The sequence below is a fragment of the Sphingomonas sp. genome, assembly GCF_041661825.1.
GTDB lineage: Bacteria > Pseudomonadota > Alphaproteobacteria > Sphingomonadales > Sphingomonadaceae > Sphingomonas.
This window is the reverse complement of sequence record NZ_JBAZTU010000006.1, coordinates 1-110,622: the sequence shown is the minus strand read 5'-3', so window position 1 is coordinate 110,622 and position 110,622 is coordinate 1. Positions and strand designations below refer to the sequence as shown.

Sequence of the window (110,622 nt, the reverse complement as noted above, 5' to 3'; positions counted from 1 at the left end):
GCATGCCGCACGGTCGGCACGATCCCGAGCGACGCGCACAGGAACGCCGATCCCATCTCGGCGATCAGCTCCTCCCGTGCATAGGCCGGCGACCCGAACGGATTGGTCAGATCCCGCCCAAGCCGCGACGCATGGCCGGTCGCATGGACCAGCTCATGCAGCCATGTCCGATACGCGTTGATCTCGTCGAAATAGGCCCGACGCGGCGGCACCACCACGAGGTCCTCCGACGGCACATAGAATGCCTCCAAACCCCCGACCCGGAAGTCCACGCCGCTCGCCGCGATCAGGTCATCGGCGACCGGCACGATCTGATCCTCGGCCAGTGGAGCCGGCATCGCGACAAGGTCCGGGCCCAGCCCCTCGCACTGATCGACGTTGAAGACCGTGAACCGCTTCAGGAACGCAATCTGCCGCGCCTCCTCGCCTTGCCCATCGCCTTCGCTTTGGTCCTTCGGCGTGAAGCGATCCGCGTAACAGACGGTGGTCCCGATCTCGCCTTTCCGGACATTGCCGCCCAGTGCCTGCGCCTGCCGATAGGTAAGCCAGCGCTGCGAGGAATAGCCGCCCCTCATCACCGCCACCCAGAGAGTAAGTACGTTGACGCCCGAGTAGCGCCGCCCGGTCCCGGCATTGCTCGGCATCCCCACATCCGCCCCCGTATCGCCCCATGGCTGGACCCAGGGCAGCCGCCCCGCCTCCAGCTCCGCGATGATCCGATCCGTCACCTCGGCATAAAGACTGGTGGCCGGACGCCGCGCCTGAACTTGCTTCTTCACTGCCTCGCTCCTTCTCAAAACCACCGCAACCGGCGCCGGAGTGGCGGGGTGGGCGGCAGGAGCGGACCGGCAGTCCCGCAAGAGCGGCGGGTTGCACCCGAAGGGGCCAACGCAGTGCCGCACCCGAGGCTTGCCTCGGGTTGCTGCTCGCCGCTGCGGGACTAGACCGTATGATCGCTGCCTATCCCGCCTCCTTTCCGGCTCAGTCGCGCATGAGAGCAAGAGGGTGGAGAATGCCGGGCTCAACGTGAGGAGAGCGAGCATGGGACAGCAGGGTTCTGAAGCGTTTGTCGGACTGGACGTGGCGAAGCTGCACAACGCAGTAGCGGTCGCCGACGCCGGCCGGACGGGCGAAATCCGGTATATGGGGGAGATCCCCAACACACCGGAGGCGACGCGCAAGCTCGTGGCAAAGTTGGCCGCGAAATACGACGAGCTGCACTTTTGCTATGAGGCGGGACCTACGGGCTATGGCCTGCACCGCTGCCTGATGGACCTGGGTCAGGACTGCATCGTCATCGCGCCGACCTCGATGCCGCGTCGCCCTGGCGATCGGGTCAAGACCAACCGCCGCGACGCCATGGATCTGGCGAGGCTATTGCGGGCGGGCGAACTGACTCCCGTGTGGGTGCCCGATGCGCCGCACGAAGCAATGCGCGATCTCGTCCGGGCGCGAGAAGCCGCCGTGCGCGACTCCCGCATGAAGCGCCAGCAGGTCAGCGCGACGATGCTTCGTCATGGGCGCATCTATCCCGGCAAGAAGAGCTGGAGCGCCAAACATCGCCGCTGGCTCGCTGATCAGAATCTCGGCCAGCGAGCATCCGACATCGCCTTGGGCGAAGCGCTCCAGGCTGTCCTGGATGCCGAGACACGCCAAAAGCGGACCGAGGCAGCGATCGAGGCCATGCTCGAGGACTGGTCGCTCGCCCCCGTCGTCGCCGCGCTGCAGGCGCTGCGCGGGATCGGGCTCATCTCCGCTGTGACGTTGATGGCGGAACTCGGCGACCTGGCCCGGTTCGAGAATCCGCGTCAGCTGATGGGCTATGTCGGGCTGGTCCCCTCGGAGCGCTCGACCGGCGACCGGGTCAAACGGGGCGGCATCACCAGACGCGGCAACGCCATCGTGCGGCGCACGCTCGTCGAGGCGTCATGGGGCTATCGGCATGCGCCGCGCATCCGTCGCTCGAAGATCCACGTCATCGAGGAACTTCCCAAACCGGTCACCGACATCGCGTGGAAGGCGCAAAGCCGCCTGTGCGAGCGGTATCGAAAGCTCAGCGCCGGCGGCAAGCGCAGCACCATCGCGGTGGTCGCCGTCGCGCGCGAACTCGCCGCGTTCGTCTGGGCCATCGGCCGGGAGGTGCCGGTGGGGGCTTGAACAATCACCCTGGCCGGCAAGGCCGAAGGCGGGGCCACGTGGGGAATGTCCGATACCCTGTATGTGGCCGGCATCGCCGACGCCCGACACTAGACTGGAACAGCCCCGGACGAAAAACGGAAATGCGGTAGCCAACCCGCGCATCAGAGCGTGTTCACCGACGTCTGCGGCCCCGTCTTCGACCTTGCCCGCCTATACTCAATGCAGGCCGCTTCCAGCTGCGGTCCGAACCCATGCGTCGAAAACACTTGAAACGATCATCAGAGAGGGAAGCGACGCCCACACCGCCAGTTCGAGTGCCGGAGGCCAACGCCATCGCGCCCGCGCGATGCCCGCTTGCCGGACGGCACGTCCGGCCACACGTCATGCGATCGTCACGGCTATGCCGACGAGACGCGAAGCGGCTCGGTGGAGCGAAGCGGCATTGAGCGCGGTCGCGCCACGAGCGCGAGACGCTCCGAGGAATCCCATGCTGGATCCGGACCATGCGCCAGAGCTTCTTTTACGACGCCACAGAGTGATCCTGGGCGCGACGCGGGCATTGTCCACTTGCGTCTGCTTCCAGAATCCTAATCCTGTGCGCGGGGAGCCAGAAAGAACTGACTGGATCACGCAATGAACGACGCGCCCGACCGAATCCTTCGCCTGAAAGCCGTTCTCGAACGCACCGGCCTCAGCCGCTCGACACTATACCGGAAGATGCAGAACGGTACGTTCCCGAAGAACGTCCAGATCAGCATTCGCTGCGCCGGCTGGCGGGAATCCGCGGTCAGCGAATGGCTGAAGAACCCGACGTTCTATTCGATCACAGCCGGCGAATAGAATATCGGCCTTTCCGGGATCATCGTTTTCGTGCCTCGCTCACAAGGCGATCATGTAATCGGATATGTGAGTATGAGCGAAATCGAGCGCCGCCGACCCGGCCGGCGGCGCAATTGGTGCCAGCGCCATCGCCCCGGGGCAGCTCGCGAGCCACTACTCACCGGCGAAGCCGCTTCGTCTCGATGCCGAAAGCGCACATCATGACGAGTGGGGAATGGGCTTCGGGCCGACCTCCTGCGACGACAATCTTTCGGTTATGGGCGACCTGGTCGAGGCCGCATCGAACCTCTTCGAGGCTTTGCACCGGGCCGACGCGTCGCCGGCTCGTCGCATTGCCGTAACTCCCATCCCGTCATGCGGGATCGGTCTTGCGATCAACGACCGGTTGCGCCGTGCAGCACACCCCGGCTAGCCAGCTCACGTGGCGTCCTCGATCGTTGCGACAATAGCCTCGGACGTCGCCTGTTCTCCGCTGAATGTCGCCCACTCGGCCATCAGACGAGCACGCTTTGCCAGCAAGTCGCCGCGCTGATAAGCCGCCTCGGCCTTATCGGCGAGCTGGTGCGCCAGGGCATGTTCGATGACCTCGCGCGGGAATGCAGTCGTCTCGCCCGCCCAATCACGAAAGGTCGATCGGAAACCGTGCTGGGTGAGGCCGCCCCGATGCATTCGCTTCAGTACGGCCGTGAGCGCCATATCCGATAGCGCGGCTCCGCGAGTGGATGGGAAGACGTAGTCCACGTCAACAATGCGCGGCATGGTAGCCAGGACGGCGACAGCGGCGTCCGACAGGGGTACGCGGTGCTCCTTGCCCGCTTTCATCCGGTCGCCAGGTATCGTCCAAACCCTTCCGGCCAAATCGACTTCCGGCCAAGTCATGCCCCGCACTTCTCCCGAGCGAGCAGCAGTCAGGATCGCGAATTCCAAGGCGCGCGCCGATGTCCCGTCGCGCTTGCGAAGTTCGGCCATGAAGGTGCCCATTTCAGCGTAAGGCAGCGCAGAGTGGTGCTCGACTTTTCGGACTTTCGAAGGCGCGGCAAGCAATTTGTCCAGATGCCCGCGCCAACGAGCTGGATTCTCGCCGTCCCGGTATCCGCTGACCTTTGCCCAATCCAGCACGCATTCGATGCGACCCCGCAAACGGGTAGCCGTTTCCGTTTTCGTCGCCCAGATTGGGTTGAGCACCTCGAGCACCAGGGCGCGATCCACCGAGGAAACTGGCAACGATCCGAACACCGGATAGGCATAGGTTTCGAGTGTAGCGCTCCATTGCTTGGCGTGTTTTTCGTTCTTCCAGCCGGCACGCTGCGCTTCAACATAGGCTTTGGCACAATCCTCGAACGTCTTGGCCTTTGCCTTGGCGACGTTCGCGGCAACGCGCGCTTCCCGCTTTTCAGCAAGCGGGTCGACGCCGTTGCGGACCTTCTTGCGATATTCCCGGGCAAGCTCACGCGCATCGGCAAGCAAAACCTCCGGATACGGACCGAGCCCGATATCGCGTCGCTTTGCACCAACCTTGATGCGGAGGACCCAGGCCCTGCTATTGCCTACGATGCGGAAATGCAGCCCGTCGGCACCACCGACAGCATAGCGGCCCTCAGCCTTCAGCTTGGACAAGGCGAGTGCAGAAATTTCCTTTGCTTTCTTGGGCATATTCCCTGTTTCTCCTAACCCTCCGCCATACTCAGTCGAAGTCTCCGCCATAAAAAAATCCCACATCCAGACCCACATAAAACATGGGATTGAGCGAGAATTTATGAGACTTCGCAGCACGAACACCTATATCATCTTGTTGAATATAAACAAGATTAGTACAGATTGGGATGCCTTGGGTATGGCGGAGAAGGACTCCGTCTCCGCCAGGTGCGACCCCGGCATGCCGCGCGAACGCACCGGGCATACCCGGCATCGGCAGGCCGCCAAATCCTGTGACAAGAATGTGCGGGCCGGCTATCGCTTGATCTCCGCCGACATCCGTCAGGAAGCGAAACGGTTCAGATGCAGGATTTGACCGGCAAGACGTTGATGATCACCGGCGGGACCGGCACGTTCGGGTCGACCATCCTGAAGACTTTTCTCGATCTTCCGATCGGCGAGATCCGCATCTTCAGCCGGGACGAGAAGAAACAGGAAGATCAGCGTATCCGGTTCGGCGACAAGCGCCTCAAATATCATATCGGCGACGTCCGCGATTTCCGCACGCTCGACATGGCGACCCGGGGCGTGGACTTCATCTATCACGCCGCGGCGCTCAAGCAGGTGCCGAGCTGCGAATTCCACCCGATGGAGGCAGTGAACACCAACATCCTGGGCACCAACAACGTGCTCGATGCCGCGATCCGCAACGGCGTCAGCCGCGTGGTCTGCCTCTCGACCGACAAGGCGGTCTACCCGATCAGCGCGATGGGCATCTCCAAGGCGATGATGGAAAAGGTGATGATCGCCAAGGCACGGGTCGCCGAGGGTACCGGCACGGTGATCTGCGGCACCCGCTACGGCAATGTGCTCGCGTCGCGCGGGTCGGTCGTGCCCCTGTTCATGAAGCAGGTCAGCGAGAACCAGCCCATCACCGTGACCGATCCGGCGATGACGCGATTCGTGATGACCCTCGACGAGGCCGTCGATCTGGTCCGCTGCGCCTTCGACCATGGCACGAACGGGGAGCTGTTCGTCCAGAAGGCACCGGCGGTGACCATCGAGAACCTGGCCGGCGCGGTGCTCGACGTGATGGGCAAGCCCGACCATCCGGTACGGGTGATCGGTACGCGCCACGGCGAGAAGCTGTTCGAGACGCTGCTCAGCCGCGAGGAAATGTCAGTCGCGGAGGATCGCGGTGCCTATTACCGGGTCCCGGCGGACAATAGGGACCTGAATTACGAGGCCTATTTCGGCGAAGGCGAGCAACGCCTGTCGCGACTGGGCGATTTCAACTCGCACAACACGCGCCGGCTGGATCGGGGCGAGATGGCGGCGATGCTGGGCGCGCTGCCCTTTGTTCGATCCTATTCGGGCGCTGAACAGGTATAGCGACTCGCCAACGGCACGGATTTCGCTGATATATCGCGTCACCCCGATATTCTTGTCGCAACAGGGCATTATGAAGCGCTTTCTCGACTTGCCCTATATTCGACGGCCGTTGACGACCGCGCTGGGCGCGAGTCTCGCGATCAATCTCCTGACGCTCGTCTCGCCGCTCTATCTGACTCAGCTCTATGACCGGGTGATCCCGTCGCGCAGCGGCGTCACGCTGATCGCGATCACCGGAATCACGCTCGTCGCGGTGGCACTGACCGCGCTTTTCGAGATGCTGCGCGGGCTGGTGTTCGCGCGGGCCGGCGCCGCGCTCTATGCGGAAATGGAGGCCGATGTGCTGGCGGTGTCGCGCAAGGCAGCGCTCGCCGGGACGCCGGGCCGCCGGGCGCGGGCATTCGAGGATCTGGAGCAGGTGCGCGGCTTCGTCACCGGGCCGATCCCGGCCGCGTTGATCGACCTGTTGTTCGTGCCGCTGTTCGTGATCGTGCTGTTCATCGTCCATGTGACGATCGGCCTGCTCAGCCTGGCGTGCGCGGCGGCACTGATGATCGCGGCCTGGATCAGCCGTCGCGCGATGGCACGTACCGCCGACGAAATGGTGGCGCGCCAACGCCAGGCGGGGGACGCGCTCGAGGCGCATCTCGATGCGGCCGAAAGCGCGACCGCGATGGGTTATGCCGGGCGCGCCGAGGGGCGCGCGGCCGAACTCAACCGGCTGGCGCTCAGCGCGCAGATCACCGCGACCGTCTCGACCAGCGGCGTTGCCTCAGTGGTGCGCGGCATCCGATCGGCCAGCCAGACCCTGATCCTCGGCCTCGCGACCTGGCTCGCGGTGCAGGGCTCGGTCAGCATGGGCTCGATCATCGCCTGCTCGATCGTCTTCTCCAAGGCGCTCGGCCCGGTCGACCAGATCCTTGGTTCATGGCGCCAGGTGTTCACGGTGCGGAGCGCCTGGGCGCGCCTGACCGCGCTGGGCGACCAGTCGGCCCCGCCGGTGACCCTGAAGCTGCCCGCGCCAAAGGGCGTGGTGACGTTCGACAATGTCATCGCGACGGCGCCGGCCGGCACCGTTCCGATCCTGAAGGGTATTTCCTTCGCGCTTGCGGCGGGCGAATCGGTCGGGATCATCGGGCCTTCCGGCTCCGGCAAGTCGACGCTCGCACGGCTGATGGTCGGCGCCTGGCCGGTCGGCCGCGGGTCGGTGCGCATCGATGGGGCCGACATCAGCCAATATGATCCCGAGGATCTCGGCCGCCATATCGGCTATCTGCCGCAGAACGTGACGCTGCTACCGGGCAGTGTTGCCGACAATATCGGGCGGCTGACCGAGCGCGACGACCAGGCGATCGTCGCGGCCGCGCGGGCGGCGAATGCCCATGACATGATCCTGGGCTTGCCCAAGGGCTATGACACGCCGGTGGCGGCAGCGGGCTTCGGCCTGTCCGGCGGCCAGCGCCAGCGCATCGGCCTGGCGCGCGCGCTCTACGGCGATCCGATGCTGGTCGTGCTCGACGAGCCGGAGACCGGGCTGGACGGCGAGGGCGAGGCAGCGCTCAAGGCAGCGATCGCCGAAGTGCGGCGTCGCGGCGCGACCCTGGCGGTGATCGCGCATCGCCCGGCCTTGGTGCACGGCCTGGACAAGATCCTGGTGCTCAAGAGCGGCACCATCGCGCGGTTCGGCGCGACCAGCGAATTGCTGCCGCAGCTATTGCCCAATGTCGGTGTGGGAGTGCGGGCATGAACGCGATGACGCCGGTGCCGCGCACCGCCGAGGAGCGCGAGGCGCTCGCCACTGCGCTGACCCGGCCGATCGCCCCGGCGATCCGGCGGCTGGCGATCGGGCTCGGCCTGGCCGTCACGGTGATCATCCTGTGGGGGACGCTGGTGCCGATCATGAGCGGCGTCGTGGCGCAGGGGCGGGTCGCGGTCGAAAGCAAGCGCAAGACCGTGCAGCATCTCGACGGCGGCATCGTCAAACAGATCGCGGTGCGCGACGGCACGCGCGTCAAGGCCGGCCAGTTGCTGATCCAGCTCAACGACGGGGATGCCGGCCTGCAGGTCCAGGTGCTGCAGGCACGGGCGGATTCGCTGCGGGCGGAACAGGCAGCGCGCGAGGCGGAGCTGGCTGGTCGCGACAGCATCGCCTTTCCGCCCGACCTGCTTGCCCGCGCATCCTCGCCTTCGGTGCAGGCAGCGATCGCGACTCAGCGGGCTGCGTTCGGCGCGCGCAAGGCCGGCCGCGGCGGGCAGGAGACCGAGATCGACCAGAAGCTCGTCCAGTTCGGCCAGGACGTGCAGGGTTCGACCGCCCAGTCGACCGCCGGCGGCGAGCAGCTCGCGCTGCTCGAACGCGAGATCCGCGATACCAGCGCGCTGGTCGAAAAAGGCTATGCGACGCGGCCCAGGCTGCTCGCCCTGCAGCGCGCGGCCGCGCAGCTGCGCGGGGAGCAGCATTCGATGAATGCCCAGGCCGAACGCGCCCGCGCCCAGATCGCCGAGGCCCGCATCGCGCGCCGCCAGGTCGGCCGCGAGGGCGGAGTGACCGCGGCGGAGGCGCTGCGATCGGTTCAGTCCGAGCTGGTCGAGGTGACCGAGAAACTCTCTAATGCACGCGAGGTACTGGCGCGCAAACGGATCGTCGCGCCGGTCGACGGCACGGTGGTCGGGCTGGCGGTGACGACCGTCGGTGGTGTCGTGCGCCCGGGCGAGCCGCTGCTCGATATCGTGCCCGTGTCGCCCCGGCTGGTGGTCGAGGCGCAGCTCACTCCGGCACATGCCGATGATGTCAGGCCCGGCCAGCGCTCCTTCGTGCGGCTCGAGGCGGGCGGATCGCGCACCGCGCCGGTGGTCGAGGGCACGGTCCGTACCGTCTCGGCCGATGCGCTGACCGACCAGCGCACCGGCGAGCGCTACTTCACCATGATCGTCGAGATCACGCCGTCGGCGCATGTGCCGGCCTCGCTGGTCAAGCCGGGCCTCCCGGCATCGGTGCTGGTCCGCACGGGCGAGCGGACCCTGTTCGGCTATCTGCTCGAGCCGATCAACCGGGTGACCTTCGAGGCGATGCGGGAATGACCTAGTCGCTCGGTGGCGCGAGGGTCTGCAACGCCGGTTCGAACGCGGGCGCCACCAGAAGCGCCCCGCGCGCGCTCAGATGGTTGCCGTCGAAATAGAGCGGATAGCCCGCATCGGTGACCTTGCAGGTCAACGGGCCGCACAACAGGCGCGATGGATCGATCACGCCGATCAGCCCGTGCCGTTCGAGATCCGCCGCGATGGCGTGGAAGGCGGCGTCGCGGTGCAGATGTTCCGCGCGGGGCGGCTCGATGCTGCGCATCATGCCCAGCAATTGGGCCTTGGCCATCCGCCGCGGTTCGGCGAACGGTGCGTCGGGGACGTCCAGCACGACCTGCACCGCGATGCCGAGTGCGCGCAATTGCTGCACGCCATCTTCAAAGGCGCGCCTGTCGCCACCCGGTCCTTCCGGATCGGGGTGCAGGCCACCGCCATAGACGCTCCAATGCGCCGCCAGCAGCACGACCTGCGGCCGCGCCTCGGCGAGGAAGCGCATCACCGCCGCGTTGCGTGCGGCGCATTCCCGTTTTCGTTCCGGGCGGAACATCCACTGGTTCGCCTTTTCCTCCTGCGCCCGGACCGGCAGCAACGGCGGGCAGCCGAGCGAGGTGAGGTCGTACCCCGCTATGCCGTGGCGTCGGGCCAGCTTGTCGAGCGCGGGCAGATAGACCGCCGCGTGCGAATCGCCCCACAGGACGAAGCTCGGGCGCTTTGCCGCGCCGCCGATGCGGCAGCGTGTTTCGCTGCGAATCGTGGCGACCGGCCGACCGGCGCAGCCATAGTCGGGCTCGGGGCCGCGTTCGTTGAGCCGCTGCACCGCCGCATCGAAACGCCATGGCAGGCCATTGGCGAGATAAAGGCCGGCGCCGTAGAGCGCGAGCGCCGCGCTTGCGCCGAGCGCGCTCAGGAACAGGGTGCGCCGCGACAGCAGCAGCCGGGGCTTGCGGAAGGGCAGCTCGACATAGCGCCAGGACAGCCACGCGAGCGGAAAGGCCAGTAGCACCATCGCCAGCCGGACATAGCGATACGGCCCGAGCAGATAATAATTGCCGAACACGATCAGCGGCCAATGCCAGAGATAGAGCGAATAGGAGATCAGCCCGATCGCGACCAGCGGCCTGACGCCAAGCGCGTGCGCGACGCGTGAGCCCGCAACCTGGCTTCCATAGAGGATCGCGGCGGCGCCCAGAACGGGCTCGACCGCGTTGAGCCCGGGAAAGGCCGATCGTTCGGACAAGGTCCAGACCGCATGGCCGATCGCGACGAGCCCGATCAGCGCGATCGCATCGCCCAGCCACCGCCAGCGCGGCGCGGGCAACAGCCCGGCGGCAAGCAACGCGCCCGCCATGAACTCCCAGGCGCGCGACAACGGCGAATAAAAGGCGCCGCCCGGATCGGCCTGCACCGCCCAGACGCTGTACGCGAACGACGCCAGCCCGCCGGCGAGGAGCGCGGTGCGCAGCGCGAAGGGCTGGCGCCGCACCAGCAGGAGCAAAGCCGGGAACAGAATGTAGAATTGCTCCTCCACCGCCAGCGACCAGGTGTGGAGCAACGGCGTCGCTTCGGTGGTCAGGCTGAAATAGCCCTCCCAGCCCCAGAAGAGCAGATTCGAGCCGAATAAGGCGATCGCCGCGAGACTCTGGCCGAAATCGCGGAAATCCGCCGGTAGCAAGATCCAGCCGGCGATACCCGAGGCAGTGAGCATGGCCAGCAGCGCAGGCAGGATGCGCCGCACCCGCCGCTCGTAGAAACCGATCAGGGTGAAGTCGCCTTCCGCGCTTTCGCGCAGGATCAGCTGCGTGATCAGATAGCCCGAGATGACGAGGAAGATATCCACTCCGACGAACCCGCCGGGAAAGCCTCGGATGCGCGCATGGAACAGCACGACCGCCAGGACCGCGATCGCCCGCAGCCCGTCGATCTCGCGCCGATAGGTCGACGCCTCGCTTTCGCCCGTGCCCGTCAGCTATCCGCTCCCCTCGATGCGCCAGCACGGCATTCCGAGGTGCGAGTCAAGCGTTCGGGAAGGCGAATCCTTGCACGAGTCGCCGGGTGTCGAAGCGGTGAAATTTCCCTGTTCCTGCGGATTAACAGGGAAAATAACAGGGAATTCCTTTTTCTCACCCGTTCCGGGCGCGCTTTTGTCAAAAAATTCACGCCTGATATCAGGTGCTTGATATGGAATTCCCTGTTCCTGAATAACAGGGAATTCGGGCCGGATAACAGGGAATTTCCCCGCCGGAACAGGGAAATGCCTTCCACTCGATACGGCACGACAATGGGAAAGAGCGGGGCGGCACCCGGGAGTTCCACCCGGTGCCATGATGCGACAATCCCGATCGCGGTTGAATCGATCGGCGCCGAATTCCCGCCCTTCCTATGCCATCATATTGCGGCCCCGCGCGATGCTGACGCTATGGCCGATGCTGCCTTTGGCCGACGGCGTCTTGATCGTGTCGACCATGATCCAGTCATTGGTCACCCGGTCGGGCGTGATCGTCATCGCCATATAGCCGCGCCGGCTGGTGTCGCACCATTTCAGCTCCGGATTGGCCTCGACCAGCGCCGCAGCCAGGATCTTCGGGTCGACGCCAAGCCCGGCTTCATAGCCCGAGGAGGTGACGCTGTGCCCGGCGAACTCGACTCCGGCGGGCTTTCCGTCCTGCGCCAGGTCGTATGCCCAGGCATTGTGGCTGTCGCCCGAGATAACGACCAGGTTCGCGCCGAGCGCCTGCGACGATGTCAGGAAGCGCGCCCGGGCGGCGGGATAGCCGCCCCAATTGTCGAAGTTGAACGGAAGGCCGACCTTCGCCGCTGCAATGCCCGCTTCGACATAGTTCCTGGAGCGTTCGCTCGCATCGGGCGCGAGCCAGCTCGCCGCGGCGAGCGGCATCACCGTCCGGCCCATGATCGTGCCGAAGCCGACCACTTGCCAGCGCTGCCCCGCCTTGACCGAGGCGCGCATCGCATGCGCCAGCCAGTCCTCCTGCTGCGACCCCATCATCGTCGCGCCCGGATCGGCCCACGCGCCGTCGCGGAACGCCTTCAGCGCCGCCATCGGATCGGCCTGCTTGAACAAGGGCGCGATATCGGGCTGCTCGGTCCGGGCGAGCAGCCGGGTCTCGGTGCGGAAGAGGGTCGCCAGGGTGCCGATATCATAGGCCTTCCACGGCTCGTCGGAGACCGGCATCCATTCGCGGAACACCTGGATCGAGGCGGCGCGCCGGGCATTCCAGTCGCCCTCATCGGCCTGGTGGTTCTCGGCGCCGCCTTCCCAGCTGTCGTTCGCAGATTCGTGATCGTCCCATTGTACGATCATCGGCACCAGGCTGTGCAGCTTTTGCAGATCCGGGTCGGCGCGGTAGCTGGCGTAGCGCAGCCGGTAATCGGCGAGGTGGATCATCTCGGTCGCCGGCTCGATCACGCGGCCAGGCACGGCCTCCTTGGCGGAAGGATAGGTGCCGGCGGGATATTCGTAGAGATAGTCGCCGAGATGCACCGCGAGATCGATATCGTCGCGTGCCGCGGCATGTGCATAGGCGTTGAAATAACCGAAGGGCAGGTTCGAGCAGGAGAAGATCGCCGCGCGGAAGCGCCGCACCGCGCCTTCGGGCAAGGTCTTTGTCCGGCCGACGGGCGAGAAGCTGCCGTCGGGCGCGACGAAGCGGAAATGATAGATGCGGCCCGGCGTGAGCCCGGCGACGGTGATCTTCGCCGTATGGTCGCGCCACGGTCCGGTGATCTGCACGCCACCCGCGGCCACCCTGGCGAAATCGGCGGTTTCGGACAGCTCAACCTTCAGCTCGACTGCGCCGCCATTGGCGGGGACATAGCGCGTCCAGAGCAGGATCGAATCCGCCATCGGCTCGCCGCTTGCGACCGAATGGGTGAAGCCGCGCCCGCCGGCCACCGTCGCCGTCTGCGCGAAGCCGGGAATGGCGAAGGCGCCCAGCCCCAGCGATCCGGTCAGCATGAACGAGCGGCGATCGATCCGGTGGTGCATGGTCATTTCCTCCTGCCTGAATGCCGCCCTTGCGCCCGCATGATGGCGGCTCCGTGACAGCCGGTGTCATCGCTTCTAAGGCGCGAGTCGATGCTCCGATTTTATTCCAAGGCCGCGGACCGGCTGACGCTATTGATGTCCGGGCCGATGGCGCCCGGCCGACGGTTTCTGATCGTCCTGCTTGTCGCCATCCTCGCCCGCGCGGTCACCTTCGGCAACCCGATCGTCCATGTCGATGAGGAATTCTATTTCGTGACGGCGCAGGCCTGGGCTCATGGCGCGCTGCCCTATGTCGATGTCTGGGACAGGAAGCCGATCGGGCTGTTCCTGGTCTATCTGCCCGCGGCGGCGCTCGGCATGCCGGTCGGCATCTGGGCCTATCAGGCGATGGCGCTGGCCAGCCTGGTCGCGACGGCGCTGCTGATCGCGCGCCTGGCCGATCGCGCCGGCTGGAAGAAGGGCGCGCTCGCCGGGGCGCTCGCTTATGTGCTGTGGGTCGATTTCGTCGACGGGCAGGGCGGCCAGGCCCCGATCTTCTACAATCTGCTGATCATCGGCGCCGCCGTGCTGATCGCGCCGCGCCCGGGGGAAAATACCCCCCGCGCACGTGGCCTGATGGCGATGGCACTGGTCGGGCTTGCGCTCCAGATCAAATATTCGGTCGTGTTCGAAGGCATGTTCTTTGGCCTGTGGCTGCTGGTGCGCGAATGGCGTTCGGGCCAGCGCTGGTCGATCCTGCCTTATGGAGGTGCGCTGGTTGCGCTTGCCGTGCTGCCGACCTTGCTCGCCTGGTGTGCCTTTGCCTCGATCGGCGCGGGCGACGCCTGGATCTATGCCAACCTCACCTCGATCCTGGAGCGAAACGCCGATCCGCTGTTCGAGCAACTCGGCAATCTGGCGAAGATATTGCTGATCACCTCGCCCCTGATCGCTGCGACCATCCTCGCGGTCGGGTCGACCGGCCAGACGCCGGAGACGCCGGCCTTGCGCCGCTGGCTCTTCACCTGGGCGATCGCGGCGGCGTTCGGCCTGCTGATCTTCGGCTCCTGGTTCGACCATTATGCCCTGCCGCTGATGGTGCCCCTTGCGGTGTGCGCTTCGGGCTTTTTCGGCGATCACCGCGACGGGCGGCGTGCGGTGCTGGCAGTGCTGATCCTAGCCTTTATCGGCGGCCAGATCGTGCTGATCAGCAAGCGCTTCACGCGCGGGACGCAGGCACAATTCACCGCGATCGCCGATGCGATCGGACAGGGGCCGGGCTGCCTCTATGTCTATTCGGGCGAGACGGCGCTCTATCCCGCCACGGGCCGATGCACGCTGACGCGCTATCTCTTCCCGAGCCATCTCGGGCGCGTGCGCGAAAGGGGGGCGATCGGGGTGGACCAGACGGCGGAGATCGCACGCATCCTGGCCCTGAAGCCCGCCATCGTCGTGCTGCGGCCTGCCTATCGCGGCGAACGCGCCGATACGCGCGCGCTGGTAATGGCGGAGATGCGTAATGCTTATCGCCTGCGCGCGGTCAGGCCGCTCGGCAATCAGGCGATCCAGATTTTCGAGCGGAGGCCCGCGTCAGAAGGGGGCGTCTAGGCAGCAATAGGCGCCGTTCCGGCGCGCCCGGCGCTGCAGCGCGGGGGGCAGGTATTTGCACCCGATCACCGCCCCGGAAGAGCCATGCGTGCGGAGATAGACTGCGGGATCACCGATGCTGCCGTTCCAGTCGGACAGGACCCCGGTCCGGTGAAGCGGCCGCCACGTGTTCATGAAGGCGATATAGGTGAGATCGTCGATCAACAGGCCCTTGGTGCGCCGATCGTCGGATATGCCGCACATTTTCCCCGTCGCGACGATATCGGCGCGGATCGCGCCATAGCCGAAGGCGGAAAACGAGCTCTTCTGGCCTGCGATATAGCCCGGGCTCCTTGCGATCGCCGACAAGGCCGGACCGTAAAAGGCCATGAGCAGGACAGCGCTTATCGCGCTGCCGCCAAGCGTCATCAGCGACAGGACTCGGGTCAGCCTGAGGAGGTGGGTCGATTCCCGGATCGCGGTGAAGGCGAAGATAAAGACGATGATCGTCAGCGGGACCGTCAGCGCGCTTTCATAGACGTTCTTGTGGATCTGGGCGACGCTCCAGAACAGGATCGTGGCGGCGATCAGCAGCGCGAAGACGATCCGCCTGACGTCGCCCTGGTTCTTCGGGCGGCGGCGCAGGACGACAATCAGCACGCCGATCGCTGCGACCATGCACGCAGCCCAGCAGATCATGACAAGGATGGTCCAGCCCAGCGCCGTGCCATGGCCGATCACCTGCGGGGGCAGCCAGTTCGACATGTTCCGCATCTTGGGGACAGTCAGCAGGATATAGTCGAACGGATTGAGGCCGGCCAAAAGCTTGCCGATCTTGGGCGCGATCGGGTCCGCATTGAAGATGACCGACGCGATATTCTCGCGGCCGAGCTTTTCGGCAAGGAGCGGGTCGGCCGGGCAGCGGAACCGGCCGATCCAGTAGGGGATCGAAAGCGCGGTCGCCCCGATCAGCACCAGCGGGGCGGCGATCCGCCAGGGCCGGCCCTTCGCGCCATGGCTGCTGAACACCGCCGCGGCCAGGAAGACCGGCATGAAGATGATGCCCTTGAGGTGATAGCCGAGCGCGATCATGCCGAGCAGGACCACCAGCAATGCCTTGATCGCCGATGCCGCCGTGCCGTCCTCGCTCCGCGTCTTGTTCAGGCCGGCGGTCCCAAGGAAGATCGCGGCGGTCAGCGCGAGCAGGATCGGCTGTTCAGGGCGGCTGATCACCAGCATGAACGGGAGCAAGCCGAGGCTGGCAAGCGAGAAGCCGATCGTCCGAATGCGGTTCGCTTCGGCCAGCGTCCGGCTGAGGCGCCCGATCAGCGTCCAGAGCAAGGCAAGCCAGGCCAGCGCATAGGCCATGCCCACCAGCCGGATCGTGAGCGGATCGGCAAAGGCCGAATTGAACGAAGCGGTCGCATAGCGCAGCGGCTGCATGAAGAAGGGCGTCTGCGCGAGCGTGTTGAGCCCGCAATTCTCGGCCACGAACCGGTCGACTCCGCCGTCGAACGCCATGCGCGCCTGGAATCGCCAGCCGACCTCGTCCGAATAGATCGGCACCAGCAGGCCGAGCCCGACCGAGCACAGCGCGACGATCGCGGCGATCATGGCGGTCGGCAACTGGCGCGAGGTCGGGGACGGCGTCATGCGATCGGGCGGCTCCAGGGCTGGGGCTGGCGGACATCGAGCCGGCACACCGCGTGCAGTCCGTGCTTTCGAGCATAGTCGCGGACGCGGGCGTCATAGTCGGGCAGGTTGGAATCGGCGAAGTTCCAGTCGGGCGGATTGAAGGTCGAAAAGCCGTTGATCGTCGGCACGCGCCAGATTTGCGCGAGCAGCATGGCATCGACATTGTGCGGATAGACGCCGTTGCCTTCGCCCGGCTTCAGCGCCTTGATCGCGCTGCCTGCCTTGTCCGGGACTTCCTCGCTGGTCCGGGCAAGCACGACATAGAAGCTGCGGCACCCGGCCGGCGGGGCGGGGATATGCCACAGATCCTGGATCTGCCGCGCCCGGCTCAATTGCGCGGCGGGTTCGGCGGTGAGCTGTTCGGCGACGAGAAAGACGGCGAATCCGGCGGCCACCCGGGGAGTCGACCGCATCAGCCGCATCGCCTGTTCGCGGTACACCGCGAACACCAGCAGCAGGACGGGCAGGATGAGGAAGAGCTGATAGCGCAGCACGATGCGGATGCCGCTCGCACCGGGGACCAGATAATGGACCAGCAGCCAGGGCGACAGGATCCACAGTTGCAGGGTCAGCCCCCAGCTGATGACGATCGCCAGCGCGAACACGCGCAGGTCGAGCGGCGCCGTCGGGCCGGGCTGCCGGCGCAGCACGCGGAGTATGGCAAGGATGATCAGCGCGAAGAGGAGCAGCGGAAAACCCGTCTCATGCTCGCCGCGCAGGAATCGCTCGGGCAGGTTGGACCCGGCCGGCACCAGCGCGCGGAACAGCGCCTCGAGCAGCTGGAAGATCCAGCCCCAGACATAATTGCCCGGCCCGACATTGATCAGGTCGACGAAGGTGACCAGCGGGCTGATCTTGTAGCCATGGCCGCCCGTTTCGGCGAGCTTCGCCATATAGACGATCAGGAACGGCACGATGCAGAGCGCGAAAGCGAACCCGGTTGCCGCGAGCGTGATGATGTGCCGGCGCACCAATGCCATGGCCTTGCGCGGCGAAAGCTGCCCGCTCTGCCACACCCAGCACGCCGCAAGAATGCAGGCGAACAGGATCGTGAACCAGGCCAGATAATAGGAGGTGAAGAACCAGGCTGCCATCACCGCCGCGAAACCGCCGCCGAACGCAGCACTCCGCGCATGCCGCCCGGCGCGTTCCGCCCGGATCATGCCGATCGCGAAGATGGTGACGATCGGCAGCAGCCCGATGGTGTGGAGCTGCGCATGGCCGCCCTGGATCGCCATGCCGCTGGCGATGGTGAACAGCGTCGCGATCAGCAGCGCGATCGGCCGCTCCCAGGCGAGGCTCCTGACAGCAAGCAGATAAGCCGAGACGAAGCCGATCGTCTTGAAAGTGGCGATGTTCAGCGTGTCGGCATGGAACGGGTCGGCGAACAGCCGCCAGAAGGAATAGACCAGCCCGTAGAGGAAATAGCCGTCATTATAGCCGAGCGTATCGCCATAAGGATGGAAATAGGCCGGCAGGTTCCAGCTCGCCCCATGGACGAAGACGTTGCGCCAATGTTCGAGCAGGCTGATCTCGATCAGCGAATCGCCGCGGTCGCCGAACCCCAGATCGAATCTGCTGAGGATGGTTTCGCGGAAGCACAGGAACATCGCCGCCAGATAGACGGCCAGGAAGGCGATGCCGCTCAGCGCGCGGGAGGGCCGCGGCGGCGCTGCGATCGATGGTGTTCGTGCTTCCTGCAAGATCGGACCGCCCTCGTGCCTGGCGGCGCGCCGCAAGATTGCGGCGGCTTGTCTGGAACGGGTCGGGCGCTGTCAACCCGCCGGAATTTAGGCGACGGCGCTGTTTCCGCGTCCGGCGTGCCGCGCCGCGACCAGTTCGGCATAATAATCCATCAGCTCGATCGTGTGCTCGCGGTCGCTGCGCACCTTGCCGGCGGCGACCTTCGCGGCGCGGCGCAGGATCGCCGGATCGCGTTCGAACAGCCGGTGGATCGCCAGCGCCGCCGACTGGGCGTCGCGTGCGGTATAGAGCTCGGAGCAGAGCGGGTCGGCGATCTCGGCACAGCCGCCAGTGTCGGGCGCGATCAGCGGCAGGCCCGCGGCCATCGCCTCGGACGCGACCAGCCCGAACGGCTCGGCTTCCGATCCATGGATCAGTGCGTCGCAGCTCGCCACGATCCGGGCCAGCCGCTCGCGGTCATAGACCGGGCGGAACATGCGGATATGCGGCGACCCCGCGATCCGTTTCTCGATCGCCCGGCTCTCGATGCCGGTGCCGAGCAGCATCAGCCCGACCGGCAGGTCAGCACCAGCGCGCTCGACCGCGTCGATCACCAGCCGCCAGCGCTTCTCGGGATGGTGACGCCCGAGACCGAGCAGCAAATGGCCCTCCGGCGGCAGGTCGCACTGGGCGAGCAGTGCGGCCCGCAGCTTCTCGTCGCGCAGGCCGGGGGAGAAATGGCCGCGCTCGATGCCGAGCGGCATGGCCGCGTCGATCCGCACGCCGCGCGCCTTCAGCCTTTTCTCTAGCGCCGGGCCGTTGGTCACCACCGCGTCGTAATTGTCGAGGAAGCGGCCCATGTAGCGGCTGTACCAGGCAAAGGCGCGCTCGATCCGGTCAGGCGCGGCCAGCGCCTCGAACCAGCGCATCGCATAGGCAGCGACATTGTCGTTGTGCATGAAGAACACCTTGGCGGCGTCCCCTTGCCACTGCCCGACGATCCAGGCCGGTCGCCAGGGCGACGAGGCCTCGACCAGGTCGGGCTTCAGGTCGTCGAGCAGCTTGATGACCGGCGCCGCATCCCAGAACAGGCCGTAATTCTTGTCGAAGATCAGGCGCGATGCCTTGACGTAGATGATCTTGCCGCCGCCCGGACGTTCTTCGACCATGTCCTCGCGGCCCGGCGCGATCACGATCAGTTCATGCCCCAGTTCGGACATGATTCCCATCTTGCGGTCGATATAGGTGCGCACGCCTCCGCCGGTCGGCGAGTAGAATTCGTTGACGTCGACGATGCGCATACCGCTCAACCTTTCGGCTTGATCGGGCCGAAGCCGCCAAGGCCGCGCAGATATTGCGCCTGGATGTCGGTGGTGGTCACGCCGGGGCCGACATTGATCGTCGCCATGTTCAGCTTGGGGCGCGTGCGCCCGAGCTTCACGTTGCTCGGGAAACCGGCGCCGTCGCTCCAGAAATCGAACTTGTTCCGGCCGTCGCGATTATGCGTGAACAGCAGCGCGTAGCGGCCTGGCGTCGGCGCCTTGATGCACATGATGATCGCGCCCGACTGCGGGGTGGGGACGCGCACGCGGCGGAAGAACTTGCCTTCCTTCACCAGGTCGCGGTCGTCCTTCAGGAAATCCGCTTCGGTCGCCGGGTAAAGCTCGAGCTTCAGCTCGCCGACGCGATCCTTCAGCCCGGATACGTTGACGCGGATAGCCGGGCCCGTGCCGCTGGTGCAGGCCGAGCTGTCCGGGCCGAGCACGCCGGCCTGGGCCTTGCCCGTCAGGGGGACCATCATGGCACCGGACAAGGCGATGCCAGCGAGAAGTTTACGCGACGCCATTCTTCGTCCTCAGCAAGCCATGCAGGCTGAAGGAACCGATGAGGACGATGTGCACGAGCAATATCAGGGCCGCGGTCATCGCCATCAGTTCCGAAAGCGCTGCATCCTGCCCGATCAATAGGATCGCGAAATTGGCGAAAAGAAGGTCCTTGTTCGGCACGAATGGGAGGCGGGAGACGAGCATGCGGGCCGCGCCAAGGATCAGCCACATTCCAATAGAGACGGTCGGCAGCGCATAGTGCCAGGCAAAGGCGATGAAGATGGTACCCGAGATCAGGCGGACGGCGTGCACCATGAAGATCCACCACAGGGTGGTGCGCGGCAGCGAGAAGACCCGCTTGGAGAAGATCAGGAACGGCAGCGACATGGCGAAGGTGATCGCCGCCGATGTTTCGACGGTGCTCAGCTGGATCGGGGTCAGCAGACCCGCGCCGAGCGGCAGCGCCAGCGCGATCATTGCCAGGGTGACGGTATTGCCGGCGATCGCGGAGAGGATGCTGACGTCCTTCACCGCGCCGAACGGCGCCGCGACGATATGCGTTCGCTGCCGCGCCCAGGCATAGAAATAGGCCTCGCCCGAATAACCGAGCACCACGTCGTTCGCGATGCGCTTCTTCAGCAACGCGGCCAGCCCGGATATCGGAATGCGCCAGAGGCGGCGGTAGATGATGAAGTCGCCGACCGGCGGCGCGAGGTACAGCAGCGCAAAGGCGATGTAGAACAGCGGATTGTGCGGCACGGCGCGGCTGAGGCCGGCGAGGCCCGATCCGAACAGCTCGCGCCCAAGCCCGGCGATCATCGCGATCGTCACGATCGCGCCGATCACCATCGGCCAGCGCCGCTTCAGCGTCTGCACAGGCTCCAGCCCGGCGAGGTCGGGGACCGTCACCAGAGGAGCTTTGGCATTGTCCATCATAGGAATTTTAGATCCCAGTCCGTCCACGTTTAGACCCGTTTTTTTCTGTTTCCGGTCTTGACCGGGGTTGGCGCGCCGTAGCTAGATCGCGTTTTTGCGGCAATTTGCAACCTGCACAGAAATAATGTCCGTTTTGTGCTGCGCTGCGAAACTTTTGCCTCAATGAGTCGTTATTGGCGCCCTTCAGATGCTGACCCCTCCGCCCGAAGCGGCCAGCATTCTGGCCTATGCGCAGACGCTTAAGGGCGGCGGCGTGGAGCGGGTGCTGTTGCGACTCGCGCGCAACTGGGCCGATCTGGGGCGGCGCGTCACGCTGGTGATCGGCGATACGAGCGGGCCTCTGGCGGCTGAACTGCCCGCCAATGTCCCCGCCAGTGTCGATGTCCGGGTGCTGGGCGATCCGTCCTATTCCGGGCTGCGCGCGGTGGCCGGCATCGTCCGCACCGTGGCGCCCGATCTGATCTTCTGTCCCGGCAACCACTATACCGGCATGGCTCTTTATACGCGCCTGCGGCTCGGCCCACGCTGCCCCCCGATCGTCGCCAAGGTGTCCAACCGGCTCGACCGGACCGATCAGGGCGCGCTCTTGTCGCTCGGCTACCGCACCTGGTTGCGCCTCCATCCGCGCTTCATCGACCATGTCGTCGCGATGACGCCGGCGATGCGCGACGAGGCGATCGGGGCGATGCATATCGCGGTCGACCGCATCAGCGTCATTCCCAATCCGCCGGCACCGGCATTGACCGACGAGGCGCCGTCATGGCTGCCGGCGGGCACTTTTCTGCTCGGCGTGGGCCGGCTCGCCCCGCAGAAGCGCTGGGACCGGATGATCGCCGCGCTGCCCCGGCTTGCCCGCGGCGACGTGCATCTGGTGATCCTGGGCGAAGGCGCGGAGCGGACGGCGCTCGAGGCGCAGGCTGCCGCGCTGGGACTGCAGGGCCGCGTGCATCTGCCCGGTTATGTCTCCGATCCGCGCGCCGCACTGGGACGTGCGGCGGCGGTGGTGCTCACCTCCGATTTCGAAGGCGTGCCGGGCGTGCTGCGCGAGGCGCTGGCCGAGGGCACGCCCGTCGTCTCGACTGACTCGAGCGTCGCCGTGCGGGAGATCGTCACCGGCCCGGCGCTGGGCAGCGTGGTGGCGCCGGGTGATGAACAGGCACTGGTCGCGGCACTCGACCACTGGCTGGCGCCCGGCCGTGCCCGTCCCGAGCCGATACCCGAGCCGGGTACCGATTCGGCGCAACGCTATCTCGATCTGTTCGATTCCCTCGTTGGGATCAGGCGGCGGGCCTGACCCTGTCGGGCTGCGCGGCGGCGATCTCGGCGATCGCATTGGCCGCGGCATCCGCCGCCACCAGCCTCGGAAACGCCTCCAGCGGAATCTTGAAGCGCCGCGCATTGAACATCTGCGGCACCAGGCAGACATCGGCGAGATTGGGCTTGTCGCCGCCGAGCAATGGCCCGGCTCCGGCCTCCGCCAGTTGCTCCAGCGCGGTGAAGCCCTCGATGATCCAGTGGCGGTACCAGTCGTCCTTCGCCGCCTGGTCGGCACCGAACTGGCTTTCCAGGCGCTTCAGGATGCGCAGATTGTTGATCGGGTGGATGTCGGCCGCGATCACCAGCGCCTGGGCCAGCACCCGTGCCCGGGCGAGCGGATCGCGCGGCACCATCGGCGGATCGGGATAAAGCGCGTCGAGATAGTCGATGATCGCGAGGCTCTGCGTGATCGGTTCGCCGTCCACCTCGAGCGTCGGCACGAAACCCTGCGGATTGCGCGCGAGATTCTCGGGCGCGCGGTGCACGCCTTCCAGCAGCGCAACGTCCTGGCTCTCATAAGGCACGCGCTTCAGATTGAGCGCGATGCGCACGCGGTACGCCGCCGAGGAGCGCCAATAATCATAGAGCTTGATCATGTGCCGCCCGAATCCTCCGCGATGGCGCGCTCCGAATTGCGCTCGAGCGCGACCTTGATCATCGCCACGATCGGATCGGCCAACGCGAGGCCGAGCACGCCGAACAAGGTGCTGGCCAGGATCTGCGACGAGAGGGTCAGGGCAGGCGGCAGGTCGACGGTGCGCCGCGCGACCATCGGGATCACGACATAGCCGTCGAAGGTCTGCACGCCGAAATAGACCGCGATCGCCCAGAGCCCGGTATCGACCCCGGCACTGAAGCCGACCGCTACCATCAGCACGCCGCTGACGAAGGCGCCGATATTGGGGATGAAGGCGAGCATGCCGGTCAGGATGCCGAGCAGCAACGCCATCGGCACGCCGACCGCCCAGAGACAGAGCGAGGTCAGCACGCCTTCGAACAACATGCCGGCCAGGCGTCCCGCGAGCAGTCGGCGCATCGTCGCGGCCATGCGCTCGATGGTGATGGCGAACTCGCCGCGCATGTCGGACGGCACCATCCATTGCAGCCCGCGATCATAGATGCGCGGCTCCATCGCGACGAACAGGCCGATCACCAGCACCATGAACAGGCTGGTCAGTGCGCCCAATGCGGTGCCGACCCAGGAAGTGAGCTTGCCGAACGAGCCCATCGCCTGCTGCGCCAGCCCATTCAGATCGGCTCGGCCCGGCATCAGGCCACTGGTCGATGCCCAGCTGATCAGGCGGTTCGCCTGCACCTCGAGCGTCACGCGCAACTGCTCGGCCTGCGCCGCGACCTGCACGCCGGTCATATAGAAGACGCCGAGGATGAACGCGACGGCGCAGAGCATCACGATCAGCAGCCTGAGTCCACGCCCGATCGGGAGGACTCGCCCGAGCAGTCTTACCCCACCATCGAGCATCGCAGCGAAGACGAGCCCGCCGAAGATGATCAGCAAGGGCTGGATCAGCAGCACCACCAGCGCCATCGCCGCGGCAAGGCCAAGCCATACGCTCGCGCGCTTCAGCTCCTTGCGGACGAATGGGTCGCGCAGCTCGTTCGGGCCGGGTTCGGGATCGATCGCTGCGGACTGCTCCATCGTCATTCCTTGGGATTGTCTCGTGCTGCGTGCAGCGAGGTGCCGGCGCGGCCCGGCCGGAAGCTCTCACCCCAGGTGAAGGGGTTCCAGCTGCCGTTGCCGCTCTTCGAGAAAGTGATGAATTCGGCGCGGCCGCCCAGATTCTCCCAGGGCACGTCGCCGCCAAGACCCATGGCGGAGATGGCGAAGCGGCTGTCGGCGCTATGGTCGCGATTGTCGCCCATCAGGAAGACATGGTTCGGGCGGATCGTGATCGGACCGAAATTGTCGCCGTCGCTCTGGCCGGTCTCGACCGTATCATAATGGCGGCCATTGGGCAGCGTCTCGGTGACCAGGGTCAGCCGGCAATAGGGCTTGCCGTCCGGGCCGCTCACGAGCGCGCCGGGATATTGCTCCGGATCGCATATCGTCTTCTTGTCGACCGGGATCAGCGTGTCGTGCGGGGGGCCACGCTTCACCGCGACGCCATTGATGAACACGGTGCCCTCGATCACCTGAAGCCGGTCGCCCGGCAGGCCGATCAGCCGCTTGATATAGTCGGTGTTGCGGGTCGGCGGGGTGACGATGACGACGTCGCCGCGCTCGGGCATCTTCCCGAACAGCCGGCCAGGGATGAAGGGCAATTGCACGCCCCAGCTCTCGACTTCCTGATGCAGCACCAGGCTGCGGAACATCGCGACTGGATTGGGAATGGTCGGCGATACGAAGGACCAGCCATAGGCATATTTGGTCACGATCAGCTGATCGCCGACCTGCAGCCCGGGCAGCATCGATTCGGACGGGATGTAGAAGGGCTTGGCGATGAAGCTGTGGAAGCCCAGCACCGCCAGGACCAGCCAGAGGATGCCCTTCACCTCGCCCCACCAGTCAGTGGTCGGATGTTTTTCGACTGTTTCCGGCGCGGGCACGGCCTCCTGATCGGGCACTCCCTCCAACGCCAACTCCTCACTCATTTACATTGTCCTACTCGGCCCTGATCGCTTCGATGATCACGAAGGCCTGCGCCCATGGATGATCGTCTGTTAGCGTCAGATGTACATGGGCGACGTGGCCCGCGGGTGTCAGCGCGTCAAGCCTCGCCCGGGCGCCGCCGGTCAGCGCGAGCGTCGGCGCGCCCGAGGCTGCGTTGATCACGCCGATGTCCTTCATGAACACGCCGCGCTTGAAGCCGGTGCCCACTGCCTTGGAGAAGGCCTCCTTCGCGGCGAAGCGCTTGGCCAGCGTGCCGGCCTTGGTGAAGGGTCGCCGGTCGGCCTTGGCGCGCTCGATCGCGGTGAAGACGCGATTCTCGAACCGCGCGCCGAATCGGTCGAGCGACGCCTGGATGCGCTCGATATTGCAGAGGTCCGAGCCCAGGCCGATGATCATCGGGGACCATCTTTCGTCTTGCGCGCTGCCCGCTCGATCAGCTCCGGAATCCCGCCGCCCCTCTGTTCCTCGATCAATGTGTCGCGCAGGCGCGTCAGTACTTCGCCCAGCCAGTTGGTGCCGCGCCATTTCGTGCGGTCGTGCGCGTCCGGACTATCGGCGGCAAGGCCGATGCCCCAGATCGTATCGAGCGGGCTGGCTTCGACGATCGTGGTGCCTTCCGTATCGAGCAATACCGTCAGCAAGTCGCGGTGCGTGGTGAACTTCGCCCGGTTGCCGCGATACACGATAGCGCGCGCCACCGCGTTCCAGCGGTCCGCGTCGAAGAAGCGGACTTTCCGCCCGAGCGCCTTCTGATCACGCGGATCGGCCGTCGCCATGATCTGCTGCCTGACATCCTCATCGCGGAACAGGCGGGCCTTCTCAGCCATCATATATTGCTCTGCGGTGGCATAGCGCTCGCCATCGACCGTAAAATTGCTCGGATGCCATTGCGAGAAAGGCCCGCTCCAGAAAAAGGTGAAGCGTTCCTCCGTCACCGCGCCGAATCCATCGCGGCGCGCATCGTGCGCACGGCTTCGCCCAGTCCGATGAACATTGCCTCGCCCACCAGGAAATGGCCGATGTTCAGCTCGCGCACTTGCCGGATCGCGGCGATCGGCGCGACATTGTCATAGGTCAGGCCATGCCCGGCATGCACTTCGATGCCGTTCTTCGCGGCAAGCGCTGCGGCATCGCTCAGCCGGCGCAGCTCCTCCGCCTGAGCTTCGCCCTCCAGCTCGGCATAGCGGCCGGTGTGCAGCTCGACCACCGGCGCGCCGAGGCGCAACGCTGCCTCGATCTGGCGCGCATCGGGCTCGATGAACAGCGACACGCGAATCTTCGCTGCGCCCAGTTCACTGACAAGTGGCGCGAGATGATTATGCTGCCCCGCTGCGTCGAGTCCGCCCTCAGTGGTGCGCTCCTCGCGCTTCTCGGGCACGATGCAGGCGGCGTGCGGGCGGTGGCGCAGCGCGATGGCGAGCATCTCGTCGGTCGCCGCCATCTCGAGGTTGAGCGGAATGGTCAATTGTTCGGACAGCCGCGCGATATCGTCGTCGGTGATATGGCGCCGGTCCTCGCGCAGATGCGCGGTGATGCCGTCGGCGCCCGCCTCGGCCGCTACAAGTGCCGCGCGGACCGGGTCGGGATAGCCCGCCCCGCGCGCGTTGCGGACGGTCGCGACATGGTCGATATTGACGCCGAGCCGCAGGAAATCGGTCATGCCGCGGCCCGGCTGCCCGGCTTGATCGCGGGCAAGGCCGCCAGCTCGGGCGGGAGCGATTCGGCATTATAGGTCGGCACGTCGACCCGGATCAGCGGGAAGAACGGCACGCCAAGATCGGCGGTCCCGCCCGATCGGTCGACCAGCGACGCCGCGGCGATCGTCTCGCCGCCGGCGCGGCCGATCGCCGCGATCGCCTCACGGGATGAGAGGCCGGTGGTCACCACATCCTCCATCATCAGCACTTTCGCGCCCGGGGTCAGGCGGAAACCGCGGCGCAGCTCGAACACGCCCTCGGGCCGTTCGAGGAACATCGCCTCGACGCCCAGCGCGCGCGCCATCTCGTGCCCCGCGATCACCCCGCCCATCGCGGGGGAGACCACCACGTCGATGCGCGAGCGGATCTCGGTCGGGATGCGCGTCGCCAGCTCGGTGGAGAGGCGCGCGCCGCGTGCCGGATCCATCAGCACGCGCGCGCATTGCAGGTAGCGCGAGGAGCGCAAGCCCGAGGACAGGATGAAATGACCCTCCAGCAGGGCGTCGGCGGCGCGGAACTCGGCCAGGATCTCGTCGTCGGTCATCTACGCTGTCTTTCGTGAAAGCGAGCGGTTGATAGGAGCCCCACAAGGGCCGCGCAACGCCCACAACCCATGGTGTGTCAAAAAACGCCGTGACACGCTTGAGACACCAGCACCTCCCGCGTATAGGCCCATCGCAACGAGCGTATTCCCGCTCGCGCGCCATGGATGGAAAGGCGCAATCAGGGGTGACGAGACGCATGCGCAGTAAGGGGTTGAAGTCGATCGTGCTGGCGGCAGGACTCGCGATAGCGGGTATCGGCTACGCCGCGGCACCGGCGCCACAGGCGGCAACGCCTACCACGACGGCTGCGCCGGCAACGACCACCGCCGCGCCGACGACGGGAGCTGCGCCCGCCGCGACTCCGGCGGCTGCTGCGCCGACCGATCCGATGCTCGTGCTCGACGGCGGCCCGGACGTGAAGCCGACATTCGGTGTCGGCATGCCGGTCGACGGCCATTGGAAGCTGCAGGATCAAGTGACCCCCAATGGTCGCCGCGCGCACTGGTTCCACGACGTCATCCTGTTCCCGGTGATCGTCGCCATCTCGGTCCTGGTGCTGTTCCTGCTGATGTGGGTGATGTTCCGCTATCGCCGCTCGGCGAATCCGGTGCCGTCCAAGACCTCGCACAACACCTTCATCGAGATCATCTGGACCGCGGTCCCGGTCATCATCCTCGCGCTGATCGCCGCGCCCTCGATCGGGCTGCTGGCGGCGCAGTACAAGCCGGCCCCGGCCAATGCCGTCACGCTGAAGGCGATCGGCAACCAATGGTACTGGAGCTATCAGTATCCCGATCATGGCGGGTTCGAGATCACCGCGAACATGCTGAAGGAAAAGGGCCAGGTCCAGCCGGGCGAGCGTTTCCGCACCGATGATGACGGCCCCCAGCTGCTTGCTACCGACAACCGCGTCGTGCTGCCGATCGACACGCCGATCCGCCTGATCACCACCGCGAACGACGTGATTCACAGCTGGGCGATCCCGGCCTTCTGGATCAAGCTGGATGCCATCCCCGGCCGCCTGAACGAGACGAGCTTCACCATCGAGAAGGAAGGCGTCTATTTCGGCCAGTGCTCCGAGCTTTGCGGCGCGCGCCACGGCTTCATGCCGATCACCGTCGTCGCCGTGAAGCCCGAGGTGTTCGCTGCCTGGGTGAAGGCGAAGGGCGGCACGATGCCGGCCCCGGGCGGCGCCAAGCCGTCCGATGCTGCCTTGGCACCTGCGGTCGATGCGGCCGCCGCCAACACCGCCGGACCGGTCGAGAATGCGACCAGCGCCGCTCCCGCCACCAATCAGGCTGCCACGGCGAACACCGCCGGCGCCGGCAACGCTGGACAGTAAGAAATGACCGACACCGCCCTTCACCCGTCCGCGTTCGATGCGCACCATGACGATCACGCGCATCACGATGCCGATCACAAGCCCGCGTTCTTCGCGCGCTGGTTCATGTCGACGAACCACAAGGACATCGGCACCCTCTATCTGATCTTCGCGATCGTCGCCGGCATCGTCGGCGGCGCGATCTCGGGCCTGATGCGCCTCGAGCTTGCCGAGCCGGGCATCCAGTATCTCGGCGCCTGGGCCAGTTTCTTCCATGGCGGCCCGCAGAGCCTCGACGAATCGCTGCACTTCTGGAACGTGCTGATCACCGCGCACGGCCTGATCATGGTGTTCTTCATGGTCATGCCCGCCATGATCGGCGGCTTCGGCAACTGGTTCGTGCCGCTGATGATCGGCGCGCCGGACATGGCGTTCCCGCGCATGAACAATATCAGCTTCTGGCTGCTGATCCCGTCGATGATCCTGCTGTTCGCCTCGCCCTTCTTCGGCGGCGCGGGCAATGGCTGGACGCTCTACGCCCCGCTCTCGACTTATGGCGAGCCCGGGCCGTCGACCGACATGGCGATCCTCGCGCTCCATCTCGCGGGCGCCAGCTCGATCCTGGGCGCGATCAACTTCATCACCACCATCTTCAACATGCGCGCGCCGGGCATGACCCTGCACAAGATGCCGCTGTTCGTCTGGTCGGTGCTGGTCACGGCGTTCCTGCTGCTGCTGGCGCTCCCGGTCCTGGCCGCGGCGATCACCATGCTGCTGACCGACCGCAACTTCCACACCACCTTCTTCGATCCGGCCGGCGGCGGTGATCCCGTGCTGTACCAGCATCTGTTCTGGTTCTTCGGCCATCCCGAGGTGTACATCATGATCCTGCCGGGCTTCGGCATGGTCAGCCACATCATCTCGACCTTCTCGAAGAAGCCCGTGTTCGGCTATCTCGGCATGGCCTATGCCATGGTCGCGATCGGCGTGGTCGGCTTCGTCGTGTGGGCGCACCACATGTTCACCACCGGCCTCAGCGTGAACGTGAAGATGTACTTCACCGCCGCGACGATGGTCATCGCGGTCCCGACCGGCATCAAGATCTTCTCGTGGATCGCGACGATGTGGGGCGGCTCCTTGAGCTTCAAGACCCCGATGATGTGGGCGATAGGCTTCATCTTCATGTTCACCGTCGGTGGCGTGACCGGCGTCGTGCTCGCCAATGGCGGCGTCGACGACGTGATGCAGGACACCTATTACGTCGTGGCGCACTTCCACTACGTGCTGTCGCTCGGCGCGGTGTTCAGCCTGTTCGCCGGTTTCTATTACTGGTTCCCGAAGATGTCGGGCCGGATGTACAACGAGTTCCTCGGCCATGTGCACTTCTGGGTGTTCTTCATCGGCGTGAACGTGCTGTTCTTCCCGATGCACTTCCTCGGCGCGCAGGGCATGCCGCGGCGCATCCCGGACTACAATCCGCAGTACGAGTATTTCAACCATATGGCCTCGATCGGCTATGCGATCATGGCGCTCTCGATGCTGGTGTTCTTCGTCAACCTCTTCTGGTCGCTGTTCGCGGGCAAACCGGCGGGCGACAGCCCCTGGGGTGAGGGCGCGACGACGCTCGAATGGACGCTGTCGAGCCCGCCGCCATACCATCAGTTCGAGACGCTGCCGCGTATAGACTGACGACCGGCGCCGCCCGCGGCGGCACCACAAACCGATAGCGGCGCCGGATTCGACCGGCGCCGCTACGCATTGAAATGAAGATGACCACGACGACCGCACAGCCACTGATGCTTCCCGCCGACTGGCGCGATTTCCTCGCGCTCACGAAGCCGCGGGTGATGACGCTCGTCGTCTTCACCGGCCTGTGCGGGATGCTGGCGGCGCCGGTCGGGATCGATCCGGTGCTCGGTTTCACCGCCATCCTGTGCATCGCGCTCGGTGCGGGCGCGGCAGGCGCGCTGAACCAATGGTATGAGGCGGATATCGACGCGGTGATGAAGCGCACCGCGCGCCGGCCGCTGCCCGCCGGGCGCATGGACCGGCAATCGGCGCTGCATTTCGGCGTTGGTCTCGCGGTCTTCTCGGTGATCCTGATGGGGCTGGCGGTGAACCTGCTCGCCGCTGCGATCCTGACCGTCTCGATCCTGTTCTACGTCCTGGTCTACACCGTCTGGCTGAAGCGCCGGACGCCGCAGAATATCGTCATCGGGGGTGCCGCGGGCGCCTTCCCGCCGCTGATCGGCTGGGCCGCCGCGACGGGCGATGTCGCGACGCTGCCGGTGCTGCTGTTCACCCTGGTCTTCCTGTGGACGCCGCCGCATTTCTGGGCGCTCGCGCTGTTCATGAAGTCCGATTACGCCGCCGCCGGCGTGCCGATGCTGCCCGTCGTGGCGGGCGAGCGCACCACCCGTGTGCAGATCGGGCTCTACACCATCCCGATGGCCGCCGTCGCGATCGCGCCCTGGGCGCTCGGCCTGACCGGCGCGATCTATGGCGGCGTCGCGGTCGCGACCACCCTGGTCTTCGCCGCGCTCGCTTTGCAGGTCAGCCTGCGCACGACCGGTACGGGCGATGCAATGAAGCCGGAAAAGCGGCTGTTCGCCTGGTCGATCCTCTATCTCTTCATCCTTTTCGGCGCTTTGGTCGTCGACAGATGGGTCGGCTGATGCAGAACGATGACGACATCCGCACCCGCCAGCGCGCGCGCGCCCGCGTCATGGCGCTGTTGCTCGGCGCCTTCGTCATTCTGGTGTTCGCGATCAGCATCGTGAAGATCAAGGCGGGGATGCCGCATTGACCCGCACCCTGCGCACCGCGATCCTCGCCGGTGTCGGCGTGTGCTGCATGACCGGGCTCGGTTACGCCAGCGTGCCGCTGTACCGCATGTTCTGCGAGGCGACCGGGCTCAACGGTACCACGCAGCGCGGCCTGGTCGCGCCGGGTGCCGTCGGCGACGCGCAAGTGCGGATCGATTTCGACACCAATGTCGCGCCCAAGCTGCCCTGGACCTTCAAGCCGGAAGTGCCGTCGGAGACGATCGCCATCGGCGCGCGCGACATGGCGTTCTTCACCGCGACCAACAACAGCGACAAGCCCGTCACCGGGACCGCGACCTTCAACGTCACGCCGGCCCAGGCCGGCAAATATTTCACCAAGATCCAGTGCTTCTGCTTCACCCAGCAGACGCTGAAGCCGGGTGAGACGGCGCGCATGCCGGTGATCTTCTTCGTCGACCCGAAGATCCTCACCGATCCGGACGCGGCGGACGTGAAGAATATCACTCTCAGCTACACTTTTTACCCTGTGGATTCCGCGAAAGCAGCCAGCTAGAGCGTTGTCGACAGCCTATTAACGGGGACCGAAGAATGGCCGGCGCCAAGAACCACGATTACCATATCCTGCCACCCGATATCTGGCCGTTCGTCGGCGCGTTCTCGGCGCTCACCATGGCGATCGGCGGCATCATGTGGATGCATTCCGGCAGCGTGTTCGGCATCGGCGGCGGCACCATCTTCTTCATCGGCGTCGCGGCCGTGCTGCTCACCATGTTCTCGTGGTGGAGCAATGTGATCAAGGAAGCGCATGCCGGCGATCACACGCCGGTGGTGCAGCTCCATCTGCGCTACGGCATGATCCTGTTCATCGCCTCCGAGGTGATGTTCTTCGTCGGCTGGTTCTGGGCGTTCTTCGATTTCTCGCTGTTCCCGGCACCGGTTCAGGTGGTCGACGGCACGGTCAGCCTGATCGCCGATGCGGCCCGGGGCACCTGGCCGCCCAAGGGCCTGGAAGTGCTCGACGCCTTCAAGTTCCCGCTGCTCAACACGATCATCCTGCTCACCTCGGGCACGACAGTCACCTGGGCGCACCACGCGCTGATCCACAATCAGCGTGGTGGTGAGAAGACCGGCCTGTGGGGCCTGCTCGGCGTGGGCAACCGCGACGGCGTGCTCAAGGGCTTGTGGCTTACGATCGTGCTCGGCCTGCTCTTCTCGTCGATCCAGGCTTATGAATATGCCGAGGCGCCCTTTCCCTTCCAGGGAATCAACTATGGCGCGTCCTTCTTCATGGCGACCGGCTTCCACGGCTTCCACGTCATCATCGGCACGATCTTCCTGACCGTGTGCCTGATCCGGGCGTACAAGGGTGACTTCACCCCGCGCCAGCATTTCGGCTTCGAAGCGGCTGCCTGGTACTGGCATTTCGTTGACGTGGTGTGGCTGTTCCTGTTCGTCTCCATCTATGTCTGGGGCGGCTGGGGTGCACCGATCCACGGCGGCTGACGCGGGCGTGACGTCGCGCTGGCACCTCGCCCAGGTCAATATCGGCCGGCTCGCTGCGCCGGCCGACGACCCGCAGGTTGCCGGTTTCTTCCAGGAACTCGACCGGATCAACGCGCTGGCGGAAGCGAGCGCCGGATTCGTCTGGCGGCTGAAGGGCGAGGGCAACAGCGCCACCGATCTTCAGCCCACCCCCGATCCTAGGCTGATCGTCAACATGTCGGTCTGGGCGGATGCCGAATCGCTGTTCGACTATGTCTATCGCAGCGCCCACACGCCGGTGATGGCGCAGCGTAGGGCCTGGTTCGACCGGTTCGACGGCGCCTATCAGGCGCTGTGGTGGATCCCCGCGGGCAGCACGCCCAGCGTCGACGAAGCGTTCGCGCGGCTCTGGCTGCTCGACCGCTTCGGCCCGAGCGACCGGGCCTTCACCTTCAAACTGCGCTATCCGGCGCCCGATGCGCCCGGCGCGCCTGTCGATATGCGGCCCGATCCATGGTGCATGGGTCACGCCTGATCCTGCCTCCTCGCCGAGCCCCACGCCCGCTCAGGTGGCGATCAAGGGCCTGTGTCCGCGCTGCGGCGGCAAGACACTGTTCGCCGGCATGACCAAATTCGCGGATCGCTGCTCGGCCTGCGGGCTCGATCTCACTCAGTTCAACGTAGGCGACGGGCCGGCGGCTTTTCTCACCCTGATTATCGGCGGCCTGCTCGTCGGCGTGGCGGTGACCTTGCAGCTGACCGTCGAGCCGCCGCTCTGGCTGCTGGCGCTGATCCTGATTCCCTTGGCGGCGATCGCCGTGATCGGATCGCTGCGCGTCGCCAAGGGGGCGCTGCTCGCGTTCGAATATCGCAACTCGGCACGCGAAGGCAGGATCGCGGACAAATGAAGCAGCGTTTCCCCGTCGTCGCGACCATTATCGTCGGCCTCGCCATCGCCGCGATGATTGCGCTCGGCGTGTGGCAGCTCCAGCGCAAGGGGCAGAAGGAGGCGCTGCTCGTGCAGCTCGCGGCGAATCGATCGCTGCCGCCGATCGCTTTCCCGCGCATCCCGGTCGACGATTCGCTGCTGTTCCGCCGCGCCAGCGCTTTCTGCCTTCAGGCCGTCAGCTTCAGTGTCGAGGGCGGACGCAACGCGGCGGGCCGGACCGGTTGGCGCCACATTGCCCGGTGCCGCACCGGCGTGGAAGGCCCCGGCCTCACCGTGCTGATGGGCGTGGCCAAGGCGCCCGACGCCAAGCCAGCCTGGGGTGGCGGCGAGGTGACCGGCTATATCACCCACGCGCCCGATCACCGGCCGATGATCGCGACCTGGTTCTCGCACCAGCCCAAGACCCTGATGCTCGTCGCCGATCCGCCCGTGGCGGGGCTAGACGCGAATCCCCAGCCCGATCTTGCCTCGGTCCCCAACAATCATCTCGCTTATGCGGTGCAATGGTTCCTGTTCGCGCTCGTCGCCGGGGTGATCTACGCGATAGCGCTGCGTCGCCGTCTGAAAGCTTGACGTGCTTGTGACTTTGCCGCGCCGCGGTTAGGCGCAACGGCCATGCGCTATATCAGCACCCGTGGGGCGGCTCCCGTCCTGGACTTCGAACAGGTCACGCTCGCCGGCCTTGCCAGCGATGGCGGCCTTTATGTCCCCGAGAGCTGGCCGAGCCTGAGCACCGACGAGATCGCTGGTCTGCGCGGCCTTTCCTATGTCGACACCGCCGTCGCCGTGATGGCGCCGTTCGTCGAGGGCACGCTCTCGCGCGAGGAGCTGCGCGATCTGTGCACCCAGGCTTATGGCCGCTTCTCGCACAAGGCGGTCACGCCGCTGGTTCAGCTCGACCATCAGCATTGGTTGCTCGAGCTGTTCCACGGCCCGACGCTCGCCTTCAAGGATGTCGCGCTCCAGCTGCTCGGCCTGTTGTTCGAACGCTTCCTCGCCGGCTCCGACAAGCATGTGACGATCGTCGGCGCGACATCGGGCGACACCGGTTCGGCCGCGATCGACGCGCTGGCCGGCCGCGCCGGCGTCGACGTGTTCATGCTCCACCCGAACGGCCGGGTGTCCGACGTGCAGCGCCGCCAGATGACCACGGTGCTCGCGCCCAACATCCACAATATCGCGATCGAGGGCAGCTTCGACGATGCCCAGGCGCTGGTGAAGGCGATGTTCAACGATCCAGGCTTTTCCGGGACATTCCAGCTCTCGGCCGTCAACTCGATCAACTGGGCCCGGCTGATGGCGCAGGTGGTCTATTATTTCTACGCTGCGGTCCGCCTCGGCGCGCCCGACCGCCCGGTCGCCTTTTCGGTCCCGACCGGCAATTTCGGCGACGTCTTTGCCGGCTATGTCGCTGCGAAGATGGGCCTGCCGGTGGCGAAGCTGGTCGTCGCGACCAACGTCAACGACATCCTCCACCGCGCGCTCGCGCACGGCGATTATTCGCAAGGCACCGTGGTGCCCACGCCGAGCCCGTCGATGGACATCCAGGTGTCGAGCAATTTCGAACGCTTGTTGTTCGATCTCGGCGGACGCGACGGCGCCGCGACGCGCGAGCAGATGCGCGGCTTCGAAGCGACCAGGGCGATGCGCCTCACCAACGCCCAGCGCGAAGGCGCCGCCGGCCTGTTCGTCAGCGACCGGATCGATCTCGACGACATGGCCCTGGCGATGCGCTGGGCGTGCGACGGTTCGGGTCAGGTGATTGATCCGCACACCGCGATCGGCCTCGCTGCCGCGCGCCGAGTCGACCTCGCCCAAGACGTGCCGGTGGTGACTCTGGCGACCGCCCACCCGGCCAAGTTTCGCGAGCCGGTCGAGCGCGCGACCGGGGTTCGCCCGGGCCTCCCTGCCCGGATCGGCGATCTGTTCGATCGCGAAGAGCGTTACGCGACGCTGCCCGGCACGTTTGAGGCGGTCACCGGCTATATCGCCGAGCGGGCGGTGCCGGTCGCGTGAAGCTCGAGACGCTCATCGGCGAGCCCTGGGCTGACTATGGGCTGATCGACTCCGGCAATGGCCGCAAGCTCGAACGCTATGGCCGATTCCGCTTCATTCGCCCCGAGGGCCAGGCGCTCTGGGCCCCGGCGCGCGACGACTGGCGCGCCCAGGCCGAGTTCGTGCCCGGCTCCGACGAAGACGGCGGTGGCCGCTGGGACTATGCGGAACCGGTCCCGCGCGATGGCTGGCCGCTGATGTGGGACCAGGTCCGCTTCCAGGCCCAGACCACGCCCTTCCGCCATCTCGGCTTCTTCCCGGACATGGCCCCGGTGTGGAGCTGGATGCGCGAGCAGGTCGCCGACAAGCTGGCCGCGGGGGAGGCGCCCGAATGCCTCAACCTGTTCGGCTATACCGGCGTCGGCACCCTGGCGATGGCCGCCAAGGGCGCGAAGATGGTCCATGTCGACGCGTCGAAGAAATCGGTCGAGGCGGCGCGCGCCAATGCGGTGCTCTCGGGCATGGCCGACAAGCCGATCCGCTGGATGACCGACGACGCCACCAAGTTCGTCGCGCGTGAGGTTCGTCGGGGCCGCCGCTACGACGGCATCCTGCTCGATCCACCCAAATTCGGCCGAGGGCCGGAGGGCGAGGTGTGGAAGCTCGAGGAAGGCCTGCCCGGCCTGATCGCCGATTGCCGCAAGCTGCTGGATGCGGAGTCGCGCTTCCTGTTCCTCACCGTCTATGCGGTGCGCATGTCGGCGCTGGCGATCGGCGAGCTGCTCAACCAGGCGCTGGGCGATCTCGGCGGCAAGGTAGAGGCGGGGGAACTGGCGGTCCGCGAAGAGGCGCGCGGGCTGCTGCTGCCGACGGCGATCTGGGCGCGCTGGTCGCGATAGCGCGTCACAGCATTGTACAAGTCTCTGTACAATGTTTCGTCAAAATGTCAGCGACCCTACTGACATTTCCAACATGCTACTCCATTCCGGCGCGCATCGCGGCCCCCGCAACGAACGGCGCCCCAGCCACCAGCATCAAACTCACCGCGGCGAGCAACTTCACCGCCCCCATCCCGCCATCGATCGACCCCGCCCCGAAGATCAGCAACGGCACCGCCAGCGGCAGCATCACCAGTCCGGCGACCGCCCCGGCGCCCCGCAGCCCTGACACCAAGGCCGACGTGGCCACCGCCAGCGCCGCCAACCCCGGCGTCCCGATCAGCAAGCCCAACTCCACCCGCAGCACCGTCTCGCCCGACAGATCCAGCAAGCCCGCCGCGATCACCGCCGCCAGCATCAGCGGCGGCCCGAAGGCCAGCCAATGCCCCACGATCTTCGCCGCCGCCACGCTCGCCATGCTCAGCCCGCGCACCGCGAACTGGTCGAGCACGCCGCTCTCCGCATCCGGTCCGATCAGCCGCTCGACCGGCATCAGTGCGGCCAGCAATGCGGCAGCCCAGATCACCCCGCCGCCGACCCGCGCCAGCAGCGCCGCATCGGGACCGATGGCGAAGGGAAACAGGATTGCCACCAGCAGGAAGAAGGCGAGTGTATAGGTCACGCTCCCGCCGGCCCAGGCTCGGGTCAGGTCGCGCGCGACAAGCGCGAGGAACGGCCTCATGCGGCCCCCAGCATGATCGGCACTGCGCGTGGCACGTCGATCGGCAGATGCGTCGCGACCAGGGCGATCCCGCCGCTTGCGCGATGCCCGGCGATCAGCGCCTCCAGCACCCGCACGCTCGCATCGTCCAGCCCATTGGCCGGCTCGTCGAGCAGCCAGAGCGGTGCCCTGCTCGCCACCACCCGCGCCAGCGCGGCGCGGCGCCGCTGTCCGGTCGAAAGCAGTCGCACCGGCACCTCGGCCAACGCCGTCAGGTTGGTCGCCTCCAGAGCCGCGGCGACCCGTGTGCCCGGATCGTCGTCATCGTCATCCAGCGCTGCCCAGAAACGCAACGCACTGCCCAGCCGTCGTTCCGCATCGAGCGCCGCAGCCTCGGCCATCAGCGCGCGCGCCGCCGGCCCCTCGACCTCGCCCTTCGCAGGCTTGAGCAACCCCGCCGCAACCCGGATCAGGCTGGATTTGCCCACTCCGTTCGGTCCGGTCACCAGCGCCGCGCCGCCCGCGGGAATCGCGAAGGATAGCCCCTCGAACAACACCCGCCCGCCCCGCGCGCAGGTCACGGCGCGGAACGCGAGCACGGTCGTCACGCGTCCCCCACCATATCCTCCAGCGCATGCATATCGTTGTCGGACAGGCCGAAATGATGCCCCACTTCATGGATCATCACATGCGCGACCAGTTCGTCGAGCCCGACCCCGGTCTCGATCCACTCTTCCAGGATCGCGCGGCGGTAAAGATGGATGCGGTCGGGCAGCGCCCCCGATTCCATCGAGGATTTCTCGCCCACCGGCCGCCCATGATAGAGCCCGGTCAAGTCGAGCGGATGCTCGATGCCCAGCGCGTCGAGCGTCTCCTCATCGGCGAATTCCTCGACGATCAGCACGACATCGCCCAGATGCGCGCGGAACTCGGCGGGCAGGGCATTGAGCGCCTTCAGCGCGATCGCGCGGATCGCATCGGCATCGGGCGCGGTGCGCGGTTGAACGGATGCTGGCATGGGCTATGCCTTAAGGCCAAGGCGCGGGGTGCGCCAGCAGGAGGAAATGGTGCCGATCGAGCAACTGACCGAGGAAGAACGCACGGACGCGCTGGACGAGCTCGACGAATGGGATTTCGACGAAGCGCGCGACGCGATCACGCGTACCTTCACCTTCGCCGATTTCAGCGAGGCCTTCGCCTTCATGACTCGCGTCGCCCTGCTCGCGGAGAAGGCGGATCATCACCCGGAATGGTCGAACGTGTGGAATCGCGTCGTGATATTGCTGACCACCCACGACGCGGGCGGCCTGTCGCAACGTGACGTGGATATGGCCGAAGCGATCGATCTGCTGGTGGACTGATCTTCAAACCCCTTCCCATGGCGGGAGGGGCCGACCTTAGTCCGCCGGCGCCGCGATCCCCCGCCGCATCATCTTGCGCATCTTGCCGGGCATCCACCGTGCCGCGAAGGCCATACGCCGCGCGGTCTTGCCGACATAGGTGTGGACTGCGTCACCATGCACTGCGTCCCACGCCGCCTGGGCGACCTCCGTCACTGGGGTCAGCTCCAGCCCGGCCGCCGTCACCGTCTCGCGGATCGACTGGTTCGATCCGCCCGCCGGCGTATTGAGCAATGGGGTCTCGATGAAGCTCGGCACCAGGTCACGCACCTTGATGCCCGCGCCATACCATTCGCCGTCGAGTGCCTCGGTCATCGCCCGCACGCCGAACTTGGTCATCGAATAGGGCACCAGCCCGGACGAACCGTAGATCGCCGACGCGGACGCGGTGTTGAGCAGGCACGATCCCGGCGCTCGTGCGAGATAGGCATAGCCGATCCGCGCGCCGTTGAGGACGCCGGTCAGGTTGATCGCAACGGTCCGGTCGATATCCTCGAAGCTCATTTCGGCGAGCGGCCCGCCCGTGCCGATCCCGGCATTATTGAACAGTACATCGAGTCTGCCGCCGGCGGGCGCGGTGAACGCGTCCAGGCTCGCCACCCAGGCATCGCGGTCGCGTACGTCCATCTCATAGGTCTCGGCCATGCCCGCCGGCAGCATCGCCGCAGTCTCGGCCAGCCCCTTGGCATTCACGTCGGCCAGCCCGACGCGCCAGCCGCGCGCGGCGAACAGCGTCGCCGTCGCCTGGCCGATGCCCGATCCGCCGCCGGTGATGAAGATCGATTTCTGCGTCGCGCCCGCCATGCTGCCCCTCCCGTCGTCGTTTGACGTTCGCGGCATCCTCCCGCACAAACTGCGCCGATGCCAGAACAATCGCCCGGTCCCTCGGTTGCCTTTGACGGCGTCACCAAATCCTATGGCGGCACCGTCGCGGTCGATTCCGTCTCGTTGGAGATCACGGGCGGCAGCTTCGTTGCGCTGGTCGGCGCGTCGGGATCGGGCAAGTCGACCCTGCTCAAAATGGTCAACCGCTTGATCGAACCCAGCACAGGCCGAATCGCCATCGCCGGCGAAGACGTGACGGACGCGGAGCCATATGCGCTCCGTCGCCGGATCGGCTATGTCTTCCAGAATATCGGCCTGTTCCCGCACATGGATGTCGCCGAGAATATCGGCATCGGCCTGCGCCTGGCGGGCGAGCGTGACCGGAGCGCCCGCATCGCCGACCTGCTCGACCTGGTCGATCTGCCCCGCGATTTCGGCACGCGCATGCCCGATGCGCTGTCGGGCGGCCAGCGCCAACGTGTCGGCGTCGCCCGGGCGCTCGCTACTGCGCCGGGCCTGATGCTGATGGACGAGCCGTTCGGCGCGCTGGATCCCGTCACCCGCGATCAGCTCGGCGCCGCGATCCGCGCACTGCATGAGCGGCTCGGTCTCACCACGATCATGGTGACGCACGACATGGCCGAGGCACTGCTGCTCGCTGACCGCGTGCTGGTCATGGCCGCCGGCAAGATCGTCGCCGATGCGACGCCCAAGGCTTTGCTGGCGGGCGAGGGCGGGGCAGAAGCCGATGCCCTGGTCGCCGTCCCGCGCGAACAGGCTCGCCGGCTGCATGCGCTGGAGAGCGGCGCATGAGCCCTTTCATCGAAGCGCTCTCCCGCGTGCCCAATCTGCTCGCCGCGCATCTGCTGCTCGCCGCCTCGGCGCTGGCGCTTGGTCTCGTCATCAGCCTGCCGCTCGCCATCTGGTCGGCCCGCCGCCCGACGGTGGCGCGCATCGCGCTCGGCTTCGCCAGCCTGGTCCAGACCATCCCGTCGCTGGCTCTGCTCGCGCTGTTCTACCCGCTGCTGCTCTCGCTCTCGACCTTGGTCGGCGGCGGCATCCCGGCGCTTGGCTTCCTGCCCTCGCTGCTCGCCCTGACGCTCTATGCATTGCTGCCGATCCTGCGAAACGGGGTCACGGGCCTCGCCGGCATCGACCCGGCGGTGATCGAGGCGGCGGACGGCGTCGGCATGACGGCGTGGCAGAAGCTCCGCCTGGTTGAGGCGCCACTCGTCGCGCCGGTGCTGATGGCCGGCATCCGCACCGCCGCGGTGTGGACGATCGGTGCCGCGACTCTGTCCACCACGGTCGGCCAGCCGAGCCTTGGCGACATGATCTTTGCCGGCCTCCAGACGCAGAACTGGGCGCTGGTCCTTGCCGGCTGCCTCACCGCGGCGGCGCTGGCGCTGGCGGTCGATGCGCTGCTCGGCGTGATCGAACACGGCATCGCCGCGCGCCGTCCGCTGCGGGTGTGGATCGCCACGGCCATCCTCGCGATCGGCGTGCTCGCCGCGCTCGCGCCGCTCTGGCCGAAGGGCGGGCGGACCGTTATCGTCGGGGCGAAGGGTTTCTCCGAACAGTACATCCTCGCCCGCGTCATCGGCCACCGGCTGGAAAAAGCCGGCTACCGCGTCGAGTATCGCGAAGGGCTCGGCTCGGTCGTCGCTTTCTCGGCGGTCGCGGGCGGCGATATCGATGTCTATGTCGATTATTCCGGCACGATCTGGACCAACGGCATGAAACGCACTGACGTGCCGCCGCGCGCCGCGATCGTGAACGGCGTGGCCGACTGGGCGCACCGATACCACGGCGTCCGCCTGCTCGGCACGCTCGGGTTCGAGAACAGCTATGCCTTCGCGATGCGCGGCGACGACGCTGCCCGGCACGGCATTCACAGCATCACCGATCTCGCGCCGCTCGCGCCGCAACTGCGCCTCGCCACCGATATCGAGTTCCTCGAACGCCCCGAATGGGCGGCCGTGAAGCGCGCCTATGGTCTGCGCTTCAGGGAAGCGCATCCCTATCAGCCGACCTTCATGTTCCGCGCGCTGACCAGCGGCACGGCGGACGTGATTCCCGCCTTCTCTTCGGACGGCCGGATCGCGGCGGACAAGCTTGCGGTGCTGACTGATCCGAAGGGCGCGATCCCGGGCTACGACGCGATCCTGCTGCTCTCGCCCAAACGCGCGGAGGACCGGGCCTTTGTGGAGGCGGTCACGCCGCTGATCGGTCGGATTCCCGTCGAGGCGATGCGGGAGGCGAACTACATGGTGGACCGCGACGACAACAAGGTATCGCCCGAAGAAGCGGCACGGTGGCTGGAGAAGAAGCTGGGCCTCTAGGCGCCCGTGCCCGTCACCCTGCCTGTCGCTGGATCAACTCATAGACGTGTCGCGCGTTTTCGATGCGGATGAACTGAGGCGTCTGGTCGAAGGTCGGCTGCCAGATTCCGAAATTGCCGCGGTCGAACCAGCTGCCTGACGGCCCGAAGCGTATCGTGCCGCTTCCGTCCGGTCGCTCGTCGAACTCCAGCGTCGGAAGCCGTTTGATATCGACGGACTTTGACGTTGATCCGTGTTCCCTCAGAATGAGGATGCGGCGGTTGGTGACGACGTAGACCAGGCGCTTGCGAAGATGCATGTCGACCCAGAAGCGGCCGATGGTGATGTACAGCCCGGCCGCGAGGAAGGGCAGGCCGAACAGCTTGAACGGCAAGTCCGCGCCGCTTGCGTCGCCAGCCCAGACGGAGATGTTCCAGAATAGCGCGAACCCGCCCCACAACAGGCTGAACGGAATCAGAAACATCTCGACCGGACGAAGGATCAGGCCGGTCGAGGGCTTGCCTTCCCAAAGCACCTGCTCGTCCGAAAGAAGTTGTCGCCTTATTCCGTTGGGCATCGCCCTGTTCTCCGTCGCTCTCGGGAAAATCATCCACCCACGCGGATATGCGTGCGACACGTGCCTCGGTTCAGCTCCGAACCGCCGTCACGAAATAATCCAGCTTCATATCGTCAGAGACAACAAAGCCCTTCGCCACCGAAAAGCTCAGCCCGCGCGTCTCGACCAGCTTCAGCCCCGCTGCCTCGACCAGCGCAACCAGCTCGTCAGGCGTCAGGAATTTTCCCCAGTCATGCGTCCCCCTGGGGATCTGCCCGGTGCCCTCGCCGATCGTGATCAGCGCCAGCCGCGACAGCGCGGTGCGATTGGGCGTCGACAATATCATCAGCCCCCCGTCCGCCAGCGCCCCCGCCAGCCCGACGATGAAGGCGCCCGGATCGGTGACATGCTCGATCACTTCCATGCTGGTCACCAGGTCGAAGCGCGCCGCGCCGAGTCCCTCGATCCCACCGGTGCGGTAATCGATCGTCAGCCCGGATAACTGCGCATGGGCATGGGCGACCGCGATATTCTCGGCGGCCGCGTCGACCCCGGTCACCGCCGCGCCCAGCCGTGCGAGCGGCTCGCACAACAGCCCGGCGCCGCACCCGACATCCAGCGCGGTCTTGCCCGCCAGCGGGGTGAAGCCCGTCTCGTCCAGCCCCCAATGCTGGTCGATCCGCTCACGCAGATAGCCCAGCCGCACCGGGTTCAGCCGGTGGAGCATCGCCGACGATCCCTTCGGGTCCCACCACTCGGCCGCCATCGCGCCGAAATGCGCTGCTTCGTCGGGATCGATCGTCGTTACGGGGTCGCTTGCCATCACCATAAGGCCTTCCTATCAGGGCGCCCCGCTCACCCCAAGGAATTCTGCACCTCCATGGCCCGTATCGTGATGAAGTTCGGCGGCACCTCGATGGCCGGGATCGAGCGAATCCGGAGCGTCGCCGCGCGCGTCAAACGCGAGGTGGAGGCAGGCAACCAGGTCGCGGTGGTCGTCTCGGCGATGGCCGGCGAGACCGACCGGCTGGTCAATTTCTGCCGCGAGGCCTCATCGCTCTACGATCCGCACGAATATGACGTGGTCGTCTCGGCCGGCGAGCAGATCACCAGCGGCCTGCTCGCGGTCGCGCTCCAGGCGATCGGCGTGCCGGCGCGTAGCTGGCTCGGCTGGCAGCTGCCGATCCGTACCTCGGACGGCCATGGCTCGGCGCGTATCGCGGAGATCGACACTACGGCGCTGAACGTCTCGCTGGCCAAGGGCGAGGTCGCAGTGATCCCCGGTTTCCAGGGCGTCGCCTCGGGCGAGCGCGTCACCACGCTTGGTCGCGGCGGATCGGATACCTCGGCGGTGGCGATGGCGGCGGCGATGAAGGCCGATCGCTGCGACATCTACACCGATGTCGATGGCGTCTACACGACCGACCCGCGCATCGTGCCCCGCGCGCGGAAACTGAAGCGCGTCACCTACGAAGAAATGCTCGAGCTCGCGAGCGTCGGGGCCAAGGTGCTCCAGACGCGCTCGGTGGGGCTTGCGATGAAGGAACAGGTCCGCGTCCAGGTGCTCTCGTCCTTTACGGGCGAGGACGCGCCGATGGCGGACACATTGCCCGGTACGATGATCGTGGGCGAAGAGGAGATCGACGATATGGAACGCCAGCTCATCACCGGCATCGCGCACGACAAGAACGAAGCGAAGATTACCCTGACCGCCGTGCCCGACCGCCCCGGTGCGGTCGCTTCGATCTTCACGCCGCTGGCCGACGCCAATATCAACGTCGACATGATCGTGCAGAACGTCGCGCATTCGACCGGCTCGACCGACGTGACCTTCACCGTGCCCGGCGCCGATCTGCCGCGCAGCCTCGAGGTGCTCGGCAATGCGCAGGGCGATATCGGCTATGCCAGCCTCGTCCACGACACCCGCGTCGCCAAGATCTCGGTGGTCGGCGTGGGCATGCGCAGCCATGCCGGTGTCGCCGCGACCATGTTCAAGACATTGGGCGAGCGTGGCATCAACATTCAGGCGATCACTACCTCGGAGATCAAGGTCTCGGTGCTGATCGAGGAAGATTATACCGAGCTCGCGGTGCGCGTCCTGCACACTGCCTATGGGCTCGACGCGGAGGACGCTGCATGACCGTCGGTACGGAGCGCCTTGCCCGGCGCATGGCGCGGGGCGCGGCGTTCCTCGGGTCGGAAACCGCCATCCTGTGCGGCGCCATGTCATGGGTGTCGGAGCGCAATCTCGTCTCCGCCATCTCCAACGCCGGCGGCTTCGGCCTGATCGCCTGCGGCGCGATGACCCCCGAGCTGCTCGACGCGGAAATCGCCGGCACCAAAAAGCTCACCGACAAGCCGTTCGGTGTGAACCTCATCACCATGCACCCGATGCTGTTCGACCTGATCGAGGTCTGCAACCGGCACGATGTCGGCCATGTCGTGCTCGCGGGCGGTCTGCCGCCGACGGGCTCGATCGACGCGATCAAGGCGAATGGCGCGAAGCTGATATGCTTCGCTCCCGCGCTGTCGCTCGCCAAGAAGCTGATCCGCTCAGGCGTCGATGCGCTCGTCGTCGAGGGCATGGAGGCCGGCGGCCATATCGGCCCGGTCTCGACCAGTGTGCTCGCGCAGGAAATCCTGCCTGAAGTCGCCGAGCAGGTTCCGGTATTCGTTGCCGGCGGCATCGGCCGCGGCGAGGCGATCGCCGGCTATCTCGACATGGGCGCGGCGGGCGTCCAGCTCGGCACGCGTTTCGTCTGTGCGACCGAATCGATCGCGCACCCCCATTTCAAGAAGGCGTTCCTGCGCGCTTCGGCCCGCGATGCGGTGGCGAGCGTGCAGATCGATCCACGCCTGCCGGTCATCCCGGTGCGCGCGCTGAAGAATGCCGGCGGTGAGCTGTTCACGGCAAAGCAGCGCGAAGTCGCGCAGCTGCTCGACGAGGGCAAGGTCGAGATGGCCGAGGCCCAGCTCCAGATCGAGCATTACTGGGCCGGCGCGCTGCGTCGCGCGGTGATCGACGGCGATGTCGAGCATGGCAGCCTGATGGCCGGCCAGTCGGTCGGCATGGTGACCAAGGAAGAGTCCGTCACCGAGATCATCGCCTCGCTGATGGCCGAGGCAGCCCATGCGCTGGAGAAGCGGGCCGCCTGATCCGGGCGGCTGCGGTTCAGCCCCGCCCGCGCCGCGCCAAAGAAAAACTGCGTGGAAATCGCACGCGCCGACCGCGACAGCAGCCGCCGGTCGCCGGGAGAATATGTGAGCTTCAGGATCTTCAAGCCGCTATTGGCGGGCGCGCGGTTCGGCGACCGTGTCGTCGCGTGTATCGGCGCGGCGATCTGTCTGGCGCTCACCATCGTGGTGTGCGCCGAGCTGCCGCTCGCCGCGCACAACCTGCCGATCATCGTGGCGCCGCTGGGCGCATCGGCCGTGCTGGTGTTCGCGGTGCCGTCGAGCCCCCTGGCGCAACCCTGGTCGGTGGTAGGCGGCAACACTCTGTCCGCGCTGGTCGGCGTCGTCATGTTTCAGATCGTTCCGGACCAAACGATCGCTGCCGGTCTGGCAGTGGGCGGCGCGATCCTCGCCATGACGCTGTGCCGGTGCCTCCACCCGCCGGGCGGTGCGGCGGCGTTGACGGCGGTGATCGGGACGCACGACGTCCATGCCGCCGGCCTGTCCTTCGCCTTCGCGCCAGTGGCGATCAATTCGATCGCGCTCGTCTCGCTTGGCATGTTCTTCCACCGCCTGTCCGGGCACAGCTATCCGCATGTGCCACCCTTGGCGGGGCCGTCGCTCCAGGCGGCGGGGCTTCATCTCGAGGATATCGACCGGGCGCTCGCGGACCTGCCGGACAGCTTCGATATCAGCCGGGAGGATCTGAACGTGCTCCTGTCGCGCGCCGAGATCCACGCGATCGAGCGCCGGACCGGACGCGCCGTATAGGGCTCCGTCCATCGAGTCCGAACGAAAGGAGCATCTATTCCTTGATCGGCGATCCGATCGACCAGAGATGCCCGAACGGATCGGTGAGCTGGCCGTAACGGTCGCCCCAGAACTGGTTGTCGACCGGCATGGTGACGGTGGCGCCCGCCGCGACCGCGCGCTCCGCCCAGACATCGGCATCGTCGACCTGCAGGTGAAGCCCCACCCCCTTGGGCTCGGGCTCGTCATAGCCGCGCCATTCGGGGAATTCGTCGGAGAGCATGATCCAGCCGCCGTTGATCTTCAGGCCGGCCTGCAGCAGCCGCTGGCCGTCCTCGGCCAGATTCTTCTCGGTTACCTCGGCGCCGAACGCGCGGGTGTAGAAATCGAGCGCTTCCTGTCCGCGCTTGCCGCGGATCGTCAGGAACGGGGTGACGCCGTTGGTGGGCCGATCGACCATCTTCTCTCTCCTGGGGACTGATTCGGATGCATGAAGCTAGCCCGGCAAGGCAGCCCGCGTCAGCCGAGAAAATAGACTGCCACCGCGGCAAGCCCGCCGAAGATCATCGCGACGATAATCGACAGGATGCCCCCGACCACCGATCCCGAGCGCCTTCTGGCAAAGGCGCTGCGCTGGGCCGGTTTGCCCAGCTTGAGCTCGATATAGCCGGCCGCGGCACCGCCGATCGCGGTGCACAGCAAGGTGACCAGCGCGCCCAGCGGCGACTGGAGCGCGATCGCCACCGGCAGGATCAAGCCCATCGGCGCTGCCATGGCGAAGGCGGCCATCAGCTTGACCCGGTCGATCGAGACCTTGGAGACCGGGGCGACCGCGATCAGGTCGGGCGCATCTTCGGCGGAGACGGTCAGCCAGGCGAAGCTGCCGACCAGCTGCCCGGCCAGGAGCACGCTGGCAAAGGCGAGACCCGGCGCCATCGGGACATGATTGTTCCGGCCGAACGCGACGAAGACAATCGGCGCGAGATAGATAAGGCGTAGCAGGATCTGGAAGATAAGGGCCGGATCGCGCGCCAGCAGCCGCCATTCCTTTGCGAAGACCGATCGGAACAGGCCGGCATGGAACAGCTGGTTGGTCGCCCGCCCGGTCGGCTTTGCCCGCGACAGGCGCGTGCCGCCGTCCTGATAGCCGGTCAGGAACATCCGCTGCAGCGTCACCCCGGCCAGCGCGAATAGCGCCACGCCGATGCCGAGCAGGACGATCACCGCGACCGGATCGCCAAAGGCGGCGCGGCCGGGCAGGCCGGAGAGGCCGCTATTGCCCACGCCGTCTTCAGTGAAGCGATCGAACAGGATCGATATGCTCGACTGGCGTTTGTCGCCATGGCTGGCGAGCTGGGAGATGATGAAGAAGGCACCGCCGAGCAGCGCCGCGGCGATCTGGCCGACGGTGCGCGCCGCGCGTGGCCCCGCCAGCTTGGCCAGGCCAAGCGTGATGCCAAGCCCGATCGCCGCGGCCGCGAGCGCAAGCGCGCCGAGCAGGGCAACCAGCCCGAACAATTGCGGATGGCCGAGGATCGCGATCGGCAGCACCAGGGTCAGCAGCAGCACCGCATAGGTGAGCGCAATGGTGCCCGTGATGCCGAGCAGCTTGGCGAGCAGCACCGTCCGCCCTTCGATCGGTGCGGAGAAGAGCAGGTCGAGATCGCCATTCTCGTAAAGCGTACGCTGGCTGCCGATGATCGCCTGGGTGGTCATGAAGCTGAAGGCGACGATGCTGCCGGCCAGCACGCCGGTCATGATGGCGGGCAGCGGCGGGATCGGTTCGTCGCGCAGCACCCAGCCGAGGAAGCAGCCGAACGCCAGCCAAGCCAGCATCAGCGCATAGCCGAGCCAGCGCGTCGCGCCCTTCTTCGGCCGCATCCGCCAGCCGAGGCGGATCTCGTGCAGCGCGAGCCAGGCGAAGCCGCCTGGTGCCGGCCTCAACCCAGGCATCAGGCGCCGCTCGTCAGACGGATGAACGTATCCTCCAGCGTCTGGCCCTCAGTGCCCGCGCTGGTCCGGAGCTCTTCGAGCGTCCCTTCGGCCAGCAGCTTGCCGCCGGCGATGATGCCGATCCGGTCGGCCATGCGCTCCGCCACTTCCAGGATATGGGTGGTGACGATCACGGTCTTGCCCGCATCGACCTGCGCCCGCAATGCGTCTTTCACCGCGCGCGCCATGGCGGCGTCGAGCCCGGTCAGCGGCTCGTCGAGGATCAGCAGCTTGGGGTCGTGAATCAGCGCACCCGCCAGTGCGACCTTCTGCTTCATCCCGCGCGAGAATCCCTCGCACCGCGTGTCGCGCTCGTCCCACAGGTCGAGCCAGTGGAGCAGCCGATCGGCTTCGTCCGCGGCGACCACCGGGTCCATCCGCCACAGCCCGGCGACGAAGGCAAGATATTCGCTCGGCGTCAGCTTGTCGTAGAGCATCGGCTCGTCGGGCAGCCACGCCGTGATCGCCTTGGCTTCATTGGGGTGCTGCCGTGCGCTGATCCCGTAGATATGGATCGTGCCGGCGTCCGGCCGGGTCAGGCCGGTCACCATGCGCAAGGTGGTGGTCTTGCCGGCGCCGTTCGGGCCGAGCAGGGCGTAAAGCTGGCCCGCGCCGATCTCCAGGTCGAGGCCGGTGATCACCGGTTTATCGAAACTCTTGGAAAGGCCGCGAATCCTGAGGGCGGGTTCGGTCATGCGCGGCAACCTAGAACAAAGTACGCAGCCGTCCAGATGGTGTGCCGATCATTCTTCCGGGGCGAGCTGGAAGATGTCCTCGACCCTTTTGTCCAGCGCCCGGGCGAGCTTCAACGCCAGGGTGGTGGAAGGAACGAACACGCCGTTCTCGACCGTGTTGATCGTCTTGCGACTGACCCCGACACGGTCGGCCAGTTCGGCCTGAGTCAGGCCGAGCCGGGCACGTTCGTCCTTCAGGCTGTTGAGCAGCCCCTCAGCCATCCTTCAATGCTCGCCGCTCGAGCGTACCGAAGCGCAGCAGGGCGAGCGCGATGGCGAAGGTGATGATCAGCCGGGCGCCTTCGCGCGCCGAGATCGGCTCGTAGAAGCTGATGGCGTAGACCAGAGCGGCGGTGCCGATCGCCCCCCAGAAGCCGAGCGCCATCGCGCGCTTGCGGTGATCGAGCGTGGTCTCGTCGTTGAGCAGTGCGCGCATTCGCGCACCGCGGAACAGGCCGCCGGCGAAGGCGAGGAAAAACAGCAATGCCGCAGCCCAGACGATCCACGCGGCGAGGTGGATGGTCTGCGGCCGGTTGAGCGACACGCTATCGGGAAAGCTGGCTGCCTGCGCGGCAACGAACACTACCGCCATCACGGTCGCGGCGCGGGCGCGGCCCCAGGCGATGCGGTCGGCAAGATCGGTCTGATCGGTCATTTCGAATCCCCGTTTGTAACCCTGAGGTTACAGGTAACCCATGGGTTACTTTGCTGTCAAGCCGAGGCTCACCTTGGGGACGAGGCGAACCTTCGCTGCGGCGAACGGGGTTCCTTCCGATGAATCGCTCGGTTAGGACGATGGGACATGGCGACGCCGCAACAGGATCAACCGGTCGAAGGCCGCTTCGACGGGATCGAGCATCGATTCCCGGTCCGCGTCTATTTCGAGGACACCGATCTGTCGGGCGTGGTCTATCACGCCAATTACCTGCGCTACATGGAGCGCGCCCGGTCCGACATGCTGCGGCTCGCCGGGATCGACCAGCGCGCGGTGCAGGAAGCGGGCGAGGGCGCCTATGCCGTCAGCAGCCTGGCGATCCGCTATCGCCGCCCTGCGCGGCTCGACGATGCGTTGATCGTGCTTACCAGATTGAGACAAGTTCGCGCCGCGTCGGTCGATATTCATCAGAGAGTCATGCGCGGTGCTGAGATACTGACGGAAGCGGAAGTGACCGCGGCACTGGTCGGGGTATCGGGCAAGCCGAAACGGCAACCAAAAGAATGGCTCGAGGCATTTCAGCGCCTCGTTGACCAAGGGGACCAGGAAGAGTGAGCAGTTTGATCTTCAACACCGACGCAGCGACGATGTCGCCGATCGCGCTTTTTCTCCAGGCCGATCTGGTAGTTAAGGTCGTGATGCTGGGATTATTGATCGCCAGCGTCTGGACCTGGGCGATCATCCTGACCTTTTGGCGTCGGATCGGCGGCACGCGCCGCAAGATCGACAAGTTCGAGCGCGATTTCTGGAAGGCCGAGGACGTGGACGCCTTTCACCGCATCCAGGGCGACAGCGACTTGCCGATTGCCCGAGTCTTCTCGGCGGGTGTCAAGGAATGGCGCCGCTCGACCGCCAGCGGTGCGATCGACCGCGAGGGCACGCGTGAGCGGCTCGCGACCGCGATGGGCTCGATGGTCGCCAGCGAGATCGACAAGCTGTCTGACCGGCTGAACATCCTCGCCACCGTGGGCGCGGTCGCGCCGTTCGTCGGCCTGTTCGGCACGGTCTGGGGCATCATGCGCAGCTTCACCGGCATCGCCTCGGCGCAGAACACCTCGCTGGCCGTGGTCGCGCCCGGCATCGCCGAGGCGCTGTTCGCGACGGCAATCGGCCTGTTCGCGGCCATTCCGGCGGTGATCGCCTACAACCGCTTCAGCCACGGTATCAACCGGATCGAGGCGCGGCTCAATCGGTTCGCCGACGGCTTCCACGCGACCCTGAGCCGCCAGCTCGAGACGGACGGGCGGAAGCTCTAGATGGCGATGCAGCTTCCCTCGCAGCGCAGCCGCGGCCGGCGGACGCCGATGGCGGAGATCAACGTCACGCCGCTCGTCGACGTGATGCTGGTGCTGCTGATCATCTTCATGGTGACCGCCCCGCTCCTGACCGCGGGCGTGCCGGTGAACCTGCCCGACAGCCGCGCCAAACCGCTCGACCAGGATCAGAAGCCGGTGCAGATCTCGATGGAGGCCGATGGCAAGATCCATGTCGGCGAGGACGAGGTCGGCCAGGACATATTGCCCGACGTGCTGCAGCAACTCGCGACGAAGACGGAGGGCGGGCAACCGCCGCAGGTCTTCCTGCGCGCCGACAAGAGCCTCGATTATGGCCGCGTGATGCGCGTGATGGGTGAGCTCAATCGCGCAGGGCTGAACCGCGTCGCGCTGGTGACGATTGGCGACGACGGCAAATGACCTTCGCCCGACTGGCAGGCTAGGCGCAATGCGGCGCTCCGAAGCGATCGCGCTGGGTGTCGCGCTGGTCGGCCATGCCGTGTTGTTTGGTGTGTTGTCGTTCGGCTGGCGCCCACCCGAGCCGGAAACGCTGAAAGCCGTGCCGATCGACGTATCGCTGGTCGACGAGGTCGGGCTGGTGGCCAAGGCGCCGCAGGCGATCACGCCGCCCGCCGAATCGAAGGCGCCCGATCAGGGGCTGCCCGAAGACGCCGCGCCCCCCGCGCCTAAGGAGGTAGCGCAGCCCGATCCGGCGCCGCCCAAGCCCCAGCCCAAAGCTGCGCCGCCGCCCAAGCCAGCACCTGCTGCGGTCCCTGAGCCCAAAAAGCCGGTCGCCCCGACTCCCGACAAGTCGAAGAAACCGCCCACGCGGGATGCCGCGCCGACCGGCAAGAAGCCGGCGACGGCCGCCGGGACCGGCAGCAATCCGGCTTCGGACAAAAAGCGCGCGCGCGGCAATCGCCTCGGCGACGATTTCCTCAAGGGGCTGTCGGACAAGCCCACGACCAGCAAATCGGTGACGCCGCAGGCGCCGGTGATGAGCCAGCAGGCGGCCGCCGATATAGGCTCGGCGATTCGCCGCCAGGTGCAACCCTGCGCCGACCGTCAGGTAAAGCCCGGGCCGGGCGCCGAACGCATCATCGTCACCATCCGCTTGAGGATGAATCGCGACGGGTCGCTGATCGGCAATCCGCAGGTGGTCGGGCATAGCGGCATCGATACCGAGAATGGCCGATACCAGGACCGGGTCGACGACAATGCGATCGCGACCTTCAAGGGGTGCGCGCCGCTGCGTGGCCTGCCCGCCGAGCTTTACGACGTGCCCAATGGCTGGAGTGTCTTCAGCCTGCGCTACAAGTTGCCGGGATGATGGACATCATGCTGCGATCCCTCTCATCGATTGGCGCCGCGACGTTCTCTCTGGTGCTTGCGTCAGGCGCTGGCGGGCAGGAAGCCTCGCTCTCCGTGTCCCGGCCCGCAACGACCGCGGCGCCGCGCGCCGACGCGCCCGACCCGCAGCGGCTGGCCGCGATCGCCGCGGTGATTCGGCGCCAGATCCAGCCCTGCGCCAACCGCCAGATAAAGCCCGGACCGGGCGCCGAACGTATCGTAGTCACCCTGGCATTGCACCTGAACCGTGATGGTTCTTTGGCCATGCCGCCGGAAGTGGTAGGCAGTCCGTCTGGCGTCGATGACCAGAACCGGCCCTATCTTGGGCCTGTCGTCGAGGGCGCGATCGCGGCCTTCACACAATGCTCGCCGTTCCGGGGGCTGCCGCTCGACTATTATGGCGGCACGGGCGGCTGGAACAGTTTTCGCACCCGCTACAAACTTCCGGGATGAGGACCATGATGACATCTTCCCCTATCGGCCTGCTGGCCGCCGCGCTCGCCATGCTGTCGCCGCTCGTGGCCCATGCACAGGATGCGCCCGTCGCGCCGCCCCCGGTGACGACGACTCAGGCGCCGGCCGCGCAGGATGGCGGCCTGGTGGTCGATGTGGTCGGCGGCACCTCGGCGCCGCTCGGGATCGCGATCCCGGTGATGCCGACCTCCGCCGTGGTCAACACGCCTGCGGGCCCGACCGACAAGCTCGGCCGCGACCTCGCCCAGATCGTGACCAACGATCTGAAGAACAGCGGCCTTTTCAAGCCCGTCCCGCCGACTGGGCTGAAGGGTGTCGCTTTCCCCGAGGTCACCACGCCGTCGTTCGAATATTGGGGTGGGGCCGGGGCGCAGACCCTCGTCCAGGGCTTCGTCCGTGCCAATGGCGACGGCACGCTGACGGTCGGCTGCTATCTCTACGACGTTTTCGCACGCAGCGAACTGACCCGGCAGGGCTTTGTCGTCTCGCCTGGCGACTGGCGCCGCGCGGGGCATAAATGCGCCGACATGGTCTATCAAAGGCTGACCGGCGAAGGGCCCTATTTCGACAGCCGCATCGTCTATGTCTCCGAAACGGGCCCCAAGGCGAAGCGATTCAAGCGGCTCGCGATCATGGATCAGGACGGCGCGAATCACCGTTTCCTGACGAACGGCCAGTCGACCGTGCTGACTCCGCGCTTCTCTCCGGACCAGCGTTCGATCGTCTATATGAGCTATCTGAACGACCGCCCTGCGATCTATGTGTACGATATTGGGACAGCGAAGCAGCGCCTGCTGGTCAACAATCCCAGCCTCACCTTCGCCCCGCGCTTCTCGCCGGACGGGCGCTGGATCGTCTTCTCGATGGCGGTCGCGGGCAACACCGATGTCTACCGCGTCCAGGCATCGGGCGGCTCGCCGCAGCGCCTGACCAACGCGCCCGGCATCGACACCGGCGGCAGCTATTCGCCCGACGGCAGCAAGATCGCCTTCGAGAGCGATCGGTCGGGCAGCCAGCAGATCTATGTGATGAACGCCGACGGGTCGAACCAGCAACGAATCAGTTTCGGCGGAGGACGTTACGCGACTCCGGCGTGGAGCCCTCGGGGCGATCTGATCGCCTTCACCCGAGTCTCGGGCGACTTCCGCGTCGGCGTGATGAGCCCGGGCGGCGGCGGCGAGCGGTTGCTGACCGACGACTGGCAGGACGAGGGGCCGAGCTGGTCGCCCAACGGCCGGGTGCTGACCTTCTTCCGTTCGCATCGCGGCGGGGCCGGCGCTGCCGATTTGTGGTCGGTCGACCTGACCGGCGTCAACGAGCGGAAGATTCCGACGCCCCTGGATGGATCCGATCCGTCCTGGGGACCGTTACGCCCCTGAAGCAATTCGCGCCTCGTGCGCCGGCTGATCCCGGCGTTGACTCTCGTTAACCATAAGGCGATGCCGGTGGAACGAGGCGCAAACGAAACGACTTTTGATCGAAGGAGAAGCCAGATGGCCAGACTGACGACCACGCTCATCGTTGCCGCCGCGCTCGTCGCGACCGCTGGATGCAGCCCCAAGCCGAAGCAGATTCCGCCAGCACCTGGCCAGGACATGGGCAACAACCCGGGCAACGGGGACACTGTCGTCCCGGGCTCGCGCGCCGATTTCGAACGGTCGGTGACGAGCAACACGATCAACTTCGCGCTCGACAAATACGATATTGACGCCCGCGCCCGCGAGATCCTGGACAGCCAGGCCGCGTGGCTTGCCAAATGGCCGAACGTGCCCGTCAGCCTCGAGGGGCATTGCGACGAGCGCGGCACCCGCGAATATAATCTCGCGCTCGGCGACCGCCGCGCCAATGCCGCGAAGAACTATCTCGCGGCGCGCGGCATCAACCCGGCGCGCATCTCGACGATCAGCTACGGCAAGGAACGCCCGATCGCGCTCGGCTCGGACGAGCAGAGCTGGGCCCAGAATCGTCGCGCGGTGACCATCGTCCTCAACTAGCCCCGTCGCGGGCTATCCCGGCGCAGGCCGGGATTCAGGCACTCTTTACTGGCGCCGCCGGATCACGCGATCCGGCGGCGCTTTCGATTCCGCTTGCGGCCGCGCAAATCCCGATATAAATGTGATATCACATTAACGGGAGGGTCCCATGTCGGATTCAGTTGCCAGGAACACTGCGCTCACCTTGTCGAGCGAGCGCACCGCCGCGACGTCGAGCGGGTATGTCATGCTGCTGCTGATGCTGCTCGCCATCGCGGCCGGCGTGTTCGCCGCGTCGCTCATGCAGGACGATCCGGCACTGGGCGGGATCGTCATGACGATCGCGGTGCTCGTCTTCATGTTTATCCTGTGCGGCTTCTACATGCAGCAGCCCAACCAGGCGACGGCGATTACCCTGTTCGGGTCGTACAAGGGCACGGATCGCAACACCGGCCTGCGCTGGCTCCTGCCCTGGCTCGGGCGCAAGAAGGTGTCGCTCCGCGCGAACAACATGATCTCGGAACGGCTGAAGGTGAACGATCAGCGCGGCAACCCGATCGAGATCGCGGCGCAAGTGGTGTGGCGCGTGACCGACACGGCGCAGGCGCTGTTCGACATCGACGACTACAAGGCCTTCGTCATCGTCCAGATCGAGGCCGCGGTGCGCACGATCGGTGCGCGCTACCCTTATGACGATTTCGAACATCAGGAAGTCACCTTGCGGGGCAACCATGACCAGGTCTCGGGCGAGCTGCGCCAGGAACTGATCGCCCGGCTGGTCGTGGCGGGCATCACCGTCGACGAATGCGGCTTCACCCATCTCGCTTATGCGCAGGAGATCGCCGGCGCGATGCTTCGTCGGCAACAGGCCCAGGCGGTCGTCGCGGCGCGCCGGACGCTGGTCGAGGGTGCGGTCGGCATGGTCGAGATGGCGCTCGAGATGCTGTCCGAAAAGAACGTCGTCGAGCTGGATGATGAGCGTCGCGCGGCGATGGTGTCCAACCTGATGGTCGTGCTGTGCGGCGAGCGCGATACCCAGCCGGTCGTCAACACCGGCACGCTCTACCAGTAAGCGGGACGTGAGCGTTCCTCCCAAGAAGGCGTTCCCGCTGCGTCTCGATCCCGGGCTCTACGCGGCGGTCGAGCGCTCGGCGGCGGCCGACCTGAGGAGCGTCAACGCCCAGTTCGAATGCCTGATCCGCGAAGCGCTGTCGAAGCGCGGCGTGAAGCTCGAAGCGCCGGTCCGCGCGAAACGCGGCCGGCCGGCCAGACTCATGGACGAAGGAGATACGGAATGATCGGCATGCTCACCACCCGCGCACGGCTCCCCTGGCTGGTCGCGATCTCGCTCGTGTTGATCGGGCTCGGCTTGTTGGTGCGGTTCGCTTGAAGGAGGCAGTGATGGCGTTCGAAACACTCAAGCGCTGGTATGATGTGCGCGAGGGCTATTGGTTCGCGCCCAAGCTGTTCGGCGTCGGCGCGACGCCGGTGACCTGGCAGGGTTGGGCGTTGACCCTCGGCTTCTGCGCCGCGCTGCTGCTCGACATCCGCTTCCTTCCCGGGAACGTGTCGAAGGTCATTGTCGGTCTGGCGCTGATCGCTGCCTTCGCGGCGATCGCCGCGCGCAAGACCGATGGTGGCTGGCGCTGGCGCTGGGGATCACGCGACTAGGAGAAGGCCTGGTCGAGCAGCTTGGCCAGGCGCAGCCCGCCGCGCTCCACCTCGAGCCGGGCGACCGGCACGAGCGATTCGATCGTCGCATCGTCAAGCATGGAGCGTTCCGGCGTCGGCGCGCAGGGATCCCCCTTCATCGCGCTGGCATAGACGCTGTCATGCGCGACCTGCCAGCTCTCGCGGCTCCAGTCAGTCACAGTGCCCGCCGCCATCTCCCGGCGCTCGGCCGCCGAATAGCGCCGCACCAGTGGCGGTGGCGCAGAGATGGCGCGCTCGGCGAGATAGCCGTCCCAGATCGAATGCAGGTTGAGCCGCGGGGTCGAGAGGATGCCGTAGGCGGCCTTGGCATCGTTGCCGCCCTTGTCGGTCTTGTCGCCGGCATGGAGCGGCTGGTGCAGGTCGCCGACGAAATGGATCAGGAAGACCAGCGCCTGGACGCGCTCCTTCGCCGGCGTTGTCTTGTCGCGCAGCAGCTTCACGTCGCGCTCGATCTGCGCCGACACGCAATTGCCGTCCTTGCACGGCTCGACCAGGCTGAACGGCTGGCAGATGTTCACGTTCTGATAGTGCCAGCTATAGGCGAAGTCGAACGGGCGCTTGCCGTCCGGATCCTTGATCGTCTTGATGCAATCGGCCCAGACGCTGGCATCCTCGATTGTCCGCGCCGGGCAGGTCGGCGTCCCGAGCAGCTTCGACTGGCGCAGCAGCCGGTCGACCGCGATCCGGGTCGACGGCTTCACGTTCGCCCGCGCGATCTGGGCGATGGTCTGGTGGCCATATTCCCAATAAGCGGCGGCGGGAGAAGCGGTGGCGGCAAGCGCGACGGCAGCGAGAACGGGGAGGAGGCGACTCATGCCCGCCGCTCTACCCGGTCGAACGCGCTTGCGAAAGCGAAGCGCGGCTTATTCGTCGCCGTAGATCGCGATGCTCCGGGCAAGATCCGATCCCACCCTGGCGCGGAACATGCCGGCGGTGTTGAAGCTCCACACCGCCTCGCCGCCCGGCCCGGTCACGATCACGCCGCCGCGGCCGCCCAGCGCCTTCACATCGTCCATCACGGCATCGGCCGCGGCCTGGAGCGGCATGCCAGTCAACCGCGCCCGCGCGCAGATCTCGTGCGCAACGCCAGCGCGGATGAAATATTCGCCCGATCCGGTCGCGGACACGGCGCCTGCCCGGTCGTCGGCATAGGTGCCCGCACCGATCAGCGGCGAATCGCCGATCCGGCCCCAGCGTTTGCCGGTGACGCCGCCGGTCGAGGTCGCCGCAGCGACATGGCCCGCGGTATCGCGCGCGACCGCGCCGACGGTGCCGTACTTCATGTCGACGTCGAACGAGTCAGCGCCCCGCGCGCGCAACTCCTCGAGCTGGCGCCGCCGCTCGGGCAAAACGAGCCAGTCCTGGCCGGCCTGCTCCAGCCCATGATCGCGCGAGAACAGGTCGGCGCCCTCGCCGCCGAGCAGTACATGCCGGCTCTGCTCCATCACTGCGCGGGCAAGGCTTACCGGGTTGCGCGTGCCGGTCACGCCGGCGACGGCACCGGCATCCCGCCCGGTGCCTTCCATGATCGCCGCGTCGAGTTCGGCGACGCCTTCATGAGTCAGCGCGGCGCCGCGCCCGGCGTTGAAATGAGGGTCGTCCTCGAGCACCCGCACCGCGGCTTCCACTGCGTCGAGCGCCGAGCCGCCAGCCGACAGCACGGCCGCTCCGGCGTCGAGCGCCTGCCCGAGCGCGGCACGTGCGCCTTCATCCTGTTCCGGGGTGATGCGCTCGCGGGTCATCATGCCCGCGCCCCCATGGATCACCAGCGTCCAGGTCACGACATGCTCTCCACAGGGGTCAGGACGACCGATCGCGCCGCGCGCCGGGGCACGATGAAGCCGCGCAGCCCGATCAGCGGCCGCAGCCAGCCGACCTCGCGCCCGACCAGGTAGAAGGCCCAGCATCCCGCGACCGTCGTCGTGACCAGAATCGCGAACTCGGCCAAGGGCGGCAAGCCATAGGGGCGCAGCGCCCATTCGACCGTGACGATCACCGTCTGGTGGATGATGTAGAAGGGGAACACCGCTTCGGTCAGCGTGCGGCGCCAGGGGTGGTCGCGGTTCCAGTAGTGTTCGGCGATGCCGATCAGCGCGACGATCGCGCACCAGCCCTGGATCACCCGCGCCGTCGCGAAGATATAGCCATAGGGCTGGGGCATGCCGCTGCCGGGCCAGCGCAGCTCGATCGCCGCAACGATGGCGTAGCTCAGCACGGCAATGACGCCCGCCGCTTTCCACCAGCGCGCGATCGCCGCCATCGCCGGGCCCGAGCGGGCGAGCGCGAAGCCGAACAGGAAGCCGGGCAGATAATGGGCATGCGCGATCGCATCGTTGAGCACGTCGTGCGTCTCGCGCCCGCCGGGCAGCAGATACATGTCGGCGAAGAGCAGCCAGGCAATCGGCGCCAGCACGATCGCGACGGTGCCGAACATGCCGTCGAACAGCCCCTGCAGGCTGCGCCCGCGCATCAGCCACACCGCTGCGGCGAGCGCGACCGTGTAGAACCAGAGATAGCCGACGAACCACATATGCTGCCAGGTCGGCAGGATCAGGTTGTGGAAGCTGCCGAAGCGGAAATAATCGTGCAGCCAGAACCAGCCGAAGCCGCCGTCATAACCATGCTGGGTGGTCAGCTCGACCCAGGGCTGGATCGGGACGACGATGGTCATGCCGAACAGTAACGGGATCAGCAGCCGCTTGTTGCGCGATCCGATGAAGGAGCCCGGGCTTTCGCTCTTGGCCAGCAGCGCCCGGCTGGCATAGCCCGACACGACGAACAGCAGCATCAGCCGCCAGCTGTTGGTCGCGTGCATCGGGATCGCCACCCAGTCGAGCGGATGGGCGGTCTTCACATGGAAGTCCCACGGCACGAAGACCATGCCGACATGATAGAAGATGAGTAGGCCGAAGGCGCCGATGCGGAGCCAGTCCAAGCCGTAATGCCGTTCCATGCGGGCGCATGTAGCGTTTCCTGCGCCAATGGCTAGTCAAGGGGTGACCGGGAACGGCGGATCGTGGCCCGGGCGAGGCGGCCGCCTCGCCTGGGATTCCAGACGAGCTAGGCGGTCTGGACGTCGGCGGCGACTGCCTCCGGCTTCGGACTGACCTTCCGCCGCAGGCCGATCAGCGGCCGCAACCAGCCGATCTCGCGCCCGATCAGGTAGAAGGCCCAGCAGCCCGCGACCGTCGCCGGCACCAGGATGGCGAACTCCGCGACGGGTCCGATGCCGAGCGGCTTCAGCCAATATTCCACGAGGATGATCACCGTCTGGTGGATGAGGTAGAAGGGGAAGACGGCCTCGGTGAGCATCGGCCGCCAGGCGCCGTCACGGTTCCAGAACCGCTCGGCCACGCCGATCAGCGCGGCGATGCTGGCCCAGCACTGCACCTCGCGCGCGACGTGGAAGGCGCGGGCGATCGAGCGCGAGGGCATGGCGAAACCGGGATAGGCGATCTCGACCGAGGCGACCACGGCATAACCCGCCACCGCCAGCACCGCCGCGGGCACCCAGAAGCGCACGAGCGCCGCCCGCGCCGGTTGCGATCCGGCCAGGCCGAACCCGAACAGGAAGGCGGGGAAATATTGCAGATGCGCGACCCCGTCGGTGACCAGGTCATGCGTATCCTCGACCCCCGGGAACAGCGCCATGCGCAGCACGAGCAGCCAGACGATCGGCACCCACAGCACGCCGATCCCGCCGAACGCCCGGTCGAACAGCGCCTGCGCGCCGGAGAGGCGCGGGCTCAGCAGCAAGGCAAGGACGAGGGTATAGGCCCAGAGATAGACCACGAACCACAGATGGTTCCAGGTCGGCAGGATGATCCCGTCGAGCGTGCCGAAGCGGAAATAGTCGTGCGTGAGGAACCACAGGAAGCCGTGCGTATAGCCGTGCTGCGTGACCAGCTCGACCCAGCTTTGCGGGGGCACGATGAGAGCGATGCCGAAGGCGAGCGGCAGCAACAGCCGCGCATTGCGGTTGCGCAGGAATCCCCGGATGCCGGCCGATTTGGCGAACAGCGCACGGCTGGCGAAACCCGATACGACGAACAACAGAGTCAGCCGCCAGGCATTGGTCAGCAGCATCGGCACCGCGACCCAATCGGCCGGGTCGGCGGTCTTCACGTGGAAGCCCCAGGTCACGAAGACCATGCCCACATGATAGAAGATCAGCAGGCCGAACGCCCCGATCCGCAGCCAGTCCATTCCGTAATGTCGTTCCATCGCGTCTCTCCGTGGTCGATGGATCACGGCTAGCGAGCGCTCGTCTGGCCCGGTATCGGGAAGGGGCGGAAGGCGGTACCACAGGGACGATGGCGATAGTGACGGGGACGAGCGGCGGCGGAGGCGGGATGAACGGTGCACAGCGCCGGCTCGCCCTCGTGCTTGGTGCCGGCTTCCTGCTGACCCTGGCTGCAGTGATGGTGGCCAACGTCGAATCGACGCTGAGCGACTTCGCCCTTGCGGGCGTCCACGAAACCCGGACCCATGTCTGGATCTGGGAAGCGACCAGCATCCTCGCCTGGCTGACGACGGCGCCCGTGATCTGGTGGCTGGTAAGGCATATCGGCCCGCCGCGCTTCTCCTGGCCGGTGGCGGTGGGGCTGATCCTCCTCGCCAGCGTGCCGCTGTCGCTCTGGCATATCGGCCTGATGATCGAACTCAGGAAGCTCTACTACGCTGCGGAGGGCAGCCACTATAGGTTCTTCAGCAAGGCCTCGGATCGCCTGCTCTACGAATATCGCAAGGATCTGGCGTCCTATTTTCAGTTTGTCGGCTTTGCCGCGGCCAGTCGATGGCTGGTGATGCGTGCGGCGGTGCCCGCGACCGATGTTGAGCCGCCGCATATCCTGAAGGTTGCGGACGGCGCGGTGACGCACCAGGTGCCGGTCGACGAGATCGATCACGTCAATGCAGCCGGCAATTACGTCGAACTGGCCTGGGCCGGCCGCACCCTGCTGCACCGCGCGACGCTGGCGGCGGTCGCGGCGGAACTTGGCCCGGCCTTTGTCCAGATTCACCGCAGCCGCCTCGTCCGCCGCGCCGCGGTGCGCCGGGTCGAAACCGATCGGAGCGGCGACTTCACCGTGACGCTCGCCGACGGCACCAGCCTGCGCGGCAGCCGCCGCTATCGGGATTCGGTGCAGGACTGAGGCTCGCGCTTTCGCAGGCGCGAAGGCGACGCTATATGGCTCGGTGAAGCGAGGTATTCCATGTCCATTCGTCCTTGGCGCGACATCACGCGCCGTCAGAGTCGCCAGATCATGGTCGGCAACGTGCCCGTCGGCGGCGATGCGCCGGTCACCGTGCAGACGATGACCAACACGCTCACGTCCGACGCGAAGGCGACGATCGACCAGATCCGCCGCTGCGAGGATGCCGGCGTCGACATCATCCGGGTGTCCTGCCCCGATGTGGAGAGCACCGCCGCGCTGAAGCAGATCGTCCGTGCCAGCCGCGTGCCGATCGTCGCGGACATCCATTTCCATTATAAGCGCGCGCTCGAGGCGGCCGATGCAGGGGCTGCCTGCCTGCGCATCAATCCAGGCAATATCGGCTCGGCCGAGCGGGTGCGCGAAGTGGTCAACGCCGCCAAGGCCAATGGCTGCGCGATCCGTATCGGCGTAAACGCGGGGAGCCTGGAAAAGGATCTGCTCGAGAAATATGGCGAGCCCTGCCCCGAGGCGCTGGTCGAGAGTGCGCTCGATCATATCAAGATCCTGCAGGACCACGACTTCCACGAATATAAGGTCGCGGTGAAAGCGTCGGACCTGTTCCTCGCGGTCGCTGCCTATCAGCAACTTGCCGAGGTCGTCGATTGCCCGCTGCATCTCGGCATAACCGAGGCGGGCGGGTTCGTCGGTGGCACGGTCAAGTCGGCGATCGGGATCGGTTCCCTGCTCTGGTACGGCATCGGCGACACGATCCGCGTCTCGCTCTCGGCCGAGCCCGAGGAAGAGGTCCGCGTCGGCTTCGAGATCCTGAAGAGCCTCGGCATCCGCAACCGAGGCGTGCGCGTCGTCTCCTGCCCGAGCTGCGCGCGCCAGGGCTTCGACGTGATCCGCACGGTGCAGGCGCTCGAGGAACGGCTCCAGCATATCCGCACGCCGATGTCGCTGTCGGTGCTCGGCTGCGTGGTCAATGGCCCCGGCGAAGCGCGTGAGACCGATATCGGCCTCACCGGCGGCGGCAACGGCAAGCACATGGTCTATCTGTCGGGCGTCACCGACCACACCGTTCAGAGCGAGGATATGATCGAGCATATCGTCAAGCTGGTCGAGGCGAAGGCCGCCGAGATCGACGCGGCCGACGAGGCACGTGCCGCCGCCTGAGGCGGCGTTCACCGGGGGACCTGCCATGAGCAACGATGCGCGCGATCGCGTGGCGCGGGCGCTGGTCGGACTCGCGGCCCTGGCGGCGCTTGCCCTGCTGACCGGCAGCACTCCGCGCGACCGGCAGCCGGCATGAGCCCGTCGCCCCGCTATTCGGCGTCGACCATCGCCTTCGCAGTCGCGACCCTCGGCATCTTCACCTATGCGATGATGGACGCGGTGATGAAGGGGCTGAGCATCGCCAGCGGCGCCTATAGTGCGGTGCTGTGGCGCTCGCTCGCCGGTGCTGCGCTGACCGGCACGATCTTCCTGATCCGCGGCAATGCCTGGCCGGAGCGCAGGGCGCTGAAGCTGCACATCCTGCGCGGGCTGGCGGCTGGCGTGTCGGTACTGCTGTTTTTCTGGGGGCTTGTCCGCGTGCCGATGGCGCAGGGCGTGGCGCTGACCTTCCTTGCTCCTCTGGTCGCGCTGTATCTGGCGGCGGCGATGCTGGGTGAGCGAATCCGGCGCGCCGCCATGCTGGGGTCGGCGATCGCCAGCATCGGCGTGCTCGTCATCGCCTGGGGACAGGCAAAAGCGGGCGCGTCGAGCGACACGCTGATGGGGTCGGGCGCGATCATCCTGGCGTCTTTCCTCTATGGCTACAGCCTGATCCTGCTGCGCAAGCAGGCGCAGGTCGCCGACCCGGTGGAAGTGACCCTGTTCACCGGCGGCGTTATCGGCACGCTGCTCCTGCTCGGCGCCCATTGGTTCGCGGTGATGCCGACGGTCGCGCAATTGCCCGCGATCGGGGTTGCGACCCTGCTCGGCACCTTTTCGGCGGCGGCGCTCGCCTGGGCCTATGGCCGGGCGGAGGCGCAGGTCCTCGCGCCGGTCGAATATACCGCTTTCATCTGGGCCGCGATCCTTGGCTGGCTGGTGTTCGGCGAGCATGTCTCGCTCTATACCGTGGCGGGGGCCGGGCTGATCATTGCCGGCTGCCTTGCCGCTATTCGCGGCACGGCCGCTCCCGCCCCACAGACTGAGGCTGCCGCATGACCGATCTTCGTTTCGCCACCCCCGACGACGTCGCCACCATCATGCGCTTCGTGCGCGAGCTGGCCGAGTTCGAGCGCGAGGCCGACAAGGTCGTCGCGACCGAGGAATTGCTGCATGACGCGATGTTCGGCGACCGTCCGGTCGCCGAGGCAGTGATCGCCGAGCGCGACGGTACGCCGCTCGGCATGGCATTGTTCTTCCACAATTTCTCGACCTGGACCGGCTGGCGCGGCCTGTATCTCGAGGATCTGTACGTGACGCCCGACGCGCGCGGCCAGGGGGTCGGCGCGGCCTTGTTGCGGCATCTGGCGGCCATCGCAGTCGACCGGGGCTGCACCCGCTTCGAATGGGCCGTTCTCGACTGGAACGAGAAGGCGATCGAGTTCTACAAGGCGATGGGCGCGGTGCCGATGGACGACTGGACGGTCAACCGTGTGTCCGGCGATGCGCTGACCAGGCTCGCGGGGCGCGGCTGAGATGGCCTGGGTGCTGCTGGTCATCGGCGGGGTGTTCGAGATCGGCTTCACCACTTGCCTGCGCCATGTCGACGGCTTCCGGAACCTGCCCTGGACGCTCGGCTTCCTCGGCTCGGTCGCGTTGTCGATGGGACTGCTCGAGGTCGCCGCGCGTTCGATTCCGATGGGCACGGCGTATATCGTCTGGGGCGGGATCGGGGCGCTGGGCACGGTGATCGTGGGTATTGCGTGGTACGGGGAATCGGCCGGGCTGGTGCGGCTGCTGCTGATGCTCGGCGTGGTCGCGTGCATTGCGGGGCTGAAGCTGACGGCGCAGGGTTGAGGCTGATTGAGAATTTCCTCTTTCTTCCCCGGCGGAGGCCGGGGCCCAGTTGGGGGACGATAATGTTGGGCGCTGCGCGCAATTACTTGAGCCTTCCCGACTGGGCCCCGGCCTCCGCCGGGGAAGGTAAAGAAGCATGCTGACGGAGGAGCAAGGCTGATGGCATTCGACCAGGGACTGGTGGACTGGATCGCCGAGGCGATGGAGCCGATCGGCGCCGTCACCATGCGCAAGATGATGGGCGGCGCGACCTTGTATTGCGACGGTACCATCTTCGCGATCGTCTCCGATGAAGGGGCGTGGTTCAAATCCGATGCGGTCAGCGACGCCGAATGGGACGAAGCCGGCTGCCAGCGCTTCTCTTATGAGATGAGCGAGGGCCGAGTTGAATCGATGAACTACAGGCGGGCGCCCGACGACGTCTATGACGACGCCGACGCGCTCAGGCGCTGGGCGTCGCTGGGCCTGGCGGCGGGGCAGCGTGCGCCGCGAAAAGCGAAGAAAAAGAAGCAATAAGCGCGGCGATCAGCAAACTGACCCAGCCCAGCAGGAAGCCGGTCATCATCCAGCTGCTCGGCATCGTCATCAGGCCGGTCAAGGCGAGCAAGCCGCCCATCGCGATGAAGCCGGCGAAGAGGCGCGAGAGCCGCCGCCCACGGGCCAGTATCTCGGCGATGCCGATCGTGCCCAGCGCGAGCAGCGCGAACTTCACATGCACTGCCCACCACAAGGCGCCGAGCAAGGCGGGCGTGCCCGGCGGATCGCGCAGGATCGCGTACAATATGCCGCCCTCGATCTGGTCGCTGACGGCCGCGACCATGAAGATCGCGATCATCGCCATCTGCACCCGCCGCCGGGATCCCGCGGCGATGACGCCGAGGATCAGGAACGCGGTGTAGAAAGGAATGAAGCCCAGCGCGTCGAGCAGCAGGCCCGTCTTCTGCGCGGCGACCAGCGTCGCGGTGCAAGGTTCGCTGCCGAACAGCGCGGCGATGTCGGCCTGAGTGCGGGCGAATTCGAAGGCGATGATCGGCCCGAGATCGCCCGCCGGGCCGCACGCGGCCATGCCGGGGATGCGCCCGAACGACGCGGAGCAGATGAAGGCGACGATCCCCGCCGCCGCGCATCCTCTCCAGGCCGTCCGGGGCGTCACCCGCGGATCATCCCTTTTTGGCCTTCTTCGCCTTCTTGGCGGCCTTGGCTGCGGCGATTGCCTCGATCACGATGCGCTTGGCTTCCTCGGCATCGCCCCACTGGCCGATGCGCACCCATTTCTCGGACTCCAGGTCCTTGTAGTGTTTGAAGAAATGCTCGATCTGCGCGAGCACGATCTCGGGCAGGTCGCCGCGCTCGCCCACGTCCGAATAATAAGGGAAAGTGGTGTCGACCGGCACGCAGACGAGCTTCTCGTCGCCGCCGGCTTCGTCTTCCAGCTTCAGGACCGCGATCGGGCGGGCGCGCACGACGCAGCCGGGCACGAAGGGCGAGCGCGCGATGACGAGCGCGTCGAGCGGATCGCCGTCGGGCGACAAGGTGTGCGGCACGAAGCCGTAATTGGCCGGATAGCGCATCGGCGTGTGGAGGATGCGATCCACGAACAGCGCGCCCGACTTCTTGTCGAACTCGTACTTCACCGGCTCGCCGCCGACCGGCACCTCGATGATGACATTGAGGCTGTTGGGCGGATCGTCGCCGATGGAGATCAAATCGATGTTCATGGGATCCTGGTCTCTCGAGGCCGTCCGCCCCGAGCCTGCCGAACGCCCGAAAAGGGCTCCGGCAGGCTCGGGGCTGACGAGTGGGGGTGCTCCCCTCCTATTTTGCCGTCAGCAGCGTATCGAGGCCACCCTCGCCGCTGCCGATCTTTTCGAGGCGCGGATAGCGCAGGCCGCCATGATAGTCGATGCTCACCGGCGCGATGCGGTCGTTTGCCTTGACCAGCAGCACGATCGGCTCCTTGCCTGCCTTCGCGTCGGTGACCGCGGCCTTGATCGCATCGGCCGACCAGGCCTTGCCGTTGACCGCCACGATCGTGTCGCTGACCGTCATGCCCGCCTTGAAGGCCGGCCCGTCCCAGGTGACCCCGGTGACGGCGCCTTCGTTGCTGAGCGCGAGGCCGAGCGAATAGCTGAGGTCGGTGCGCTTGGCCGTCGTTTCGGCCTGCTTGAACGACGGTGTCGGCTCGTCGGTGTAGATCAGCTTGTAGCCGTTGTTGATGAAGCCCTGGAGCGGGGCGGGTTCGCCCGTCTCGGTGATGCGCTTCTTGAGGAAGCCCGCCCAGTCATAGGGCTGGATGCCGTTCAGGGTCGCTGCGACATCGTCGAAATTATAGGTGACCTGGCCCCAGTCGCCGTCCTTGCCGCGGAAGAAGGTGCCGGCGAAATCGTCGATCGACTTGGTGCCGCCGGACTGTTTGCGCAGGATCGAATCGACCTCCATCCAGATCAGCAGGCCTTCATTGTAATAATCCTCCGACCGCTGGTTGCTGAGCCAGCCCTTAGGCCGGCGCTGCGAGATGACGGGATCGTTGGTGGTGTCGACCATGTTGCGCCAGTTGCGCGCCGGGCGATTGTCGAGGATCGCCATGATCGCGGCGTACTGGTCGAGCGTGTCCTGCTTCGACACCAGGCCGGAGCGCGCCTGGAGAACGTAACCCCAGAACTGGGTCTGGCCCTCATAGACCCACAGCAGCGATCCGCGCATCGGGGTGCGGTAATCGGGTGTCCACAAATCGGCGCCGCGGCGATATTTGCCGTCCCAGCTATGGGTATATTCGTGCGGCAGCAGGTTGCGCGATCCCGGGCCGTCCTTCCATTTCAGGAAATAGCCGAGCTTCACCCCGTCCTCGGAGCTGCGGTGATGCTCCAGGCCGATGCCGCCCATCTGGTCCGACAGCGACAGCAGGAATTCGTACTTGTCGTAATGCTGCGTGCCGAACAGCTTCACGGCCTGCTCGACGAGGCGCTTGTGTGCGTCGATCTGATCGGGGGTGGCGACGAGTTCCTCGGCATTGTCGGCATAGACGTTGAGGTTGACGCGCGGGCTGAGCGCCCAGCCCTTATAGTAGCGGCCGGCGAGCACGGGGGAATCGACCAGCACTTCATAGTTGGTCGGCTCGTAGGTGTAGGTCGACCCCACCGCCTTGGACGGCAGGCCCGACGAGGCGTGCCAGCCATCGGGATATTTCACCGTTGCCTTCACCGGGATCTGCCGGGTGAAATAGCCGGCCGGATAGAGGCTCATCGAGTTGAACTGCAGGCGCAGCATCTCCGGCGAGACGACGATCGATCCCTGGTCGCTCGCGGTGGACGAGGCGAATTGCAGGCCGATATCGAGCGACTTCGCGCCCGACGGCACATCGATATGATAGGCGTAGACGTCGACCGGATCGCGCGTCCAGTGGATCTCCTTGCCGTTGGCGCGGATGTGCAGGTTCACCACCTTGTCGAGTTCGCCGCGCGGCGAATGCGCGCCGGGCAGCCATTTCGGGAAGAGCAGGACCATCGGGCCCGACTTGGCGACCGGGATGGTCTCCTTCGTCGTGAAGATGCCGCGCTTGATGTCGGTCGCGTCGATGTCGAGCGTGATCGTGCCCGGATAGGGAATGTCGCGCGCATCGGGGATAGTGTTCACGAACGGCACGGGCTGCGGCTTCGAATTCTCGGCGAAGGCCGGGATCGCGGCGGACGCGAGCAGGGATACGAAAAGGACGCTACGGATCATCAAGGAAAGCCTTTCGGCAAGAGAGGAGATGCGGTGGCTTAATGGGGTAAGGCGCCCCGAGTCCAGCGCCCGGAACCGGCGTTCGAGGGGAATAACGTAGCGTTCGCAGCGTCGTCCGGATCGGGCGTAATTTTGTGCCGTGGGGCCGGATCGTGGCGATATTTTCGATGGTGAGCGGCCAATCGCGCGCGACAGTGAAGGCCAAGAAATCGAGTTGGAACCTGCATCGCTTCGGCGATTTCGGCTCAGTAATCTCCGATTTATGCGACCCACCTGCCTGCGGGGCGGAATCGGGCGCTTCTTGAGCCTTGTGCGCGTTTTACTGAAAAAGAAGACGGCAAGGCGTGCCGCGACTTGTCGACAAGGGCGTTGGGTTGCCCGAGGAGTTTCAGACATATTGCAGATTATCTTGCCGAATTCCGCGAGGGGTATCAGTTTTTCAATTGGCGTTACTGCGAACGAGAAAATGATACTTGGCATGCCGGGGTCCGGTCGCGACTGGAGGAGCTCCCGGCGATTCAAGCATGATCGCTGCTGCGGTTGAATCGGTCGCGAGTCGCTACCCGAGGATCCTGAATACGGGCTTCACTCATTTCTCGCGGAACCTCCGCCAGCGCCAACTCTTTGCGCTCAAAACAAAAACAGGGTTCGCGAGTGGGAAGCAAGATCGGGAGCGGGGATTGTGCCGCTCATATCATCGCCGTGCATGGTCGCGACGCTGCGAAACATGTGCTCGACCTGGCCTGGGCCGCAATCGAAGCCGCGCCGCAGCCCGATCCCGATGAAATCGGCCGGCTCGCCCGGCTGATGCGCGAGATCGAGACAAGCCAGCGCCAGCAGATCGACCGGGTGGCAGCGCTTTATGCGGCCTGAGGGGCGACCGCGCGGCGGATGAAGTCCGCTCCGGCGGCGCACGCTTCCGCCGCCTCGTCGCTCAACCAGTCGCGGAAGCTGGCGATCTTGCGACTGCGCTGCCGCGCCACCGGATAGGCCAGCCAGAAGGCGCGGCCGTCGCTCGCGACCAGGTCGTGCGCCGGTACCAGGCGGCCGGCGTCGATCTCGCCGCGAAACAGGATCGGCGAGGCAATGGCGATGCCGTGCCCGGCCAGCGCCGCCGCCACATCCATATGCTCGGTCGCCAGGCTGGTGCCGAAGCTGGTGGGCGGCGGCCCTTCGGCAAAGCCGAGCGCGCGGTACCACAGGGTCCACCAGTCGGGCCGGCCGAGCAGCGGCACCTCGATCGAGCGGCGCGGGTCGCCGAGGCCGGCCGCCGCGTCCTTCAGCGCGGGCACACAGAGCGGCATGAAGAGGCTCGGCATCAGCCTAGTCGCACGCAGTCCGGTCCAGCGGCCATGGCCGTTGCGGATCGCCGCGTCGAACCGGCCCGCACCGAGATCCTCGGCGACCGCCGACAGGTCGAGATCGAGCGATATCTCGGGGTGGCGCGTGCGGAAGCGCCCGAGCCGGGGCGTCAGCCAGCTCGTGCCGAAAGTGGGGAGCGCCGTGAGCGACAGCCGGGCCTCGTCCATGTCGGCCGCTCGCGCGAAGCTGGCGCGCAGGCCGGCGAACGCATCGATCGCCTCGCGCGCGACGACGGCCCCGGGCTCGGTCAGCTCGACGCGGTGGGGGTGGCGGCGGAACAGCGCGACGCCGATCTGCGCCTCGAGCTGGCGCACATGATAGCTGACCGACGCAGCCGATGTGCCGAGCTCCTGCCCCGCTCTGGCGAAGCTGCCCAGCCGCGCTGCCGCCTCGAAGGCGCGGATCGAGGATAAAGATGGAAAGCGATGGTCGACCATAAGGTTGGCTTAGCCTCTAGCGATGATCTTCGCATAGCCAATTGCGCTGCCGCTGCCATCCTGCGGTGCATGAAGTGACCCCGGGGAGTGATTGATGGAGAGAGAATCGAGCCTGCCGGCGCGGCGCGACGTCGTCGCGGCCTTAGGGGCAATGGGGGCGGCGATGGGCGGGGCGGCGGCGTTCGGCCTGCCGGGCCTGGCCCTGGCGCAAGGCGACCAGCCTGCCCTCGCCCATGACTGGGACTGGCTGGTCGGCAGCTGGGATGTGTGGCACCGCCGGCTGCGCGAGCGGCTCGTCGGCAGCACCGAATGGGAAGAGTTCAACGGCAAAAGCGCCCTGTGGCTCACCCTGGCCGGGCTCGGCACGATCGACGACAACAGCCTCGACCTGCCCGGCGGCACCTATCGCGGCCTCAGCATCCGGGCGTTCGATCCCGCGGCGGGGAAATGGTCGATCTGGTGGCTCGATTCGCGTTACCCCACCGCGATCGATGCGCCGGTGCGCGGTGGTTTCAGCGGCGATAGCGGGACCTTCATCGGCGAGGATCAGTATAAGGGACGCCCGGTCACCGCACGCTTCCGCTGGTTCGAAACCCATAGCCGCCGGCCGCATTGGGAGCAGGCGCTGTCGACGGACGGCGGGAAGAGCTGGGAGGTGAACTGGGTCAATTATTTCACGCGCACCGCCGCGACGCCGACGCCCCTGCCGCCCTCCGGGGTGGCGCCGCATGACTGGGATTTCCTGGTCGGACGCTGGGATGTGCGGCACCGCAAGCTGAAGCGCCGGCTGGCCGGCAGCAACGACTGGGACGCATTCGACGGCACCCTGGTCAACTGGCCGGTGCTGGGCGGGCAGGGCAATGTTGGCGACAATATCATGAACTTTCCCGCCGGCCCCTATCGCGGCGTCGGCATCCGCGCTTTCGATCCGGCGACGAGGCTCTGGTCGAGCTGGTGGCTCGACGGGCGCAACCCCGGGGCGATCGCGCCGCCGGTGCGTGGCAGCTTCGCTGACGGCGTCGGGACCTTCATCGGCGATGATGTGCAGGATGGCCGCCCGGTCAAGGCGCGCGTGCTGTGGTCGCGGATCACGCCCCAATCGGCGCGCTGGGAACAGGCGCTGTCGGCGGACGACGGGAAGACCTGGGAGACCAACTGGGTCAGCGATTTCACGAGGCGCGCATGAGAGTCGCCGCCCTGCTGGCCTGTGCGCTACCCATGTTGTTCGGCGCCGCTGCACCGCTCGAGATTGTCGGTGAGGCGACCCTGTTCGCGCCGGGCATCGCCTCGACCGACTATTCGGAAGTGCGGCTGACGATCAGCCCGGATGGGCGGACGGCTTTGTGGTTCAGCCGCAACCGGCCCGGCGGCGCGGGCGGCTACGACATCTGGATGTCGCGGCGCACCGAAACGGGCTGGGGCGCCGCCGAGCCGGTGCCGTTCAATTCCCCCGGCCGGGACTTCGACCCGGCTTTCTCCGCTGACGGACGCTTCGTCTATTTCTGTTCGGATCGCCCGGGCGGGATGGGCGGCGACGATCTCTACCGGGTGGCCGTCTCCGCCGGCGGCTTCGGCGCGGTCGACTCGCTCGGCGTGGTGAACAGCGCGGGCAACGAGTTCGCCCCGATGCTGTCGCCGGACGGGTCGACCCTGCTCTTTTCGAGCGACCGGCCGGGCGGGGCAGGCCGGCACGACCTTTACGTCGCGGCGCGCAAGGACACGGGCTTCGCGCCTGCCGTGCCGGTGGCGGGCGGGATCAACACCAGCGGGGACGAGTTCGACGCGACCTTCCTGTCCGACGGCACGACCATCGTCTTCGCGCGGGCAGGCGATTTCCGGACTGACCGGGTCGACCTGTTCCATGCCTCGGTGCGGAATGGGCAGTATGATGCGGGCGCCCTGCTGCCCCGGAGCATCAACAGCGGAGCCGATGGGCAGGGGGACAGTTACGGCCCGATGCTCGACTGGTCCCGGCCCGGCAGCCTCACTTTCTCGGCGCAGCGGCCCGGCGCGAAGGGCATGGACCTCTACACAGTCGGCTATCGGCTGGAGTAGAGTGGGCAACGAGAGGAGAAGACCATGGACCAGCTCGTGCGGATTCTGTTGTGGTTCTCGGCGATCGGCTGCGGCATGATGGCCGGGCTTTATTTCGCCTTTTCCGCCTTCATCATGACCGCGCTGTCGCGCATCCTGCAAGCGGGCGGCATCGCCGCGATGCAGTCGATCAACGCGGTGATCCTCAAATCCTGGTTCATGCCGCTGTTCTACGGCACCACGCTCGCGGCGCTCGCGCTGGTCGTCCTTGCCGCCCTCGACTGGAGCAAGCTGGGGGCGCCGGCCATGGCGATCGGCGGGGCCGTCTATGTGCTCGGCATGTTCGGCTGCACGCTTGCCCTCAACGTGCCGCTCAACCTCGCGCTCGACGCGGTGGCGCCCGCGAGCGCCGAGGCCGCGCCGGTCTGGGCGCGCTACCTCAAGGACTGGACCTTGTGGAACCATGTGCGGACCCTGGCCTCGGCAGCGAGCGCCGCGCTGTTCATCGCGGCGATCGTCGCAAGGGCCTAGGCCAGCGGCGCGGCTCAGTCCGCAGCGGCGAAATGTGCCATCTGGTCCGCATGCGCCTTGGCGAACGCAGGCCGCGCCGTGGCGCGCGCGACATAGGCGCGGACGGCGGGGTAGTCCGCCAGCCCGTCGAACCGATCGACCAGGCGCAGCACATCCGACATCATGATATCGGCGACGGAGAAGCTCCCGGCCAGCCATTCGCGTTCCGCCAGCACCGGCTCCAGGTGCTTGAGCCGGTGCTGGTGGAGGAACCCGCTGAACAGCTTCCAGGCCGACGACTCACGGTCCTCGCCCGAAAATATCAATATGGACCAGGGCAGGCTCGCCATCTCGACGGAATTGAGTGCCGCGAACAGCCATTCCTTGGCATCGCTGCGACCTTGCGGATCGGTTGGCATCAGAGTGTCGCTCAGCTCGCCCAGATGCAGCAGGATCGCGCCGCTCTCGAAGATCGAGATGTCGCCATCGGTCAGCCAGGGCGCCTGGCCGAAGGGCTGATGCGCGAAATGCTCGGCCTTGCGATCGCCGAAGGGCACGCTCTCGACCCGATAGGGCAACCCGGCCTCTTCCAGCGCCCAACGCACCCGCAGATCGCGCACATAGCCCCGCGGCGCCTCGGGAACCCAATCGAACGTGGTGATAGTCAGGTCGCCCATCCGGCATCTCCCTCAGTCGTTGCTCGCGTCGAACGCCTAGGCCCTTCGTTTCGAGCGTCGCCCGGGGCCGCGCCGGGCGCTCCATAAATGCTGCCCGACGTCGCGCGACCTGCCGCCGATCCTAGTCCCCGACCGCCGCAGCCGCAAATCGCTGGACGATCCAGTCGATGAACACCCGCACGCGCGGCGAGAGCTGGCGGTTGCGCGGGTAGAGGATCGAGACCGGGCCTGCGGGCAATGGATAGTCGGCCAGCACGCGTTCGAGCCGGCCCGCGGCCAGATCGCGCTCGATGTGGAAGACCGGCATCTGTGCCAGGCCCAGGCCGTGACAGACGCCGTCATGGAAACTCTCGGTGCCGGTGACCGATAGCGGCGCGGGCAGATCGATCCGGGTCACGCCGTCCCCGCGCAGGAACTCGAAGGGCGCGAGGGCACCGGTGGTGACCGAGCGCAGCCCGACTGCGTGGTGGCCTGCAAGGTCCTCGGGCGTTTCGGGCCGACCGAAGCGATCGAGATAGTCGGGCGCGGCGACGGTGATGCGCGGGAGCATCGTCACCGTGCGCGAGACCAGGTCGCTGTCGGGCAGCGCGCCGTAGCGCAGCACGCAATCCACGCCCTCGCGCACGACATCGACCCAACGGTCGCTCTCGCTCATCGCCAGCTCGATCTCGGGGTAGCGCGCGAAAAAGGCCGGCAGCCTGGGCATGAGGAAGTGCCGGGCGATCGTACCCTGCACTTCGACCCGCAACATGCCCCTGGGCACCGCGCCGCTGAACGCGCCTTCGGCATCCTCGACATCGTCGAGGATCGCGAGGCAGCGCCGGTAATAGGCCTCACCGTCGAGCGTCGGCCGCACCGTGCGCGTGGTGCGCTGGAGCAGCCGCACGCCGAGCCGTTCCTCGAGCTGCTGGATCACCTGAGTCGCGGTGGAGCGCGGCACGTCGAGATCGTGCGCCGCCTGGGTGAAGCTGCGCCGGTCGACCACCCGGGTGAACAGCCGCATCGCATAGAGCCGGTCCATATGCTTCCCATTGTTCTAGCAAAACGAACAGTGTTGCCGTTTCTAGCCTGATTATCTCCGTCTCTCCAGCGCGCATATCGCTGTCAGTCGCTCAGGACGGGCGGCGCGACACCAAGGAGACAGGCAATGAACGGAGATACGAACAAGGTAGCGATCGTCACCGGCGCCTCGCGGGGCATCGGCGCCGCGATCGCCGAGCGGCTGGCGGCGGACGGCTTCACCGTCGTCGTCAACTATGCGGGCAGCGCGGCGGAAGCCGAAGCGCTGGTGCGCAAGATCGAAGCGGCCGGTGGCCGTGCCATCCCGGCCCAGGCCGATGTCAGCGACGCGGCGGCGGTCGCCCGCATGTTCGACGCGGCGCAGGCAGCGTTCGGCGGAGTCGATGTGCTGGTCAACAATGCCGGCATCATGAAGCTGGCGAGCATCGCCGAGAGCGATGACGCGCTGATCGACAGCCAGATCGCGATCAACCTGAAGGGCAGCATCAACACACTGCGCGAAGCGGCGAAGCGGCTCCGCGAAGGCGGCCGGATTGTCAATCTCTCGTCGAGCGTGGTCGGTCTCTACCAGCCCGGTTACGCCGTCTACGCCGCCACCAAGGCAGGGGTCGAGGCGATCACCCATGTGATGGCGAAGGAACTGCGCGGCCGGAACATCACGGTCAACGCCGTGGCGCCCGGACCGACCGCGACGGCCCTGTTCCTGGACGGCAAGCCCCAGGCAGTGATCGACACCCTGACCAAGCTCGCCCCGCTGGAGCGGCTCGGCCAGCCCGAGGATATCGCGAACACCGTCGCCTTCCTCGCCGGGCCCGACGGCGCCTGGATCAACGGCCAGACCCTCCGCGCGAATGGCGGGATCATCTGACCGTCACGCCCAATCCCGAAACCCAGGCTCATCGTCCGCCGTGACGCGGACCAGCATTTGAAAGGAAATTCCCATGTCCAAGAAGATCATCCTCATCACCGGCGCCTCCAGCGGCTTCGGTCGTCTCACCGCCGAAGCGCTCGCGAAAGCCGGGCACACGGTTTACGCCTCGATGCGCGACATTGCCGGCCGCAACGCGACGAACGCGGCCGAAATGGCCGAGATGTCGGCCCGGGACGGCGTCGACCTCCGCGCGGTGGAACTCGACGTGCAGTCGGAGCCCTCGACCGATGCCGCGGTCGCCAAGATCATCGCCGAAAGCGGCCGGATCGACGTGCTGGTGCACAATGCCGGGCACATGATGTTCGGACCCGCAGAGGCCTTCACGCCGGAGCAGTTCGCGCAGCAATATGACGTGAACGTGCTCGGCACGCAGCGAGTCAATCGCGCCGTGCTGCCGCATATGCGCGCGGCGAAACAGGGCCTGCTGGTCTGGGTGTCGAGCAGCAGCTCGGCCGGCGGCACCCCGCCCTATCTGTCGCCCTATTTCGCGGCCAAGGCAGCGATGGATGCACTGGCGGTGCAATATGCGCGGGAGCTCAGCCGCTGGGGCATCGAGACCTCGATCATCGTGCCGGGCGCCTTCACCAAGGGCACCAACCACTTCCTGCACTCGGGCCGCCCGGCCGACGAAGCGCGCCTCGCCGAGTATGAAGCGGGTCCGTATGCAGGCTTTGGCGAGCAGGTGCAGAACGCGTTCGCCGAGATCGTGCCGGACGATGCCGATGTGACGGGCGTCGCGGATGGGATCGTGGACATCGTGGGCATGGAATTCGGCACCCGCCCCTTCCGCTTCCATTACGATCCGACCCAGGACGGTGCCGATGTCGGCTTCACGGTGCTCGACCGCCTGCGCGCCGAGATGCTCCACCGGGTCGGCCTGTCCGACCTGCTCAAGCCCGCCAGGCTGGTTTGAGCGCTTCATCCACGCCGGAAAGGGCCCGCCACTCGTGCGGGCCCTTTTTTGTGCGGACTACAAGTTCGGGCAACGACTGTCGGTCGTCACGCTGCCTTGCGTTCGGCGACCGGACGGCGGCGCAGGATTGCCTCCGTAACCGCGGGCGATTGTAGGTCGCGTCGAGCGGCCTGACATCAGTCCCGGGCGGAACGCTTCTTCAGCCGGCACCCCATAGACGGGCCGGGACCATGACCTCGCCATCCTTGTAGAGGCTCGCGGCGAGTGGATCGTCGGCGAGGAACCAGGGACCGTCGAGATCGACCACGTCGCACAGCTGGGCGAGGACGAAAGCGGGCGCAGCCGAGAGCGTCGCGCCGGCCATGTTGCCGACCATCACCTTCAGCCCGAGCCGGCGGGCATGATCGGCCATCAGCAGCGCCTCGGTAAGGCCGCCGCATTTGTCGAGCTTGATGTTGATCACCTGGAAGCGGGCGCGATGGGCATCGATCTCGGCCAGATCCTGCACGCTCTCATCGGCCGCGACCGGAATGGGGGAACGCCAGCCGTCGAGCAGCGCCTCGGCGCCGCGGCGGACCGGCTGCTCGAGCAGCGCGACATTGTTGTCGACCAGCATCGCGACGAGACCGTCGAGATGCTCGCCGCCATAGCCCTGGTTCGCATCGACCCCCAGCCAGACATGCGGTCGCGCCTGACGCACCACGCGGACGCGCTCGGCGTCGGCGGCGAGATCGCCTTCGAGCTTGAGCTTGATCGCCAGCGCGGTCGGCAGGCCAGCGAGCCGCCGGAGGATCTCGGCCGGGTCGTCGGCGGGAAGGGTGAAGGTGGTGATCAGCGGTTTGGGCGGACCGACACCGGCAAGCTGCCATACCGGCACGCCGGCGCCGAGCGATTCGAGCTCCCACAAGGCGCAGTCGAGCGCGTTGCGCGCGCCGCCCGGAGGCAGCAGGTCGCGCAGGCCCTGACGGTCGATGCCGGCCTCGATCGCATCGCGACAGCGCTCGATCTCGCTCTCCATATGGGCGGGGTCGTCATCGAGATAATAGACGCCGGCCGCCTCGCCCCGGCCGGCATGCGCGCTGTCGGACAGCGTCGCGATCACCGCCGGCATCGATTCGAACAGATAGCCCGAGATACGGAACGGCTCGCGCATCAGCATCGCCTCGCGGCGATGAGTGAGCGTGAGCGGGCGGGTGCGCGTTGTCGCGGTCGGGGTCTCCATGCCCCGTCACATCACATGGATATGCTCACGTTTCAATATAAGAAACACTGTTCGCGGACAACGAACCCGATTCGTCGGAAGAGACCAGATTCCAGCTCTTGCCGGCGGATTGTGCCACGCGTTGCATGCCCGCGCCCGCGCACACCGCCAGCACGCGGCACGGCTCGTCCCCGACGCGGACATAGCCATGCGCCATGCCCGAATCGAAATAGACCGAATCGCCCTGGGCAAGCGGCAAGGGCGCGTAGAGATCGGAATGCAGCTCCATCGCGCCCTGCAATATGTAGAGATATTCCTCGCCCGAATGGCGGACCAGCCCGCCCAGCTCGTCGATGCTGCGTGCCTTCACCTCGATGATGATCGGCACCATCATCTTTCCCAGCAGGTCCGCCGCGGGATAGTGGTGGGTGTGGCGTTCGGAGCTGGCGCCGGGCAGTTTTCCGGCGCGCTGCACGCTGCGCCGCCCCAGCGCGGCGGGTGGCTGCGTCGTCGGTGCGCTGCCCGCGACGAGGCTGCCGATGTCGATCGCCAGGCCCTGCGCCAGGCGCACGAGCTTGTCATAGGTCATCGCCATCTTGCCGTTCTCCAGCTTCGACAGCGTGGAGAAGGGCATGTCGATGCGCGCGGCCAGCGCCCGCAGCGTCAGCCCCTGCTCGATCCGCGCCGCCCGCAGCGCGAGGCCGGGGTGCGTACTGTTGGTGGTCGCTTTCTTGGCCATAGGTCCTCTCGACCCGACGCTAGCGCACTGCGGGGGATTAGGGAACGGTCGTCGCCCGATGAGAAAACGGTTGCCATAACTGAAACATGCGTCATGATGACCGTGTATTTTGGAGGGGTTTTGGCGATGACGTTTCAATCAAGGGCGTTGTGGCTGGCCGCCACGGCGGTTGCGGCGTGGATCCCGGCGGCACAGGCCGAAGAGGTCGTGCAGGGCGCCCCGGTGACGGCGGCAGAGGAGCAGCGGTCGCAGGGCGAGGACATTGTGGTGACGGCGCGCAAGCGCGCGGAGCGGCTGATCGATATCCCGCAATCGGTATCGGTCATTTCCGCCGACATGCTGGACCAGGTCCATGCCGAGCGCTTCGCCGATTATTTCACGCGCGTGCCCAGCGCGAGCATCGTCGAGACTCAGGCCGGCCAGACCCGGCTGGTACTGCGCGGGATCAGCACCAACGGCGTGGGCGCGACGGTCGCGACTTATGTCGACGAGACGCCCTATGGTTCGGCGACCTCGCTCGCCAACGGATCGATCCTGACGCCCGACATCGATCCGTTCGATCTGGAGCGGGTCGAGATCCTGCGGGGGCCGCAGGGCACGCTGTACGGGGCGAACTCGCTTGGCGGTCTCGTCAAATATGTGACGGTCGCGCCGCAGACCGATGCCTTCCATGCCGCCGCGCAGGGCGGGTTCGAGAGCGTCGACGGGGGCGAGACCGGATGGTCGGGCCGCGCGGCGGTGAATGTGCCGCTGGGCGATGTGATCGCGGTTCGGGGCAGCGGCTTCTATCGCACCGATCCGGGCTATATCGACGACCCCGTGCTCGGGCCGAACGTCAATGGCGGCAAGACCTATGGCGGGCGCGGATCGATCCTGGTCAAGCCGTCCGACGCCTTCTCGGTGCGCGGGACGGTGTTTGCGCAGAATCTGGAGAGCAACGCATCCAACACGGTCGATTCCGACCCGGTCACGCTGCGCCCGACCCTGGGCGACCTGAAGCAGAGTCGACTGGTCGCCGAGCCGAACCATGTGAAATACCGGATCTACAATGCGACCGCCGATTATGATTTCGGGCCGGTCGACCTGATCTCCTCGAGCAGCTGGGGCTCGCTCGACCAGGCCCAGATCCAGGACATCAGCGGGTTGTACGGGCCGTTGCTCACCGGGGCATTCGGCATACCGCTCGGCTCGATCATCAACCAGAATGTGACGCAGCGCCGCTTCACCCAGGAAGTGCGGCTGGCGTCGTCGGGCGCGAGCGCGTTCGAATGGACTTTGGGCGGATTCTACACGCGCGAACGCAACGCGATCAACCAGTCGATCGACGCGATCGACGACCCGACCGGCGCGCATGTGCCGGGGCTCGACGGACTGGCCTTTGCGACGGTGCTCTCGGAATATCGCGAGATCGCGGGCTTCGCGAGCGGGACCTATCATTTCTCGCCGACGTTCGATCTGAGCGTCGGGGGGCGCTACAGCCACAACACGCAGCGTGCGGTGCAGACCAGCTCGGGGCCGCTGGCGGGGGATTCGTCGCTCGACGGCACCTCGTCCGACGATGTCTTCACCTATTCGGTCGCGCCCGCGTTCAAGCCCAACGAGCATCTGACGATCTATGCCCGGGTCGCGCGCGGCTATCGCCCTGGCGGGCCGAACGTGCTGCCGCCATCGGCGCCGAACGACGTGCCGCGTCAGTTCGGGCCGGACACCACGACGGATTACGAGATCGGTATCAAGACCGAGCTGCTCGACCGGAAACTCTCGCTCGAGCTGACCGGTTTCTACACTCAGTGGAAAAACATCCAGCTGTTCGCCAGCATCGGCGGGTTCGGGGTCAACGCCAATGGCGGCAAGGCAAGCAGCAAGGGCGTGGAGCTTTCGATCAGCGCCCGCCCGGTGCCCGGCCTGACGCTTGCTGCCAATGGTGCCTATTATGAGGCCGTGCTCGACGATGACGCACCGCCTGTAGTGGGCGGCCTCGACGGCGACCGGCTGCCTTATGCGCCGCGCTTCGCCTCGACGCTTAGTGCCGATTACGAAAAGGCGCTGAGCGACCGGGTGACCGGGACGATCGGGGCGAGCTGGCGCTATACCGGGGAGCGCCGATCGGCATTCGAGCCTGGCGCTTCGCAGCACCGGCTCGATGCCTATGGCCAGGTCGATGCGCATGTCGGGGTCAGTTTCGACCGTTTCCGGCTCGACGCGTTCGTGCGCAACCTGACCGACAGCCGCGGCATCCTGGATGTCGGCACGGCGGGGTCGGCGCGCAACGGCGCGATCGCGGTCGCGGTCTCGCGTCCGCGCTCCTTTGGCGCGACACTGGGCGTTCGTTACTAGAATTCGGGCGTTACTAGAATTCGGGCGGCACTGGAAATTTGGGGAAGCTTGAGCATGCGGATCGTGAAGACCATCGCCTTGTGCCTCGCGGCGCTCGCTTTGCCGGCGTCGGGCCAGTCGCCGCGCGACCTGAACCCGGCGATGCCGCTCGCCCCCGCCAAGGCGTCGACGCCCGTCGATGCGCCTGCGCCCGGAACGGGCGGCGCGGCGCTGACCGCCACTGACGTCGATGCCTGGCTCGACGGGCTGATGCCCTATGGCCTGGAATCGGGCGGCATCCCGGGGGCGGTGGTCGTGGTGGTCAAGGACGGCAAGGTCCTGACTCAGCGCGGCTATGGCAAGGCGGACGTGAAGACGGGCAAGCCGGTCGATCCGAATGCGACGCTGTTCCGGCCGGGCTCTGTCTCCAAGCTGTTCACCTGGACGGCGGTGATGCAGCAGGTCCAGGCCGGCAAGCTCGACCTCGACAAGGACGTGAACACCTATCTCGACTTCAGGATTCCGCCCGCGTTCGGCAAACCGATCACGCTGCGGAACCTGATGACGCATACGTCAGGCTTCGAGGAAACGGCGAAATACCTGATCACGACGGATCCGGCCGAGGTGAAGCCGCTCGGCGCGGTGTTGAAGCGCTGGGTGCCGCACCGCATCTATGCGCCGGGCAGCACGGCGTCCTATTCCAACTATGGCGCGTCGCTGGCCGGTTATCTGGTCGAGCGCGTGTCGGGCGAGAAGTTCGACGATTATGTCCAGCGCCATATCCTGACGCCGCTCGGCATGCGCCATTCGAGCTTCATCCAGCCGCTGCCGGCCGCGCTCGCGGGTGGCATGGCGCAGGGCTATGAGGTCGCGTCGGGCGAGCCGCAGAAGTTCGAGATCATCCCGATGTCGCCCGCCGGCGGGCTGTCGGCGACGGGCGCCGACATGGCGCAGTTCATGATCGCACATCTCGCCCAGGGCGGGCCCTTGCTCAACCCGCAGACGGCGGCGCTGATGCACCAGACCGCCAACACGCCGATCCCCGGCCTGCCGGGCATGGCGCTGGGTTTCTATCATGAGGACGCCAACGGGCTGAACATCGTCGGCCATGGCGGCGACACGAACTGGTTCCATTCCGACCTGCATCTCTATCTCGACAAGAATGTCGGCGTGTTCGTGTCGTTCAACGCCGGCGGCAAGGCGGGCGCTGCGCATATCTTGCGCGGCAAATTGTTCGACAGTTTCAACGATCGTTATTTTCCGCAGCCCCGGCCGGCGCTGCCGACGGCAGTCACTGCCGCCGAGCATGGGCGTGTCCTGGCCGGCCATTATGTCAGTAGCCGCGGTTCGCTGACCAACTGGCTGCGCGTCGTCACGATGCTGGGCGAGACGACCGTCGTGCTCAATGACGACAATACGATCACCGTTGCGGCGCTCACCGATGCCGCCGGCGCGCCGAAGCGCTGGCGCGAGGTGGGGCCGTGGCAATGGCAGGAAGTGGGCGGCGAGGATCGGCTCGGCGCGCTGGTGAAGGACGGCAAGGTCGTCGCCCTGTCGCCCAAGGCGTTCGCGCCGATCATCCTGTTCCTGCCGGCGCCGGCGTCGCTGAACGCCGGGTGGATCGTGCCCGCGCTGCTCGCGGCGCTGGTGGTGATGCTGCTGACCGCTTTGTCCTGGCCGATCGTGGCGCTGGTTCGCCGGCGTTACGGCTATCGCCCGCAGATCGCGGGACGGCCGTTGCTGCTGCACCGCGCGACGCGGGCGACGGCATGGATCGCGGTGATCGTCGCGGCGGGCTGGATGGCGATGATCGCGGTGCTGAGCAGCGACATCTCGGCGCTCGACGGGCGCCTCGATATCTGGATGCGGCTGCTCCAGTTGCTGACGCTCATCGCGGTCGCCGGCACGGCGCTGACCATCTGGAACGCCTGGACGATGGCACGCAGCCCCGAGCGCAAGCGGCTGGCGACGGCCTGGACCGTGCTGGTCGCGCTGTCCGCACTCTATCTGGTCTGGCTGGCGTTCAGCCTGAAGACGATGACCTTCGGTCTGAACTTCTAGGGCATGGCATCAGGCGCATCGGCACCGGCGGGGAAGACGCTGTTCGGTCACCCGCCGGGCATGACCGTGTTGTTCATGACTCAGATGTGGGCCGAATTCTCGTATTTCGGCCTGCAGGCGCTGCTGGTCTATTACATGACTCAGCATCTCGGCTTCAGCCAGGCCAGGTCGTCGCTGATCTACGGCACCTATGGCGCGGCGGCCTTCTTCAGCCCGTTCTTCGGCGGGATCATCGCCGATCGCTGGCTGGGCCGGAAGCGCAGCGTCGTGCTGGGCGGCGTGCTGATGATGCTTGGCCATTTCGCCATGGCATTCGAGGCGCTGCTGTTCCCGGCGCTGGCGCTGGTGGCGATCGGCAATGGGCTCTTCATTCCGCCCCTGGCCGTCCAGGTCGGCAATCTCTACGCCGACAAGGATCCGCGCCAGACCCAGGCGTTCAGCGCTTATTATATGGGGATCAATCTCGGTGGGCTGCTCGCGCCTTTGGTGTGCGGGACGCTGGGCGAAGTCTATGGCTGGCACTGGGGCTTTGCCGCCGCCGGCTTCGGCATGCTGGTCGGGCTCGGCGTCTATCTCTATTTCGGCCATCTGCTGCCGCCCGATCCGCCGACCCGCGCGCGATCGCCGGGCGGTATCCCCGTCGCGCTGACGAAGCCGGAATGGCGCAACCTCCGCCTGCTCGTGGCGATCGTCGCCGTGGTTGTGCTGTTCCGCATCGCCTATGAGCAAAGCGGCAACGTCATCGCACTCTGGGTCGAGCATGAGACCGACCGGCATATCGCGCTGCTCGGATCGGGCGTCGAGATTCCCGCGACCTGGTTCCAGTCGATCAACCCGCTGCTGATCATCCTCGCGACCCCGTTCCTGATCCGCTTCTGGGCAAAGCGAGCCGAGCGACGGGGCCCCGCGAACCTGCTGCGGCGGATGAGCCTTGGCTGTGTCGTCGCGACGCTGGCGATGCTCGTGATGGTCGTCGCGGCCGCGCTGAATGCCGAGACCGGGCAGCGCGTCGGGGCCGAGTGGGTCACCGCCTATTTCATCCTGCTCACGTTGGGTGAGCTGATGGTGATCCCGGTCGGGCTGACGCTGGTCGGCGCGCTTTCGCCGGTGCAGGTCGCGGCGATGGCGATGGGCGCCTGGTATATCGCGAAGTTCCTCGGCAGCCTGCTTGCCGGCGCGATGGGGGCGTGGTGGGGCGCCATCCCGGCGACGATGTTCTTCGGTGCCGGGGCGCTCTCGGTGGCGCTCGCGGCGGCGGTGCTGTTCGTCATGAGCCGCAGGACGCCGATCGAGATCGGTTGATCTTCGTCCTTTGAAGGCAAGTCTCGGGGTGTGTCGATCCGTCGATGGGACCATGTCATGGTCCACAAGAACGGAGCGATGACATGACCTATTCTTACAAGACGATCCCGTCGCCGGTTGGCGCATTGAAGCTCGTTGCGAGCGACAAGGGCCTGACCGCGATCCTGTGGGAGAATGACAAGCCAGGCCGCGTTCGGCTCGGCGAAATGGTCGAGAATGCCGACCATCCGGTGTTGGTCGAGACCGAGAAACAGCTTGGCGCCTATTTCGCCGGCACGCTGACCGCGTTCACCGTCCCGCTCGATTTCGCGGGCACCGATTTCCAGAAGAGCGTGTGGCACGCCCTGCTGACCATCCCGTTCGGCGAGACGCGCAGCTATGCCGAGATCGCACGGCAGATCGGCCGGCCGAGCGCGGTGCGGGCGGTCGGGGCGGCGAATGGCAAGAACCCTATTTCGATCATCGCGCCCTGCCACCGGGTGATCGGATCGAATGGCGCGCTGACCGGTTTTGCCGGCGGACTTGCCGCGAAGGAGCGGCTGCTCGGCCTCGAAAGCGGGCAGGCGGCGTGATCGAAGAGATCGACTGGGAGGCAGTGCGGACGGATCTGGACGGGCAGGGCTGGGCAGTGTTGCCCGGCCTGCTCTCCGCCGCCGAGTGCGACGCGACTGCCGCGCTGTACGGCCCGGGGCCGGTGTTCCGCAGCCATGTGGTGATGGCACGGCATGGCTTCGGCCTCGGCGAATATCGCTATTTCGCGTATCCGCTGCCGCCGCTCGTCGCGGGGCTGCGTGTGTCGCTCTATCCGCGGCTCGCACCGATCGCCAATCGCTGGAACGAGCGGATGGGGGTGGATGGGCGCTTTCCCGACGAGCATGCCGATTTCCTTGATCGCTGCCACACGGCGGGGCAGGTCCGGCCGACGCCGCTGCTGCTCCGCTACGGTCCGGGCGACTATAATTGCCTGCATCAGGACCTGTATGGCGAGCATGTCTTCCCGCTTCAGGTCGCGATCCTGTTGTCGGCGCCGGGCGAAGATTTCACCGGCGGCGAGTTTGTGCTGACCGAGCAGCGCCCGCGCATGCAGTCGCGCGCCGAGGTCGTCCCGCTGGCGAAGGGCGATGCCGTGGTCTTCGCGGTCAACCATCGACCGCACCGCGGGTCACGCGGCGACTACCGCGTGGCGATGCGCCACGGCGTCAGCAAGCTGCGGTCGGGCCATCGCCATACGCTGGGCGTGATCTTCCACGACGCGCTATGAAGATCAGAGGCCGCTGAAGGACAGAGTCACCCGCGCGCTTCGGCCGATCGAGGGGAATCCCACCGCGTCCTGCGCGCGGCTGTCGGTCAGGTTGCGCAGCGTGGCGGCGACCCGCACGGTTGGCGAGAGGCGATAGAGCAGGCCCAGATCGCCCTCGGCATGGCCTGCGGTGACGACGGCTCCGGTCGGGATCGAGCTGTCGTTGAAGCTCGAGTTGAACCGGAGCGCGCCGTTGAGGTCGAGCGCCGGCAGCACTGACCAGGCGGTGCGCAAGCTGCCCTGCCAGCGCGGGCGACCGCGTAGCGGCGTAGCCGAGTCGATGTCGAGGTGCGCGACCGAGCCCGACAGGGTGACCGCCGCGATGCGCACATTGCCCTCGGCCTCCACGCCGCGCGTGGTGACGAGCGCGCGGTTGACCGTCTGGAAGGTCACGGGATCGAAATCGATCAAATCCGTGAAGCGATTCTCGAACCAGGCGATGCGCAGCCGGCTGTCGCTGGTCGGTCGCCAGTCGGCGCCTGCCTCCAGGTCGCGATTGCGTTCGGGGCGGAGCGCCGGGTTGCCGATCAGCGGATGGCCGAGCGCGTAGAGGCTGGGCAGCTTGAAGCCAGTGCCGATGCGGGCGAACAGGGTCGGCGCATCCGGGGCGAGCCGCCAGGCGATCGAGGCGCCGCCGGTCCAGCGGTGCGTGCCGTGCTCGACGGAATCATAGCGCCCGGCGGCATCGAGCGAGAGGCCGTCCACCGGGCGCAGTGTCGCCTCGGCAAAACCGCTCAGCGTGGTCCGGGCGAGCGCAAACGCGACGGGCAAGGGAAAGCCGAAATCGATCGTGCCGGTGCTGCGGCCTTTTTCGCGCAGCACGCTTGCGCCCGCGGCTACGCTGATCCAGCCACGATCGAGCGACAGATAGCCGGTCGCCTCGAGCCGCGAGAAGCGCGTGCTCGCGGTGAGCGCCGGCACCGCATCGAGCACGCCCGGTGCGATTCCCGGCGTATCGCTGTCGTCATGCTGCCGGGCATAGCCGATCGAGAGGTTCGGGCGAATGCCGGCGCCGGTGCCGCGCAGCGAGAAACCCGTCACCCATAGAGTGCCCGAGCCGGTTTCCCGGTCGCGGTTGACCGCCAGCAAGGGCCCGCCGCTATCCTCGGGAAAGGTCTTGCGGTCGGTATCGGCGTAGAGCGTGAACAGCCGCAGATCGACCGTGCCGAGCTGCTGGCGCGCCCGGGCCAGACCCTGGGCGCGGAGCAGGCTGGAGCCGCCCTGATCGCCGCTGTCGAACCACCCGCCCGCCGCCATCACGCCGCCGCCCGTCCAGCCGCGATCGAGGCCGAGCGTGCCGCCGATCTCTCCGGCGGTGCTGCCCCGTACGCTCGCGAGCAGCAGCGGTGAGCCCGGCGCCGGATCGCGCAGCCTGAGGTTGACCACACCCGACAGCGCGTCGGACCCATGGATCGCCGAGCCAGCGCCCCGATTGATGTCGACGCTGTCGACCAGCAGGGGATCGATTTCGCCGAAATCGAAGGCGCCGCCCTTGCTGTTGGTCGGATCGTTGACGCGCACGCCGTCGATCAGCACCAGGGTGAAATTGGGCTCTCCGCCGCGGATCGACAGGAAGCTGCCGCCGCCCGGCCCGCCGGTCGATGCGGCGCGCACGCCGGCGACCTCGTTCAGCGCCTCGAGCAAAGAGGCCGGCTGAAGCCGGTCGAGGTCGTTGCGGCCGATCGTCGAGACGGTCGCGGCGGTCGTGCCGCCGGTCCGCGATCCCGTCACCACGACGTCGCCGTCACGGGCTTCGGGCGGCGGGACTGTATCGGCAGGGCCCAGCACGAGCAGAATCGCCGCGGCGATCATGCTGCTTCATCCATGGCGGCCCGCGCCGCGGCTGGTGCCGTCACGAGATGGCGGGATTGACGGGCTGATACTGGAAGCTCGGGCCGGTCAGCACGGCCGGATTGGGCACGCCGCTCATCATTGCCTTGGCCTGGCCCTTCAGCGACATCATCAGCCCGATCGCGCGGTTGAACAACGCCTCACTGACATCGCCGTTGAACAGCTGGTGGAGCACGCCGAGCAGGTTCGTATAGGTGTAATTGAAATTGTCGTTGGCGAAGGCCTGGGGCGTGCCCGGCGTATAGCCCGGGGGAAGCCCGGGATTGGTGGCGACGGCATAGGCTCCGCTCGTGTCGAACGTCACCGCAGCGCCGGTATAGGCATATTTGTCCTCGGGGTCCGGCCCGCCGTCCGGCGTCGCGACGAGCAAATGCCCCTTCTGGATCTGCATGAAGCGATAATAATGGGCATAGGCGCCGCCGGGGGTTTCCTCGGGCGACGTGGTCGTGCCCTCGCCCTGGTCGACGATGGTCTGGATCGCCTGCTGCGCGGTCGCGACATTGGTGACCACGACCGATCCCCACATCAGGTCGGGCCCGACCTGGTTGCGCGGCGGATCGACGAAGACGGAATCGCCCAGCGCCGCGATCGCATCGGAGATCGCGGTGTAGAACTGGCCGATCGTGATGGTGTCGTCGACCGCGAGCGCCTTGAAGTTCAGCGGATTCTCGGGCTGTTCGATCTGCAGGAAGGTCGCGAGCTGGTTCATCGAGAAAGGCGCGAGGTTGACGGTGAGATCGCTCTGCACCCCGCCCGGCAGCGGACCGGGAAAGGTCGGGATGAAGCTCGGCGAGTCGATCACCGGCGATCCGCCGAGCGCGTTGAGGATGTTGGAGGAGAGCGTCATGTGCAGCATCTCCTCGACCACGACCGAGTCGATGATCTCGGCGATCTCGGCATTCTTGGTCTCGTCGAGCGAGTAGAGCGCGTAGAGATAGACCGGGATCGTCGCATGCTCGAGCTCGATCGCGGACTGGAGCGCGGTCAGCACGGCCTGGAGCTGCGGGGAAGGGCCCTCGAGCCCGGCGATCATCGAACGTTGCAGGCGGATCATCTGTCGTCTCCCCTTAGCGGGCCTGAAGGACGAGGCGGCGCGCGGCGGCTGCCGCCTTGCCGCCCCTGGGGGGAGCGGGTGCCGGGCTCTCCGCGAACGCTTCCGCTTTCAGGCTGGCCTGCTCGGTCCGGGGCGCCGGGGGTGTCACCTCGCCGGGCCAGGGCGCCTTGAGCCAGGTGAGGATCGCCGCGCGCTTGGCCGGCGACAGATCGCGCGTGACCGGCATCGAATTGGGGTCGGCGACATCGAGCCCGAAGGCCAGCGACAAGATGCCCGAGCTGGCCAGCACCGACTTGTAGTCGGCCAGGTTCAGGAAGCGCAGCATGACTGGATAGAGATTGGCATATTGCTGGAAGATCGGCTGGACGTCAGTCCAGGTCACCGGATTGGCCGGGGTATAGCCGCTCCACAGCAGGAAGCTGATAAAGCTCCACTGGTTGACCGGCCCGGCATTCATCGCCGCATCGGCGAAGGACGGGCGGATGCCGTAAACCTGGCCGTCGATGCCGTAATCCGCACCATTGTTGAACCAGCGCGGCGTGCCCGGGTCGCTGGCCTTGATCGACAGCAACGCGACGCCATTCGCATCAGTCGGCTCGGGCGAGTCGAAACTGAGCGCCGTGTCGGGCTCGGCCACTGGCGGGGAGGCGGCGACATAGGGAAATTTCGCGGGCGTCGGCTGGAGCTGCGACGAATCCAGCACGAAGGCGACCGAGGCGCCGACCAGCGGCTTGCCGAACTGAGTCGCATAGATCGGGATCTGCGGGTCGTCCCCGGGGCTGAGGCGATAGACGTACCGGTCGGCGCGGAGGAAGGCACCGTTGCTCCACTCGCTGATCGTGGCGCCGTCAGTGCCCGCCAGGGTCAGCGGCGCGGCGGCGATCGCCTGGAGCTGGTCGGCCGTCAGCGGCAGCGCGACGACGCCGGCGGTGCGCGCATACCAGTCGGGGTCGCTCGCATAACCCCCGTCTCCGGTCGCCGGGATGGTGCCGAGACTGGTATCCCCGACGCTGAGGGTCAGGTCGCCATGATTGTTGGTCGGCCCGCCGGGGTTGGCGGTCGACAGGGCATTGCCGAGATCGAGATAGATACAACCCGCCGTATCATCGACGACTGCGGGGAAGAAATTGAGCTTGCCCTGGGGCGCGAAGAAACTCCCGCCCACCGCCGCGCTCGCCATGAACTGGCGGCCGATCACCATGTGCTGCGGCTCGTCGCCGGCCGGGCCGATCGTCCCGGCGATCCGCCCGCACATGAAATGGGGCGACGTGAAATCCATGTTGAGCCCGTCAACGTTCATCTTGATCGACAGGGTCCCGCCGCTGGCGGCCTGCTGGAGCGCAGTGAGGAAGGGCGAGGCGGAAACATCGCCCCATTCGAGCCCGGTCAGCACTGACTGATAGGTCGCGCCGGCACCGATATCGCCCGATCCGCCGCCGGTCGCCCGGTCCCAGATGTCCATGAACGCGGCCGGCTCGAAGCTGCCGGACATCAGCGTGTTGCCCCCGGTGTCGGCGATCCGCACCTGCAAGCCCCAGATTTCGGAGACGAGCTGCTGTTCGGGGTCGAGATCGACCATCTTGCCCGGCACCTGACCGTCGGAATCGGCGACGATATAGCCGAGCACCGGATCGGAGGCGGGCACTGGTCCCGAAGGCAGCCAGGCCGAGCCGACCGTGCAGCCGAGCAGCCGGAACGCGGCATCGCCCTGCGGATTGAACCAGCCATTGGGGGGGCGCATGTGCTTGCCCTCCATGTCCTGATATGTCGACTTGAAGATGGCGTTGTCGAAATGCGCGGGGTCGTTGTTGACCGTCGAGACATTGGACTGGAACTGGCCAGCGAAATGCAGCCGCAACGCGCCGAGATAACTCATGTCCGATGCTCCCCAGGAGAATGCGTCCGCACTCGACCGGCGGCTTTGCCCAGGCGCGCCGGTCGATCGAAGATTAGTCCGGAGGTGGAACGAAAGAAATCGATCGGCGGGGAGGTGAACCCAGAATGGCTCCTTCTCCGCACTCATGAGTGAGGGAGCCTAAACCAAGGTGTGGATTATATCGGCCAGCGCGATGCGTATTTGAGGGGCGCCGGGCGGCTCCCCTGTCGTCCCACGGCTTCGAGGAGACGCATGATGACCAGCCCGACGATCGCTGAACGCTTCCTGGGTACGCCGACCGATCTCGGCGCCGAGGCCACGCGGGACATTTCCGCAAGTCTGGCGGGCCTGCTGGCCGACGTGTTCGTGCTCTACCTCAAGACCAAGAATTTCCACTGGCACATGAGCGGCCCGAATTTCCGCGACTATCACCTGCTGCTCGACGAGCAGGGCGACCAGATCTTCGCGATGACCGATGCGATCGCCGAGCGCGCGCGCAAGATCGGCGGGACGACGATCCGCTCGATCTCCGATATCGCCGGGCGCCAGCGCATCCTCGATAATAACGCCGATTATGTCGATCCGCAGGGCATGCTGGCCGAGCTGCACGGCGACAACAAGCAGCTCGTCGCCGAGATGCGCCGCGTGCACGCGCTATGCGACGATTATGCCGATGTCGCGACTGCCAGCCTGCTCGAAGTCTGGATCGACGAGACCGAGCGTCGCAGCTGGTTCCTGTATGAGAGTTGCCGGTCCCCAGTCTCCCGCTGAGGGACGGCCGCGGCGGCGCGCTCTCCCCTCCCCCGGTCCGGGTGCGTCGCCGCGAAACTATTGGATCGAAACATTGCGGCGGCGGGCCTGGCCCGCCGCCATTTTTGTGCGTGAGCTGGAGGGCAAATGCCCCGTTCGTTCTCTTCCGTCATGCCGGACTTGTTCCGGCATCCACTGTTCCGCATGCATCACGCTTGCTGAATTTGCGGAACGGTGGACCCCGGAACAAGTCCGGGGTGACGGTGGGAGGTAAGTCGGCCTTACGCCGACGCCCGCTCGATCGCCTCGAGCAGCGCATCCGGATCGATCGGCTTGGACAGGAACGCCACTGCCCCCGCCCCCATCGCCTGGTCCCGCGCCGCGTCGGTCGGATAGGCCGTCATCACGATCACCGGATGGCGCCAGCCGCGGCGCACGATCTCCGCCTGGAGCTCGAGTCCGGTCATGCCCGGCATATGCAGGTCGGTGACGATGCAGGCGATCCGGTCCTCCAGCCCGCAACCCAGCAGCGCCTCGCCGCTGGGGAAGCAGTGCGGCGTCAGGCCGGCCGACCGCATCAGGCTGTTCAGGCTGCCCCGCACGCCCGGATCGTCGTCGACGATCGCGATGAGGGGGGATGTGGTCACGGCGAATACTCCAGATACTGTAACGGCTTAGGGGGCGGGTGAGATCTGCAGATGCGCCTTGCCGGGAGAATTCGCCATTATACTCAGGCGTTAAACCGGTGGATCGATTCGTCACGCACGCCGAGCTGCTCGGCCATGCGCACCAGGTCGGCAAGCGACTGCGCCTCCATCTTGCGCATCACATTGCCGCGGTGGATCTTCACCGTGATCTCGGACAGCTCCATGCGACCGGCGACCTGCTTGTTCATCAGCCCGGTGACGACCAGCCCCATCACTTCCCGCTCGCGCGGGGTGAGGGTTGCATAGAGCTGTTTCAGCCGCTCGGTGCCGGCCGATTCGGCGCGGCGCGCCCGGTCGCGCTCGATCGCCCCGGCGACCGCTTCGAGCATCTGGTCCTCGCTGAACGGCTTGGGCAGGAAATCGACGGCGCCCGCCTTCATCGCGCGCACCGTCATCGGGATGTCGCCGTGCCCGGTGATCAGGATGACCGGGATCTCGATCCCCCGCGCGGCGAGCCCCTCCTGGAAATCGAGCCCGTTCTCGCCCCTGAGCCTGATGTCGAGCACCAGGCAGGAGGGGAGGCCGGGCACGCCCGCGGCAAGGAAGGAAGCAGTGGAATCGTGAAGCGCAACGGCCAGCCCGGTCGAGCGGAACAGGCTGCCGAGCGAGCCCCGCACATCCTCGTCATCGTCGATGACGCACACACAGCCCTGATCGATGGTCATGCCGCGGCCCTTTCGTCTTCGGCGACGGGCAGGCGAAAGCGGAAGCGCGCGCCGCCCTCGGGGTGGTTGCCGGCGGTCAAGGTGCCGCCATGCTGCTCGACGATCGAGCGGCAGATCGACAGGCCCATGCCCATGCCGTCCTTCTTGGTGGTGAAGAAGGGGCGGAACAGTGCTTCCGGATCGTCGCCGGCGATACCGGGGCCGCAATCGCGCACCGTAACGGTCACGCCGGTGCCGTCGGACGCGGCGTCGAGGCACAGGTCGCGGCGGTCGAGCGGGTTCTGCGCCATCGCCTGCTCCGCATTCAGCATCAGGTTCATCAGCACCTGCTGGATCTGCACCCGGTCGCCGGTCACTTCGGGAAGGCCCTCCGGGATCGCGGCCTGAACCATGACATGGTTCGCCTGGAAATCACGGTCGAGCAGCGCGATCGTTTCCTCGATCAGCGCGGCGAGGTCGATCCGGCTCTGCTTCGGTTCGGCCCGGCGGGCGAGATTGCGGATTCGCTCGATCACGCTCGCGGCGCGGGTGCCGTTGGAGGCGATATGGTCGAGGCAGTCGGCCACCTCCGCAGCGCCCGGCGCCTCGCGCGCCAGCCAGCGCTTGCCCGATTTGGCATAGGTGATGATTGCCGAGAGCGGCTGGTTGACCTCATGCGCGATCGACGCGGCAAGCTGGCCGAGCGTGGTGACGCGCGCGACATGAGTCAGTTCGGCCTGGGCCTGGGCGAAACGGGCCTGGGCGCGGTTCCGCTCGGTGACGTCGAGCGCCATGATCAGCACGCGCGACCAGCCGCGATTGTCTTGCGGCAGGGTCACCCGCAGCACGACATCGACGATCTCGCCCGAGAGAGTCAGGAACTGCGATTCCTCCTCGATCCAGCCCTCGCCGCGCTTCAGCGCATTGAAGATGCGGATCAGCGCCGCGCCGCCGACGGGCGTATAGTGGCGGAAGATGCCGCCGCTGATGAGCGTCTCGCGGTCGGGCAAGCCGAACAGGCGCGCCGCGGCGAGGTTGGCGTCGCGGAGGCGCGCCCCGCGCGCCGCCTGTTCGACGATTTCCTGGTCGGCCTCGCGTCCATCCCGCAACAGGGCAAAGGCGGTCGACCAGTCCGACTCCCAGATCGGGAAGCCCGCGGCATTGAAGATGGTGCGATATTGTTCCTCGGACCGACGGCGCGCCTCGATGTCCGACAGATGCTGCGCCGACAGGATGGTGGTGATGCCGATCGCGATCAGGCTGACGGCGAGGCGCATCGCGGGGGAGCCAAGCGGCTCGGCCCAGTGGCTGACGATATAGCCGGTCATGGCCAGCAGGGCGCAGACGGATCCCGCGGCGAGCACGAGCATGCGATCATTGCCGCGCGCTGCGATCAGGACGACCGTGGTGTAGAGCACGGCAACGGCGCCCTGCAGCGGGCTCAAGATGTCGAGTGCGAAGATGCCGAGCGCGACGATCATCGCCGCGGCGATGCGCAGGCGGGCGGCCAGCCGCCTTCCCTCCCTGTCTTCGCGCATCATCGCCTCCCGCCACTGCCGGGGCCATCCCGACCAGACGGCTTCCACGCTGGACGAGAGGGTGCGTGAGCGCAACAGTTGCAGTGAGGATTGGCGAAGCGGAATCATCGCTTCCCGACGCACAACTCGAAACAGGTGCCGGGATTGGCGTCGAGCCAGGCATAATGGCCGCCCAGCCGCATCGCCATCATCCCGACCAGTTGGCCGCCAAGGCCCGTGCCCCGGGCGGCCTCGTTCGGGTCGCGCCCGCGGCCGCAATCCTTGACCTCGAGCAGATAGCCGCCGCGCCCGCCCGCGCGCAACGCGATGCTGACGATACCGGACGCGCCCGGCGCATAGGCATATTTGAAGGCGTTGGTGACGATTTCCGAGACGATGATGCCGATCGAGGTCGCTTCCTCGGCGGGTACCACGACGCCGGCGGCGTGGACGATGACGAAGCGGCCGGCGGCCGGATCGGCGACGCTCTGCTCCAGTTCGCCGCCAAGCTCGTCGAGATAGGTGCCCAGATTGACCATGGCGCCCTGGTGCGAGCGGTAGAGCTGGCGGTGGACGCCGGCGATGGCGCCGATCCGGCGGAGCGTCATGTCGAGCGCGGCGGCGGCCGCCGGATCCTGGATGCCGCGCGCTTCGGCCGAGACCATCGCCGAGAGCAGCTGAAGGCTGTTCGCGACGCGGTGGTTGATCTCATCCGCATTGCTGAGTTCGGGGCCTGGCTCGGGCGCTGGTGGCAGGACGGTCACTCGGGCGTTTTGCGCAACGCGATTGATCGTCGTCATCATCATGGCTATCCCCTCCAGGCAGCACGCACGCTGCTGAGGGTTGCAGTGATCCCCGATCGCTGTCCGACGAACCATCATACGGTGGTTTAGGGTCGGGCCACCCCTTCGTATGATGGCACCAGCCCATCGCGCGGCCGATATCCGGGTCCGTCATACCCCGTGAGGAGCAGAGTCATGATGGATCGCCGGACTTTCACCCTGACCCTGGGCGCTGCCGTGGCGAGTGCCGTGCTGGCGCCGGTCGCCCGCGCCGCCGCGCCGAAGGTGCGCAATGTCGTGCTGGTGCACGGCGCCTATGCCGACGGATCGAGCTGGAGCGAGGTGATCCCGTTGCTCCAGGCGGCGGGCATGAACGTGACCGCGGTGCAGAACCCGCTGACCTCGCTCGCTGACGATGTCGCCGCGACCCGGCGGGCCCTGGCATTGCAGGACGGGCCGGTGGTGCTGGTGGGCCACAGCTATGCCGGGATGGTGATCAGCGAAGCGGGCGTCGATCCCAAGGTCGCCGCCCTGGTCTATGTCGCGGCCCGCGCGCCCGATGCCGGGGAGGATTATCCGGCGCTGACGAGGACTTTCCCGACGGCGCCGGCCTCGGCCGGGCTCACTCATGCCGGGGGTTTCGCCCAACTGAGCGAGCAGGCGTTCCTGCGCGACTTCGCCAATGGCGTCGATCCGGTGCGGGCCCGCGCGCTCTATGCCGTGCAGGGGCCGATCTCCGACACCTTGTTCGACAGCCGCACCACCCAGGCGGCATGGCGCAACAAGCCGAGCTTCTACGCGGTCTCGCGCAACGACCGGACGACCAATCCGGACCTGGAGCGCTTCCTCGCGCGGCGGATGAAGGCGACGACCATCGAGCTCGATTCAGGCCATTTGTCGCTCGTCACCCATCCGCGCGAGATCGCCGGGCTGATCCTGCGCGCCGCGAATGGCGGCGCGCCCTGATCACCGGTTAGCCGAGCGCTGGCTCGGCGAACCGCTCGCCGACCATCTCCTCGCTTTTCGCCCAGAGCGCCCGGGCATGCTCGGGGTCGATCGCATAGGAGCGCACGCCGCCGCGGATGTCGTCGCCCTCGACGATCTCGGCGACATGGCAATCCTCGCAATAATGGCCGCCCACCTCTTCGGGTGCTGCGACGATCGCGGCCCAGACCGAGGTCGCGGCGCCTTGCGGGATGGTCTTGAAACGATAGTCCTCGCCGCCGGCTGCCTTCTGGGCGTCGTTGATCGATTTGATCAACGCCTCCATCGCCTCCGGCGTCATGTGCCGCGCGAGCTCGGTGTGGATGCCGCCGGGATGGACTGCCGCCGCGCGGATGCCCTGGTCCTTGTGGCGCCGGTCGAATTCGACGGCGAACAGCGCATTGGCCGTCTTGGACCGGCCATAGGCAACGAACTCGGTATAAGGCGTATGCGCGAAATTCGGATCGTCGAGATCGACATCGGCGAAACGGTGCCCCGCCGAGGACAGGTTCACCAGCCGCCCGCCCGGATTGATCAGCGAGGCGATGCGATTGACCAGCACGAAATGGCCGAGATGGTTGGTGCCGAACTGAGTCTCGAAGCCGTCGGCGGTCGTGCCCTGCGGCGTGGCCATCACGCCGGCATTGGCGATGACCACGTCGAAGCGGCGGCCATCGGCAAGCAGCGCATCGGCGCAGGCGCGCACGCTGGCGAGGTTCGCGAGATCGAGCTCGACCAGTTCGAGGCCGCCGCCATTGGCTGCCTGGTCGCGGACCACCTCGGTCGCGCGGTGCGCCTTGTCGAGGTCGCGCGCGGCGCCGACGACCTGCGCGCCGTGCGCGGCGAGGACGCGGGCGGTCTCGACGCCGAGGCCGGCCGACACGCCGGTCACCAGGATGCGCTTGCCGCGCAGGGATACGCCGTCGAGCACCTCGTCAGTGGTCGTGGTGGCGCCGAAATTGCTGGTCATGGGGGATCTCCTTTGAGGAAACAGGTGCGGGCCCTCATCTGGTCGTCGGCGCCGCGATCCGGGCGCCCGATCGTGTCGAGTTCTTGCCTGATTCTATCAGGCGCGCTTGTTTCGCCCGTCGCGCGCGCCATGTTGCCGCCATGCAGGAACAGCTCGATCGATTGTGCGCCCTTGCCCTCAGGCATCATGACGATGGCCGGCGCGGCGGGGTGATCCCGCGCCTCGCCATGCATGTCAGCGGCGCTCCGACCGGTTCGATGCCCGGCATGTACGAACCGATGATCTGCATTGTCCTGCAGGGCGCGAAACAGGTGATGATCGGCGACCGGGTGCTCGATTATGGCGCGGGAGATCAGCTGATCGCCTCGATCGAGCTGCCGGTGACGGGCTGCGTCGTCAAGGCGAGCGCCGACAAGCCCTATATCGTCGTCAGCATGACGCTGAACCAGGATGCGGTGACGACGCTCCTGTCGGACATGCCGCCGCGCGCGGAGGAGCAGACGCTTGGCTTCGCGGTCGGCGCCGTGCCGCCTCGATTGCTCGACGGATGGGCGCGGCTGCTCGGCCTGTTCGAGACGCCGGAGGATGTGCCGGTGCTCGCGCCGATGCTCGAGCGCGAGATCCTCTATCACATCTTGCAGGGGCCGCAGGGCGGCCTGCTCCGCCAGGCGGCGATGGCCGACAGCCGCCTGTCGCAGGTGCGCGCCGCGATCGGCTGGATCCGCACGCATTTCGACAAGTCGCTTCGGGTTGAGGCGCTGGCCGACATCGCGGGAATGAGCCTCGCTTCCTTCCACCGGCATTTCAAGGCAGCCACGGCGATGAGCCCGCTGCAATATCAGAAATCGCTTCGCCTCCACCAGGCGCGGCGCCTGCTGATCGCCAGCGCCGATGCGTCGCGCGCTGCCTATTCGGTCGGTTATGAAAGCGCGTCGCAGTTCAGCCGGGAATATGCGCGGATGTTCGGTTGCCCACCGGCGCGCGACGCGGAACGGATGCGCGGGCAGGGTCTCCTGGAGGTTGCCGACGCTGCCTGAGCCGCAACGCAGCTATGGCGTCCGCCTTTCCGCCGCGCTAGGGTTCCAGATTATATATCCTATAGGAGCGGGTTCGGTGACACTCAGCATATGTCGGTCGGCGGCACTTTCGGCCGCCCTGGTTCTCGGCGGAGTCATGACGGTGCCGGCGCAGGCGCAGGATTGCCGGTCGATCGCCGATCCGACTCAGCGCCTCGCCTGTTACGACCGGCAGCAGGGCGCGCCGGCCGAGGCGCCGACGGCCGAGCCGGCCCAGCCGGTCAATCGCACCGGCCTGCGCGAGGCCAAGGCGCCCAAGCCGCCCAAGACCGCGGAAAAGAAATCCGGCTTCCGCAGCACGATCGTCGGCATCTCGCCGATGAACTTCGGTCTGTTCGAGCTTCGCCTGGCGGACGGCAGCGTGTGGAGCACGACGACGAGCAGCGGCCGGCGGCCTGTCGTGGGCGATGTCGTAAGCTATCGCCGCAGCATGCTCGGCGCGCATTTCTTCGACATCAAGGGCCAGGGCCCGGTGACGGTGCGCCGCGAGCGCTGATCAGCCGCCGAGCACGTTGATCGAAAAAGCCAGCACGCCGATGTTGAATACGAAGGCGGCGAGGCAATGCCCGATCACCACGCGCCGGATGCGGGCCGAGGTGATCTGGCTGTCCGATGTCTGGAAGGTCATGCCCAAGGTGAAGCTGAAATAGACGAAGTCCCAGTAATCGGGCTCCTTCGCGTGCGGAATCTCGATTCCCCCGGCATCGCCGCCGCCCCCGGTGCGCGAATAGAACAGATGCGCATAGTGCAGCGCATAGATCGTGTTCGAGAACAGCCAGGCCAGCACCAGCGTGGCGACCAGCAGGCTGGTGGTCAGCGGGCTGTTCTTTCCGCTCATCATCTCGCTCGCGACCGAGACGAGGATGACCAGCGACACCAGCGCCGTCAGCCCTAGCAACAGCGCCCGGTTGGCGTCATTGTCCTTGGCATGCTGGCGCATGTCGTCGGCCCGGTCGCGCAACAGGGGCGCGACCAGCAACAGGAACAGGGCGCTGGCGATGTCGAACGCGGCCATGGTGCCGAGGCCGCTGCCCAGGCGCGGGATGAGGAGCGCGAGGCCCGCGGCGAACACCAGGACGAAGGCGACAAACCGGGTCGGCGCGATCTTCCTGCCGAGCTGCATGGCATCATCCTCGATTTCTGGCGCGCCAATGGTTCGGCGCACATTATCCAAAGGCTAGCGCTTGGCGTCGCCCTCGCATAGATAGCGCGCCTTTATGGCCCGTATCGAAACCCCCAAGCGCATCCGCGGCACGCAGGATATCTTCGGCGACGAGCAACGGCGCTTCGCGCGCGTGCTCGAAGCGTTCGAGACGGTGCGGCGCCTCTACGCGTTCCGCCGCCTCGAAATCCCCGTCTTCGAAGCGACCGAGGTCTTCTCCCGCTCGCTCGGCGAGACGACCGATGTCGTGTCGAAGGAGATGTACACCTTCGAGGACAAGAGCCAGCGCTCGATCACCCTGCGGCCGGAATTCACCGCCGGGATCGCGCGCGCCTATCTGACCGAGGGCTGGCAGCAATATGCGCCGCTGAAGCTCGTCACGACGGGGCCTGTCTTCCGCTACGAGGCGCCGCAGGCCGGCCGCTATCGCCAGTTCCACCAGCTCGATGCCGAGGTGATCGGCGCAGCGGAACCGGCGGCTGACGTCGAATTGCTGGTGTTCGCCGACCAGCTGTTGCGCGAGCTTGGCATCCAGGACGGGGTGACGCTTCAGCTCAACACGCTGGGCGATGCCGAGACGCGCGATGCCTGGCGGGCTGCGCTGATTACCTATTTCGGGCAGCATCGTGCTGATCTGTCTGCGGAAAGTCAGGATCGGCTGGAGCGCAATCCGCTACGTATCCTCGACAGCAAGGATCCCAGGGACCGACCGATCGCCGATGCCGCGCCTGATATCGACGCCTTCATGACCAGCGAGGCCGGTGCCTTCTTCGAAAGCGTGACCAAAGGTCTCGACGCGGCGGGTGTCGCCTGGACGCGCAATGCGCGGCTGGTGCGGGGCCTCGATTATTACCGGCACACCGCGTTCGAATTCGTCACTGACCGGCTTGGCGCGCAGGGTACGGTGCTGGCCGGCGGGCGCTATGACGGGCTGATCGGCGCGCTGGGCGGCAACGAGACGCCGGGCGTCGGCTGGGCCGCGGGTGTCGAGCGGCTGGCGATGCTGATCGACGAACCGGCAGCCGAGCGGATCGACGCCGTGATCGTGCCGATGGGCGAGGCGGCGGAGGCGCGTGCGACGGGCATCCTTGCCGATCTGCGCCGCGCGGGGATCGCGACGGACATGGCGTTCAAGGGCAATATGAAGCGACGGCTTGCCAAGGCCGATGCGCAGGGTGCACGCTTCGCGATCATCATCGGCGACGACGAACTCGCCAAGGGTGCGGCGGCGGTCAAGATCCTTGGCGCCGGAACGCAGAGCGAGGTGCCGTTCGGCGATCTTGCAAGGATATTGAGCGCCTGATGTCGACGATCTCGGGGGAGAGGATCGCGCAGATCGAGGCGCGGCGGGACGAGTTGCAGGCGCTGATGGCGACTGGCGACCTGCCGTCCGACCGTTTCGTCGCCGTCTCCAAGGAATATGCCGAACTCGAGCCGGTCGCACGCGCGGCCGGCGAGGTGCGTCGGCTGCGCGCTGAGCTGAACGTGCTCGCCGTCATGGAGAATGAGGCCGATCCCGAGATCCGCGCGATGGCGCGCGAGGAGATCGAGACGATCCGCGAGACCCTGCCGCTCGCCGAACGCGGTCTGGCGCTGTCGCTGCTGCCGCGCGACGCCGCGGACGAGCGCGCTGCGATGCTCGAAATCCGCGCCGGGACCGGCGGGGACGAGGCGGCTTTGTTCGCGGGCGACCTGTTCCGCATGTACCAGCGCTATGCCGAATCGCAGGGCTGGCGGGTCGAGTTGATCTCCGCTTCCTCGTCCGAATCGGGCGGCTTCAAGGAAGCGATCGCCTCGGTCGAGGGCAAGGGCGTGTTCGCCAGGCTGAAGTTCGAAAGCGGTGTCCACCGCGTGCAGCGCGTGCCCGTCACCGAGGCGGGTGGGCGCATCCACACCTCTGCCGCGACGGTCGCGGTACTGCCCGAGGCGGAGGAGGTCGACGTCAAGATCGACGACAAGGACCTGCGCATCGATATCTACCGGTCCTCGGGGCCGGGCGGGCAGTCCGTCAACACAACCGATTCCGCGGTGCGCATCGTGCATATCCCGACGGGCCTGGTGGTGATCCAGCAGGACGAGAAGTCGCAGCACAAGAACAAGGCCAAGGCGATGAAGGTGTTGCGCACCCGCCTGTACGAGCTCGAGCGCGACCGGCTTCACACGGAACGGGCCGGTGCGCGCAAGTCGATGGTGGGGTCGGGCGATCGGTCGGAGCGGATCCGGACCTATAATTTCCCGCAGGGGCGTGTGACCGATCATCGCATCAACCTGACCCTGCACCGGCTGCCGGAAATCCTGCAGGGCGAGCTGGACGAACTCATCGGCGCGCTGATCGCCGAGGACGAGGCCGAGCGCCTGGCCAGCCTCGATGGCTAAAATCCCCCTCCCGCCTGCGGGAGGGGAGTGCGGCGGCTCTTTGCCCTGCCCGGGGGGCAGGGCTGCTGCCGCACCGGGAGGGCCTGTCCTCCCCGGTCCACTACTGTGACAAGCCCTCCCCCAACCCCTCCCGCAAGCGGGAGGGGAGCAAGACAGGCGCTCGCTGAAGCCACCGCGTCCTTCGCCCAGGTCTCGCAGACCCCCCGCCTCGACGCCGAACTGCTCATGGCGCACGCCCTGGGCACCACCCGCGAATCCCTGCTCCTCCGCCATCTCGACGACCCGGCTCCGCCCACCTTCGCCCCATTCGTCGCCCGCCGCCTGGATCACGAGCCCATCGCCTATATCACTGGCACCCGCGGCTTCTGGACGATCGAGCTGCAGGTCGGCCCCGGCGCCCTTGTCCCGCGCGCCGACAGCGAGGCGCTGATTGAGGCGGCCGTCGCCCATTTCGGCGCCCGCGCGCCGGCGACGATCCTCGATCTCGGCGTGGGCCCCGGCACCTTGCTGCTCGCCGCACTCGACCAATGGCCAGGCGCGACTGGTCTCGGCGTGGACGCATCAACCACCGCGCTGGACATGGCGAAGGGCAATGCCGCACGGCTCGGCATGGAAGCACGCGCCCGCTTCGAACCCGGCAACTGGGCCGACACGATCGCGGGCCAGTTCGACCTGATCCTCGCCAACCCGCCCTATATCGGCACCGGCGAAACGCTGCCGGCCGAGGTGCGCGACCACGAACCCGCCTCCGCCCTGTTTGCCGGCCCCGATGGCCTCGACGATTACCGCCTCATCGCGCCTCAGCTTCCGCGCCTGATGGCGCCCGGCGGCGTCGCGATCCTGGAGATCGGGTCGACTCAGGCCGAGGCCGTCACCGCGCTGCTCGTCGCGCAAGGATTGTCGGTTACGCTGCGCTACGACCTAGGTAATAACCCGCGCGCGCTCATCGCGACTTGAATCAGCACAAAAACGTCACAATATTCTTCTTGGAGATTGCGTCGCCAGCCGCTATTGAGCGGAGCAGGGGCACGCGTTTTCATCATAACCGGTTGAAAACGGGCTGTTGCCCGCCTCCTTCGTCATGCAGTCGCTGCCGTCCGGCGACCGTGGCAGGCACGTTTCGCCGATGATCGGCGAGGACGCGCCGAGGAGCATGCATCCACATTTCTGGAGCACGACCGGGTTGGTTACGAACGACAGGACACACAACAGTTGATCAATAATCGTCAGGCCGGCCGCCGTCGCGGTCGTGGTGGGCAGCAGCAGCGCCCACAGGGAAATACGGGCCGCCAGGATAACGGCAACCGCATCGACAATCGCGCGCGCGGCAACGCCGCTCAGCTGCTTGAGAAGTACAAGACTCTCGCACGCGACGCGCAGATGCAGGGGGACCGTGTAAACACCGAATATTATCTGCAGTTCGCGGATCATTATTTCCGTGTGCTCGCCGAGACGCGCTCGCGCTTCGAGGAGAACCGGCGCCAGAATGGCGGCGCGGCCTTCGAGGAGGACGAACAGGAATATGACGAGGACGGCGAGCCGATCGCCCGCGAGCATAATGTCCGCGAGACCCGTCAGCCCAATGGCAATGGTCAGGACCGGGGCCAGGATCGTGATCGCGGCCAGGACCGTGGCAATGAGAGCCAGAACGGCAATCAGGCCAGCCAGTATGACGACGACCTGCCGCGTTCGCGCAACGGCAACAATAATAACGACCGCGGCGATCGCAACGGCAACAGCTATGCCGATAACGGCAATGGCCGTTACGCCCGTGAGGACCGAAACGGCGCTGAGCGCAGCAACGGCAATGACCGGGGCGGCAATGGCCGCGGTGGCAACGACCGGAACGATCGTGGCAACCGTGGCGAGGATCGCGGCAATCGCGCGACCTATGCGTCGGACGAGGATGTCCGCCAGGACGCCCCGCGCCAGGAAACGCGTCAGGAGGCTCCCCGCCAGGAAGCACCGCGCGCCGAAGTCGCCGCCGAGCAGCCAGCCGAGCGCCCGCGTCGCGGTCGCCCGCCGCGTCGTCCGGTAGAGGAAGAGGCGCCCGCGATGTTCGAGGCCAATCTGCTGCCGCCGTCGCTGAGCATCTCGGCGGTGACCGTCGAGGAAGAGCCGGCCGAAAAGCCCAAGCGTCGCCGCGGCCGTCCGCCGGCGAGCGAGACGACGACCGCCAGCTGATCCGGTTCGGACGCAAGAAAAACAGGCCGGTCCCGCGAAAGCAGGGCCGGCCTTTTTCTTGTTCCTCCCCGGCACGGGGAGGGGGACCATTCGCCTCTTCCGGCGCATGGTGGAGGGGCTTGGAGCGCGAGGAGCTGCCCCGAATCCTAGCCCCTCCACCATGCGCTGAAGAAGCGCGCGGTCCCCCTCCCCGTTCCGGGGAGGAGTTAAGAAGCATTGACCTCCACCACCGCTCAGCTAGCATGATACTTCATAACCTGGGAGGACGGGGATGCGGTTCTGGACCTTGCTGGCGCTGACGGCGCTGCCCGCGGCGGCGGGCGCGCAAACGACACCCACCTTGCCGACCGGGCCGAGCGCGCAGGGCGATGTGTCGGTCACCATCTATCAGAACGGCCAGTCGCTGGTGCAGGACCTGCGCCAACTCGATCTGCCCGCCGGCCGCACGCGGCAGGAATTCCCCGACGTCTCGGCGCAGATCCGCTCGGAGACGGTCACCTTGGGCGGCCCCGGCATCGGCATCGTCGAGCAGAATTTCGATTTCGACCTGCTCTCGCCCGACAAGCTGATGGAAAAGGCAGTCGGCTCCGTCGTCACCATCGTCCGCACCAACCCCGCGACGGGTGCGGAGACGCGCGAACAGGCCAAGGTGCTCGCGGCGAATGGCGGCATCGTGCTGCAGATCGGCAACCGCATCGAGGTGCTGCGCGACGACGGGCTGCCGGTGCGCGTTGTGTTCGACAAGGTGCCGGAGAATCTCCGCGCGCGTCCCACTTTGTCGGTGACGCTGCAGGTCGCCAGGGCCGGCCGCGTGCCCGCCACCCTGTCCTACCTCACGCCCGGCCTCGGCTGGACCAGCGATTACGTCATGCTGTTCGACGAAGCGAAGGGCGCGATCGACGTGCAGGGCTGGGTCACGCTGACCAACAGCACGGGCACGACCTATAGCAATGCCGATGTGCTGCTCGTCGCCGGTAACCCCAATCGCAACCCCGGCAGCTTCGAGCGGCTCGGCGGTGGCGGCGCGATCGACCAGGCCGGCACCGAGACGGGCACGCGCGAACGGCTCGGCGACTATTATCTCTACCCGCTGAGCGACCGCACCACGATCGCCAATGCGCAGCAGAAGCAGGTCAGCTTCCTCGACGTGAAGGGTGCGCCGGCGCGCAAGGCCTATGAGTGGATCAATGGCTGGCTCGGTACCACCTCCGATCCGCGCAGCGCCTCGACCGTGCTCAAATTCTCCACCTCGAAGAGCGGCGGGCTCGGCGATCAGCTCCCGGCCGGCACGATCCGCGTCTATATGCGCGATGCGCGCGGCGACCCGCAGTTCATCGGCGAGAACCGCATTCCCGCGACGCCGATGGGATCGCAGATGTCGATCCGTACCGGCGACGCGTTCGACGTGAAGGGCGCGGCCGTGATCGTCGAGCGCAAGCGCCTGTCGTCGAGCCGCTGGCGCACGACGATGCGCTACGACTTCACCAATGCCCGGCCCGAAGCCGTGACGGTCGATCTGGCGCAGGACGGGCTATGGGGCGACGTCCGCGTGACGGATCAGAGCATCACCGGCGAACGCATCTCCGCCGACCGGATGGAATGGAAGGTGCCGGTGCCGGCCAATGGCAAGGCATCGCTGAGCGTGGTGTTCGACACGCGGTACTGACGGTGCGGCGTCTCGCCCTCCCGATCGCGCTGCTCGCCGGGTTGCCTTTAGCGGGGCCCGCGGCGGGGCAGGCCATCGTGCAGTCCGACCGGATCGATGCGGTGTCGGTGACGCTGTACCGCGAGCCGGGCCGGGGCGAGGGGGCGATCCGTCCCGGCTGGCCCGGCGGCTATGCCCTGGTCACCGAGACGCGCACGATCCGCGTGCCCTCCGGCCGCTCCATCATCCGCTTCGAAGGGGTGGCGGAAGGCATGCTGCCCGAAAGCGCGATCGTCACTGGCCTGCCGCGGCCGGTGAACGAGAAGAATCGCGACGCCCGGCTGTTGTCGCCCGCCGCGTTGGTCGACGCCTATCTCAAGCGCCGGGTGATGATCACCCGAACGAGCCGCGCGACCGGCAAGGCGAAGACCGAAGAAGCGATCATCCAGTCGGGCCCGCGCGGCGGCGTGCTGCTGACCACCGCGGCGGGCGTCGAGGCGCTGTCCTGTTCCGGCCTGCCCGAATCGCTGCGCTATCCCGACGTGCCCGACGATCTGTCCGCCAAGCCGACCCTTTCGATCGTCACCGACACGGCCAAAGCGGCGACAGCGACGGTGCAGCTTTCCTATCTCGCCCAGGGCTTCGACTGGTCGGCCAATTATGTCGCGCGCGTCGCCGATGACGGCAAGACGCTCGATCTGTTCGCCTGGCTGACCGTCGCGAACGGCGGCAGCCAGGGCTTTGCCCGCGCCAAAACCCAGGCAGTCGCCGGCGGGCTGCACCGCGAGGCTGCGGCGCACCTGCCCCAGGGGATGCCGCCCAAGCTGACGCTGCAATGCTGGCCGATGGACATCACCAGCACCTATCCGGCCTGGGACATCGAACGCCCCCCGCCGCCGGAGATGGTGATGGAGGAAGACAAAAGGGACGGCGTCCTCATGGAGGTGATGCCCGTGCCCATGATGGCTATGGCACCGCCGCCTCCACCCCCGCCGGCACCGCCCCCGATGATGGCGCAGCAGGAGGATCTGGGCGACCTCAAGCTCTACCGCATCCCCGAACCCGTCACCGTCGCCGCGCTCAGCCGCAAGCAGGTCGCGATGATCGACCGCAAGGGCGTGAAGTTCGAGCGCATCTATACCGGCTATTTCAACGGCTCGTTCTATGCGCCACCTTCCTACGCCATGCCGAGCCAGCCCGCCGCGCTGATCCTGCGTACCGAAAATCTCACCCGCAACGGCCTCGGCCTGCCGTTGCCGGCTGGCGGCGTCGCGGTGTTCGAGAAAGGCGGCGGCGCCTCCTTGCTGGTCGGGGAGAGCAGCCTGAAGGATCGCGCGATCGGCGAGGAGGTCGAGTTGGGCGGCGGCGCCAGCCCCGATATCCGTTATGTCACGACCAGCCTGGCGCGAACGAAGGACACAGCACCTTTCACCGTGCGCGTCACCAATGCCCGATCGACGCCCGAGACGTTCGAACTTCCTCTCCCGCTCAAGATCAGATCGGCCGGCGACACGCTGATCGAGCGCAAGGGGGCCAAGGTCTGGCGCGTCGTCGTGCCCGCCAACGGTACCGCCGAGCTGAACGTGACCTTCGAAACCAGGCAATGATGCGTGGAGTGGCCATCCCGGTCGCACTGGCCGCGCTCCTTGCCATTCCTGTCGCCCCGGCCACGGCGCAGACGATCGTCGAATCGGACCATGTCGATACAGTCTCGGTCACGCTCTACCGCGATCCCGGCCGCAGCCAGGGCGCGGCCGAACAGGGCTGGCCCGGCGGCTATGCGCTGGTCACCGAGACGCGCACGATCCGCGTGCCCGCCGGCCGATCGGTGATCCGGTTCGAGGGTGTGTCGGAGGGCATGTTGCCCGAAAGCGCGATCGTCACCGGCCTGCCGCGCCAGGTGAACGAAAAGAACCGCGATGCCCGGCTGCTGTCGCCCGCGGCACTGGTCGACGCGTATCTCAAGCGCCGCGTCACCCTCCGCCGCACCAATCGCCGCACCGGCGTGACCACCACCGGCGAGGCGGTCATCCAGTCGGGGCCCGGCGGCGGCGTTCTGCTGACCACGGCGGCGGGGGTCGAGGCCTTGTCCTGCTCGGGCCTGCCCGAATCCCTGTCCTATCCCGGAGTGCCGGTCGACCTGTCCGCCAAGCCCACCCTCTCCGTCGTCACGGACAGCGCGGCGGCGGCGACCGCGACGGTGCAGCTTTCCTATCTCGCCCAGGGCTTCGACTGGGCGGCCAATTATGTCGCCCGGCTCAGCCAGGACGGCAAGACGCTCGATCTGTTCGCCTGGATGACCATCGCCAATGGCGGGAGCCAGGGCTTTGCCGATGCCCATACCCAGGCAGTCGCCGGCGCGCCGAACCGGGAGGCCAATGCGGCATTGCCCAAGGGGCCGCCGCCCAATCTGCACCTGCAATGCTGGCCGATGGACATCACCAGCACCTATCCGCGCTGGGGCATCGCGCGCCCGGCACCGGCAGCGCCGCTGTCGGAAAACATGGGCTTTTCGGACGGCGAGGATATCGTCGTGACGGCTCAGCGGCGAAGCCAAAGCATGTATAATTCTCCGGTGGCGGTCACCGTCGTCATGACCGCGGCGCTGGAGGAACTGGGCGACCTGAAGCTCTATCGCATCCCCGAACGCGTCACGGTCGCCGCGCAGAGCAGCAAGCAGGTCGCGATGATCGATCGCAAGCAGGTGCGCTTCGAACGGATCCATACCGGCGCGTTCGACGAATTCGACTATGACAAGGACGACAAGCCCGAAAGCACCCCGGCCGGCATCGTCCTCCGCGCCGACAATCGCGAAAGCAACGGGCTCGGTCTGCCCTTGCCGGCGGGCGGCGTCGCGTTGTTCGAGCCGGTGGACGGCGCCCCGATCCTGGTCGCCGAAAGCCGCCTTGCCGACCGCGCGATCGGCGACGAGGTCGAGATCGGCGCCGGCGAGAGCCCCGACCTCCGCTACACCATCGCCGCGCGGCCGGCATCGGAGCGGCGCAAACCCTATTCGGTCCGCGTGACCAATGCGCGCCCCACGCCGGAGTGGTTCGAGCTGGAGATTCCCTACAAGATCGGCTCTGCCAGCGAGAAGCTGATCGAGCGCAAGGGGGTGAAGACCTGGCGCGTCACCGTCCCCGCCAATGGCGAGGCGAAGCTCGACTTCGCGCTGAAACTGGAGCCGGAACGCTAGGGCCGGTCGTGCCGCGGGGCGCCCTCGTCATGGTCGCGCACATCGACCGATTCGTCATGGCCGGTGCCCGAGCTCAGGAACACCAGCCCCATCAATGCGGAGGCCATCAGCACCGATCCCCCGATCCCGCCGATCGCGGCGGCGATCGCCACCCAGGACAGCGGTCCATAGAGATGCTGCAGCCCGAGCACCGCGGCGAGCCCGCACAACAGCGAAACCAGCGTCATCCAGCCCAGCAGCCGGCGATAGCGGCGCCAGGCGAATGCCGCCTGTTCGGGGTCATCGAGTCCTGACGGGTGTTCGCTCATGCTTCCCATATGGCCGCAAACGTGGAATCCTCAAGCGCCTCAGGGACTCGGGTGTTACCGGGCCGCGCATGGGGAGTATGGACGATGACGATAGCAGCGATCCTGGCCGGCAAGGGACGCGACGTGATCTCGATCACCGCGCATCAAAGCCTGGGCGAGGCAGTGGCGCTGCTCGCCGAGCGACGAATCGGCGCAGTGCCGGTGATGGACGGCCCACAGGTGGTTGGCATCTTTTCGGAACGCGACGTGATCCACGCGCTGAGCCGGGACGGCGCCGCGGCGCTCGATCGCAAGGTCGGCGAGGTGATGATCTCGCCCGCGATCACGGTCGGCCCGTCCGAGGCGGCGATCGGCGCGCTCTCGCTGATGACCCGGCGGCGCATCCGGCATCTGCCCGTGGTCGAGGGCGGCCGGGTGATCGGCGTGGTGTCGATCGGCGACCTCGTCAAATACCGCATCGACCGGATCGAAGCCGATGCCGAGGCGATGCGGAGCTATATTCAGTCGGCGTAGTTTTCGAACGCGGCGCTTCCTCACAACCAAACCGTCACCCCGGACGTGTTCCGGGGTCCACGGCGCCACATCGTCGCGGTCAGTTGGTTCGCGGCACGGTGGCTCCCGGAACACGTCCGGGGCGACGAAGAATCGGGGAGGGCCCTACGCCGGAAGCGGCTGCTTCCTGACGATTGCGATCAGCTCGCCGACGACGCTGCGCGCGAACACCATCAACCATCCGGCATAGACGATCCCGCCGGTCGCCACGAGAATCGCGAGCCGGGGCAGGGCATGGAGCGGCGGCAGGATGTCGTCGACCAGCACCACGGCCAGCGCCATGCCCAGCGCGGCGAGCAGGGCCGGGGCGATCGCATCGGCGACTGCGCGCACATTGGTGCCGATCACGGGCAGCGACCGCCACAGGCTGATGCCGAGATAGATGGGATAAGCGATAATCCACGCCGTCGCGAGCCCGGCCGGACCCCAGTTCACCCCGAACAGGAACGCGATCGCCAGCACGATCGCGCCGATCGCGCCGTTGCGCACGCCGATCCCCGGGCGCCCGCGCGCATCGCAGGCCGGCTGGAGCAGGACCTGCAAGGTCATGAACGGCATCGCCAGCGCGAGCAGATGGACGACGGGAACCGTCTCGACCCATTTCTCGCCGAGCACGGTCAGCACCAGCGGCTCGGCGGTCGCGGCGAGCCCGAAATAAAAGGGCAGGGCAGCGATCATGATGATCCGCACACTGCGGGTAAACGCCGTCGCCACGGCCTGGGTATCGTGCTGGATACGCGCATAGGCGGAGAAGGCGACCTCATTGAGCGGCGGTACGAACTTCGACACGAAGATCTGGGTGAGAAACAGGCTGGTCGTATAGATGCCGAGCATATGCGGCGTGAAATGCCGGCCGGCGATGAACACGTCGGCCTGGCTCTGGGCGAACCAGAAGAGCTGGCCCGCCGCCATCACGCCCCCATATTTCGCCAGATGGCCCGCGCCGCGGAAGTCGAAGCTCGGCCACATCAGCGATTTCGCCGCGACCGTCATGCCGATCGCCCGCACGGTGAACAGGACGAGGGGGGCAAGCACCAGCGTCCACACGCCCAGCCCCGCCAGGGCGCCGGCCAGCGCGGCACTCGCGCTGGCGACCGACGCGATGATGTTGACCCGCGCCTGCAGGCGGAAATCCAGCGTGCGCGACAGCAGCGCATAGGGAAGCGCGATGAACGGCGTGGTGAGGTAAAGCAGCGCCTGGACCTGCAACAGGTGCATCACGATGTCCTGCCGGTAATAGGCAGCGGCGAGCGGGGCGAGCAGGAACTGCGCTGCGCCCAGCCCGAAGTTCAGCAGCACCAGCATGCCGAACAGCTGGCGAATCTCCTTCCGGCCGATCTCCTGCTTCTGGATGAGCCCGCTCGCCAGGCCATAGCCGTTGAGCATGTTGAGCAGGACGAGAATCACCTGAGTCATCGCGAACAGGCCGTAGTCGTGCGGATCGAGGATCCGAATCACGAGGAAAGTGGCAGCCCATTGAACGAGTTGCGCGAGAATCTGGCTGCCGGAACGCCAGATCACGGCGCTCCGGACCTGCTCCGAAAGCGACTCAGGGACGTGATTCGATGGGTTGGCGGCCGATTCCATGGGAACAGCCCATAAGGGCCAGGGTCTTACAGAGCCGTAAACTCGCAGAAATCCGCGGTTTTTGAAGGGCATTGTAAGAAAATTGCAAAAACCCGTTGACGGCCCGGCGGCCCCTACCTAGATGACCAGCACCGCAGCGACGGACCACACGGTTCGCCTTTACGGTCACCATAAACCAGGCGCCGGGTCGCCCCAGTAAAAAGGGGTGGGATTTGGCGTCGGGCTTTTGCGCTCTTTGACATTGTTGGTACAGATGAAGGGACATGTGGGCGGCGGCTCCGGGTCTTGCATTCAAGGTGCAAGGAGCTCGGTTAAATTAGGCCGTTCCTATATGTCCTTA

General features: G+C 66.7%; 116 protein-coding genes (1 of these 116 only partly in view). 65 read left to right on the top strand and 51 right to left on the bottom strand.

What is annotated here, in order from left to right:
* Positions 1-779, bottom strand: the 5' portion of a protein-coding gene (locus tag WC729_RS25635; RefSeq protein ID WP_372857302.1) for an ArdC family protein. The gene continues 148 nt to the left of window position 1, outside the view; only the first 779 of its 927 coding nucleotides appear in the window; the start codon lies at positions 777-779; the stop codon falls past the left edge of the window.
* 262 nt (positions 780-1,041) lie between these two features.
* Here WC729_RS25635 and WC729_RS25630 point away from each other — a divergent pair, with 262 nt between their 5' ends.
* The 3 genes from WC729_RS25630 (at position 1,042) to WC729_RS25620 (ending at position 3,391) form a co-directional block, all read left to right on the top strand.
* The gene (locus WC729_RS25630; RefSeq protein ID WP_372857824.1) at positions 1,042-2,157 is read left to right on the top strand and encodes an IS110 family transposase; all 1,116 of its coding nucleotides are present in this window, start codon (positions 1,042-1,044) and stop codon (positions 2,155-2,157) included.
* Between the two features lie 615 nt (positions 2,158-2,772).
* Positions 2,773-2,979: a helix-turn-helix transcriptional regulator gene (locus tag WC729_RS25625; protein WP_372857301.1), complete on the top strand. Its 207-nt coding sequence runs from the start codon at positions 2,773-2,775 to the stop codon at positions 2,977-2,979.
* 112 nt (positions 2,980-3,091) lie between these two features.
* Positions 3,092-3,391: a Sua5 family C-terminal domain-containing protein gene (locus WC729_RS25620; protein WP_372857823.1), complete on the top strand. Its 300-nt coding sequence runs from the start codon at positions 3,092-3,094 to the stop codon at positions 3,389-3,391.
* A gap of 5 nt (positions 3,392-3,396) precedes the next feature.
* Here WC729_RS25620 and WC729_RS25615 read toward each other — a convergent pair whose 3' ends face one another.
* Entirely contained in the window at positions 3,397-4,632 is a 1,236-nt protein-coding gene (locus tag WC729_RS25615) for a tyrosine-type recombinase/integrase (RefSeq protein WP_372857300.1), read from the bottom strand.
* Positions 4,633-4,735: 103 nt separating this feature from the next.
* Between WC729_RS25615 and WC729_RS25610 the strand changes: the two genes are divergently transcribed.
* The 4 genes from WC729_RS25610 to WC729_RS25595 all read left to right on the top strand — a co-directional run bounded on the left by WC729_RS25610 (position 4,736) and on the right by WC729_RS25595 (position 9,087).
* The gene (locus tag WC729_RS25610) at positions 4,736-4,990 is read left to right on the top strand and encodes a hypothetical protein (protein ID WP_372857299.1); all 255 of its coding nucleotides are present in this window, start codon (positions 4,736-4,738) and stop codon (positions 4,988-4,990) included.
* Complete coding sequence (locus WC729_RS25605; protein ID WP_372857298.1) at positions 4,978-6,006, top strand: polysaccharide biosynthesis protein; 1,029 nt, start codon at positions 4,978-4,980, stop codon at positions 6,004-6,006. The genes WC729_RS25610 and WC729_RS25605 overlap by 13 nt, the downstream gene beginning before the upstream one ends.
* Before the next feature lie 70 nt (positions 6,007-6,076).
* A complete protein-coding gene (locus WC729_RS25600) occupies positions 6,077-7,753 on the top strand; it encodes a type I secretion system permease/ATPase (protein ID WP_372857297.1) in 1,677 nt (558 codons plus the stop codon).
* Positions 7,750-9,087: an HlyD family type I secretion periplasmic adaptor subunit gene (locus WC729_RS25595; protein ID WP_372857296.1), complete on the top strand. Its 1,338-nt coding sequence runs from the start codon at positions 7,750-7,752 to the stop codon at positions 9,085-9,087. Before WC729_RS25600 ends, WC729_RS25595 begins: the two co-directional genes overlap by 4 nt.
* A gap of 1 nt (position 9,088) precedes the next feature.
* On the opposite strand, the gene WC729_RS25590 is transcribed toward WC729_RS25595, so the two are convergent.
* Complete coding sequence (locus tag WC729_RS25590) at positions 9,089-10,999, bottom strand: acyltransferase family protein (protein WP_372857822.1); 1,911 nt, start codon at positions 10,997-10,999, stop codon at positions 9,089-9,091.
* Between the two features lie 465 nt (positions 11,000-11,464).
* On the bottom strand, positions 11,465-13,090 hold the full coding sequence (locus WC729_RS25585) for an alkaline phosphatase (protein WP_372857821.1): 1,626 nt from the start codon (positions 13,088-13,090) through the stop codon (positions 11,465-11,467).
* A 90-nt stretch (positions 13,091-13,180) separates the two neighbouring features.
* Here WC729_RS25585 and WC729_RS25580 point away from each other — a divergent pair, with 90 nt between their 5' ends.
* Positions 13,181-14,677 carry an ArnT family glycosyltransferase gene (locus tag WC729_RS25580; protein ID WP_372857295.1) on the top strand — a complete coding sequence of 499 codons (1,497 nt, stop codon included), beginning with the start codon at positions 13,181-13,183 and terminating at the stop codon, positions 14,675-14,677.
* Here WC729_RS25580 and WC729_RS25575 read toward each other — a convergent pair.
* The 5 genes from WC729_RS25575 to WC729_RS25555 all read right to left on the bottom strand — a co-directional run bounded on the left by WC729_RS25575 (position 14,660) and on the right by WC729_RS25555 (position 20,796).
* Positions 14,660-16,309, bottom strand: coding sequence for a hypothetical protein (locus WC729_RS25575; protein WP_372857294.1), 1,650 nt, complete (start codon positions 16,307-16,309; stop codon positions 14,660-14,662). The two genes, WC729_RS25580 and WC729_RS25575, sit on opposite strands and share 18 nt — an antisense overlap.
* Complete coding sequence (locus WC729_RS25570) at positions 16,306-18,054, bottom strand: hypothetical protein (protein WP_372857293.1); 1,749 nt, start codon at positions 18,052-18,054, stop codon at positions 16,306-16,308. Before WC729_RS25570 ends, WC729_RS25575 begins: the two co-directional genes overlap by 4 nt.
* An 87-nt stretch (positions 18,055-18,141) precedes the next feature.
* On the bottom strand, positions 18,142-19,335 hold the full coding sequence (locus WC729_RS25565) for a glycosyltransferase (protein ID WP_372857292.1): 1,194 nt from the start codon (positions 19,333-19,335) through the stop codon (positions 18,142-18,144).
* Positions 19,336-19,340: 5 nt separating this feature from the next.
* On the bottom strand, positions 19,341-19,880 hold the full coding sequence (locus WC729_RS25560) for a DUF2141 domain-containing protein (protein ID WP_372857291.1): 540 nt from the start codon (positions 19,878-19,880) through the stop codon (positions 19,341-19,343).
* On the bottom strand, positions 19,867-20,796 hold the full coding sequence (locus tag WC729_RS25555; RefSeq protein WP_372857290.1) for a hypothetical protein: 930 nt from the start codon (positions 20,794-20,796) through the stop codon (positions 19,867-19,869). The genes WC729_RS25560 and WC729_RS25555 overlap by 14 nt, the downstream gene beginning before the upstream one ends.
* 187 nt (positions 20,797-20,983) lie before the next feature.
* Between WC729_RS25555 and WC729_RS25550 the strand changes: the two genes are divergently transcribed.
* Complete coding sequence (locus WC729_RS25550; protein ID WP_372857289.1) at positions 20,984-22,090, top strand: glycosyltransferase; 1,107 nt, start codon at positions 20,984-20,986, stop codon at positions 22,088-22,090.
* Here WC729_RS25550 and maiA read toward each other — a convergent pair.
* Genes maiA through pyrE form a run of 7 tightly spaced genes read right to left on the bottom strand, consistent with a single transcriptional unit; the run spans position 22,074 to position 26,983 of the window.
* Positions 22,074-22,709, bottom strand: a complete 636-nt coding sequence (gene maiA, locus WC729_RS25545) for a maleylacetoacetate isomerase (RefSeq protein WP_372857288.1) — start codon at positions 22,707-22,709, stop codon at positions 22,074-22,076. The genes WC729_RS25550 and maiA overlap by 17 nt on opposite strands.
* Entirely contained in the window at positions 22,706-23,776 is a 1,071-nt protein-coding gene (locus WC729_RS25540) for an AI-2E family transporter (protein WP_372857287.1), read from the bottom strand. Before WC729_RS25540 ends, maiA begins: the two co-directional genes overlap by 4 nt.
* Entirely contained in the window at positions 23,773-24,723 is a 951-nt protein-coding gene (gene lepB / locus WC729_RS25535; RefSeq protein WP_372857286.1) for a signal peptidase I, read from the bottom strand. Before lepB ends, WC729_RS25540 begins: the two co-directional genes overlap by 4 nt.
* 10 nt (positions 24,724-24,733) lie before the next feature.
* Positions 24,734-25,138, bottom strand: a complete 405-nt coding sequence (acpS, locus tag WC729_RS25530; RefSeq protein WP_372857285.1) for a holo-ACP synthase — start codon at positions 25,136-25,138, stop codon at positions 24,734-24,736.
* Positions 25,135-25,677, bottom strand: coding sequence for an NADAR family protein (locus WC729_RS25525; RefSeq protein WP_372857283.1), 543 nt, complete (start codon positions 25,675-25,677; stop codon positions 25,135-25,137). Before WC729_RS25525 ends, acpS begins: the two co-directional genes overlap by 4 nt.
* Positions 25,674-26,402 (bottom strand): pyridoxine 5'-phosphate synthase, encoded by a 729-nt coding sequence (locus tag WC729_RS25520; protein ID WP_372857282.1) that lies wholly within the window; start codon positions 26,400-26,402, stop codon positions 25,674-25,676. Before WC729_RS25520 ends, WC729_RS25525 begins: the two co-directional genes overlap by 4 nt.
* The gene (gene pyrE, locus WC729_RS25515) at positions 26,399-26,983 is read right to left on the bottom strand and encodes an orotate phosphoribosyltransferase (RefSeq protein ID WP_372857281.1); all 585 of its coding nucleotides are present in this window, start codon (positions 26,981-26,983) and stop codon (positions 26,399-26,401) included. Before pyrE ends, WC729_RS25520 begins: the two co-directional genes overlap by 4 nt.
* 197 nt (positions 26,984-27,180) lie before the next feature.
* Here pyrE and coxB point away from each other — a divergent pair, with 197 nt between their 5' ends.
* The 11 genes from coxB (at position 27,181) to WC729_RS25460 (ending at position 36,416) form a co-directional block, all read left to right on the top strand.
* Positions 27,181-28,326 (top strand): cytochrome c oxidase subunit II, encoded by a 1,146-nt coding sequence (gene coxB, locus WC729_RS25510; protein WP_372857280.1) that lies wholly within the window; start codon positions 27,181-27,183, stop codon positions 28,324-28,326.
* Between the two features lie 3 nt (positions 28,327-28,329).
* Positions 28,330-29,994 carry a cytochrome c oxidase subunit I gene (ctaD, locus tag WC729_RS25505; RefSeq protein ID WP_372857279.1) on the top strand — a complete coding sequence of 555 codons (1,665 nt, stop codon included), beginning with the start codon at positions 28,330-28,332 and terminating at the stop codon, positions 29,992-29,994.
* An 80-nt stretch (positions 29,995-30,074) separates the two neighbouring features.
* Positions 30,075-30,980: a heme o synthase gene (locus tag WC729_RS25500; RefSeq protein ID WP_372857278.1), complete on the top strand. Its 906-nt coding sequence runs from the start codon at positions 30,075-30,077 to the stop codon at positions 30,978-30,980.
* Complete coding sequence (locus WC729_RS25495; RefSeq protein WP_372857277.1) at positions 30,980-31,111, top strand: hypothetical protein; 132 nt, start codon at positions 30,980-30,982, stop codon at positions 31,109-31,111. The genes WC729_RS25500 and WC729_RS25495 overlap by 1 nt, the downstream gene beginning before the upstream one ends.
* Positions 31,108-31,644 carry a cytochrome c oxidase assembly protein gene (locus tag WC729_RS25490; protein WP_372857276.1) on the top strand — a complete coding sequence of 179 codons (537 nt, stop codon included), beginning with the start codon at positions 31,108-31,110 and terminating at the stop codon, positions 31,642-31,644. Before WC729_RS25495 ends, WC729_RS25490 begins: the two co-directional genes overlap by 4 nt.
* Positions 31,645-31,679: 35 nt before the next feature.
* Positions 31,680-32,594: a cytochrome c oxidase subunit 3 gene (locus WC729_RS25485; RefSeq protein WP_372857275.1), complete on the top strand. Its 915-nt coding sequence runs from the start codon at positions 31,680-31,682 to the stop codon at positions 32,592-32,594.
* On the top strand, positions 32,572-33,108 hold the full coding sequence (locus WC729_RS25480) for a DUF3291 domain-containing protein (protein WP_372857274.1): 537 nt from the start codon (positions 32,572-32,574) through the stop codon (positions 33,106-33,108). Before WC729_RS25485 ends, WC729_RS25480 begins: the two co-directional genes overlap by 23 nt.
* Positions 33,050-33,481, top strand: coding sequence for a DUF983 domain-containing protein (locus WC729_RS25475; protein WP_372857273.1), 432 nt, complete (start codon positions 33,050-33,052; stop codon positions 33,479-33,481). The genes WC729_RS25480 and WC729_RS25475 overlap by 59 nt, the downstream gene beginning before the upstream one ends.
* Complete coding sequence (locus WC729_RS25470; RefSeq protein ID WP_372857272.1) at positions 33,478-34,095, top strand: SURF1 family protein; 618 nt, start codon at positions 33,478-33,480, stop codon at positions 34,093-34,095. The genes WC729_RS25475 and WC729_RS25470 overlap by 4 nt, the downstream gene beginning before the upstream one ends.
* Positions 34,096-34,137: 42 nt before the next feature.
* Positions 34,138-35,538 carry a threonine synthase gene (gene thrC / locus WC729_RS25465; protein ID WP_372857271.1) on the top strand — a complete coding sequence of 467 codons (1,401 nt, stop codon included), beginning with the start codon at positions 34,138-34,140 and terminating at the stop codon, positions 35,536-35,538.
* Positions 35,535-36,416, top strand: coding sequence for a class I SAM-dependent methyltransferase (locus WC729_RS25460; protein ID WP_372857270.1), 882 nt, complete (start codon positions 35,535-35,537; stop codon positions 36,414-36,416). The genes thrC and WC729_RS25460 overlap by 4 nt, the downstream gene beginning before the upstream one ends.
* Before the next feature lie 76 nt (positions 36,417-36,492).
* Here the strand turns inward: WC729_RS25460 and WC729_RS25455 are convergent, their stop codons facing one another.
* Genes WC729_RS25455 through WC729_RS25445 form a run of 3 tightly spaced genes read right to left on the bottom strand, consistent with a single transcriptional unit; the run spans position 36,493 to position 38,134 of the window.
* On the bottom strand, positions 36,493-37,137 hold the full coding sequence (locus WC729_RS25455; RefSeq protein ID WP_372857269.1) for a heme exporter protein CcmB: 645 nt from the start codon (positions 37,135-37,137) through the stop codon (positions 36,493-36,495).
* Positions 37,134-37,724 (bottom strand): heme ABC exporter ATP-binding protein CcmA, encoded by a 591-nt coding sequence (gene ccmA / locus WC729_RS25450; protein ID WP_372857268.1) that lies wholly within the window; start codon positions 37,722-37,724, stop codon positions 37,134-37,136. Before ccmA ends, WC729_RS25455 begins: the two co-directional genes overlap by 4 nt.
* On the bottom strand, positions 37,721-38,134 hold the full coding sequence (locus WC729_RS25445; RefSeq protein ID WP_372857267.1) for a metallopeptidase family protein: 414 nt from the start codon (positions 38,132-38,134) through the stop codon (positions 37,721-37,723). The genes ccmA and WC729_RS25445 overlap by 4 nt, the downstream gene beginning before the upstream one ends.
* A 49-nt stretch (positions 38,135-38,183) precedes the next feature.
* On the opposite strand from WC729_RS25445, the gene WC729_RS25440 reads away from it, so the two are divergent.
* On the top strand, positions 38,184-38,477 hold the full coding sequence (locus tag WC729_RS25440; protein WP_372857820.1) for a 4a-hydroxytetrahydrobiopterin dehydratase: 294 nt from the start codon (positions 38,184-38,186) through the stop codon (positions 38,475-38,477).
* A gap of 36 nt (positions 38,478-38,513) precedes the next feature.
* On the opposite strand, the gene WC729_RS25435 is transcribed toward WC729_RS25440, so the two are convergent.
* Complete coding sequence (locus WC729_RS25435) at positions 38,514-39,320, bottom strand: SDR family oxidoreductase (RefSeq protein WP_372857266.1); 807 nt, start codon at positions 39,318-39,320, stop codon at positions 38,514-38,516.
* A 57-nt stretch (positions 39,321-39,377) separates the two neighbouring features.
* Between WC729_RS25435 and WC729_RS25430 the strand changes: the two genes are divergently transcribed.
* Together WC729_RS25430 and WC729_RS25425 are read left to right on the top strand one after the other, a co-directional pair.
* Entirely contained in the window at positions 39,378-40,154 is a 777-nt protein-coding gene (locus WC729_RS25430) for an ATP-binding cassette domain-containing protein (protein ID WP_372857265.1), read from the top strand.
* Positions 40,151-41,683, top strand: coding sequence for an ABC transporter permease/substrate-binding protein (locus tag WC729_RS25425; RefSeq protein ID WP_372857264.1), 1,533 nt, complete (start codon positions 40,151-40,153; stop codon positions 41,681-41,683). The genes WC729_RS25430 and WC729_RS25425 overlap by 4 nt, the downstream gene beginning before the upstream one ends.
* A gap of 13 nt (positions 41,684-41,696) precedes the next feature.
* Here WC729_RS25425 and WC729_RS25420 read toward each other — a convergent pair whose 3' ends face one another.
* Together WC729_RS25420 and ubiG are read right to left on the bottom strand one after the other, a co-directional pair.
* Positions 41,697-42,239 carry a hypothetical protein gene (locus WC729_RS25420; protein WP_372857263.1) on the bottom strand — a complete coding sequence of 181 codons (543 nt, stop codon included), beginning with the start codon at positions 42,237-42,239 and terminating at the stop codon, positions 41,697-41,699.
* Positions 42,240-42,309: 70 nt separating this feature from the next.
* Positions 42,310-43,041, bottom strand: coding sequence for a bifunctional 2-polyprenyl-6-hydroxyphenol methylase/3-demethylubiquinol 3-O-methyltransferase UbiG (ubiG, locus tag WC729_RS25415; protein ID WP_372857262.1), 732 nt, complete (start codon positions 43,039-43,041; stop codon positions 42,310-42,312).
* A 57-nt stretch (positions 43,042-43,098) separates the two neighbouring features.
* On the opposite strand from ubiG, the gene WC729_RS25410 reads away from it, so the two are divergent.
* From WC729_RS25410 to WC729_RS25400, 3 genes are all read left to right on the top strand, one after another.
* Positions 43,099-44,358: an aspartate kinase gene (locus WC729_RS25410; RefSeq protein WP_372857261.1), complete on the top strand. Its 1,260-nt coding sequence runs from the start codon at positions 43,099-43,101 to the stop codon at positions 44,356-44,358.
* On the top strand, positions 44,355-45,374 hold the full coding sequence (locus tag WC729_RS25405) for an NAD(P)H-dependent flavin oxidoreductase (protein WP_372857260.1): 1,020 nt from the start codon (positions 44,355-44,357) through the stop codon (positions 45,372-45,374). Before WC729_RS25410 ends, WC729_RS25405 begins: the two co-directional genes overlap by 4 nt.
* 105 nt (positions 45,375-45,479) lie before the next feature.
* Positions 45,480-46,163 (top strand): HPP family protein, encoded by a 684-nt coding sequence (locus WC729_RS25400; protein ID WP_372857259.1) that lies wholly within the window; start codon positions 45,480-45,482, stop codon positions 46,161-46,163.
* Between the two features lie 34 nt (positions 46,164-46,197).
* Here WC729_RS25400 and WC729_RS25395 read toward each other — a convergent pair whose 3' ends face one another.
* From WC729_RS25395 to WC729_RS25375, 5 genes are read right to left on the bottom strand one after another with little or no spacing between them, the layout of a single operon-like run.
* Complete coding sequence (locus tag WC729_RS25395) at positions 46,198-46,602, bottom strand: VOC family protein (protein WP_372857257.1); 405 nt, start codon at positions 46,600-46,602, stop codon at positions 46,198-46,200.
* A gap of 59 nt (positions 46,603-46,661) precedes the next feature.
* Positions 46,662-48,095, bottom strand: a complete 1,434-nt coding sequence (locus WC729_RS25390; protein WP_372857256.1) for a hypothetical protein — start codon at positions 48,093-48,095, stop codon at positions 46,662-46,664.
* On the bottom strand, positions 48,095-48,829 hold the full coding sequence (locus WC729_RS25385; RefSeq protein ID WP_372857255.1) for an ABC transporter ATP-binding protein: 735 nt from the start codon (positions 48,827-48,829) through the stop codon (positions 48,095-48,097). Before WC729_RS25385 ends, WC729_RS25390 begins: the two co-directional genes overlap by 1 nt.
* 48 nt (positions 48,830-48,877) lie before the next feature.
* Positions 48,878-49,090: a helix-turn-helix transcriptional regulator gene (locus tag WC729_RS25380; protein WP_372857254.1), complete on the bottom strand. Its 213-nt coding sequence runs from the start codon at positions 49,088-49,090 to the stop codon at positions 48,878-48,880.
* Positions 49,083-49,523, bottom strand: coding sequence for a hypothetical protein (locus WC729_RS25375; RefSeq protein WP_372857253.1), 441 nt, complete (start codon positions 49,521-49,523; stop codon positions 49,083-49,085). The genes WC729_RS25380 and WC729_RS25375 overlap by 8 nt, the downstream gene beginning before the upstream one ends.
* Before the next feature lie 147 nt (positions 49,524-49,670).
* On the opposite strand from WC729_RS25375, the gene ybgC reads away from it, so the two are divergent.
* The 10 genes from ybgC (at position 49,671) to WC729_RS25325 (ending at position 56,325) form a co-directional block, all read left to right on the top strand.
* A complete protein-coding gene (ybgC, locus tag WC729_RS25370; RefSeq protein ID WP_372857252.1) occupies positions 49,671-50,138 on the top strand; it encodes a tol-pal system-associated acyl-CoA thioesterase in 468 nt (155 codons plus the stop codon).
* 32 nt (positions 50,139-50,170) lie between these two features.
* Complete coding sequence (tolQ, locus tag WC729_RS25365; RefSeq protein ID WP_372857819.1) at positions 50,171-50,839, top strand: protein TolQ; 669 nt, start codon at positions 50,171-50,173, stop codon at positions 50,837-50,839.
* A complete protein-coding gene (gene tolR / locus WC729_RS25360) occupies positions 50,840-51,277 on the top strand; it encodes a protein TolR (protein ID WP_372857251.1) in 438 nt (145 codons plus the stop codon).
* Positions 51,278-51,305: 28 nt separating this feature from the next.
* Positions 51,306-52,187, top strand: coding sequence for a cell envelope biogenesis protein TolA (locus WC729_RS25355; protein ID WP_372857250.1), 882 nt, complete (start codon positions 51,306-51,308; stop codon positions 52,185-52,187).
* Positions 52,187-52,660 (top strand): hypothetical protein, encoded by a 474-nt coding sequence (locus WC729_RS25350; protein WP_372857249.1) that lies wholly within the window; start codon positions 52,187-52,189, stop codon positions 52,658-52,660. The genes WC729_RS25355 and WC729_RS25350 overlap by 1 nt, the downstream gene beginning before the upstream one ends.
* 8 nt (positions 52,661-52,668) lie before the next feature.
* The gene (gene tolB / locus WC729_RS25345) at positions 52,669-54,060 is read left to right on the top strand and encodes a Tol-Pal system beta propeller repeat protein TolB (RefSeq protein ID WP_372857248.1); all 1,392 of its coding nucleotides are present in this window, start codon (positions 52,669-52,671) and stop codon (positions 54,058-54,060) included.
* 114 nt (positions 54,061-54,174) lie between these two features.
* Positions 54,175-54,675 carry a peptidoglycan-associated lipoprotein Pal gene (gene pal / locus WC729_RS25340; RefSeq protein ID WP_372857247.1) on the top strand — a complete coding sequence of 167 codons (501 nt, stop codon included), beginning with the start codon at positions 54,175-54,177 and terminating at the stop codon, positions 54,673-54,675.
* Positions 54,676-54,823: 148 nt separating this feature from the next.
* Positions 54,824-55,726: an SPFH domain-containing protein gene (locus WC729_RS25335; protein WP_372857246.1), complete on the top strand. Its 903-nt coding sequence runs from the start codon at positions 54,824-54,826 to the stop codon at positions 55,724-55,726.
* 7 nt (positions 55,727-55,733) lie between these two features.
* Positions 55,734-55,952, top strand: coding sequence for a toxin-antitoxin system HicB family antitoxin (locus tag WC729_RS25330; protein ID WP_372857245.1), 219 nt, complete (start codon positions 55,734-55,736; stop codon positions 55,950-55,952).
* 103 nt (positions 55,953-56,055) lie between these two features.
* The gene (locus tag WC729_RS25325) at positions 56,056-56,325 is read left to right on the top strand and encodes a hypothetical protein (RefSeq protein ID WP_372857244.1); all 270 of its coding nucleotides are present in this window, start codon (positions 56,056-56,058) and stop codon (positions 56,323-56,325) included.
* Here the strand turns inward: WC729_RS25325 and WC729_RS25320 are convergent.
* The 4 genes from WC729_RS25320 to WC729_RS25305 all read right to left on the bottom strand — a co-directional run bounded on the left by WC729_RS25320 (position 56,322) and on the right by WC729_RS25305 (position 60,591).
* Positions 56,322-57,182, bottom strand: coding sequence for a S1/P1 nuclease (locus WC729_RS25320; RefSeq protein ID WP_372857243.1), 861 nt, complete (start codon positions 57,180-57,182; stop codon positions 56,322-56,324). The genes WC729_RS25325 and WC729_RS25320 overlap by 4 nt on opposite strands.
* 48 nt (positions 57,183-57,230) lie before the next feature.
* Positions 57,231-58,148: an isoaspartyl peptidase/L-asparaginase family protein gene (locus WC729_RS25315; protein WP_372857242.1), complete on the bottom strand. Its 918-nt coding sequence runs from the start codon at positions 58,146-58,148 to the stop codon at positions 57,231-57,233.
* Positions 58,145-59,320 carry an acyltransferase family protein gene (locus tag WC729_RS25310; RefSeq protein ID WP_372857241.1) on the bottom strand — a complete coding sequence of 392 codons (1,176 nt, stop codon included), beginning with the start codon at positions 59,318-59,320 and terminating at the stop codon, positions 58,145-58,147. The genes WC729_RS25315 and WC729_RS25310 overlap by 4 nt, the downstream gene beginning before the upstream one ends.
* Before the next feature lie 107 nt (positions 59,321-59,427).
* Positions 59,428-60,591: an acyltransferase family protein gene (locus WC729_RS25305; RefSeq protein WP_372857240.1), complete on the bottom strand. Its 1,164-nt coding sequence runs from the start codon at positions 60,589-60,591 to the stop codon at positions 59,428-59,430.
* A gap of 128 nt (positions 60,592-60,719) precedes the next feature.
* Here WC729_RS25305 and WC729_RS25300 point away from each other — a divergent pair, with 128 nt between their 5' ends.
* The 6 genes from WC729_RS25300 to WC729_RS25275 all read left to right on the top strand — a co-directional run bounded on the left by WC729_RS25300 (position 60,720) and on the right by WC729_RS25275 (position 65,051).
* Complete coding sequence (locus tag WC729_RS25300; RefSeq protein ID WP_372857239.1) at positions 60,720-61,520, top strand: LytTR family DNA-binding domain-containing protein; 801 nt, start codon at positions 60,720-60,722, stop codon at positions 61,518-61,520.
* A gap of 60 nt (positions 61,521-61,580) precedes the next feature.
* On the top strand, positions 61,581-62,699 hold the full coding sequence (gene ispG, locus WC729_RS25295; protein WP_372857238.1) for a flavodoxin-dependent (E)-4-hydroxy-3-methylbut-2-enyl-diphosphate synthase: 1,119 nt from the start codon (positions 61,581-61,583) through the stop codon (positions 62,697-62,699).
* 132 nt (positions 62,700-62,831) lie between these two features.
* Positions 62,832-63,737: a DMT family transporter gene (locus WC729_RS25290; RefSeq protein WP_372857237.1), complete on the top strand. Its 906-nt coding sequence runs from the start codon at positions 62,832-62,834 to the stop codon at positions 63,735-63,737.
* Entirely contained in the window at positions 63,734-64,213 is a 480-nt protein-coding gene (locus WC729_RS25285) for an N-acetyltransferase family protein (protein WP_372857236.1), read from the top strand. Before WC729_RS25290 ends, WC729_RS25285 begins: the two co-directional genes overlap by 4 nt.
* A 1-nt stretch (position 64,214) precedes the next feature.
* Positions 64,215-64,535 carry a multidrug efflux SMR transporter gene (locus WC729_RS25280; RefSeq protein ID WP_372857235.1) on the top strand — a complete coding sequence of 107 codons (321 nt, stop codon included), beginning with the start codon at positions 64,215-64,217 and terminating at the stop codon, positions 64,533-64,535.
* 159 nt (positions 64,536-64,694) lie between these two features.
* On the top strand, positions 64,695-65,051 hold the full coding sequence (locus WC729_RS25275) for a TfoX/Sxy family protein (RefSeq protein ID WP_372857234.1): 357 nt from the start codon (positions 64,695-64,697) through the stop codon (positions 65,049-65,051).
* Here the strand turns inward: WC729_RS25275 and WC729_RS25270 are convergent.
* The 3 genes from WC729_RS25270 to WC729_RS25260 all read right to left on the bottom strand — a co-directional run bounded on the left by WC729_RS25270 (position 64,978) and on the right by WC729_RS25260 (position 68,258).
* On the bottom strand, positions 64,978-65,688 hold the full coding sequence (locus WC729_RS25270) for a hypothetical protein (protein WP_372857233.1): 711 nt from the start codon (positions 65,686-65,688) through the stop codon (positions 64,978-64,980). The two genes, WC729_RS25275 and WC729_RS25270, sit on opposite strands and share 74 nt — an antisense overlap.
* 7 nt (positions 65,689-65,695) lie before the next feature.
* Positions 65,696-66,253 carry an inorganic diphosphatase gene (ppa, locus tag WC729_RS25265; RefSeq protein ID WP_372857232.1) on the bottom strand — a complete coding sequence of 186 codons (558 nt, stop codon included), beginning with the start codon at positions 66,251-66,253 and terminating at the stop codon, positions 65,696-65,698.
* A 97-nt stretch (positions 66,254-66,350) separates the two neighbouring features.
* On the bottom strand, positions 66,351-68,258 hold the full coding sequence (locus WC729_RS25260) for a M61 family metallopeptidase (protein ID WP_372857231.1): 1,908 nt from the start codon (positions 68,256-68,258) through the stop codon (positions 66,351-66,353).
* A 654-nt stretch (positions 68,259-68,912) separates the two neighbouring features.
* On the opposite strand from WC729_RS25260, the gene WC729_RS25255 reads away from it, so the two are divergent.
* Positions 68,913-69,131 carry a hypothetical protein gene (locus WC729_RS25255; RefSeq protein WP_372857230.1) on the top strand — a complete coding sequence of 73 codons (219 nt, stop codon included), beginning with the start codon at positions 68,913-68,915 and terminating at the stop codon, positions 69,129-69,131.
* Here WC729_RS25255 and WC729_RS25250 read toward each other — a convergent pair.
* Positions 69,119-70,057 (bottom strand): LysR substrate-binding domain-containing protein, encoded by a 939-nt coding sequence (locus WC729_RS25250; protein WP_372857229.1) that lies wholly within the window; start codon positions 70,055-70,057, stop codon positions 69,119-69,121. The genes WC729_RS25255 and WC729_RS25250 overlap by 13 nt on opposite strands.
* Positions 70,058-70,151: 94 nt before the next feature.
* Here WC729_RS25250 and WC729_RS25245 point away from each other — a divergent pair, with 94 nt between their 5' ends.
* Genes WC729_RS25245 through WC729_RS25235 form a run of 3 tightly spaced genes read left to right on the top strand, consistent with a single transcriptional unit; the run spans position 70,152 to position 72,622 of the window.
* Positions 70,152-71,243 (top strand): hypothetical protein, encoded by a 1,092-nt coding sequence (locus tag WC729_RS25245; RefSeq protein WP_372857228.1) that lies wholly within the window; start codon positions 70,152-70,154, stop codon positions 71,241-71,243.
* Positions 71,240-72,112, top strand: a complete 873-nt coding sequence (locus WC729_RS25240; protein ID WP_372857227.1) for a TolB family protein — start codon at positions 71,240-71,242, stop codon at positions 72,110-72,112. Before WC729_RS25245 ends, WC729_RS25240 begins: the two co-directional genes overlap by 4 nt.
* 24 nt (positions 72,113-72,136) lie before the next feature.
* Positions 72,137-72,622: a DUF1772 domain-containing protein gene (locus WC729_RS25235; RefSeq protein ID WP_372857226.1), complete on the top strand. Its 486-nt coding sequence runs from the start codon at positions 72,137-72,139 to the stop codon at positions 72,620-72,622.
* Between the two features lie 14 nt (positions 72,623-72,636).
* Here the strand turns inward: WC729_RS25235 and WC729_RS25230 are convergent, their stop codons facing one another.
* Positions 72,637-73,278 carry a glutathione S-transferase family protein gene (locus tag WC729_RS25230; RefSeq protein ID WP_372857225.1) on the bottom strand — a complete coding sequence of 214 codons (642 nt, stop codon included), beginning with the start codon at positions 73,276-73,278 and terminating at the stop codon, positions 72,637-72,639.
* Positions 73,279-73,399: 121 nt separating this feature from the next.
* Entirely contained in the window at positions 73,400-74,299 is a 900-nt protein-coding gene (locus tag WC729_RS25225; protein WP_372857224.1) for a LysR substrate-binding domain-containing protein, read from the bottom strand.
* Positions 74,300-74,425: 126 nt separating this feature from the next.
* On the opposite strand from WC729_RS25225, the gene WC729_RS25220 reads away from it, so the two are divergent.
* Positions 74,426-75,166 carry an SDR family oxidoreductase gene (locus tag WC729_RS25220; protein WP_372857223.1) on the top strand — a complete coding sequence of 247 codons (741 nt, stop codon included), beginning with the start codon at positions 74,426-74,428 and terminating at the stop codon, positions 75,164-75,166.
* Positions 75,167-75,239: 73 nt separating this feature from the next.
* Positions 75,240-76,142 (top strand): SDR family oxidoreductase, encoded by a 903-nt coding sequence (locus tag WC729_RS25215; RefSeq protein WP_372857222.1) that lies wholly within the window; start codon positions 75,240-75,242, stop codon positions 76,140-76,142.
* 199 nt (positions 76,143-76,341) lie between these two features.
* Here the strand turns inward: WC729_RS25215 and WC729_RS25210 are convergent, their stop codons facing one another.
* On the bottom strand, positions 76,342-77,364 hold the full coding sequence (locus WC729_RS25210; protein WP_372857221.1) for a dipeptide epimerase: 1,023 nt from the start codon (positions 77,362-77,364) through the stop codon (positions 76,342-76,344).
* Positions 77,365-77,389: 25 nt separating this feature from the next.
* Positions 77,390-78,082 (bottom strand): helix-turn-helix domain-containing protein, encoded by a 693-nt coding sequence (locus WC729_RS25205; RefSeq protein ID WP_372857220.1) that lies wholly within the window; start codon positions 78,080-78,082, stop codon positions 77,390-77,392.
* 126 nt (positions 78,083-78,208) lie between these two features.
* On the opposite strand from WC729_RS25205, the gene WC729_RS25200 reads away from it, so the two are divergent.
* From WC729_RS25200 to WC729_RS25180, 5 genes are all read left to right on the top strand, one after another.
* Positions 78,209-80,419: a TonB-dependent receptor gene (locus tag WC729_RS25200; protein WP_372857219.1), complete on the top strand. Its 2,211-nt coding sequence runs from the start codon at positions 78,209-78,211 to the stop codon at positions 80,417-80,419.
* Positions 80,420-80,473: 54 nt separating this feature from the next.
* A complete protein-coding gene (locus tag WC729_RS25195; protein ID WP_372857218.1) occupies positions 80,474-82,459 on the top strand; it encodes a serine hydrolase domain-containing protein in 1,986 nt (661 codons plus the stop codon).
* A 3-nt stretch (positions 82,460-82,462) separates the two neighbouring features.
* Positions 82,463-83,761 (top strand): peptide MFS transporter, encoded by a 1,299-nt coding sequence (locus WC729_RS25190; RefSeq protein WP_372857217.1) that lies wholly within the window; start codon positions 82,463-82,465, stop codon positions 83,759-83,761.
* Between the two features lie 83 nt (positions 83,762-83,844).
* Positions 83,845-84,333: a methylated-DNA--[protein]-cysteine S-methyltransferase gene (locus WC729_RS25185; RefSeq protein WP_372857216.1), complete on the top strand. Its 489-nt coding sequence runs from the start codon at positions 83,845-83,847 to the stop codon at positions 84,331-84,333.
* Positions 84,330-85,022, top strand: a complete 693-nt coding sequence (locus WC729_RS25180; protein WP_372857215.1) for a 2OG-Fe(II) oxygenase — start codon at positions 84,330-84,332, stop codon at positions 85,020-85,022. Before WC729_RS25185 ends, WC729_RS25180 begins: the two co-directional genes overlap by 4 nt.
* A 3-nt stretch (positions 85,023-85,025) precedes the next feature.
* Here the strand turns inward: WC729_RS25180 and WC729_RS25175 are convergent, their stop codons facing one another.
* From WC729_RS25175 to WC729_RS25165, 3 genes are read right to left on the bottom strand one after another with little or no spacing between them, the layout of a single operon-like run.
* On the bottom strand, positions 85,026-86,873 hold the full coding sequence (locus WC729_RS25175) for a TonB-dependent receptor plug domain-containing protein (RefSeq protein WP_372857214.1): 1,848 nt from the start codon (positions 86,871-86,873) through the stop codon (positions 85,026-85,028).
* Positions 86,874-86,913: 40 nt separating this feature from the next.
* Complete coding sequence (locus tag WC729_RS25170) at positions 86,914-87,966, bottom strand: ferritin-like protein (RefSeq protein WP_372857213.1); 1,053 nt, start codon at positions 87,964-87,966, stop codon at positions 86,914-86,916.
* Positions 87,967-87,979: 13 nt separating this feature from the next.
* Positions 87,980-89,842: a hypothetical protein gene (locus WC729_RS25165; protein WP_372857212.1), complete on the bottom strand. Its 1,863-nt coding sequence runs from the start codon at positions 89,840-89,842 to the stop codon at positions 87,980-87,982.
* A 255-nt stretch (positions 89,843-90,097) separates the two neighbouring features.
* On the opposite strand from WC729_RS25165, the gene WC729_RS25160 reads away from it, so the two are divergent.
* Positions 90,098-90,613, top strand: a complete 516-nt coding sequence (locus WC729_RS25160) for a Dps family protein (protein ID WP_372857211.1) — start codon at positions 90,098-90,100, stop codon at positions 90,611-90,613.
* A 260-nt stretch (positions 90,614-90,873) separates the two neighbouring features.
* On the opposite strand, the gene WC729_RS25155 is transcribed toward WC729_RS25160, so the two are convergent.
* From WC729_RS25155 to WC729_RS25140, 4 genes are all read right to left on the bottom strand, one after another.
* On the bottom strand, positions 90,874-91,239 hold the full coding sequence (locus tag WC729_RS25155; RefSeq protein ID WP_372857210.1) for a response regulator transcription factor: 366 nt from the start codon (positions 91,237-91,239) through the stop codon (positions 90,874-90,876).
* Between the two features lie 83 nt (positions 91,240-91,322).
* A complete protein-coding gene (locus tag WC729_RS25150) occupies positions 91,323-91,964 on the bottom strand; it encodes a response regulator transcription factor (protein WP_372857209.1) in 642 nt (213 codons plus the stop codon).
* A complete protein-coding gene (locus WC729_RS25145; protein WP_372857208.1) occupies positions 91,961-93,481 on the bottom strand; it encodes a sensor histidine kinase in 1,521 nt (506 codons plus the stop codon). Before WC729_RS25145 ends, WC729_RS25150 begins: the two co-directional genes overlap by 4 nt.
* Before the next feature lie 104 nt (positions 93,482-93,585).
* Positions 93,586-94,266 (bottom strand): sensor histidine kinase, encoded by a 681-nt coding sequence (locus WC729_RS25140; RefSeq protein WP_372857207.1) that lies wholly within the window; start codon positions 94,264-94,266, stop codon positions 93,586-93,588.
* 171 nt (positions 94,267-94,437) lie between these two features.
* Between WC729_RS25140 and WC729_RS25135 the strand changes: the two genes are divergently transcribed.
* A complete protein-coding gene (locus tag WC729_RS25135; RefSeq protein WP_372857206.1) occupies positions 94,438-95,208 on the top strand; it encodes an alpha/beta fold hydrolase in 771 nt (256 codons plus the stop codon).
* Between the two features lie 7 nt (positions 95,209-95,215).
* Here WC729_RS25135 and WC729_RS25130 read toward each other — a convergent pair whose 3' ends face one another.
* On the bottom strand, positions 95,216-96,196 hold the full coding sequence (locus WC729_RS25130) for an SDR family NAD(P)-dependent oxidoreductase (protein ID WP_372857205.1): 981 nt from the start codon (positions 96,194-96,196) through the stop codon (positions 95,216-95,218).
* Positions 96,193-96,429 (bottom strand): hypothetical protein, encoded by a 237-nt coding sequence (locus WC729_RS25125; protein WP_372857204.1) that lies wholly within the window; start codon positions 96,427-96,429, stop codon positions 96,193-96,195. The genes WC729_RS25130 and WC729_RS25125 overlap by 4 nt, the downstream gene beginning before the upstream one ends.
* Positions 96,430-96,462: 33 nt before the next feature.
* On the opposite strand from WC729_RS25125, the gene WC729_RS25120 reads away from it, so the two are divergent.
* The gene (locus tag WC729_RS25120) at positions 96,463-97,233 is read left to right on the top strand and encodes an AraC family transcriptional regulator N-terminal domain-containing protein (RefSeq protein WP_372857203.1); all 771 of its coding nucleotides are present in this window, start codon (positions 96,463-96,465) and stop codon (positions 97,231-97,233) included.
* Positions 97,234-97,309: 76 nt separating this feature from the next.
* A complete protein-coding gene (locus WC729_RS25115; RefSeq protein WP_372857202.1) occupies positions 97,310-97,768 on the top strand; it encodes a hypothetical protein in 459 nt (152 codons plus the stop codon).
* Here WC729_RS25115 and WC729_RS25110 read toward each other — a convergent pair whose 3' ends face one another.
* Positions 97,769-98,395 carry a DUF1345 domain-containing protein gene (locus tag WC729_RS25110; protein WP_372857201.1) on the bottom strand — a complete coding sequence of 209 codons (627 nt, stop codon included), beginning with the start codon at positions 98,393-98,395 and terminating at the stop codon, positions 97,769-97,771.
* A 94-nt stretch (positions 98,396-98,489) separates the two neighbouring features.
* Between WC729_RS25110 and hisS the strand changes: the two genes are divergently transcribed.
* From hisS to WC729_RS25075, 7 genes are all read left to right on the top strand, one after another.
* A complete protein-coding gene (gene hisS / locus WC729_RS25105) occupies positions 98,490-99,737 on the top strand; it encodes a histidine--tRNA ligase (RefSeq protein ID WP_372857200.1) in 1,248 nt (415 codons plus the stop codon).
* Positions 99,737-100,810 carry a peptide chain release factor 1 gene (gene prfA, locus WC729_RS25100; protein WP_372857199.1) on the top strand — a complete coding sequence of 358 codons (1,074 nt, stop codon included), beginning with the start codon at positions 99,737-99,739 and terminating at the stop codon, positions 100,808-100,810. The genes hisS and prfA overlap by 1 nt, the downstream gene beginning before the upstream one ends.
* Before the next feature lie 105 nt (positions 100,811-100,915).
* Positions 100,916-101,767, top strand: coding sequence for a peptide chain release factor N(5)-glutamine methyltransferase (gene prmC, locus WC729_RS25095; protein WP_372857198.1), 852 nt, complete (start codon positions 100,916-100,918; stop codon positions 101,765-101,767).
* Between the two features lie 255 nt (positions 101,768-102,022).
* Positions 102,023-102,994 (top strand): DUF4167 domain-containing protein, encoded by a 972-nt coding sequence (locus tag WC729_RS25090; protein ID WP_372857197.1) that lies wholly within the window; start codon positions 102,023-102,025, stop codon positions 102,992-102,994.
* A 271-nt stretch (positions 102,995-103,265) separates the two neighbouring features.
* The gene (locus tag WC729_RS25085; RefSeq protein ID WP_372857196.1) at positions 103,266-104,660 is read left to right on the top strand and encodes a DUF4139 domain-containing protein; all 1,395 of its coding nucleotides are present in this window, start codon (positions 103,266-103,268) and stop codon (positions 104,658-104,660) included.
* Positions 104,661-104,662: 2 nt separating this feature from the next.
* Positions 104,663-106,246 (top strand): DUF4139 domain-containing protein, encoded by a 1,584-nt coding sequence (locus WC729_RS25080; RefSeq protein ID WP_372857195.1) that lies wholly within the window; start codon positions 104,663-104,665, stop codon positions 106,244-106,246.
* A complete protein-coding gene (locus WC729_RS25075) occupies positions 106,246-107,835 on the top strand; it encodes a DUF4139 domain-containing protein (protein WP_372857194.1) in 1,590 nt (529 codons plus the stop codon). Before WC729_RS25080 ends, WC729_RS25075 begins: the two co-directional genes overlap by 1 nt.
* Here the strand turns inward: WC729_RS25075 and WC729_RS25070 are convergent.
* The gene (locus tag WC729_RS25070; RefSeq protein ID WP_372857193.1) at positions 107,832-108,143 is read right to left on the bottom strand and encodes a hypothetical protein; all 312 of its coding nucleotides are present in this window, start codon (positions 108,141-108,143) and stop codon (positions 107,832-107,834) included. The genes WC729_RS25075 and WC729_RS25070 overlap by 4 nt on opposite strands.
* Positions 108,144-108,227: 84 nt before the next feature.
* Between WC729_RS25070 and WC729_RS25065 the strand changes: the two genes are divergently transcribed.
* The gene (locus WC729_RS25065; RefSeq protein ID WP_372857192.1) at positions 108,228-108,656 is read left to right on the top strand and encodes a CBS domain-containing protein; all 429 of its coding nucleotides are present in this window, start codon (positions 108,228-108,230) and stop codon (positions 108,654-108,656) included.
* A gap of 144 nt (positions 108,657-108,800) precedes the next feature.
* Here WC729_RS25065 and WC729_RS25060 read toward each other — a convergent pair whose 3' ends face one another.
* Complete coding sequence (locus WC729_RS25060; protein ID WP_372857191.1) at positions 108,801-110,282, bottom strand: lipopolysaccharide biosynthesis protein; 1,482 nt, start codon at positions 110,280-110,282, stop codon at positions 108,801-108,803.
* Between the last annotated feature and the right edge of the window lie 340 nt (positions 110,283-110,622).

What these genes read in the sequence shown, in the direction of transcription:
- WC729_RS25580 (WP_372857295.1), top strand. Translation starts at nt 13,181, where the DNA reads ATGCTCCGATTTTATTCCAAGGCCGCGGACCGGCTGACGCTATTGATG.
- WC729_RS25120 (WP_372857203.1), top strand. Translation starts at nt 96,463, where the DNA reads ATGTACGAACCGATGATCTGCATTGTCCTGCAGGGCGCGAAACAGGTG.
- tolB (WP_372857248.1), top strand. Translation starts at nt 52,669, where the DNA reads ATGACATCTTCCCCTATCGGCCTGCTGGCCGCCGCGCTCGCCATGCTG.
- WC729_RS25135 (WP_372857206.1), top strand. Translation starts at nt 94,438, where the DNA reads ATGATGGATCGCCGGACTTTCACCCTGACCCTGGGCGCTGCCGTGGCG.
- WC729_RS25260 (WP_372857231.1), bottom strand. Translation starts at nt 68,258, where the DNA reads ATGATCCGTAGCGTCCTTTTCGTATCCCTGCTCGCGTCCGCCGCGATC.
- WC729_RS25615 (WP_372857300.1), bottom strand. Translation starts at nt 4,632, where the DNA reads ATGCCCAAGAAAGCAAAGGAAATTTCTGCACTCGCCTTGTCCAAGCTG.
- WC729_RS25600 (WP_372857297.1), top strand. Translation starts at nt 6,077, where the DNA reads ATGAAGCGCTTTCTCGACTTGCCCTATATTCGACGGCCGTTGACGACC.
- WC729_RS25140 (WP_372857207.1), bottom strand. Translation starts at nt 94,266, where the DNA reads ATGATGATGACGACGATCAATCGCGTTGCGCAAAACGCCCGAGTGACC.
- WC729_RS25245 (WP_372857228.1), top strand. Translation starts at nt 70,152, where the DNA reads ATGGAGAGAGAATCGAGCCTGCCGGCGCGGCGCGACGTCGTCGCGGCC.
- coxB (WP_372857280.1), top strand. Translation starts at nt 27,181, where the DNA reads ATGCGCAGTAAGGGGTTGAAGTCGATCGTGCTGGCGGCAGGACTCGCG.
- acpS (WP_372857285.1), bottom strand. Translation starts at nt 25,138, where the DNA reads ATGATCATCGGCCTGGGCTCGGACCTCTGCAATATCGAGCGCATCCAG.
- WC729_RS25160 (WP_372857211.1), top strand. Translation starts at nt 90,098, where the DNA reads ATGACCAGCCCGACGATCGCTGAACGCTTCCTGGGTACGCCGACCGAT.
- WC729_RS25455 (WP_372857269.1), bottom strand. Translation starts at nt 37,137, where the DNA reads ATGAGGCCGTTCCTCGCGCTTGTCGCGCGCGACCTGACCCGAGCCTGG.
- WC729_RS25350 (WP_372857249.1), top strand. Translation starts at nt 52,187, where the DNA reads ATGGACATCATGCTGCGATCCCTCTCATCGATTGGCGCCGCGACGTTC.
- WC729_RS25275 (WP_372857234.1), top strand. Translation starts at nt 64,695, where the DNA reads ATGGCATTCGACCAGGGACTGGTGGACTGGATCGCCGAGGCGATGGAG.
- WC729_RS25200 (WP_372857219.1), top strand. Translation starts at nt 78,209, where the DNA reads ATGACGTTTCAATCAAGGGCGTTGTGGCTGGCCGCCACGGCGGTTGCG.
- WC729_RS25395 (WP_372857257.1), bottom strand. Translation starts at nt 46,602, where the DNA reads ATGGTCGATCGGCCCACCAACGGCGTCACCCCGTTCCTGACGATCCGC.
- lepB (WP_372857286.1), bottom strand. Translation starts at nt 24,723, where the DNA reads ATGAGTGAGGAGTTGGCGTTGGAGGGAGTGCCCGATCAGGAGGCCGTG.
- WC729_RS25325 (WP_372857244.1), top strand. Translation starts at nt 56,056, where the DNA reads ATGGCGTTCGAAACACTCAAGCGCTGGTATGATGTGCGCGAGGGCTAT.
- ubiG (WP_372857262.1), bottom strand. Translation starts at nt 43,041, where the DNA reads ATGGCAAGCGACCCCGTAACGACGATCGATCCCGACGAAGCAGCGCAT.
- WC729_RS25475 (WP_372857273.1), top strand. Translation starts at nt 33,050, where the DNA reads ATGCGCCCGGCGCGCCTGTCGATATGCGGCCCGATCCATGGTGCATGG.
- WC729_RS25070 (WP_372857193.1), bottom strand. Translation starts at nt 108,143, where the DNA reads ATGAGCGAACACCCGTCAGGACTCGATGACCCCGAACAGGCGGCATTC.
- WC729_RS25470 (WP_372857272.1), top strand. Translation starts at nt 33,478, where the DNA reads ATGAAGCAGCGTTTCCCCGTCGTCGCGACCATTATCGTCGGCCTCGCC.
- WC729_RS25575 (WP_372857294.1), bottom strand. Translation starts at nt 16,309, where the DNA reads ATGACGCCGTCCCCGACCTCGCGCCAGTTGCCGACCGCCATGATCGCC.
- WC729_RS25565 (WP_372857292.1), bottom strand. Translation starts at nt 19,335, where the DNA reads ATGCGCATCGTCGACGTCAACGAATTCTACTCGCCGACCGGCGGAGGC.
- WC729_RS25540 (WP_372857287.1), bottom strand. Translation starts at nt 23,776, where the DNA reads ATGACGATGGAGCAGTCCGCAGCGATCGATCCCGAACCCGGCCCGAAC.
- WC729_RS25310 (WP_372857241.1), bottom strand. Translation starts at nt 59,320, where the DNA reads ATGGAACGGCATTACGGCTTGGACTGGCTCCGCATCGGCGCCTTCGGC.
- WC729_RS25445 (WP_372857267.1), bottom strand. Translation starts at nt 38,134, where the DNA reads ATGCCAGCATCCGTTCAACCGCGCACCGCGCCCGATGCCGATGCGATC.
- ppa (WP_372857232.1), bottom strand. Translation starts at nt 66,253, where the DNA reads ATGAACATCGATTTGATCTCCATCGGCGACGATCCGCCCAACAGCCTC.
- prfA (WP_372857199.1), top strand. Translation starts at nt 99,737, where the DNA reads ATGTCGACGATCTCGGGGGAGAGGATCGCGCAGATCGAGGCGCGGCGG.
- WC729_RS25495 (WP_372857277.1), top strand. Translation starts at nt 30,980, where the DNA reads ATGCAGAACGATGACGACATCCGCACCCGCCAGCGCGCGCGCGCCCGC.
- WC729_RS25435 (WP_372857266.1), bottom strand. Translation starts at nt 39,320, where the DNA reads ATGGCGGGCGCGACGCAGAAATCGATCTTCATCACCGGCGGCGGATCG.
- WC729_RS25195 (WP_372857218.1), top strand. Translation starts at nt 80,474, where the DNA reads ATGCGGATCGTGAAGACCATCGCCTTGTGCCTCGCGGCGCTCGCTTTG.
- WC729_RS25625 (WP_372857301.1), top strand. Translation starts at nt 2,773, where the DNA reads ATGAACGACGCGCCCGACCGAATCCTTCGCCTGAAAGCCGTTCTCGAA.
- WC729_RS25170 (WP_372857213.1), bottom strand. Translation starts at nt 87,966, where the DNA reads ATGATCCGCCTGCAACGTTCGATGATCGCCGGGCTCGAGGGCCCTTCC.
- WC729_RS25235 (WP_372857226.1), top strand. Translation starts at nt 72,137, where the DNA reads ATGGACCAGCTCGTGCGGATTCTGTTGTGGTTCTCGGCGATCGGCTGC.
- WC729_RS25185 (WP_372857216.1), top strand. Translation starts at nt 83,845, where the DNA reads ATGACCTATTCTTACAAGACGATCCCGTCGCCGGTTGGCGCATTGAAG.
- WC729_RS25150 (WP_372857209.1), bottom strand. Translation starts at nt 91,964, where the DNA reads ATGACCATCGATCAGGGCTGTGTGTGCGTCATCGACGATGACGAGGAT.
- WC729_RS25165 (WP_372857212.1), bottom strand. Translation starts at nt 89,842, where the DNA reads ATGAGTTATCTCGGCGCGTTGCGGCTGCATTTCGCTGGCCAGTTCCAG.
- WC729_RS25630 (WP_372857824.1), top strand. Translation starts at nt 1,042, where the DNA reads ATGGGACAGCAGGGTTCTGAAGCGTTTGTCGGACTGGACGTGGCGAAG.
- WC729_RS25220 (WP_372857223.1), top strand. Translation starts at nt 74,426, where the DNA reads ATGAACGGAGATACGAACAAGGTAGCGATCGTCACCGGCGCCTCGCGG.
- WC729_RS25560 (WP_372857291.1), bottom strand. Translation starts at nt 19,880, where the DNA reads ATGGCGTCGCGTAAACTTCTCGCTGGCATCGCCTTGTCCGGTGCCATG.
- WC729_RS25605 (WP_372857298.1), top strand. Translation starts at nt 4,978, where the DNA reads ATGCAGGATTTGACCGGCAAGACGTTGATGATCACCGGCGGGACCGGC.
- WC729_RS25485 (WP_372857275.1), top strand. Translation starts at nt 31,680, where the DNA reads ATGGCCGGCGCCAAGAACCACGATTACCATATCCTGCCACCCGATATC.
- WC729_RS25375 (WP_372857253.1), bottom strand. Translation starts at nt 49,523, where the DNA reads ATGACCGATCAGACCGATCTTGCCGACCGCATCGCCTGGGGCCGCGCC.
- WC729_RS25130 (WP_372857205.1), bottom strand. Translation starts at nt 96,196, where the DNA reads ATGACCAGCAATTTCGGCGCCACCACGACCACTGACGAGGTGCTCGAC.
- WC729_RS25215 (WP_372857222.1), top strand. Translation starts at nt 75,240, where the DNA reads ATGTCCAAGAAGATCATCCTCATCACCGGCGCCTCCAGCGGCTTCGGT.
- ybgC (WP_372857252.1), top strand. Translation starts at nt 49,671, where the DNA reads ATGGCGACGCCGCAACAGGATCAACCGGTCGAAGGCCGCTTCGACGGG.
- WC729_RS25355 (WP_372857250.1), top strand. Translation starts at nt 51,306, where the DNA reads ATGCGGCGCTCCGAAGCGATCGCGCTGGGTGTCGCGCTGGTCGGCCAT.
- pal (WP_372857247.1), top strand. Translation starts at nt 54,175, where the DNA reads ATGGCCAGACTGACGACCACGCTCATCGTTGCCGCCGCGCTCGTCGCG.
- WC729_RS25145 (WP_372857208.1), bottom strand. Translation starts at nt 93,481, where the DNA reads ATGCGCGAAGACAGGGAGGGAAGGCGGCTGGCCGCCCGCCTGCGCATC.
- WC729_RS25240 (WP_372857227.1), top strand. Translation starts at nt 71,240, where the DNA reads ATGAGAGTCGCCGCCCTGCTGGCCTGTGCGCTACCCATGTTGTTCGGC.
- tolR (WP_372857251.1), top strand. Translation starts at nt 50,840, where the DNA reads ATGGCGATGCAGCTTCCCTCGCAGCGCAGCCGCGGCCGGCGGACGCCG.
- WC729_RS25210 (WP_372857221.1), bottom strand. Translation starts at nt 77,364, where the DNA reads ATGGAGACCCCGACCGCGACAACGCGCACCCGCCCGCTCACGCTCACT.
- WC729_RS25230 (WP_372857225.1), bottom strand. Translation starts at nt 73,278, where the DNA reads ATGGGCGACCTGACTATCACCACGTTCGATTGGGTTCCCGAGGCGCCG.
- WC729_RS25425 (WP_372857264.1), top strand. Translation starts at nt 40,151, where the DNA reads ATGAGCCCTTTCATCGAAGCGCTCTCCCGCGTGCCCAATCTGCTCGCC.
- WC729_RS25280 (WP_372857235.1), top strand. Translation starts at nt 64,215, where the DNA reads ATGGCCTGGGTGCTGCTGGTCATCGGCGGGGTGTTCGAGATCGGCTTC.
- WC729_RS25390 (WP_372857256.1), bottom strand. Translation starts at nt 48,095, where the DNA reads ATGCCTGGGTTGAGGCCGGCACCAGGCGGCTTCGCCTGGCTCGCGCTG.
- WC729_RS25285 (WP_372857236.1), top strand. Translation starts at nt 63,734, where the DNA reads ATGACCGATCTTCGTTTCGCCACCCCCGACGACGTCGCCACCATCATG.
- WC729_RS25300 (WP_372857239.1), top strand. Translation starts at nt 60,720, where the DNA reads ATGAACGGTGCACAGCGCCGGCTCGCCCTCGTGCTTGGTGCCGGCTTC.
- WC729_RS25190 (WP_372857217.1), top strand. Translation starts at nt 82,463, where the DNA reads ATGGCATCAGGCGCATCGGCACCGGCGGGGAAGACGCTGTTCGGTCAC.
- WC729_RS25410 (WP_372857261.1), top strand. Translation starts at nt 43,099, where the DNA reads ATGGCCCGTATCGTGATGAAGTTCGGCGGCACCTCGATGGCCGGGATC.
- WC729_RS25550 (WP_372857289.1), top strand. Translation starts at nt 20,984, where the DNA reads ATGCTGACCCCTCCGCCCGAAGCGGCCAGCATTCTGGCCTATGCGCAG.
- thrC (WP_372857271.1), top strand. Translation starts at nt 34,138, where the DNA reads ATGCGCTATATCAGCACCCGTGGGGCGGCTCCCGTCCTGGACTTCGAA.
- WC729_RS25520 (WP_372857282.1), bottom strand. Translation starts at nt 26,402, where the DNA reads ATGACCGATTTCCTGCGGCTCGGCGTCAATATCGACCATGTCGCGACC.
- ctaD (WP_372857279.1), top strand. Translation starts at nt 28,330, where the DNA reads ATGACCGACACCGCCCTTCACCCGTCCGCGTTCGATGCGCACCATGAC.
- WC729_RS25610 (WP_372857299.1), top strand. Translation starts at nt 4,736, where the DNA reads ATGAGACTTCGCAGCACGAACACCTATATCATCTTGTTGAATATAAAC.
- WC729_RS25380 (WP_372857254.1), bottom strand. Translation starts at nt 49,090, where the DNA reads ATGGCTGAGGGGCTGCTCAACAGCCTGAAGGACGAACGTGCCCGGCTC.
- WC729_RS25205 (WP_372857220.1), bottom strand. Translation starts at nt 78,082, where the DNA reads ATGGCCAAGAAAGCGACCACCAACAGTACGCACCCCGGCCTCGCGCTG.
- WC729_RS25405 (WP_372857260.1), top strand. Translation starts at nt 44,355, where the DNA reads ATGACCGTCGGTACGGAGCGCCTTGCCCGGCGCATGGCGCGGGGCGCG.
- WC729_RS25065 (WP_372857192.1), top strand. Translation starts at nt 108,228, where the DNA reads ATGACGATAGCAGCGATCCTGGCCGGCAAGGGACGCGACGTGATCTCG.
- WC729_RS25595 (WP_372857296.1), top strand. Translation starts at nt 7,750, where the DNA reads ATGAACGCGATGACGCCGGTGCCGCGCACCGCCGAGGAGCGCGAGGCG.
- hisS (WP_372857200.1), top strand. Translation starts at nt 98,490, where the DNA reads ATGGCCCGTATCGAAACCCCCAAGCGCATCCGCGGCACGCAGGATATC.
- WC729_RS25335 (WP_372857246.1), top strand. Translation starts at nt 54,824, where the DNA reads ATGTCGGATTCAGTTGCCAGGAACACTGCGCTCACCTTGTCGAGCGAG.
- WC729_RS25110 (WP_372857201.1), bottom strand. Translation starts at nt 98,395, where the DNA reads ATGCAGCTCGGCAGGAAGATCGCGCCGACCCGGTTTGTCGCCTTCGTC.
- WC729_RS25225 (WP_372857224.1), bottom strand. Translation starts at nt 74,299, where the DNA reads ATGGACCGGCTCTATGCGATGCGGCTGTTCACCCGGGTGGTCGACCGG.
- WC729_RS25305 (WP_372857240.1), bottom strand. Translation starts at nt 60,591, where the DNA reads ATGGAACGACATTACGGAATGGACTGGCTGCGGATCGGGGCGTTCGGC.
- pyrE (WP_372857281.1), bottom strand. Translation starts at nt 26,983, where the DNA reads ATGACCGACGACGAGATCCTGGCCGAGTTCCGCGCCGCCGACGCCCTG.
- WC729_RS25500 (WP_372857278.1), top strand. Translation starts at nt 30,075, where the DNA reads ATGACCACGACGACCGCACAGCCACTGATGCTTCCCGCCGACTGGCGC.
- WC729_RS25075 (WP_372857194.1), top strand. Translation starts at nt 106,246, where the DNA reads ATGCGTGGAGTGGCCATCCCGGTCGCACTGGCCGCGCTCCTTGCCATT.
- WC729_RS25250 (WP_372857229.1), bottom strand. Translation starts at nt 70,057, where the DNA reads ATGGTCGACCATCGCTTTCCATCTTTATCCTCGATCCGCGCCTTCGAG.
- WC729_RS25290 (WP_372857237.1), top strand. Translation starts at nt 62,832, where the DNA reads ATGAGCCCGTCGCCCCGCTATTCGGCGTCGACCATCGCCTTCGCAGTC.
- WC729_RS25125 (WP_372857204.1), bottom strand. Translation starts at nt 96,429, where the DNA reads ATGCATGGCGAGGCGCGGGATCACCCCGCCGCGCCGGCCATCGTCATG.
- tolQ (WP_372857819.1), top strand. Translation starts at nt 50,171, where the DNA reads ATGTCGCCGATCGCGCTTTTTCTCCAGGCCGATCTGGTAGTTAAGGTC.
- WC729_RS25430 (WP_372857265.1), top strand. Translation starts at nt 39,378, where the DNA reads ATGCCAGAACAATCGCCCGGTCCCTCGGTTGCCTTTGACGGCGTCACC.
- WC729_RS25420 (WP_372857263.1), bottom strand. Translation starts at nt 42,239, where the DNA reads ATGCCCAACGGAATAAGGCGACAACTTCTTTCGGACGAGCAGGTGCTT.
- WC729_RS25385 (WP_372857255.1), bottom strand. Translation starts at nt 48,829, where the DNA reads ATGACCGAACCCGCCCTCAGGATTCGCGGCCTTTCCAAGAGTTTCGAT.
- maiA (WP_372857288.1), bottom strand. Translation starts at nt 22,709, where the DNA reads ATGATCAAGCTCTATGATTATTGGCGCTCCTCGGCGGCGTACCGCGTG.
- ispG (WP_372857238.1), top strand. Translation starts at nt 61,581, where the DNA reads ATGTCCATTCGTCCTTGGCGCGACATCACGCGCCGTCAGAGTCGCCAG.
- WC729_RS25555 (WP_372857290.1), bottom strand. Translation starts at nt 20,796, where the DNA reads ATGATGGACAATGCCAAAGCTCCTCTGGTGACGGTCCCCGACCTCGCC.
- WC729_RS25085 (WP_372857196.1), top strand. Translation starts at nt 103,266, where the DNA reads ATGCGGTTCTGGACCTTGCTGGCGCTGACGGCGCTGCCCGCGGCGGCG.
- WC729_RS25320 (WP_372857243.1), bottom strand. Translation starts at nt 57,182, where the DNA reads ATGAGTCGCCTCCTCCCCGTTCTCGCTGCCGTCGCGCTTGCCGCCACC.
- WC729_RS25585 (WP_372857821.1), bottom strand. Translation starts at nt 13,090, where the DNA reads ATGCACCACCGGATCGATCGCCGCTCGTTCATGCTGACCGGATCGCTG.
- WC729_RS25060 (WP_372857191.1), bottom strand. Translation starts at nt 110,282, where the DNA reads ATGGAATCGGCCGCCAACCCATCGAATCACGTCCCTGAGTCGCTTTCG.
- WC729_RS25175 (WP_372857214.1), bottom strand. Translation starts at nt 86,873, where the DNA reads ATGATCGCCGCGGCGATTCTGCTCGTGCTGGGCCCTGCCGATACAGTC.